General features: G+C 61.9%; 109 protein-coding genes and 1 riboswitch (2 of these 110 running past the window's edge). Of the genes, 53 read left to right on the top strand and 56 right to left on the bottom strand.

All coding sequences use genetic code 11. The features are described 5' to 3' along the window. The 3 genes from Q0859_RS16925 to Q0859_RS16915 form a co-directional block, all read right to left on the bottom strand. Nucleotides 1-3,584: the 5' portion of a translocation/assembly module TamB domain-containing protein gene (locus Q0859_RS16925; RefSeq protein WP_299153379.1), read on the bottom strand. Its footprint begins 361 nt before the window's first position; only the first 3,584 of its 3,945 coding nucleotides appear in the window; its start codon is at nt 3,582-3,584; its stop codon lies beyond the left edge, outside the window. Next, nucleotides 3,584-5,374: an autotransporter assembly complex family protein gene (locus tag Q0859_RS16920; protein ID WP_299153377.1), complete on the bottom strand. Its 1,791-nt coding sequence runs from the start codon at nt 5,372-5,374 to the stop codon at nt 3,584-3,586. Before Q0859_RS16920 ends, Q0859_RS16925 begins: the two co-directional genes overlap by 1 nt. A 119-nt stretch (nt 5,375-5,493) precedes the next feature. Further along, a complete protein-coding gene (locus tag Q0859_RS16915) occupies nt 5,494-8,439 on the bottom strand; it encodes an ABC transporter transmembrane domain-containing protein (RefSeq protein WP_299153375.1) in 2,946 nt (981 codons plus the stop codon). 231 nt (nt 8,440-8,670) lie between these two features. On the opposite strand from Q0859_RS16915, the gene Q0859_RS16910 reads away from it, so the two are divergent. Beyond that, nucleotides 8,671-9,051, top strand: coding sequence for a DUF3307 domain-containing protein (locus tag Q0859_RS16910; protein WP_299153373.1), 381 nt, complete (start codon nt 8,671-8,673; stop codon nt 9,049-9,051). On the opposite strand, the gene Q0859_RS16905 is transcribed toward Q0859_RS16910, so the two are convergent. Then, a complete protein-coding gene (locus Q0859_RS16905; RefSeq protein ID WP_299153371.1) occupies nt 9,048-9,998 on the bottom strand; it encodes a LysR family transcriptional regulator in 951 nt (316 codons plus the stop codon). The two genes, Q0859_RS16910 and Q0859_RS16905, sit on opposite strands and share 4 nt — an antisense overlap. Before the next feature lie 69 nt (nt 9,999-10,067). Here Q0859_RS16905 and Q0859_RS16900 point away from each other — a divergent pair, with 69 nt between their 5' ends. From Q0859_RS16900 to Q0859_RS16875, 6 genes are all read left to right on the top strand, one after another. Beyond that, nucleotides 10,068-11,132: a maleylacetate reductase gene (locus tag Q0859_RS16900; RefSeq protein WP_299153369.1), complete on the top strand. Its 1,065-nt coding sequence runs from the start codon at nt 10,068-10,070 to the stop codon at nt 11,130-11,132. Between the two features lie 26 nt (nt 11,133-11,158). Then, complete coding sequence (locus tag Q0859_RS16895) at nt 11,159-12,916, top strand: FAD-dependent monooxygenase (protein WP_299153367.1); 1,758 nt, start codon at nt 11,159-11,161, stop codon at nt 12,914-12,916. A gap of 3 nt (nt 12,917-12,919) precedes the next feature. Further along, complete coding sequence (locus tag Q0859_RS16890) at nt 12,920-13,792, top strand: intradiol ring-cleavage dioxygenase (RefSeq protein WP_299153365.1); 873 nt, start codon at nt 12,920-12,922, stop codon at nt 13,790-13,792. A 167-nt stretch (nt 13,793-13,959) separates the two neighbouring features. Next, a complete protein-coding gene (locus Q0859_RS16885; protein WP_299153399.1) occupies nt 13,960-15,072 on the top strand; it encodes an S-(hydroxymethyl)glutathione dehydrogenase/class III alcohol dehydrogenase in 1,113 nt (370 codons plus the stop codon). A gap of 174 nt (nt 15,073-15,246) precedes the next feature. Next, entirely contained in the window at nt 15,247-15,705 is a 459-nt protein-coding gene (locus tag Q0859_RS16880; protein WP_299153363.1) for a (2Fe-2S)-binding protein, read from the top strand. A gap of 4 nt (nt 15,706-15,709) precedes the next feature. After that, the gene (locus Q0859_RS16875; protein ID WP_299153362.1) at nt 15,710-17,950 is read left to right on the top strand and encodes a molybdopterin cofactor-binding domain-containing protein; all 2,241 of its coding nucleotides are present in this window, start codon (nt 15,710-15,712) and stop codon (nt 17,948-17,950) included. A 140-nt stretch (nt 17,951-18,090) separates the two neighbouring features. Here Q0859_RS16875 and ureG read toward each other — a convergent pair whose 3' ends face one another. Genes ureG through Q0859_RS16860 form a run of 3 tightly spaced genes read right to left on the bottom strand, consistent with a single transcriptional unit; the run spans nt 18,091 to nt 19,795 of the window. Further along, on the bottom strand, nt 18,091-18,717 hold the full coding sequence (gene ureG / locus Q0859_RS16870; RefSeq protein ID WP_299153359.1) for an urease accessory protein UreG: 627 nt from the start codon (nt 18,715-18,717) through the stop codon (nt 18,091-18,093). Beyond that, nucleotides 18,714-19,343, bottom strand: coding sequence for an urease accessory UreF family protein (locus tag Q0859_RS16865; protein ID WP_299153357.1), 630 nt, complete (start codon nt 19,341-19,343; stop codon nt 18,714-18,716). Before Q0859_RS16865 ends, ureG begins: the two co-directional genes overlap by 4 nt. Then, nucleotides 19,340-19,795, bottom strand: a complete 456-nt coding sequence (locus tag Q0859_RS16860; RefSeq protein ID WP_299153355.1) for an urease accessory protein UreE — start codon at nt 19,793-19,795, stop codon at nt 19,340-19,342. The genes Q0859_RS16865 and Q0859_RS16860 overlap by 4 nt, the downstream gene beginning before the upstream one ends. Nucleotides 19,796-19,864: 69 nt before the next feature. On the opposite strand from Q0859_RS16860, the gene Q0859_RS16855 reads away from it, so the two are divergent. Continuing rightward, nucleotides 19,865-20,218 carry a hypothetical protein gene (locus Q0859_RS16855; protein WP_299153352.1) on the top strand — a complete coding sequence of 118 codons (354 nt, stop codon included), beginning with the start codon at nt 19,865-19,867 and terminating at the stop codon, nt 20,216-20,218. A gap of 30 nt (nt 20,219-20,248) precedes the next feature. On the opposite strand, the gene ureC is transcribed toward Q0859_RS16855, so the two are convergent. The 12 genes from ureC to cbiE form a co-directional block, all read right to left on the bottom strand. Continuing rightward, nucleotides 20,249-22,009: an urease subunit alpha gene (gene ureC, locus Q0859_RS16850; protein ID WP_299153350.1), complete on the bottom strand. Its 1,761-nt coding sequence runs from the start codon at nt 22,007-22,009 to the stop codon at nt 20,249-20,251. A gap of 3 nt (nt 22,010-22,012) precedes the next feature. Further along, nucleotides 22,013-22,150, bottom strand: a complete 138-nt coding sequence (locus tag Q0859_RS16845) for a hypothetical protein (RefSeq protein WP_299153348.1) — start codon at nt 22,148-22,150, stop codon at nt 22,013-22,015. A gap of 170 nt (nt 22,151-22,320) precedes the next feature. Continuing rightward, nucleotides 22,321-23,142 (bottom strand): cyclase family protein, encoded by an 822-nt coding sequence (locus Q0859_RS16840; RefSeq protein WP_299153345.1) that lies wholly within the window; start codon nt 23,140-23,142, stop codon nt 22,321-22,323. 33 nt (nt 23,143-23,175) lie between these two features. Further along, complete coding sequence (locus Q0859_RS16835; RefSeq protein ID WP_299153342.1) at nt 23,176-23,481, bottom strand: urease subunit beta; 306 nt, start codon at nt 23,479-23,481, stop codon at nt 23,176-23,178. Nucleotides 23,482-23,544: 63 nt separating this feature from the next. Further along, the gene (locus Q0859_RS16830; RefSeq protein WP_299153340.1) at nt 23,545-23,847 is read right to left on the bottom strand and encodes an urease subunit gamma; all 303 of its coding nucleotides are present in this window, start codon (nt 23,845-23,847) and stop codon (nt 23,545-23,547) included. A 3-nt stretch (nt 23,848-23,850) separates the two neighbouring features. Further along, on the bottom strand, nt 23,851-24,684 hold the full coding sequence (locus tag Q0859_RS16825) for an urease accessory protein UreD (RefSeq protein WP_299153337.1): 834 nt from the start codon (nt 24,682-24,684) through the stop codon (nt 23,851-23,853). 121 nt (nt 24,685-24,805) lie between these two features. Further along, complete coding sequence (gene cobF, locus Q0859_RS16820) at nt 24,806-25,543, bottom strand: precorrin-6A synthase (deacetylating) (protein ID WP_299153335.1); 738 nt, start codon at nt 25,541-25,543, stop codon at nt 24,806-24,808. A gap of 45 nt (nt 25,544-25,588) precedes the next feature. After that, nucleotides 25,589-26,308: a uroporphyrinogen-III C-methyltransferase gene (cobA, locus tag Q0859_RS16815; protein WP_299153329.1), complete on the bottom strand. Its 720-nt coding sequence runs from the start codon at nt 26,306-26,308 to the stop codon at nt 25,589-25,591. Then, complete coding sequence (locus Q0859_RS16810; protein WP_299153327.1) at nt 26,305-27,618, bottom strand: cobyrinate a,c-diamide synthase; 1,314 nt, start codon at nt 27,616-27,618, stop codon at nt 26,305-26,307. The genes cobA and Q0859_RS16810 overlap by 4 nt, the downstream gene beginning before the upstream one ends. Continuing rightward, on the bottom strand, nt 27,611-28,405 hold the full coding sequence (gene cobM, locus Q0859_RS16805) for a precorrin-4 C(11)-methyltransferase (protein WP_299153324.1): 795 nt from the start codon (nt 28,403-28,405) through the stop codon (nt 27,611-27,613). Before cobM ends, Q0859_RS16810 begins: the two co-directional genes overlap by 8 nt. Further along, complete coding sequence (locus Q0859_RS16800; RefSeq protein WP_299153322.1) at nt 28,402-28,770, bottom strand: cobalamin biosynthesis protein; 369 nt, start codon at nt 28,768-28,770, stop codon at nt 28,402-28,404. Before Q0859_RS16800 ends, cobM begins: the two co-directional genes overlap by 4 nt. Continuing rightward, nucleotides 28,767-29,957, bottom strand: a complete 1,191-nt coding sequence (cbiE, locus tag Q0859_RS16795; RefSeq protein ID WP_299153320.1) for a precorrin-6y C5,15-methyltransferase (decarboxylating) subunit CbiE — start codon at nt 29,955-29,957, stop codon at nt 28,767-28,769. The genes Q0859_RS16800 and cbiE overlap by 4 nt, the downstream gene beginning before the upstream one ends. On the opposite strand from cbiE, the gene Q0859_RS16790 reads away from it, so the two are divergent. Next, a complete protein-coding gene (locus tag Q0859_RS16790; RefSeq protein WP_299153318.1) occupies nt 29,956-30,708 on the top strand; it encodes a cobalt-precorrin-6A reductase in 753 nt (250 codons plus the stop codon). The two genes, cbiE and Q0859_RS16790, sit on opposite strands and share 2 nt — an antisense overlap. Here Q0859_RS16790 and cobJ read toward each other — a convergent pair. From cobJ to Q0859_RS16755, 7 genes are read right to left on the bottom strand one after another with little or no spacing between them, the layout of a single operon-like run. Beyond that, entirely contained in the window at nt 30,681-31,433 is a 753-nt protein-coding gene (gene cobJ, locus Q0859_RS16785) for a precorrin-3B C(17)-methyltransferase (protein ID WP_299153316.1), read from the bottom strand. The two genes, Q0859_RS16790 and cobJ, sit on opposite strands and share 28 nt — an antisense overlap. Further along, a complete protein-coding gene (locus tag Q0859_RS16780; RefSeq protein ID WP_299153314.1) occupies nt 31,430-32,158 on the bottom strand; it encodes a precorrin-2 C(20)-methyltransferase in 729 nt (242 codons plus the stop codon). The genes cobJ and Q0859_RS16780 overlap by 4 nt, the downstream gene beginning before the upstream one ends. Continuing rightward, the gene (locus Q0859_RS16775) at nt 32,155-32,784 is read right to left on the bottom strand and encodes a precorrin-8X methylmutase (RefSeq protein WP_299153313.1); all 630 of its coding nucleotides are present in this window, start codon (nt 32,782-32,784) and stop codon (nt 32,155-32,157) included. The genes Q0859_RS16780 and Q0859_RS16775 overlap by 4 nt, the downstream gene beginning before the upstream one ends. After that, complete coding sequence (locus tag Q0859_RS16770; RefSeq protein ID WP_299153311.1) at nt 32,774-33,898, bottom strand: cobalamin biosynthesis protein CobG; 1,125 nt, start codon at nt 33,896-33,898, stop codon at nt 32,774-32,776. The genes Q0859_RS16775 and Q0859_RS16770 overlap by 11 nt, the downstream gene beginning before the upstream one ends. Further along, a complete protein-coding gene (gene cobN, locus Q0859_RS16765) occupies nt 33,895-37,164 on the bottom strand; it encodes a cobaltochelatase subunit CobN (RefSeq protein WP_299153310.1) in 3,270 nt (1,089 codons plus the stop codon). Before cobN ends, Q0859_RS16770 begins: the two co-directional genes overlap by 4 nt. A gap of 12 nt (nt 37,165-37,176) precedes the next feature. Continuing rightward, entirely contained in the window at nt 37,177-38,232 is a 1,056-nt protein-coding gene (gene cobW / locus Q0859_RS16760; RefSeq protein WP_299153308.1) for a cobalamin biosynthesis protein CobW, read from the bottom strand. Between the two features lie 4 nt (nt 38,233-38,236). Next, nucleotides 38,237-38,611 carry a DUF1636 domain-containing protein gene (locus tag Q0859_RS16755; RefSeq protein WP_299153307.1) on the bottom strand — a complete coding sequence of 125 codons (375 nt, stop codon included), beginning with the start codon at nt 38,609-38,611 and terminating at the stop codon, nt 38,237-38,239. Nucleotides 38,612-38,696: 85 nt separating this feature from the next. Continuing rightward, nucleotides 38,697-38,915: riboswitch (cobalamin riboswitch) on the bottom strand. 94 nt (nt 38,916-39,009) lie between these two features. Between Q0859_RS16755 and cobO the strand changes: the two genes are divergently transcribed. Genes cobO through Q0859_RS16735 form a run of 4 tightly spaced genes read left to right on the top strand, consistent with a single transcriptional unit; the run spans nt 39,010 to nt 42,085 of the window. Beyond that, the gene (cobO, locus tag Q0859_RS16750; protein ID WP_299153305.1) at nt 39,010-39,618 is read left to right on the top strand and encodes a cob(I)yrinic acid a,c-diamide adenosyltransferase; all 609 of its coding nucleotides are present in this window, start codon (nt 39,010-39,012) and stop codon (nt 39,616-39,618) included. After that, nucleotides 39,619-40,227 (top strand): HAD family hydrolase, encoded by a 609-nt coding sequence (locus tag Q0859_RS16745; RefSeq protein ID WP_299153303.1) that lies wholly within the window; start codon nt 39,619-39,621, stop codon nt 40,225-40,227. It begins immediately after the preceding gene. Then, the gene (locus tag Q0859_RS16740; protein WP_299153301.1) at nt 40,224-41,669 is read left to right on the top strand and encodes a cobyric acid synthase; all 1,446 of its coding nucleotides are present in this window, start codon (nt 40,224-40,226) and stop codon (nt 41,667-41,669) included. The genes Q0859_RS16745 and Q0859_RS16740 overlap by 4 nt, the downstream gene beginning before the upstream one ends. 23 nt (nt 41,670-41,692) lie before the next feature. Next, nucleotides 41,693-42,085: a 5-carboxymethyl-2-hydroxymuconate isomerase gene (locus Q0859_RS16735; RefSeq protein WP_299153299.1), complete on the top strand. Its 393-nt coding sequence runs from the start codon at nt 41,693-41,695 to the stop codon at nt 42,083-42,085. A gap of 91 nt (nt 42,086-42,176) precedes the next feature. On the opposite strand, the gene Q0859_RS16730 is transcribed toward Q0859_RS16735, so the two are convergent. From Q0859_RS16730 to Q0859_RS16715, 4 genes are read right to left on the bottom strand one after another with little or no spacing between them, the layout of a single operon-like run. Then, the gene (locus Q0859_RS16730) at nt 42,177-42,911 is read right to left on the bottom strand and encodes a proteasome-type protease (RefSeq protein WP_299153296.1); all 735 of its coding nucleotides are present in this window, start codon (nt 42,909-42,911) and stop codon (nt 42,177-42,179) included. 60 nt (nt 42,912-42,971) lie between these two features. Continuing rightward, on the bottom strand, nt 42,972-43,772 hold the full coding sequence (locus tag Q0859_RS16725) for a transglutaminase family protein (RefSeq protein ID WP_299153295.1): 801 nt from the start codon (nt 43,770-43,772) through the stop codon (nt 42,972-42,974). A 5-nt stretch (nt 43,773-43,777) separates the two neighbouring features. Further along, nucleotides 43,778-44,719, bottom strand: coding sequence for an alpha-E domain-containing protein (locus tag Q0859_RS16720; protein WP_299153293.1), 942 nt, complete (start codon nt 44,717-44,719; stop codon nt 43,778-43,780). Between the two features lie 4 nt (nt 44,720-44,723). Beyond that, the gene (locus Q0859_RS16715) at nt 44,724-46,151 is read right to left on the bottom strand and encodes a circularly permuted type 2 ATP-grasp protein (RefSeq protein WP_299153291.1); all 1,428 of its coding nucleotides are present in this window, start codon (nt 46,149-46,151) and stop codon (nt 44,724-44,726) included. A 220-nt stretch (nt 46,152-46,371) separates the two neighbouring features. Between Q0859_RS16715 and Q0859_RS16710 the strand changes: the two genes are divergently transcribed. The 4 genes from Q0859_RS16710 (at nt 46,372) to Q0859_RS16695 (ending at nt 50,729) form a co-directional block, all read left to right on the top strand. Then, nucleotides 46,372-47,202: a 3-keto-5-aminohexanoate cleavage protein gene (locus Q0859_RS16710; RefSeq protein WP_299153288.1), complete on the top strand. Its 831-nt coding sequence runs from the start codon at nt 46,372-46,374 to the stop codon at nt 47,200-47,202. 72 nt (nt 47,203-47,274) lie between these two features. Next, entirely contained in the window at nt 47,275-48,510 is a 1,236-nt protein-coding gene (locus Q0859_RS16705) for an acyl-CoA dehydrogenase family protein (protein ID WP_299153286.1), read from the top strand. 87 nt (nt 48,511-48,597) lie between these two features. After that, complete coding sequence (locus Q0859_RS16700) at nt 48,598-50,229, top strand: hypothetical protein (protein ID WP_299153283.1); 1,632 nt, start codon at nt 48,598-48,600, stop codon at nt 50,227-50,229. Beyond that, nucleotides 50,229-50,729, top strand: coding sequence for a hypothetical protein (locus Q0859_RS16695; RefSeq protein WP_299153280.1), 501 nt, complete (start codon nt 50,229-50,231; stop codon nt 50,727-50,729). Before Q0859_RS16700 ends, Q0859_RS16695 begins: the two co-directional genes overlap by 1 nt. On the opposite strand, the gene truA is transcribed toward Q0859_RS16695, so the two are convergent. After that, nucleotides 50,726-51,499 (bottom strand): tRNA pseudouridine(38-40) synthase TruA, encoded by a 774-nt coding sequence (gene truA, locus Q0859_RS16690; RefSeq protein ID WP_299153277.1) that lies wholly within the window; start codon nt 51,497-51,499, stop codon nt 50,726-50,728. The genes Q0859_RS16695 and truA overlap by 4 nt on opposite strands. Nucleotides 51,500-51,681: 182 nt before the next feature. Between truA and Q0859_RS16685 the strand changes: the two genes are divergently transcribed. The 5 genes from Q0859_RS16685 (at nt 51,682) to Q0859_RS16665 (ending at nt 59,008) form a co-directional block, all read left to right on the top strand. Next, a complete protein-coding gene (locus Q0859_RS16685) occupies nt 51,682-53,094 on the top strand; it encodes a YcjX family protein (protein ID WP_299153274.1) in 1,413 nt (470 codons plus the stop codon). Further along, on the top strand, nt 53,091-53,540 hold the full coding sequence (locus tag Q0859_RS16680; RefSeq protein ID WP_299153272.1) for a GNAT family N-acetyltransferase: 450 nt from the start codon (nt 53,091-53,093) through the stop codon (nt 53,538-53,540). The genes Q0859_RS16685 and Q0859_RS16680 overlap by 4 nt, the downstream gene beginning before the upstream one ends. After that, the gene (locus Q0859_RS16675; protein WP_299153270.1) at nt 53,537-54,544 is read left to right on the top strand and encodes a TIGR01620 family protein; all 1,008 of its coding nucleotides are present in this window, start codon (nt 53,537-53,539) and stop codon (nt 54,542-54,544) included. The genes Q0859_RS16680 and Q0859_RS16675 overlap by 4 nt, the downstream gene beginning before the upstream one ends. A 28-nt stretch (nt 54,545-54,572) precedes the next feature. Next, entirely contained in the window at nt 54,573-56,189 is a 1,617-nt protein-coding gene (locus Q0859_RS16670; protein ID WP_299153267.1) for an FAD-dependent oxidoreductase, read from the top strand. 104 nt (nt 56,190-56,293) lie between these two features. Next, on the top strand, nt 56,294-59,008 hold the full coding sequence (locus Q0859_RS16665) for a DUF2339 domain-containing protein (RefSeq protein ID WP_299153265.1): 2,715 nt from the start codon (nt 56,294-56,296) through the stop codon (nt 59,006-59,008). Here the strand turns inward: Q0859_RS16665 and Q0859_RS16660 are convergent. After that, nucleotides 59,005-60,180, bottom strand: a complete 1,176-nt coding sequence (locus tag Q0859_RS16660; protein ID WP_299153263.1) for an NAD(P)/FAD-dependent oxidoreductase — start codon at nt 60,178-60,180, stop codon at nt 59,005-59,007. The two genes, Q0859_RS16665 and Q0859_RS16660, sit on opposite strands and share 4 nt — an antisense overlap. A gap of 391 nt (nt 60,181-60,571) precedes the next feature. Between Q0859_RS16660 and ileS the strand changes: the two genes are divergently transcribed. Beyond that, entirely contained in the window at nt 60,572-63,493 is a 2,922-nt protein-coding gene (ileS, locus tag Q0859_RS16655) for an isoleucine--tRNA ligase (RefSeq protein ID WP_299153261.1), read from the top strand. Further along, nucleotides 63,463-63,780 carry a DUF3253 domain-containing protein gene (locus tag Q0859_RS16650; protein WP_366523215.1) on the top strand — a complete coding sequence of 106 codons (318 nt, stop codon included), beginning with the start codon at nt 63,463-63,465 and terminating at the stop codon, nt 63,778-63,780. Before ileS ends, Q0859_RS16650 begins: the two co-directional genes overlap by 31 nt. 23 nt (nt 63,781-63,803) lie before the next feature. Here Q0859_RS16650 and Q0859_RS16645 read toward each other — a convergent pair whose 3' ends face one another. Beyond that, nucleotides 63,804-65,996: a primosomal protein N' gene (locus tag Q0859_RS16645; RefSeq protein WP_299153256.1), complete on the bottom strand. Its 2,193-nt coding sequence runs from the start codon at nt 65,994-65,996 to the stop codon at nt 63,804-63,806. Between the two features lie 91 nt (nt 65,997-66,087). Between Q0859_RS16645 and fsa the strand changes: the two genes are divergently transcribed. The 5 genes from fsa (at nt 66,088) to Q0859_RS16620 (ending at nt 70,172) form a co-directional block, all read left to right on the top strand. Next, nucleotides 66,088-66,741, top strand: a complete 654-nt coding sequence (fsa, locus tag Q0859_RS16640) for a fructose-6-phosphate aldolase (RefSeq protein ID WP_299153255.1) — start codon at nt 66,088-66,090, stop codon at nt 66,739-66,741. A gap of 281 nt (nt 66,742-67,022) precedes the next feature. After that, on the top strand, nt 67,023-67,730 hold the full coding sequence (locus tag Q0859_RS16635; protein ID WP_299153253.1) for a DUF484 family protein: 708 nt from the start codon (nt 67,023-67,025) through the stop codon (nt 67,728-67,730). Then, entirely contained in the window at nt 67,727-68,647 is a 921-nt protein-coding gene (locus tag Q0859_RS16630; RefSeq protein ID WP_299153249.1) for a tyrosine recombinase XerC, read from the top strand. The genes Q0859_RS16635 and Q0859_RS16630 overlap by 4 nt, the downstream gene beginning before the upstream one ends. Before the next feature lie 157 nt (nt 68,648-68,804). Continuing rightward, complete coding sequence (locus Q0859_RS16625; RefSeq protein ID WP_299153247.1) at nt 68,805-69,386, top strand: cytochrome P460 family protein; 582 nt, start codon at nt 68,805-68,807, stop codon at nt 69,384-69,386. 93 nt (nt 69,387-69,479) lie between these two features. Beyond that, a complete protein-coding gene (locus Q0859_RS16620; protein ID WP_299153245.1) occupies nt 69,480-70,172 on the top strand; it encodes a CDP-alcohol phosphatidyltransferase family protein in 693 nt (230 codons plus the stop codon). Here the strand turns inward: Q0859_RS16620 and Q0859_RS16615 are convergent. Further along, the gene (locus tag Q0859_RS16615) at nt 70,169-70,624 is read right to left on the bottom strand and encodes a methylated-DNA--[protein]-cysteine S-methyltransferase (protein ID WP_299153397.1); all 456 of its coding nucleotides are present in this window, start codon (nt 70,622-70,624) and stop codon (nt 70,169-70,171) included. The two genes, Q0859_RS16620 and Q0859_RS16615, sit on opposite strands and share 4 nt — an antisense overlap. A 189-nt stretch (nt 70,625-70,813) precedes the next feature. Between Q0859_RS16615 and Q0859_RS16610 the strand changes: the two genes are divergently transcribed. The 4 genes from Q0859_RS16610 (at nt 70,814) to Q0859_RS16595 (ending at nt 74,763) form a co-directional block, all read left to right on the top strand. Further along, nucleotides 70,814-72,046 carry an MFS transporter gene (locus tag Q0859_RS16610; protein ID WP_299153243.1) on the top strand — a complete coding sequence of 411 codons (1,233 nt, stop codon included), beginning with the start codon at nt 70,814-70,816 and terminating at the stop codon, nt 72,044-72,046. Nucleotide 72,047: 1 nt separating this feature from the next. Then, nucleotides 72,048-73,433 (top strand): MATE family efflux transporter, encoded by a 1,386-nt coding sequence (locus Q0859_RS16605; RefSeq protein WP_299153242.1) that lies wholly within the window; start codon nt 72,048-72,050, stop codon nt 73,431-73,433. Further along, nucleotides 73,433-74,299 (top strand): 50S ribosomal protein L11 methyltransferase, encoded by an 867-nt coding sequence (locus tag Q0859_RS16600; RefSeq protein WP_299153240.1) that lies wholly within the window; start codon nt 73,433-73,435, stop codon nt 74,297-74,299. Before Q0859_RS16605 ends, Q0859_RS16600 begins: the two co-directional genes overlap by 1 nt. A gap of 113 nt (nt 74,300-74,412) precedes the next feature. Beyond that, nucleotides 74,413-74,763 (top strand): hypothetical protein, encoded by a 351-nt coding sequence (locus tag Q0859_RS16595; RefSeq protein ID WP_299153238.1) that lies wholly within the window; start codon nt 74,413-74,415, stop codon nt 74,761-74,763. 96 nt (nt 74,764-74,859) lie between these two features. Here Q0859_RS16595 and Q0859_RS16590 read toward each other — a convergent pair whose 3' ends face one another. Further along, on the bottom strand, nt 74,860-75,069 hold the full coding sequence (locus tag Q0859_RS16590; RefSeq protein ID WP_299153235.1) for a DUF1127 domain-containing protein: 210 nt from the start codon (nt 75,067-75,069) through the stop codon (nt 74,860-74,862). A 348-nt stretch (nt 75,070-75,417) separates the two neighbouring features. Between Q0859_RS16590 and ruvC the strand changes: the two genes are divergently transcribed. From ruvC to Q0859_RS16570, 4 genes are all read left to right on the top strand, one after another. Further along, complete coding sequence (gene ruvC / locus Q0859_RS16585) at nt 75,418-75,966, top strand: crossover junction endodeoxyribonuclease RuvC (RefSeq protein ID WP_299153232.1); 549 nt, start codon at nt 75,418-75,420, stop codon at nt 75,964-75,966. Then, nucleotides 75,963-76,619 (top strand): Holliday junction branch migration protein RuvA, encoded by a 657-nt coding sequence (ruvA, locus tag Q0859_RS16580; protein ID WP_299153229.1) that lies wholly within the window; start codon nt 75,963-75,965, stop codon nt 76,617-76,619. The genes ruvC and ruvA overlap by 4 nt, the downstream gene beginning before the upstream one ends. A 67-nt stretch (nt 76,620-76,686) precedes the next feature. Further along, entirely contained in the window at nt 76,687-77,721 is a 1,035-nt protein-coding gene (gene ruvB / locus Q0859_RS16575) for a Holliday junction branch migration DNA helicase RuvB (protein ID WP_299153227.1), read from the top strand. 67 nt (nt 77,722-77,788) lie between these two features. Next, complete coding sequence (locus Q0859_RS16570) at nt 77,789-78,412, top strand: hypothetical protein (protein ID WP_299153225.1); 624 nt, start codon at nt 77,789-77,791, stop codon at nt 78,410-78,412. 1 nt (nt 78,413) lies between these two features. On the opposite strand, the gene Q0859_RS16565 is transcribed toward Q0859_RS16570, so the two are convergent. Continuing rightward, a complete protein-coding gene (locus tag Q0859_RS16565) occupies nt 78,414-79,571 on the bottom strand; it encodes a lytic murein transglycosylase (RefSeq protein WP_299153394.1) in 1,158 nt (385 codons plus the stop codon). A gap of 182 nt (nt 79,572-79,753) precedes the next feature. Here Q0859_RS16565 and Q0859_RS16560 point away from each other — a divergent pair, with 182 nt between their 5' ends. The 14 genes from Q0859_RS16560 to folD all read left to right on the top strand — a co-directional run bounded on the left by Q0859_RS16560 (nt 79,754) and on the right by folD (nt 93,417). Further along, nucleotides 79,754-80,146, top strand: a complete 393-nt coding sequence (locus tag Q0859_RS16560) for a YbgC/FadM family acyl-CoA thioesterase (RefSeq protein WP_299153223.1) — start codon at nt 79,754-79,756, stop codon at nt 80,144-80,146. Nucleotides 80,147-80,244: 98 nt separating this feature from the next. After that, a complete protein-coding gene (gene tolQ / locus Q0859_RS16555; protein ID WP_299153222.1) occupies nt 80,245-80,940 on the top strand; it encodes a protein TolQ in 696 nt (231 codons plus the stop codon). 2 nt (nt 80,941-80,942) lie between these two features. Continuing rightward, entirely contained in the window at nt 80,943-81,407 is a 465-nt protein-coding gene (gene tolR, locus Q0859_RS16550) for a protein TolR (protein WP_299153220.1), read from the top strand. 3 nt (nt 81,408-81,410) lie between these two features. Next, a complete protein-coding gene (locus Q0859_RS16545) occupies nt 81,411-82,496 on the top strand; it encodes an energy transducer TonB (RefSeq protein WP_299153218.1) in 1,086 nt (361 codons plus the stop codon). Beyond that, a complete protein-coding gene (tolB, locus tag Q0859_RS16540; protein ID WP_299153216.1) occupies nt 82,493-83,806 on the top strand; it encodes a Tol-Pal system beta propeller repeat protein TolB in 1,314 nt (437 codons plus the stop codon). The genes Q0859_RS16545 and tolB overlap by 4 nt, the downstream gene beginning before the upstream one ends. Nucleotides 83,807-83,889: 83 nt before the next feature. Next, complete coding sequence (gene pal, locus Q0859_RS16535; RefSeq protein WP_299153213.1) at nt 83,890-84,411, top strand: peptidoglycan-associated lipoprotein Pal; 522 nt, start codon at nt 83,890-83,892, stop codon at nt 84,409-84,411. 13 nt (nt 84,412-84,424) lie between these two features. After that, on the top strand, nt 84,425-85,237 hold the full coding sequence (ybgF, locus tag Q0859_RS16530) for a tol-pal system protein YbgF (RefSeq protein WP_299153210.1): 813 nt from the start codon (nt 84,425-84,427) through the stop codon (nt 85,235-85,237). A gap of 3 nt (nt 85,238-85,240) precedes the next feature. Then, nucleotides 85,241-86,488 carry a tRNA lysidine(34) synthetase TilS gene (gene tilS / locus Q0859_RS16525; RefSeq protein ID WP_299153207.1) on the top strand — a complete coding sequence of 416 codons (1,248 nt, stop codon included), beginning with the start codon at nt 85,241-85,243 and terminating at the stop codon, nt 86,486-86,488. 80 nt (nt 86,489-86,568) lie between these two features. After that, entirely contained in the window at nt 86,569-88,488 is a 1,920-nt protein-coding gene (gene ftsH / locus Q0859_RS16520) for an ATP-dependent zinc metalloprotease FtsH (RefSeq protein ID WP_299153204.1), read from the top strand. A gap of 174 nt (nt 88,489-88,662) precedes the next feature. Next, entirely contained in the window at nt 88,663-89,226 is a 564-nt protein-coding gene (locus tag Q0859_RS16515) for a ferric reductase-like transmembrane domain-containing protein (protein WP_299153201.1), read from the top strand. Between the two features lie 95 nt (nt 89,227-89,321). Further along, nucleotides 89,322-89,921 carry a sulfurase gene (locus tag Q0859_RS16510; RefSeq protein ID WP_299153199.1) on the top strand — a complete coding sequence of 200 codons (600 nt, stop codon included), beginning with the start codon at nt 89,322-89,324 and terminating at the stop codon, nt 89,919-89,921. 276 nt (nt 89,922-90,197) lie between these two features. Next, nucleotides 90,198-91,874, top strand: a complete 1,677-nt coding sequence (locus tag Q0859_RS16505; protein ID WP_299153392.1) for a formate--tetrahydrofolate ligase — start codon at nt 90,198-90,200, stop codon at nt 91,872-91,874. Nucleotides 91,875-92,022: 148 nt separating this feature from the next. Next, the gene (locus Q0859_RS16500; RefSeq protein ID WP_299153197.1) at nt 92,023-92,502 is read left to right on the top strand and encodes a hypothetical protein; all 480 of its coding nucleotides are present in this window, start codon (nt 92,023-92,025) and stop codon (nt 92,500-92,502) included. 12 nt (nt 92,503-92,514) lie between these two features. Continuing rightward, on the top strand, nt 92,515-93,417 hold the full coding sequence (folD, locus tag Q0859_RS16495; RefSeq protein WP_299153195.1) for a bifunctional methylenetetrahydrofolate dehydrogenase/methenyltetrahydrofolate cyclohydrolase FolD: 903 nt from the start codon (nt 92,515-92,517) through the stop codon (nt 93,415-93,417). On the opposite strand, the gene pdeM is transcribed toward folD, so the two are convergent. From pdeM to Q0859_RS16415, 16 genes are all read right to left on the bottom strand, one after another. Further along, the gene (gene pdeM, locus Q0859_RS16490; protein WP_299153193.1) at nt 93,414-94,076 is read right to left on the bottom strand and encodes a ligase-associated DNA damage response endonuclease PdeM; all 663 of its coding nucleotides are present in this window, start codon (nt 94,074-94,076) and stop codon (nt 93,414-93,416) included. The genes folD and pdeM overlap by 4 nt on opposite strands. 94 nt (nt 94,077-94,170) lie before the next feature. Then, a complete protein-coding gene (locus Q0859_RS16485; RefSeq protein ID WP_299153190.1) occupies nt 94,171-96,609 on the bottom strand; it encodes a ligase-associated DNA damage response DEXH box helicase in 2,439 nt (812 codons plus the stop codon). Nucleotides 96,610-96,711: 102 nt separating this feature from the next. Continuing rightward, entirely contained in the window at nt 96,712-97,500 is a 789-nt protein-coding gene (locus tag Q0859_RS16480) for an NAD(P)-binding domain-containing protein (RefSeq protein ID WP_299153187.1), read from the bottom strand. Then, on the bottom strand, nt 97,497-98,804 hold the full coding sequence (locus tag Q0859_RS16475) for an ATPase (protein ID WP_299153184.1): 1,308 nt from the start codon (nt 98,802-98,804) through the stop codon (nt 97,497-97,499). The genes Q0859_RS16480 and Q0859_RS16475 overlap by 4 nt, the downstream gene beginning before the upstream one ends. A 76-nt stretch (nt 98,805-98,880) precedes the next feature. Next, complete coding sequence (locus Q0859_RS16470; RefSeq protein ID WP_299153182.1) at nt 98,881-99,378, bottom strand: prepilin peptidase; 498 nt, start codon at nt 99,376-99,378, stop codon at nt 98,881-98,883. Nucleotides 99,379-99,382: 4 nt separating this feature from the next. Next, nucleotides 99,383-100,243 (bottom strand): tetratricopeptide repeat protein, encoded by an 861-nt coding sequence (locus tag Q0859_RS16465; RefSeq protein ID WP_299153179.1) that lies wholly within the window; start codon nt 100,241-100,243, stop codon nt 99,383-99,385. A 106-nt stretch (nt 100,244-100,349) separates the two neighbouring features. Continuing rightward, entirely contained in the window at nt 100,350-100,844 is a 495-nt protein-coding gene (locus Q0859_RS16460; protein ID WP_299153390.1) for a tetratricopeptide repeat protein, read from the bottom strand. Nucleotides 100,845-101,005: 161 nt separating this feature from the next. Beyond that, nucleotides 101,006-101,974: a type II secretion system F family protein gene (locus Q0859_RS16455; RefSeq protein WP_299153177.1), complete on the bottom strand. Its 969-nt coding sequence runs from the start codon at nt 101,972-101,974 to the stop codon at nt 101,006-101,008. Nucleotides 101,975-101,985: 11 nt separating this feature from the next. Further along, nucleotides 101,986-102,951, bottom strand: coding sequence for a type II secretion system F family protein (locus tag Q0859_RS16450; protein WP_299153175.1), 966 nt, complete (start codon nt 102,949-102,951; stop codon nt 101,986-101,988). A gap of 12 nt (nt 102,952-102,963) precedes the next feature. Continuing rightward, nucleotides 102,964-104,394: a CpaF family protein gene (locus Q0859_RS16445; RefSeq protein WP_299153174.1), complete on the bottom strand. Its 1,431-nt coding sequence runs from the start codon at nt 104,392-104,394 to the stop codon at nt 102,964-102,966. A gap of 26 nt (nt 104,395-104,420) precedes the next feature. Next, on the bottom strand, nt 104,421-105,659 hold the full coding sequence (locus Q0859_RS16440; protein ID WP_299153172.1) for an AAA family ATPase: 1,239 nt from the start codon (nt 105,657-105,659) through the stop codon (nt 104,421-104,423). A gap of 296 nt (nt 105,660-105,955) precedes the next feature. Further along, nucleotides 105,956-106,618 carry an OmpA family protein gene (locus Q0859_RS16435; protein ID WP_299153170.1) on the bottom strand — a complete coding sequence of 221 codons (663 nt, stop codon included), beginning with the start codon at nt 106,616-106,618 and terminating at the stop codon, nt 105,956-105,958. A 10-nt stretch (nt 106,619-106,628) separates the two neighbouring features. Next, nucleotides 106,629-108,047: a type II and III secretion system protein family protein gene (locus tag Q0859_RS16430; RefSeq protein ID WP_299153168.1), complete on the bottom strand. Its 1,419-nt coding sequence runs from the start codon at nt 108,045-108,047 to the stop codon at nt 106,629-106,631. A gap of 300 nt (nt 108,048-108,347) precedes the next feature. Further along, entirely contained in the window at nt 108,348-109,205 is an 858-nt protein-coding gene (cpaB, locus tag Q0859_RS16425) for a Flp pilus assembly protein CpaB (RefSeq protein WP_299153166.1), read from the bottom strand. Nucleotides 109,206-109,401: 196 nt separating this feature from the next. Then, a complete protein-coding gene (locus Q0859_RS16420; RefSeq protein ID WP_299153164.1) occupies nt 109,402-109,575 on the bottom strand; it encodes a hypothetical protein in 174 nt (57 codons plus the stop codon). Nucleotides 109,576-109,680: 105 nt separating this feature from the next. Next, on the bottom strand, nt 109,681-109,887 hold the full coding sequence (locus Q0859_RS16415; protein ID WP_299153162.1) for a hypothetical protein: 207 nt from the start codon (nt 109,885-109,887) through the stop codon (nt 109,681-109,683). A 373-nt stretch (nt 109,888-110,260) separates the two neighbouring features. Here Q0859_RS16415 and Q0859_RS16410 point away from each other — a divergent pair, with 373 nt between their 5' ends. Then, nucleotides 110,261-111,064, top strand: coding sequence for a lytic transglycosylase domain-containing protein (locus tag Q0859_RS16410; protein ID WP_299153160.1), 804 nt, complete (start codon nt 110,261-110,263; stop codon nt 111,062-111,064). Nucleotides 111,065-111,095: 31 nt separating this feature from the next. On the opposite strand, the gene Q0859_RS16405 is transcribed toward Q0859_RS16410, so the two are convergent. The 4 genes from Q0859_RS16405 to Q0859_RS16390 all read right to left on the bottom strand — a co-directional run bounded on the left by Q0859_RS16405 (nt 111,096) and on the right by Q0859_RS16390 (nt 113,845). Then, on the bottom strand, nt 111,096-111,722 hold the full coding sequence (locus Q0859_RS16405) for a 3-oxoacid CoA-transferase subunit B (protein WP_299153158.1): 627 nt from the start codon (nt 111,720-111,722) through the stop codon (nt 111,096-111,098). Nucleotides 111,723-111,731: 9 nt separating this feature from the next. Continuing rightward, nucleotides 111,732-112,760 carry a PAS domain-containing protein gene (locus Q0859_RS16400; protein WP_299153156.1) on the bottom strand — a complete coding sequence of 343 codons (1,029 nt, stop codon included), beginning with the start codon at nt 112,758-112,760 and terminating at the stop codon, nt 111,732-111,734. Between the two features lie 12 nt (nt 112,761-112,772). Continuing rightward, the gene (locus tag Q0859_RS16395; protein WP_299153153.1) at nt 112,773-113,468 is read right to left on the bottom strand and encodes a CoA transferase subunit A; all 696 of its coding nucleotides are present in this window, start codon (nt 113,466-113,468) and stop codon (nt 112,773-112,775) included. Between the two features lie 218 nt (nt 113,469-113,686). Further along, nucleotides 113,687-113,845, bottom strand: a complete 159-nt coding sequence (locus tag Q0859_RS16390; protein ID WP_299153150.1) for a hypothetical protein — start codon at nt 113,843-113,845, stop codon at nt 113,687-113,689. A 112-nt stretch (nt 113,846-113,957) separates the two neighbouring features. Between Q0859_RS16390 and Q0859_RS16385 the strand changes: the two genes are divergently transcribed. After that, nucleotides 113,958-114,095, top strand: partial view of a MarR family transcriptional regulator gene (locus tag Q0859_RS16385; RefSeq protein ID WP_299153147.1) — the 5' portion only. It continues 312 nt past the right edge of the window; 138 of the gene's 450 nt are visible here — the first part of the coding sequence; its start codon is at nt 113,958-113,960; the stop codon falls past the right edge of the window.

Raw genomic sequence — 114,095 nt, 5'->3', positions numbered from 1 at the left:
TCCTGTGGGGCCTCGGGCGTGGATTCGAATGTGACGGCCGGGTCGTCGGCAGGCCCTTCAATGATGATCCGGGCGGTCCCGGTTGCGGTGTTGGTCGCTGCCACGAACCGCAGGAATGGCGCAAAGCGACCGGCAAGCTGCACTTGCCCTTCGTCCAGTTCGAACCGTTTGGCGAGGATGTTGAGCCGCCCCCGGATCAGGTCGAATTGCCCAAATGAAATGGTGTCGGCGGTGGTGCCCGTCAGCCGCAGACTGCCCCCGACTTCCGCGTCCAGACCCCGGCCCCTGATGAAAATCTGCGAGGGTGCGTTGATCGTGATATCAAGGGGATAGGCTGGCCCGCCGCCTTCGGACGCGCTGTCATCCTGCGCCAGACCTGCGCGATTGCGTGTGGCCATTACCGGGCGTGTCGCCCCGATATGGTCAATCGGGGGGATTGCCCCAAAGGTCGAGATCCCGCTGGAGGGCACCTGCACATTCGTCTCGCCGACGTTGATCGTCCCGGCAATCCGGGCTCCGCCCAGCAACGCGCCGTTCACGCCGATTGCACCGTTGACACGGCTGGTATAGAGCGTCGGGTCTGATACGACGACATCGTTTAGTGCCACATCGATTTGCGCCGGATATTGCCCACTCAGCGTGATCGGCCCGCTGATCGCAATCGCACCGCCTTCGCTGACACCTGCGTCTATGTCCAGTGTGGCGCGCCCTGCGGCGAGGCCGACAGACCCCGAGATATTGTCAAAGGACAGCGGCAGCGTAGGGGCCGCCAGTCGTGTGCCTTGGGTGGTGATCTGGCCGCTGACTGATGATAGGGCGGGTGGGCCATCCACGGTCAGATCGAAATTGGCGACGCCCGCGATATTGCGCGGCGCAAGGAACGGATTGGCAAGCCCAAGCTGAGCCTGCCCGGTGGCGTCCAGTTCCAGCCGCCCGTCATTGGCAACCAGGCCCCCGACCCGCGCGGTCGTGCCTGATGGTCCATCCAGTGTCGCGTCGATATCAAAGCCGCGCGCGACCTGTTGGGCGGTGCCCGTCACCGCGACCGCACCGTTCAGGCGTGGCACAAGTGCAGCCACATTGGGCAGACGCAGCGCGTAGCGCGCGGATGCGGCACCGTCCGTGAGGGCCGCGCTGATGTCGCCGGTGCTGGAATAGGGGCCGGTTACGTCCGTATCGACCGCCCAGCCCGTGTCGGTCTGGCGCAGATCACCCGTGAGCGACACCGGCCCCGAGACACCCGGCGCAAGCGGGGCGATGTTGGGCAGCGCAACCGAGAAGGCCGAGGTCAGCCGCGCATCCATGAACGCGCCCGACACGGTGCCCGAACTGCTGTAGGGACCGGTGAGGGCGGTGTTGAATTGCCAGCCATTGGTGACTTGCTGCACGTTCCCGTCCAGACCCACGGGCCCGGTGATGCCGGGGGCGAGGGGTGCGATATTGGGCACTGCAGCGGTATAGGTCGCGCTAAGCGCTTCGGCCTTATAGGTGCCTGCGACATTGGCCGTGCTCGACAAGGGGCCGCGCAGGTCGGTGTCAAAAGTCCAGACCCCGTTGACCTGTTCGGCGCGCATATCCAGATTGGCCGCCCCCGGCAGTTGCGGCACCAGCGGTGCGATGTCGGGGATTGCGGCGTTTGCGACAATGGCGATGCGGGTCGGTGCAACGCTGGCATCGACATTTGCCGTGGCATCCAGCGGTCCGCTGAGCGTGCCAAGGATGTCCCATGTCTCGCCTGTTTGTTCAGCCGTGCCGTTGATGGCGAGCTGGCCGGACACGGCTGTCGTCACCCGGCTCGCATCATCCAGCCGCAGATCGAAACGGGCGGTCGAGGCCCCGCTTTGCAAGGTGGCCTCGGCATCTGCGGACAATGCAGGGTTTTCCAGTCGCAATCGCTCAAGATAGGTGCCCGTTGTGTCCCGGCGCGCCGCCACATCAAGGGCCGTCGTCCCGTCCAGCAGCGCGTCTGCCTGTGCGATACCAACGCGCAGATCGCGCGTCTCGCCTGTGATGGTGATGTCGAACAAGCCGCCAAGCGAGGCGGAACCGGCCAGTTCGACCCCCCCGGCCCCTTCCAGCGCGAGGCCCGCAAGATCGGCAAAGGCCGAGAAATCGCTGCTTTGAAGACTGGTGTCAAAGGTCGTCTCGAACCCATCGGAGAGACTGTTGATCTGTGCCTGCCCGCCAAGTGTCCAGGCCGCACCTGTGAGGGCGAGATTGGACAACTCCAACGGCTCTCCTTCGATATAGGTAACGTTGAGGTCGCCATTGACGGCGGTGCCCACAGCGCGCGACAGGGCCGGATCAGTTAACGCAATCCCGTTGGTCTCAAGGTTGATCCGCGTCTCGACCCGCCCGATGGTGTTGACGTCCCCGCTCAGGGTGCCGTCGAGCACAAGGGTTGTGATGTCGGCCTGCACCTCGGGTCGGTTCAGGCCCGCCACCACCACGCGACCCGCCAGCGCCTCCCCGTCATCGGCGTCATATTGGACGCTGAGCGTGGCGCGATCGACCAGCGTTTCGCCCGCGGTACCAAGGGGCAACAGCACGGGCGCGCCATCGGGGATTGCAATCTCGCCCTCTATATCCAGCAGTGTGGGCCAGCCATCGCTGTTCAGCGCGGCCTGCCCAGTCAGACGCAGCGCACGGGTGTCAAGCGTGAACGTCTCAAGCGAAAAGGCCCCGTCGCTGGCTTGCGCGCCTTGTGCGTTCAACTGGATATCGGGCCCGAAAAAGGCCGCATATTCCGTCAGGAACAGGGCGGTCACATCGCCATTCAAATCCGCCTCGAAGGCCAGGGGGCCGTCAACTTCGCTTTGCAACTGCACGGTGCCGGCCAGACGGGGGGCGTCATCGGTGCGCAGATCAAGAGAGGCCGCAAAATCACTGAGCGGGCCATCCCCTTGGACGGACAGCGCCACACTCGGGCGACCGGGCAGACCGAGCAGACCGGAAATCAGCCCGTCTTCCGCTTCGCTCAGGTCAATATCGAGGGTCAGCGCGCGGGTGTCGTTGGCGTAAGCCGCCAGCACTTCAAAGCGCGCCTCGGGGCCGTCAATGCGCTGTGCCAGAAGGCGCACATCCCCCTCACCCCCCGCCAGCGAGGCGGCCCCGCTGAGTGACAGCGCCGCTGCTTCGCCCAAGACGGGTTTGCCAAGCGACACACGGGCGATCTGCATCTGCCCGATATTCAGCGAGGCGGGCAGTTCGGGCAGGGCAAAAGGTGCGGCTTCAGGCGCGGGCGCTTCGCTTGGCACCGGGATGGGCAGGCGGGGCAGGTCGATCAGCGCGGCCTGTAACTCTTCGATCTCGATGGCCCCGCGCAGAAGGGCGCGGCGGCTCCACTGGATCGCGACATCTTCGAGGGTCAGCCACACACCTTCGGTGTCCGCCACGGTGATCCGTTCAATTGTTGCCCTGCTGGACAACGCACCGGCAAAGCCATTGATGCGCACGGTGCGCCCTTCGCCGCCAAGGCTGTTTTCCAAAAGGCCGATCAGATAGCCCCGGTCGTCGTCATCGCCGTCCTGCGCTGCGAGGGCAAGGGGCCAGATCAGGCAGAGTATCGCGAGTACAAACCGCATCAGAACGCCTGCCCAATACCGATATAAATTTCCAGCCCCGAACCGTCGTCCGGCCCCGATGCAGGCACCGCCACATCAAAGCGGATCGGCCCGATGGTCGTGTCATAGCGCACCCCAAGGCCCACGCCGCTGTGCCATTCGCCGGAGCCGTCAATAAACGTCTCTTCGCCGATATAGCCTGCGTCGATAAAGCCGACGACCGACAGGTTCTCACCCGTCTTGACCCGCAATTCGCTGGAAAGCCCCAAAAACGAACGTCCACCGATTTTCACATCATTGCCCAGATCAACCCCAAGAGATTGGAAATCCTGCCCGCGCACCGTGCCGCTGCCCCCGGAAAAGAACAGCAGGTCCGCAGGCGCATTGGTGATCGAGGGGCCAAACATTGACCCCAACTGCCCGCGCAGGGCCAGCGTGACCCGTTCGCCGAACTGACGGTAGGTGCGCAGATCAAGGGTCGACACGATCCCGTTGTCCGTCCCGTCAATGGCAAAGAAGGGGGCGACGGTCGCTTGCGCATAATAGCCGCTGGTCGCGTTCAGCTTGTCGTTTCGCCGATCAAAGGTGGCCACGTAGGGAAAGGCGAGGATGGTATAGTCCCGCTCGCCCAGATCATCGCGGGTTTTGGAGCGGCGCAGGCGGGCGCTGTAGCTGTATTCGCGGTCCTCGCGGGCGAAATAGACTCCGCCGACTTCCAGCGTGACAGATTGCGAAAACAGGTTTTGGTCGTCGCGTTGTTCGGCCTCGGCCAGCACAAATGCTTCAAGATCGGTGCGGAAGGTCGCAGGTCGGGACAGGCGGGCGCTCAGGCGATAGTCAATGCCGCCCGTGTCGCCGCCAAGGCCCTTGACCGACCCTTCGATCTGGAGCCGTTCAGCGCCGCCAAAGATATTGCGGTGCAGCCACAGCGCGCTCAGCGCCAGACCGTCCAGCGTGCCGAACTCGGCCCCGAAGCTGTAGCGGCGAGGCGGCTGATCGGTGACGAGGGCCGTCACATCCAATGTGCCGTCGGCGTTGGGTGTTTCGGCTTCGGTCAGGGTGCCGCTTGCAAAGGTTCCGGTGCGGCGCAGCCGTCTTTGCACCTTGTCGATTGTGTCGGGGTCGAACACTTCGCCACTTGGCCAGCCTGCGATCTCGCGGATGCGTTTTTCGCGCACCGCACTGTCGCCCGTGATCGTCAGCCTGCCCAGACGCAGGCGTGGGCCAGGATCAAGCGTGACGGTTGCGTTCAGGGTCTTGTCGGGATGGCGGGCGGTGATCTGCTGATCTGCGACCCCCGCCTTGGCATGGCCGCCCTGACGCCAGCCTTCTATCTCGGCAGCCGTGGCCTGACGCAGTACCGACACCCGTGCGGTTTCGCCCGGTGCAAAGCCGGGGGTGGGTTCGCTTTGACTGGCCTTGGGTGTGATGGCGAGGGTGCCGAAAGTGAACACCGATCCCGGGTCAATGCGCAGCGTCACCGTGCGCACAGCCTGCGGCGCGCCAAGAGGGGTCAGCGAGGCGGCCTCGCGCCCATCCACCAGAATATTGATCGTTGGCCCGAAATAACCCTGATCATAAAGCAGCGCGATGATCCGTCCGTAATCGGCCTGTGCCGCACTGATGATGTCGATGGGGCGGGGGGCCTCGTGGTCTTCGGTGTCGGCAAGCGTGGCTGTCAGCGAGGCGGCGCGAATGTCTTCGACCAGCGTTTCGGGCGCGGACACGGTGACGTCAAAGGCATAGGCCGCCCCCGACACGGTCAACACGGCAATCCCCGTCGCCAAAACCCGGCAATATATTCGAAACATCTGGCACAACTCCGCCGTGCGCAGCGCACGGGTTCATAAAGGAATGCCAAAAGCTGTGGTCAGGTTCCAGTGCATAAGTACATCTTGTGGATAAACTGATGGTGCTCGGCGGATTTTGGTCAGGTTTTCACGTAACCGGCGACCACTTGCAGCAAGCGGAAGGCCGTTGCAGCGTCATTTTCGACCACGGCCATGAATTCTTCTTCGCCGATGCGCAGGCAGGACAGTTCGGATTTGGCGCGCATATCAAGGGCGCGTGGTTCGCTTCGGATAAGGCCCAATTCACCCACCAACGCCCCTGCACCCACTGTCGCAATCAGGGTGTCATCGGCCCCGTCCATCGGCAGCAGCAGATCTGCTTCGCCCTCGATGATCATATAGGCCCCATCGGTCGGGTCGTCGTTCTTGTGGAACACATATTCGCCGGGGGCGGCCTTGTACCAGCGCGCACCAAAGGCAAGCAGCCGCATCTGTTTGCGTTTGAGCCCCGAAAACAGCGGTGTCCGGCTGAGCGCGTCGACCTTGCGCGCCAGATCCGCGCCCACCTCGCTGTCGGCTTCGGCCCGCGCCCCTTCGGCCCCGACAAGACGGCCCTGCTGCACTTCGAAATGCAGATCGAACGCATCTTCGTCCTCGAACCCGTCATTGAGGAAAATCAGCGTCGCCTCGGGCAACAAGGTGCGCAGGGATTTGAACAATGCGGTCTGGATGTCGGGATCGTAGCTTGCCATGACCTTGTCCAGAATGAGTATATCGGGCCGTTTGATCGTGGCCCGGCTGATCGAAAGCGGTTCGGCAAACAGTGCAGGCAGGTTGGCCCCGCCAAGGGCGATTGGCACGTCAAAGACCAGTTCAAGCACCTGGGGGCTGATCCCCTCTTCGGCCAGCACGTGCCCCACGATGCGGCGCAATTCCTCCCCCCGTGTGCCCGCCCCGTCCGACACTTTACCATAAAGCGCGTTCTCAAGGACCGTCAGCCCAAAGACGTAAGCGTCAGGCCGGATGGGTGCGAACAGGTCCGACATCTGCGCGCCCAGGGTCGCGGCATGCTGGTGGCGCATGTCGAGAACGCGCGTGCGCACCTCGTCCGGGAAGGATGGGCCGACCTGCTCGGCAGTGACCACCGACGGCACGCTTAACAGCAGGGCAAGGTCATTGTCGGTGATGTCGGACCCCGCAGGTTTGCGCGTGACCAGGTCAAGGGCTGCCTCATAGATATCCACCTCAAGGCCGACCTTGCGGAACAGCGGGTGATCGGTGCCATTGGCCCCGAAAATCTGGCGCAGCATTTCGATGATGTTGCGGGCCAATATCTCAAGGTCGCCTGCCAGTTCCAGATCGTGCAACACCCGCAGGAATTCGAGTTTGGAGGCGATGATGTCGGGCGTGATCTGTTCGCGCGGGGTCGCAAAGAGCAGGTTTTCGGCCACGGGCAGGGCAGGGTTATATCCTTCGGGATCAAAGCGATAGACATAGCGCGACAGCCCGGCCTCATCGACGGCTTGCGCGATCTTGGGGCGCAGGGCGATCAGGGCCTCGGTCAGTTTGGGGTGCTTTTCAACGTCGTAATGCTGATCCATGGTCCGCCGGGTCAGCGCCTCGCCGCTGCCTGTGCCCTCGATCAGCGTATACCACCACGCCCGGAGCGCGTCGCGGTCCGGCACCCCCGCCAGTTCGGGGTTCAGCCAATGCGCCTTGAGCATGTCGTGGCTGTTCCCGGCCCGGACCGCTTCGTGAAAAAAGTCGGTTTCCTCGCCCGGTGCGGTGGGGGCCATGCGCAGGGGCATCAACACGTTCTGCCCGTAGCTGCCCTTGAACATCACGGGACGTGAATTGGCGTGGCCGATACGCGTCGCGATGGTGGTCTGATGCAGGTCCTTGATGCTGAAGCCCGACAGGGTAACAGAGCCGCTGGTGGGCAGCGTCTCGCGGGTCAGCACCTCGGCCAGCGCCCGGCGGTCTTCGTCATTGGGGGCGGTGATGCCCACAACCGATCCGGCAGGCAGGGTCAACGAGATATCCTCGAGCACCGCATTGCCGTCGCCGTCGCGCACCGTGACCTGATCAAGCTCGATCTCGCCGGTCAGGCGCGGGGCCTCGCCTGCGGGGCCATAAAACAGGGCTTCGTCAATCATGCCCTCTGGCGCAAACCGTTCGGTGATCGTTTCCCACCGCAACGACATGTCGGCGGTCTGGTTGTAATAGGCCAACAACTCTTTCCACGGGCTCGACAGGTCCTTGTAAGCGGCCAGTGCGGCCACAAGCGCGCCGATGGTGACCTGACCCTGAATGACCAGATAGCCCCCGATGGAAAAGAAGAAAAACGGCGTAAGCTGGGTGATGAAGTTGTTGATGAACTTCATAAAGAATTTCTTCTGGTAGATCTGGAAGCGGATCGCGAACAGCTGCCCCAACCGATCCCCGATCATCGCCATGCGGTAACGCCAGCCACCGTTGACCCGCAATGTGCCCGCGCCTGCCGCGCCCTCGCCAATCTCGGCTGCCAGGGCGCGGACCTGCACGACCCGTTTCTTGTTCAGCAGATTGATCTGGCGTTGCAGCTTGGGGATCAACCAGGCCTGCAAGGGGATCAGCGCAACCGCCGCAAGACCAAACGCGACCGACTGGAAAAACAGAAAGCCGAGGATCGTCAGCATCTGGCCGGCCTGTAGTACAGGTTGGGCGACCGCATCCCCCATCAACCCGCCCATGGGTTCGCTTTCGGCCGTTACCATGCTGACCAGCTCGCCCTGACTGGTGCGTTCGAAATAGGGTTGGGGAAAGCGCAGGATGCGCGCAATCAGGGTATAGCGAAAGCGGCGCAGCAGGCGTTCGGCCAGCACGCCCTTCATCGTGTTGATGCGCATTTTCATCAACCCATGGCACAGCACGGCCAACAGGAACCCGCCACATAACAGCAGCAGGTAGTTGATCTGGGTAACTTCGCGCCCCAGAAAATCAATCGTTGCGGTGCCCGATCCGATGGCGTCGTTGATGATCCGCTTGGGCAGTTCAAGTGTCAGATATAACAGTGGAAACAGCGACAGCGTGACCACCAGAAGCACAAGCTGGTCGCGTTTCGAATACTTCCAGATGAAGGCAAAGAGGGAGCGTTCGATAAGACTGGTCCAGACGTCTGCGCAGGCGGGGTGCCCTTTGGCCCCAGCCTATCAAGGGGTTCAACCACAAATCAATGCCTTGCGGGGTTGGCTTAATGTGTATCCGGGCCGCTGCAATATTGCAGCATTTGATTTGCGCCCCTAGGGTGGGGTGAAACGTCAACCAAAGGACCACCCTTGGCCGATCCTGTCCTTTTCGCACTGGCACTGCTGTTCTTGCTTCAGACCAAGCATTTGTTTGCGGATTTTTACCTTCAGACCCCACGGATGCTGCGGGACCGTAGTCGCTATGTGCATGTGGGGCGGGTGCAGCATGCGGGGCTGCATGCGGTTGGGTCATTGATTGCAATGGTATTGCTTGGGGTGCCGGTCGCGCTGGCGCTGGTTGTCGCCCTGATCGAATGGGCGGTGCATTTCCATATTGATTGGGCCAAGGGTCGATGGTCGGATCACACGGGTCACGGTCCCGCGCAGGCCGGATACTGGCGCGCCTTCGGGGTCGATCAGGCGCTGCATCAGTGGACATATCTGGTGATGGTTTGGGCGGTGCTGCCCTAAACACCCCAGACCGAGGCCTGCTGCTGATGTGTGATGGTGCGCGCCAGTGATTTGAATTCATGCGCCAGATGCCGTTGAAACCGCCGCACCACGGGTCGATCGCTGCTGGCTTGCGCGCTCAGGATCCCCAGATGCCGGGGTGCGTGCCGGATGCGGATATCAAGCGCGGTCAGGGACTTGTGGTGGCGCATCATAAACAGCACCGAATAGGGCAGGATCGTGAGGCTGTCGGACCCTTCCAGCACCGTGCGCACCGCGCTGATTGACCCGCCGGAAAAGCTGACCCTGAAATCGTCCACTTCGATTTCGGCCAGGATCGCCTTGAGGTCCTGATAAAGCGGGCTGGCCGTGGGCGGCGCGATCCAGGGGTAGGGGGCGATATCGCTCAGCCGCAGCGTCTTCTTGCGCGCCAAGGGGTGTCCGATCCGGCAGGCGATCACATTGCGCCCTTGCAGGATTTCGTCAAAGGTCAGCCCTTCGGGCACCGCATCGGGTGGGAGGGGGCACAGGGCCATATCCAGTGTGCCCGACTGCACATCCCGGATCAGCGTATCGGCATAGCCGTAGGACTGGTCGATCCGTACATTGGGATTGGCCTGCTGGAACCCCGCGATCATGGACGCAATCACCGCATCCATGAATACAGGGGTGCCTGCGACCCGCACCGCCCCGGTCTTGCCACCCGCATAAAGGCCCGTCTGCACGCTTGCTTCTGCCGCTGCGGCCCGGATCAGACGGCCCTGCGCGGCCAGTGCGGCCCCAAGCTCGGTCGCGATCAGGGGGCGACGCCCCTTTTCGAACAGCGGCAGACCCAACCGGGCTTCGAGGGCCGACAGCGACCGGCTGAGCGAGGGTTGGGATTTGCCCAATGCTGCGGCCCCTTGGGTCAGCCCGCCTTCATCCACGACCGCGGCCAGGATGATCAGATGATTGGGATCAATCTGCATAACGTTAAGGTATATTGAGGATCAAACATCTTATCAACTTGCGAATTCTCGCGCGTTAGCGTGGTATCCATGACGGTTGACACGTTTCCCGCCCCCACATCAGCGCGCGTCCTGTTTGGCGCGGGTTTGCGTCACACAGCGCGCGATGAAGTGCGGCGTCTTGGATGTCGGCGCGCCCTGATCCTGTCGACCCCGGCCCAATCTGATAGCGCCCTTGCCTTGGCCGAAGTCTTGGGCGATGACGCTGCCGGGGTCTTTTCCGGCGCGGCCATGCATACACCCGTCCCGATCAGCGAGGCGGCTGTGGCACATATGCGCGAGGTGGCCGCCGATTGCGTGGTTGCCATTGGCGGCGGGTCGACCACGGGGCTCGGAAAGGCCATCGCCTATCGTACGGGTTTCCCGCAGATCGTGATCCCGACGACCTATGCCGGGTCCGAGGCGACCCCAACTCTGGGCCAGACCGAGGGCGGCGTAAAAACCACACTCAGCGATCCGCGCGTGCAGCCCGAAGTGATCCTGTACGACCCCGAACTGATCACGTCGCTGCCTGTTGGCATGACGGTGACCTCGGCGCTGAACGCCATCGCCCACGCTGCCGAGGCGCTTTATGCGCCCAACAGGACCGCGACCTCGGACGCGCTTGCGCTTGAGGGCATGCGCGCCTTCGCCCGGTCTTTGGAGGTGGTCATAGCGGCCCCGGATGGCGTGGCCGCGCGCGAGGATACGTTGCGTGGGGCCTATGCCTGCGGTGCGGTCCTTGGCCTTGTGGGCATGTCGCTGCATCACAAACTGTGCCACACGCTTGGTGGGGCCTTTGACCTGCCCCATGCTGATACACATGCGATTATGCTGCCCCACGCCATCGGTTACAATGCGCGCACTGTGCCTGACCTGTTGGCCCCGATCTGCGAGATTTTCGGGGGCGAAACGCCTGGAACGGCGCTTTATGATTATGCGACCCGCCTGAATGCGCCCAAGGCGTTGCGCAAGCTCGGCGTGGCGGAGGTGCAGCTTGATCATGCCGCGCATCTGGCCACCCGCAAACCCTATCCCAATCCCGCCCCGATCACACGGGACGGCATCCGCACGCTTTTGCAGGCCGCCTGGGAGGGCGCGCGTCCGCAAGTTTGACCCGACCCTTGGAGGAGGACCCAAAAATGGCAGATATCACCACCGACGTTCTGATCATTGGCACAGGCCCGGCGGGGTCCGCGACGGCGGCCCTGCTGTCGACCTACGGGGTCGAGAATATGGCCGTGAACCGCTATCACTGGCTCGCCAACAGCCCGCGCGCGCACATCACTAACCAGCGCACGATGGAGGTGCTGCGGGATTTGGGCGAAGAGGTCGAAGGCGAGGCGTACATGCACGCCACCGAGCAGGACCTGATGGGCTCGAACGTGTTTTGCGAAAGCCTGACGGGTGAAGAGTTGGGGCGCATCCAGACATGGGGCACCCACCCCCTCAGCCGCGCCGAACACGCGCTGAGTTCGCCAAGCAAGATGAACGATCTGCCCCAGACATTCATGGAACCGCTGCTGTTCAAGACCGCCTGCGCGCGCGGTACGCAAGCGCGTATGTCCTGCGAATACAAAAGCCATGTGGCCGATGCGGATGGGGTGACGTCGACGATCCTTGATCGGTTGACCAACCAGACATTCACTGTGCGCTCGAAATATCTGATCGGGGCCGATGGGGGCAATTCGGCGGTGACCGAAAACACGGGCCTTCCGATCGAGGGCAAGATGGGTGTTGCAGGCTCGATCAACCTGCTGTTCAAGGCCGACCTCAGCCAGCATGTCGCACACCGCCCTTCGGTGCTTTACTGGGTGATGCAGCCCGGATCAAATGTGGGCGGCATCGGCATGGGTGTGATCCGTATGATCCGCCCGTGGAACGAATGGATGGCGATCTGGGGCTATGACATCGACGGGGAACGCCCCGAATTGAACGATGACGAGGCCAAGAAGATCATCCGCGATCTGGTCGGCGACCCCGATCTTGAGATCGACATGCAGGCGATCAGCTACTGGACGGTCAATGACGCCTATGCGACCCAAATGTCCAAAGGGCGTGTGTTCATCATGGGCGACGCAGCGCACCGCCACCCGCCCTCGAACGGGCTTGGGTCCAACACGTCCATTCAGGACGCCTTCAACCTGTCATGGAAACTGGCCGCCGTGCTGAAAGGGCAGGCGGGTCCGGGTCTGCTGGACAGCTACAACGCCGAACGCGCGCCGGTTGCCAAACAGATCGTGACCCGCGCCAATCAGTCCATTGGCGAGTTCGGCCCGATCTTTGAAGCGCTTGGTCTGATTGGACATACGGATCCGGATGTGATGCAGGCCAATATGGACAGGCGCTGCGACAACACGGCCGAGGCCGAGGCACAACGCACCGCTCTGCGCAAAGCGATTGCGTTCAAGAAATACGAATTTGACGCGCACGGGGTCGAAATGAACCAGAGGTATCGCTCGGACGCCGTGGTGACGGATGGGCAGATGGAACCGGCCTTCGATCTCGATCACGAATTGCACTACCAGCCGACCACTTGGCCCGGTGCGCGCCTGCCCCATGTCTGGCTGTTTGACGCGGCGGGTAAAAAACATTCGACGCTGGATCTGACCAAAGGCGGCTTTGCCCTGCTGACCGGTTTGAACGGGCGAGCCTGGACGGATGCGGCCACCAGGGTGGCAGCCGAGATGGAGGTCACCCTGTCGGCCCATGTGATCGGGCCGCGCCAGCCGCTGGTCGATCATGTCGGCGACTGGGCTCGCGCGCGCGAAGTCGGCGAGGCCGGCTGCGTCCTCGTGCGCCCCGACCACCACGTCGCGTGGCGCAGTGAGGCGATGGCAGATGATCCCGTGGCCGAACTCACCCGCGTCTTTTCCTCAATCCTTGCAAAGGAAAGCTGAGCCATGACCACTCCTGATGGATACTTCACCGAAGAAAACTCTGCCGAGGTTGTGGCGGCGCGCACCAACACCGATAACGAACGGCTGGCGACCTGCATGGAGGCGATTGTGCGGCACATGCACGCCTGCATCAAAGAGATCGAACCGACCCAGACCGAATGGTTCGACGCGATTCAGTTTCTGACAAAGACAGGGCACACCTGCACCGACTGGCGGCAGGAGTTTATCCTGCTGAGCGATGTGCTGGGCGTGTCGATGCTGGTGGATGCGATCAACAACCGCAAACCGCAAGGGGCGTCAGAGTCCACCGTGCTGGGTCCGTTCCACCTGCCTGATGCGCCCGAGCTGCCGATGGGGTCCAACATCTGCCTTGATGGCAAGGGGGACAAGATGCTGATCCGGGGGCGTATTCTGGACACCGACGGCAACCCTGTTGATGGCGTCAAGATTGATGTCTGGCAGGCCAATGACGAAGGGTTTTATGATGTGCAGCAAAAGGGTATCCAGCCTGACTTTAACCTGCGCGGCGTGTTTCGGACAGGCTCGGACGGCGTGTACTTCTTTGAAGGGGTGAAGCCCAAGAACTATCCCATCCCCGAAGACGGACCCGTGGGCCGGTTGATGAAGGCGCTTGGGCGGCACGCGTGGCGGCCTGCGCACCTGCACTACATTCTTGAGGCGGACGGATACGATACCCTGACCACCCATATCTTTGACCCGGATGATGAATATATCCATTCCGATGCGGTGTTCGGGGTCAAGGAAAGCCTGATGGCGAAATTCGACCTGATCGAGGATGCGGCCAAAATTGCCGAGGCCGGGATGGACGGCCCCTATTTCGAAGTGGTGCACGATTTCGTTCTGGCACGGGCCTGACCTATAGACGTTCGCTTACAGTGCGCACAGAGAGGAGCCTGCCCCTGCATCGTTTGATCACCGGTCCCGGTGCGCTGATTTAATTCAGACGCGCGGCCCCTTTTGATTGACAGCGACGCCCTTGGCTGGCCTTGATGGCCACCAAAATCCAAGGAGATATGACCATGATGAGAACCCGCGCTGCTGTTGCTGTTGAAGCTGGTAAACCTCTTGAGATTATGGAGGTCAATCTGGACGGTCCCCGCAAGGGCGAGGTCCTCGTCGAGATCAAGGCGACGGGCCTGTGTCACACAGATGAATTCACCCGGTCAGGTGCCGATCCCGAGGGCATCTTTCCCGCCATTCTGGGCCATGAGGGCGCGGGCATCGTGATCGAAGTGGGCGAAGGGGTGACGACACTTGAGGTGGGCGATCATGTCATCCCGCTTTACACACCCGAGTGCCGCGAATGCGAATATTGCCTCAACCCCAAGACCAACCTGTGCCAAAAGGTGCGCGCGACCCAGGGGGCGGGGCTGTTGCCGGATGGATCGACCCGGTTTTCGATGCTCGATGGGACGCCCATCCATCACTACATGGGCTGTTCGACCTTTGCCAATCACACAGTCGTCCCGGAAATCGCGCTGGCCAAGGTGCGCAAGGACGCGCCGTTCGACAAGATTTGCTACATCGGCTGCGGCGTCACCACGGGCATCGGTGCGGTCATCAACACCGCCAAGGTCGAGATCGGCAGCCGCGCCATTGTGTTTGGTCTGGGCGGCATTGGCCTCAACGTCATTCAGGGCCTTAGAATGGCCGGTTGCGACCAAATCGTTGGTGTGGATCTGAACGATGACAAGGTCGAAATGAGCACGCATTTCGGGATGACTGATTTTGTGAACCCGTCCAAGGTCGAGGGCGATATCGTCGCGCATCTGGTCGAGTTGACGGGTGGTGGTGCGGACTACACCTTTGATGCCACGGGCAATGTGAACGTGATGCGCACGGCGCTTGAAGCGGCCCACAAAGGCTGGGGTGAAAGCATCATCATCGGGGTGGCGCCTGCGGGGGCTGAAATCTCGACGCGCCCCTTCCAGTTGGTCACGGGCCGGGTCTGGCGCGGGACCGCCTTTGGCGGTGCCAAGGGGCGCACGGACGTGCCCAGGATTGTGGACTGGTACATGGACGGCAAGATCGAGATCGATCCGATGATCACCCACAAATTGACGCTGGACGAGATCAACCACGGCTTTGATCTGATGCACGAAGGCAAATCCATCCGCGCTGTGGTCGAGTTCTGAACCTTTCTATATCGCGCAATGAAAGGCCCCCGCGTGGGGCCTTTTTTATTGGTGCCGGTGGGTGACGTCGCGGCCTTGGCACGATCTTCCATCGCTTTGGCGTAATCCGCAGGTTTTTGCTGGGGCTGCCATGCTCTATGGTTGCAGGGACAGGAATACGCTCGGAGCGCACAAATGAAACTGACCGTGAATGGTACATCCCACGACGTTGATGTCGAAGACGACATGCCTTTGCTTTGGGTGCTGCGGGATGAATTGGGCATCAAGGGTGTGAAATATGGCTGCGGTGTTGCCCAATGCGGGGCCTGCACCGTCCATATCGACGGTGTCGCAGTGCGTTCTTGTCAGACGCTTGCCGCGGATGTGGATGGCGCGGTCACGACGATTGAGGGACTTGGCACTCCCGAGGCGCTGCACGCGGTCCAAGAGGCATGGATCGCGCACCAGGTGGCCCAATGCGGCTACTGTCAGTCGGGCCAGATCATGCAGGCGGCCTCGCTTTTGTCGGACATTCCCAATCCCAGTGACGCCGATATTGACGAGGCGATGAGCGGGAACCTGTGCCGCTGCGGCACATACACCCGCATCCGGGCGGCCGTAAAAACCGCCGCCACCAAGTTGCAAAAGGTCTAAGTCCATGAATCGTATTGGAAAAATCGCGCGTCGCACGTTCCTGGTGGGCTCGGCCACGATTGTGGGCGGGGTCGCCTTTGGCTATTTCATGTACAAGCGCCCCGTGGCCAATCCGCTGTTGGATGATCTGGCCGAGGATGCCGCCGCGCTGACCCCTTATGTCAAGATCGACACCAGCGGCATCACCCTGATCACCCCGCGTGCGGACAGCGGGCAGGGGGCCTATTCGGTGCAGGCGGCCCTGATCGCCGAAGAGTTGGATGTGACGCTTGATCAGATCCGCGTTGATCCGGGCATGCCAAGCCCCGCCTATTACAACACGGCCCTCAGCGCCGAGGCGGCCCCGTTCCGCTCTACGGATGAGAGTTTTGTGGCCAATTCGGCGCGGGGCGCGATGGATGCAATGCTGAAGTTCATGGGTCTTCAGATCACGGGTGGCTCAACGACAGTGCCCGACAGCTTTGAGAAACTGCGCCTTGCAGGTGCCGTGGCGCGCGAGACGCTGAAGGCAGCCGCCGCACAGCAAAGCGGTGTGCCCGTGGGCGACCTCAAAACCGCCAACGGGGCGGTTGAACTGCCCGATGGCACGACGCTCAGCTATGTCTCGCTTGCGCCTGCTGCGGCGACCCTCGACCCGGTCAATGACGTCGCCTTGCGCAATCCCGCGACTTGGCGTCTGATCGGCAAAGAGATGGAGCGCATCGATATCGTGGCGAAATCCACAGGCACCCAAGCCTACGGAATCGACTTTGAGATCGACGGCATGGTCCATGCCAGCGTGCGCACCAATCCACGGCGCGACGGTGACATGATCCGCTATGATGCCAGCGTGGCCGAAGGCATGCGGGGCGTCCAGAAGGTGGTTTCGGTGACGGGTGGCGTGGCTGTGGTGGCCGACAACACGTGGCGCGCCATTCAGGCTGTGAACGCGATCGAGATTGAGTGGGGCGCGGCCTCCTATCCCGATAATATGGACGGCCACTGGCAGGCCTTGGCAGACAGTTTCACCGAGGACGCGCTTGATACCCGCAAGCGGGATGAGGGGGATGTGGAGACCGCCCTTGAGGGGGCGGAGGTGATTGAGGCCGAATACCGCGCGCCCTATCTGGCCCATGCCCCGCTTGAGCCCATCAGCGCGACCGTGCGCGTCACGGACGCCCGTGTGGATGTTTGGACCGGCACCCAAATCCCCCGATTTGTGCAGACCAATGTGGCTAGGATCACCGGCCATGACACCGATGATGTGCACGTCCATGTGCAAGTCATGGGCGGCAGCTTTGGCCACCGCCTTGAGGACCGTGTTGTCAGGGAAGCCGCTGAAATTGCGCTCGAAATGCGTGGTGTGCCCGTCAAGCTGACCTATTCACGCGAAGAGGACATGACCCATGACGACACCCGCCAGATCGCGATGGCGCGGGGGCGTGGGGCTGTGCGGGATGGCCGTGTTGAGGCGTACGATCTGGGCATCGCCATGCCCTCGGTCGTGGCGAGCCAAATGGGCCGCCAAGGCTTGCCCGTGCCCGGCCCCGATCTTCAGATCGTCGCCGGGGCGTGGGAACAGCCCATGTCGATCCCCAATTACCGCGTGTCAGGCTACCGTGCGCCGGAGCTGGCCCCGATCACCTCATGGCGTGCGGTGGGGGCCTCGACCAACGGGTTTTTCCACGATGTGTTTCTGGATGAGTTGATTCATGCCGCCGGCGCGGACCCGATGGAGGAACGCCTGCGTCTGTGCTGGCACGACCCGTCCCGCAAGACCCTTGAGGCGGTGGCCGAGATGTCTGGCTGGGGTGCGCCTTTGCCCGATGGAAAGGGGCGTGGTGTTGCCTTCTGCATGTCATTCGGGGTGCCCGTGGTCGAGGTGGTCGAGGTTACCAATACCGATAGCGGCATTCGTATCGACAAGGTCTGGGTGGCGGCCGAAGTGGGCACCGTCGTCGACCCCGTGAACTTCGAGAACATGGTGCAGGGTGGAATCGTCTGGGCCCTGGGTCATGCGATGAATGCCGAGGTGACCTATTCTGACGGCATGGTCGATCAGCTGAATTATTATGACTACGAGGGGATGCGCCTCTATCAGACCCCCGAGATCATGGTGCGTGGCCTTGAGAACGGCGATCATGTGCGTGGCATGGGCGAACCCATGGTGCCGCCTGCCGCTGCGGCCCTGTCCAATGCGATCTTTGCGGCCACCGGTCAGCGTATTCGCGAGATGCCCATGAACAAATTCATCGATTTCGTCTGAGGCCGGGCGCACCACAGGTGCGCCTTACGGCTTAATGATCGAATGGGGTTTTGGGTACTTTGCCCTTCGCCCGAGATTTGGGGCTCTGCCCCCGGCCTGCGGCCTCCCCCGAGGTATTTGCAGCGAAAGGAAAGACGGGTTCAGGCGCTGGTGAACCCAAGGCCCGACAAGGCTCGGATGTGGGTGATGATGTCGGCCACGCCTGTCCCGTGCCGCAGGGCTGCAAAGACAAAGGGTTTACCCGCGCGCATTCGCGTCGCGTCCCGCTCCATCACGTCGAGTGATGCGCCCACATGCGGTGCAAGGTCGATCTTGTTGATCACCAGCAAGTCCGACTTTGTGATGGCCGGACCACCCTTGCGCGGGATTTCCTCGCCTGCGGCCACGTCGATCACATAAAGGGTGATGTCCGCCAGTTCGGGAGAGAATGTGGCCGAGAGGTTGTCGCCACCGGACTCGATCAGGATCGCTTCGACCTCGGGGTGGCGGGCGCGCATCTCGGCCACAGCGGCGAGGTTGATCGAGGCGTCCTCGCGGATGGCCGTGTGCGGACAGCCCCCGGTTTCGACCCCTATGATCCGGTCCTGCGGCAGGATCTGGCGTCGCATCAGCTCTTCGGCATCTTCCTGGGTGTAGATGTCGTTTGTGATCACGCCGATGGAGTGGTCATCCTTGAGCGCGCTGGCGAGCGCGGCTGTGAGGGTGGTTTTTCCTGCTCCGACGGGTCCGCCGATCCCGATCCGCAGGGGGCCGTTGAGTTGGGTCATGTGCGAAAGATCCTCGGTTGCAGTGTTTCGTGGCGCATTGCGGTGACGTCTGCCGCAAAGGTGGCGGATGTGAGGTCGTCGAGCGTGCTGGCCATGGCTTCCTGCGCCACGTTCGTGATCGTGCCAGCCAGTTTCGCCAACACCGTTTGCCCGTCGGTCTGCCCCAGTGGCAGGCCCCGCTGTGTGGCAGATACGAGGTTGGAGGCAAAGGCGTGCAGGTACAGTGGCAATGTGTCGGCAAGGGTGATGTTCATCGCCTTGGCCGCCGCCCCGACCGCCACGGGATATGTGAGCGCCTCCAGCTTCAGCCCCCACACCGCCTGCGCCGTGTTGCAGAATGCGGCCCCCTGTTGAGTCGTTTCGAGCAGCCGTTCGGCACTTGCCGCAAAGGCGCGCGCGGTGGCATCCACATCGACAGGGTCCTCGGCGCGGTAGGCGGCCGCCAACAGGATCGCATCCGCCCGGCCCGAGCCATGCTCAAGCAGGGCCGTCAGCCAGTCCAACAGGCTGTCCGCCCCTGTGATTGCCCCATCCGTGATAGCTTGTTCCAGCCCATGCGAATAGGCAAATGCCCCAACAGGAAAAGCCGGGGACAGCCATTGCATGAGGGTTAGTGCGGGTGTCATGTGTGGCTGTGTGTGTGGTCATGCCCATGGGTGCGTCCATGACCATATGCCCCGCCCTCGGGAGTAAAGGGTTCGACCACTTCGGCGGTCTGTGCCCCGATTTTTGCAAGCATATCCGCCATCACATGATCGCGCAGGATCAAAAGCCGGGTGTCCTCGATTTGGCAGGGGGTGTGGCGGTTGCCGATATGCCAGGCAATCCGGTGCAGACTGTCGCCGGTGACGGCCAAAAGCGGTTCGGGCGCGGCATTGATGCGGATTTCACCGCCATGGGTCGTGATGAGTGCACCGCCATGATCCAGCGAGGTGGTGTGCGCCAGATCGACAAGCAGCGGGGTGCCGGAGGCGAGGGTAAGCACTTTGCGCCGCAGGAACCGATCTTCGTAGGTAAGCGAAAGGTGGTCTGCGGGCGTTGCGTGGGTATGGGGATGATAGGTTTGGGCGGTCAACATGGGACAATATCCGATTTTAGCGGGTGAGCGGTAACGAAGCGGCAAGGGTTTCATGGGTAGGGTGGTCGTATGACAGATCAGATCCCCCTCCAAAAGACGCTTGCGCGTGAACTGGTCGCGCTGCGGGCTGAACTTGCCGCACTGAAAGATCGCGAAACCCATGTCCGCCTTGCGCTATTGCATCAGGTTTCGGCGCATGTGGGTCAGCACGATATTCCGGTGGGCGACGCCGTCGTGCGGATCGAACGCAAGGCCGTTCGCCGGTTTGAGGCCAAACGTTTGCCGCCCGATATTCGCGACAATCCACGCTATGTGAGTCGGCAAACAACCACCTATGTGCGGGTGCTCGACATGCCCGCGCCTCGGGATGGTTCCGAATTCGATGTGATTGACCGCTTTGATGTGGCGCTATCGGCCACATAACGGCGCGGCTTCGAAATGTCGGATCCGTCTTCAAAACATGAAATACCGCTGCGCCATGGGCAACACCTCGGCAGGGTTGCAGGTGAGCAATTCGCCATCCGCGCGGACCTCATAGGTTTCGGGGTGCACTTCGATATGGGGCAGGGCGGTGTTGAGCATCAAGTCGGCCTTGCCAATGCCGCGGGTGTGCGTCACCGCAACCGTGTCCTTGTGCAGGCCAAGGATCTTGCCAATCCCCTCTGTCTGCGCCGCCGCAGATACGAACGTGACAGCCGAGCGTTCGACCGAGCGCCCGAAGGCCCCGAACATGGGCCGGGTATAGACCGGCTGCGGCGTGGGGATCGAGGCGTTGGGATCACCCATCTGCGCACAGGCGATCGTGCCGCCAAGCAGGACCATCTCGGGTTTGACCCCAAAAAAAGCCGGGTTCCAGAGGCATAGATCAGCGCGCTTGCCCACTTCGACGCTGCCAATCTCGTGGCTGATCCCATGGGCGATGGCGGGGTTGATCGTATATTTCGCGATATAGCGGCGCACACGCATGTTGTCGTTGTCGCCGGTTTCCTCAGGCAAACGTCCGCGCTGTTTCTTCATCTTGTCCGCCGTTTGCCAGGTGCGGATCAGCACTTCGCCCACGCGACCCATGGCTTGACTGTCGGATGCGATGATCGAAAACGCGCCCATGTCGTGCAGGATATCCTCGGCGGCAATGGTTTCGCGACGGATCCGGCTTTCGGCAAAGGCGACGTCTTCGGGGATGGATTTGTCGAGGTGATGGCAGACCATGAGCATGTCCAGATGCTCTTCGATCGTGTTCACGGTAAAGGGACGCGTGGGGTTGGTCGAAGAGGGCAACACATTTGGATCGCCGCAGATTTTGATGATGTCAGGGGCGTGCCCACCCCCGGCTCCTTCGGTGTGAAAGGCGTGGATCGTGCGCCCTTTCATGGCTGCCACCGTGTTTTCCACAAAGCCGGATTCGTTCAGCGTATCGGTATGGATCATCACCTGTACGTCCATGTCATCGGCGACTGACAGGCAGCAGTCGATGGCCGCAGGGGTAGTGCCCCAATCCTCGTGCAGTTTCAGCGCGCAGGCGCCGGCGCGCACCTGTTCCTCAAGTGCTGCGGGCAGGGAGGCGTTGCCCTTTCCCGCAAAGGCGAGGTTCATCGGAAACGCGTCCGCGGCCTGCAACATGCGGCCCAGATGCCAGGGCCCCGGCGTGCAGGTCGTCGCCAGCGTGCCATGGGCTGGGCCAGTGCCGCCGCCCAGCATCGTGGTCAGGCCGGAATGCAGTGCGTCTTCGATCTGTTGGGGGCAGATGAAGTGGATATGTGAATCGAACCCGCCTGCGGTCAGGATGCGACCCTCGCCCGCGATGGCTTCGGTGCCGGGGCCGACGATGATGTCGACGCCGGGTTGAGTGTCGGGGTTGCCCGCCTTGCCGATGGCGGCGATGCGCCCGTCGCGCAGGCCCACATCCGCCTTGTAGATCCCTGTATGATCCACGATCAGCGCATTGGTGATCACGGTGTCCAGGGCCCCTTCGGCGCGCGTGGTCTGGGCCTGCCCCATCCCATCCCGGATGACCTTGCCGCCGCCAAATTTCACCTCTTCGCCGTAGTGCAGGGCATTGCCACCTTCACCACCTGTCACCGCCGCTCCGGCCCGCTCCGCGCCCAGATCTCGTTCGACCTCGATGATCAGATCGGTGTCGGCAAGGCGCACCCTGTCGCCCACGGTGGGGCCGAACATGGCTGCGTAATCGGCGCGGGGGATGGTTTGGGGCATCGGTTACCTCTTGGTTGTTCGGGCGGGTTTGGACAGGTGGTGCGCGTTGGTGCGGGTATTTTGACGGATCGGTTTGAGGCCCGTAGCGATGAATGTCATCGGCGACAGATTGGCGGTTGTCGCTTTTGTCAGATTGGTCACGGGTGTTCTCCGTAAATGCGCTGGGTTAACATCTGCAAAGAGGCTCCGCGCACTGGTGTTCGTCACCCGCCTCGTGCCATCGGACATTTGGCGTTCTGCACATGGGCCTGACGACGCGGTCGCGCCCAAAGCACCCCCGCGCCCCCGTTTTATGGGCATCGCACGATGCACTAGACCATCGCAAAGATGCGGGCCGGGCCGCCCGTGCCGCCCACATGGTTGGGCGCACCGACCACCAATGTGGCTCCGGTCGCAGGCACCTGATCGAGACCGGCAAGGTTTTCGATCCCATATCGCCCGGCTGGCAACCATGCGTAATGCGTCGCAAAATCCGCTGAAGGGCCATGATCAAGCGACAACGTATCGACTGCCATGGCCACCGCCGTGGTCTCCTCAAGCAACATCTGTGTCGCCTCCACGTGGAAGCCCGGAAAGTGCTTCACGTCCGCATCATCATTGCCGACATAATCTGCCGCATCCCCGGACTTTGCCGCCCAGCCCGAATGCATCGCGATGCAGGCCTTGTCAGGGATCGCACCATGGGCCGCAATCCATGCCTTTAGGTCATCGGGGGTCACTTGTGCATCCCGGTTTTCTGCCGCCTTGGCCGCGATATCAATTACGCACAAGGGAACCACCAGATCAGAAACGGGGATCTCATCAACCGCTGCCCCATCTGCGGAAAAATGCAAAGGCGCGTCGATATGGGTGGCGGTGTGTTCGTTGACGCTCAGGTTCATCAGGTTGAAGCCGTGTTCGGCGAAATTGAACTGCTGCTCCATCGAAATGCCGGGCGCACCGAAAAATGTCGGAAAGTCGGGGCTGAGCGGGTGGGACATGTCAAACACACCCGCATGTCCAGCGGCCATCGCCGCAGGGGCTGCTGTCATCCCGACAGTTGCCGCTGCACCGACCGCAGCGCTGGTTTTGAAAAAGTCACGGCGCGACAGCATCCGATCTTTTACCGCATTCATCACACAAACATCACACATCGTCTGATCCTCCTCATTGGGGTGGTTTGCTGCTCAAAGCGGCCCCATGATTTTCTGGTTGAACCCAAAAATCCGCCGCGCCCCGCTGATCGGGATCAACGACACGTCGCGGGCCTGGCCGGGTTCGAACCGGACGGCAGTGCCCGCCGCAATATTCAGGCGCATGCCGCGCGCCGTATCCCGATCAAACTCAAGCGCGCTGTTGGCCTCGCCAAAGTGATAGTGGCTGCCAACCTGAACCGGGCGGTCGCCTGTGTTGGCAATATGCAGCGTGATGGCCTTGGCCCCCGCATTCAGCGTGATATCGCCCTCCGCGACAATGATCTCACCGGGGATCATAGCGGGTGATCCCCTGCTTCATCTTGCAAAATAAACTCAAATTCCAACATCTGCCGCGCGCTCCTACCTGATGGGGTTGTGGACGGTCACCAGCTTTGTGCCATCGGGGAATGTCGCTTCGACCTGAACGTCGTGGATCATTTCGGGGATGCCTTCCATGCACTGGTCACGGGTGATGATCTTGGCCCCCGCCTCCATCATATGCGCGACCGAGTGGCCGTCGCGCGCCCCTTCGACGACCGCATCGGTGATCAGTGCGATGGCCTCGGGGTAGTTCAGCCTGACCCCGCGCGCGAGCCGTTTGCGGGCCACTTCGGCGGCCATGGCGATCAGTAATTTGTCTTTTTCGCGGGGGGTCAGTTGCATGTGTCAAAGTCTCCAGCACAGGGGCAGGGTGCCACCTGTCAGATGGTCAAGAACGGGCAGCAGATGGCGGCGCAGGTCATAGCCGGTCGGGGTCAGACAGCGCATCACCAACACATCATCGGCCAGCAGACTGGCACCGCCGGTGGCGGGCAACAGCGCGCGGACCGGCTCGATCTGGGCGCAGGCATCGGGGGACACCAGTGTGAGGGTGACCATTGCGCTTGCCCCGTTGCCGGTGGCCGCGCCCGCCATCTGCGCGCTCATGTTCCCGCGCATCCGCCATGCGTCCTGCACCAGCGGCTTACCGTTGCGCGTGATCAGGATGTGATCGTGCATCTGGCCGTGCACGGTTGTTTCGCCCATGGCGATCCGCCCCAGACACAGCGGTTCAACAATCAAGGCGCGCCCGGTGGGCACCACCTCGCAGGTCAGGTGACGATCCAGCGCGCATCCGTCAAAAATCAGGGTTTCCTGCGGCAGCCACCACAAGGTCGCCCTTGCCTCAACTGACAAACGGGTGCGTATCTGGCCCACGAGGCCGGGCTGGGCGCGATAGGCCCGCTCGCAGGCCTGCGTCGTCAGCGTCAGGTGTGTGCTGGCCTGCGCCTTTGCGGTGATGTCAAATCGGTCCCCGCCCGTCACCCCTCCGGAGGTGTTCAGCAAAACGCCGGTCATACCGCGTGTCGCGCGCGGAAAGACCGCCTTGGACGCCCCCTGCTGATAGAGATCATCCAGCACGGTGCGCGCGCCATCCGCCTTGGTCGACAGGCGCAACGTCCCGACGGCGCGGGGTTGGGTCTGTGTCGGATGAGCAGTGATAGGTGTCAGGGCAGTCATGGACAACTTGGGCAGCGTTTACCGATTGATATGAGCATTCTGTGACCCGCAGCGCCAGCCCTGCCATCAACATGGGTGCTTTTACGTGATTTTCTGCCTGTTTTTCAGGCAGATGGAATGCTCAACTCCGCACCCGGCGCAGCAGGTAGGTGTCCATGATCCAGCCATGTGCCGCCCGTGCCGCCGCGCGCTTGGCGATGATCTGCTCTGTGATGTCGGGCAGACGGCCAGCGGCCAGCACCTGTTCCTCCATCCCCAGATAGGCCCCCCACCAGATGTCATACGCACCTTCAAGGTCCTGAAATGCGCAAGCGCCATCCAGCATCACAACCAAGGTCTCGCACCCGTCCGGCCAGCCATGGTCGCGCAGCTGCCGCCCGGTTGAAATGGTGACGGGTCCGTTCAGCGTGTTGAGCGGGATGGCATGCGCCGCAGTGAGCGCCTGAATGGATGTGATGCCCGCGATTACTGTGATCCGGGGTGCCGGATCCAGCCGCGCCGCAATCCGCAGCGTGCTGTCATAAAGCGACGGATCGCCCCACACCAACAGCGCGATGCGCCGCGCGTTCGGGTGCTGCGCGATGGTATCCGCCCAAATCACGGCAATCTCGTCATGCCACGCATCGACCCGCGCGAGATAGGGTTTGCTCTCGTCCCGCACGGGCATATCAAACATCGCGACCGTGGCGTCACCCCGCACGGTGTCGATGATCTGTGTGCGCAGATCGGCCAGATCGGATTTCCCCGCCCCCTTGTTGGGCACCAGAAACAGGTCGGCTTGCGCGATGGCGTGCCGGGCCTCACCCGTCAGGTGGTCCGGGTTGCCTGTGCCGATGCCGATCAGGAACAATTCGATCATGGCACCAACAACTTGGTAAGCGGTTTGGGGCTTTGGCTCATGCGCTTACCCTTCTGCCAACGCGCCATAAAGGATCAGGGCAGGCGCATCGCTGACCCCCGCCTCAAGTCTGGTGATCAGTGCAGAGAGGGTTGAGCGGTGCAGCGCCTGTTGCGGTGTCGATACCCCTTCGGCCAGCAGGGCAGGCGTATCGCCCGGCAATCCGGCCTCCATCAACATGCGCGCAAAGGCCGGAAAGGTCCGCTGGCCCATGAACACCACCGTGGTCGCCTGCGCATCGGCAAGGGCGGCCATGTTCAGGTCTTCGGGTAAGGCCCCGCGCACGTCATGGCCGGTGATAAACTGCACCCGACGGGCTGTGAGGCGGCGTGTCAGTGGAATGCCCGCAGCAGCAGCGGCCGCGCAGGCCGAAGGCACGCCGGGGATAATTTCATATGCGATTCCAGCGGCTTTCAGCGCGTCGATTTCTTCCTCAAGTCGCCCGAACGTGCCCCCGTCACCGGATTTCAAGCGCACGATCCGTTGGTTGTCCTGGGCGTACTCCACCAGCAACTGGCTGACATGGTGCTGCTTGGGCGAGGGTCGCCCGGCGCGTTTGCCCACCCCGACAAGGTCTGCCCCTGCGCGCGCATGGCTCAGGATCGGCCCTGCACTCAGGTCGTCAAACAGCACGGCATCCGCCCGTTTCAGCCGATCCGCCGCCTTGAGTGTCAGCAATTCGGGATCGCCGGGCCCGGAGCCGACAAAGCTGACAAAGCCTGTCATGCCCGCTCTCCGGTGATCAGGTGAAAGAAGGTGCCGGTGACATTGCCCCGCCATGACCCGCTTTGGGCTGCCGGGTTGCCATCGGCGTCAAAGACCTGCGCGAGCGGTGCGTCGGGTTGGTCAAGGATCGAGGAGTAGTGGAATTCGTGCCCGCGCAAGGCCGCTCCGACCTCGAAGCCCGGTAGTGCGTGATCCAGAACGGCCCGCCGGTATCCGAGGTTGAATTTGCGTTTTTCATAACTCGTTGCCAGCCCAAGCAACCCCACCATCTCGTGCGCCGTGCCATCCTTGTCCGTCAGGCTGGCCCCAAGCGCCATGTAGCCGCCGCATTCACCATGCACGGGTTTGGTCTCTGCATGTTTGCGCAGTCCGGTCTTGAAGGTTTGGGCCGCAGCAAGCGTGCCCGCATGCAGCTCGGGATAGCCGCCGGGCAGCCAGACGAGGTCAGCATCCTGTGCGGGGGCCTCATCCGCCAGCGGGGAAAACGGCAGAATTTCGGTGCCAGCCGCCCGCCAACCGCTGAGCAGATGGGGGTAGGTAAAGGAAAACGCCGCATCACGGGCCAAGGCGATCCGCTGTGCCGGGGGGGATGGCAGGGGGTGTGGGGGCAGGGCCATTCCGCCGCGCGCCGCTGCCTTGATCGCGTCCAGATCGACGTTTTCGCGCAGGAAGTCCGCGTATCCAGCAATCGCGGCCTCAAGGTCGGGATGTTCGACCGCCTGAATCAGCCCCAGATGCCGCTCCGGCAGTTTCAGATCGCCGCGTCGTGGCAGGCAGCCCAACACTTTGACGCCCGCCTGCTCCATGCCCACACGTGTCAGCCGCTCGTGGCGGGGGCTTGCCACCCGGTTAAGGATTACCCCGGCAAAGGGCAGGTCGGGGTTGTACATCTTGAACCCAAGGGCTGTGGCTGCTGCCGATTGTGCCTGCCCGCCCACGTCGATCACCAGCACAACGGGCCAGCCCATCTTCAGGGCGGTTTCGGCGCTGGACCCAAACCCGCTTTGGCCGCGCGTTGCCACACCGTCAAACAGGCCCATGGACCCTTCGGCGATGCAGATATCAGCGCCTGTCTGTTGGGCTGCGATCCCGCCAAGCAGTGCTGCGTCCATGGCCCATGTATCGAAATTGAACGAGGGTCTCCCGGCTGCGGCCAGATGAAAGGCCGGGTCGATGTAATCCGGACCGCTTTTATAGGGTTGCACCGTCAGCCCGTCATCGCGCAAGGCGCGCAACAGGCCCAGCATCACCGTTGTTTTGCCCGTGCCCGACGCGGGGGCAGAGATCATCAGTCCGGGGGGGTTAGTCATCGCCATGGCTCCAGCTGGCCCATGGGCTTTCAGCGCTCATCGGGCGGTATCGTCGGTCATAATCGGGCGCATAAAGGCAGCTTTCGTCGAACCCATCCGCGCCGATCACCCGACCAACAAGGATCAGGGCGGTGCGGCTGATGCTGTCGTCCATGGCATTGTGCAGCGTGTCGAGGGTGGCCATGATGACCTGCTGATCTGGCCAACTGGCGCGGTAGACGACCGCGACAGGGCAGTCGGCACCGTAGGCAGGGGTTAGGTCCGTGACAACTTGATCGAGGTTTCCGATCGACAAGTGGATCGCGAGTGTCGCGCCGGTGGCTGCGAAATTGCTGAGCGTTTCGCCTGCCGGCATGGATGAGGCCCGTCCGGGCGTGCGCGTCAGCACCACCGATTGTGCAATCCCCGGCAGTGTCAGTTCGGCCCCGAGGGCGGCGGCGGCGGCACTGAACGAGGGCACGCCGGGCGTCACGGTAAAGGGGATGTTCGCCGTCTTGAGACGGCGCAGCTGTTCGCCCATGGCTGACCAGACCGACAGATCGCCCGAATGCAGGCGTGCGATGTCGTGTCCTTTGGCATGGGCCGTAGTGATTTCGGCCATGATGTCATCAAGGTCCATGGCGGCGGTGTTCACCACCCGCGCGTCCGCAGCGCAGTGGCCCAGGACCGCTTCGGGCACCAGTGATCCGGCGTAAAGGCACACGGGGCTCGCCGCGATCAGGTCACGCCCGCGTAGGGTCAGCAGGTCAGGTGCGCCGGGGCCTGCGCCGATGAAGTGAACGGTCATGTGTCTGGTCCTTTGGCGATGGCGCAGGTGGCCTTGCGATCAGGGGATATCACGCGCGCGCAGATGAGGGTGGCACCGGGGCCTGCGGCGGCCAGTGCGGCGGCTTCAGCGACCGATCCTGTATTGCGTGTTGTATGGCTGTGGGCGGATTGGGTTTGTGTTGTCATGGCAGTGAGCTTTTGAACTGGCACGGCTATGATGTGGCAGGGCAGACTTTCGGCGAACTGTCGAAAGGTGGGCGTGCCGGCTTTGTCCTGTGCCGTCGCAAGGTGGTCTGGCACCCCGACATAGCCTGTTGCGTGCAACGCTTGGCGCAGGCTGTCGGCGCTGGCCGAGGTGGTGAACCCGAAACCGGCGACGATCATGGCACAAAGCTCCATTGCACAACCGGATAGGCCGAGGACCAGCCGCGTTTGGGACCCAAAGGCGTCGCATTCGATAGCGCAATACGCAGCAGATCACCGCCATGGGTCGCATGGGCGGCGGACAAAATGGCCTCGCCCTCAAGCGTGACCGCGTTCACGACCACTCGCACCCCTTGCGCGATGGCGGCGTTCAGAGTGGCCTGACCCAGTCCGCCGCCGATAAAGATCGCGTCTGGGGTGTCGAGATCGCCCAGGGCGTCTGGCGCAGCCCCTTCGATGACGGTCAGCCGATGCTCAACACCCAGATCGATGCTGTTTTGGCGTATCCGTGCGGCGCGGTCGGTGCGGTGTTCGATGCAGGTGGCGCGGGTCGTGGGATGGCTTAGTACCCATTCCAGCGCGATGGACCCGGACCCGCCGCCGATGTCCCACAGGTGCTCATGCGGTTTCGGGGCCAGTGTCGAGAGCGTGATGGCGCGCACAGGGCGCTTGGTGATCTGTCCGTCGCTGGCAAAGGTGCCGTCGGCTTGGCCGGTGGCCGTTGTCAGTGCGGGACCATCGCCTGCGACGTCAATCGCGGCGCAGACCGGGTGGTCGAAGCCGCCGCTGAGCGTGTCTGCGCGCCCGGACGTCATCCGTTGCGCAGGCCCGCCGAGGTGTTCGAAGACTGTGACCGCGCTGCCGCCAAAGCCGCAGGCATGCAGGTAGTCAGTCAGGTCGGTCACCGCGACGCCATCGCGCAAGGTGACGATCAGGCGTGTCTTTGGTGCCAGATGGCGGAGCATCTGGGGCATGCGGGCGGCATGCAGCCCAAGGCAGATGGTGTTCTCAAGTGCCCAGCCCAACTGTGCCGCCGCCAGTGCAAAGCAGGAGGGACCGGGATGCGCGACCCATTCCGAAGCCGCATAGCGGCGCGCGATCACCGATCCCGCCCCGAACCAGAACGGATCACCCGAGGCGAGCACCACCACGCGTTGCCCACGCAAGTCGTCCAGCATCTTCAGCCCATCGGCAAAGGGCACGGGCCACGCAATCTGCTGCGGCGCGCCGTCTGGGATCAATCCAAGGTGGCGGGGTGGTCCCATCACCACCTCGGCGCGGGCCAGTGCGGCTTGACTTGCGTCGCTCAGCCCGGCAACTCCGTCCTCGCCTATGCCGATGATGGTCAACCAAGGGACGTCAGACATGCACAACCTCCTGATCCTTGGGGGCACGACCGAAGCCACGGCCTTTGCCAATGCCGCCGCCGCGGCAGGTCTGCGCGGCACGGTCAGCTTTGCGGGTCGGGTGGAGCGGCCCAAACGCCAGCCCTTGCCGCAGCGCATCGGTGGATTTGGCGGGGTGCGGGGCCTCGCTGACTATCTGGTGACGCACAACATCACCCATGTGGTCGACGCGACCCACCCCTTTGCGGCGCAGATGAGCGGGAACGCAGTGGCCGCCTGTGCCCAGGCGGGTGTGCCGCTGGCCGCGCTGACCCGCGCGGCCTGGACTGCCCAAGCGGGGGACCGCTGGACCCATGTGCCTGATATTGCGGGCGCTGTGGCTACCCTTGATCAACCCGCCCGCCGTGTGATGTTGGCCGTGGGTCGCATGCATCTGGCTGACTTCGCACCCAATCCGCAGCACTTCTATCTGTTGCGGCTGGTCGATGCGCCCAAGGCACTGCCGCCTTTGCCGGACCACCATGTGCTGGTGTCGCGCGGCCCGTTCACGGCGGAAGATGATCGCGCGCTGATGCAGGTCCATGATATTGATCTGGTCGTGTCCAAGAACGCGGGCGGCACCGGGGCCTATGCCAAGATTGCCGCAGCCCGTGATCTGGGATTGCCCGTGTTGATGATCGACAGACCCGCAATAGCGGCCCGAACCGAGGTGACCACCGTGGCCGAGGTGATGGCGTGGCTGGATCATGCGGGGGCCGACCGGGGTGTGTAAACGATAGGCGCGCCATCTGTTTGAATGATCCGGGTCCGGGACGAGCCGACAATGACCATCGTGCGCATGTCTGCCATCTCGGGCGTCGTCTCCATCAAGGGGACGACTTTGATCTGCTCATCTGCATGCGAGACGTTCCGCGCAAAGATCACGGGCCGGTTGTCGGCGCAGGCATCCTTGAGGACCTCCAACGTGCGCACAAATCCCTCGGGACGCGATTTTGAGCGGGGGTTGTAGAACGCCATCGCAAAATCCGCCTCGGCTGCGAGGCGTAACCGTTTTTCGATCATCGCCCAGGGTTTGAGGTTGTCGCTGAGGTTGATGGCGCAGAAATCATGGCCCAACGGCGCACCCGCGCGGGCAGCCGCCGCAAGCATCGCCGTGATGCCCGGAAGGACGCGAATGTCGAGAGTGCGGTAGATGGGAGGGCCTGCCTCGACCGCCTCAAACACCGCCGCTGCCATCGCGAATACCCCCGGATCACCGGACGACACCACCACGACCTTGTGCCCGGCGGCCGCCATATCCAGCGCATGGCGTGACCGCTCCAGCTCAACCCGGTTGTCCGAGGCGTGCAATGTCAGCCCGTCGCGGGCCGGGATGCGCGCCACATAAGGGATGTATCCAACGATATCGGTTGCTTGCGCCAATGTCTCAGACACTTCGGGCGTGACAAGCGCATCATTGCCCGGCCCAAGCCCCGCGATGACCACCCAACCCGTCATGGGCGTCGCCCTTGTCCATGCACCACGATGATCGAGAAGTAGGGGGTCACCTTGGCCCCCGCATCGGTCAGCTTTTGAACGGTCTGGTTGGGCATGGTGGCGTATTCGATCAGATAGGCGGCATCGTATTTGCCCGCAGTCTTCAGCGCGCGGCGCACCTTGTTGATGTTGCGCCCGATTTTCATCACGACCAACGCGTCGGCATTGGCCATGTTGGAGGCCAGCGTGCCCTCGTCCAGCGTCCCCATCAGCACGCTGAGGATATCATCCCCCCATGTGATCGGGGCCCCTGTTGCGGTCCATGCCCCGGACATGCCCGTGATGGCGGGCACGACCTGTACGTCGATGTCGCCCGACAGCCGGGTATAGAGGTGCATGAAGGACCCATAGAAAAACGGATCACCCTCGCAGAGCACAACCACATCCTCGCCTGCATCCGTGAGGCTGCGAATGTGGGCAGTGCAGTTGGTGTAAAACTGGCTCAGGATCTCGTTATAGCGCGGATCGCTTAGCGGGATTTCGGTGGTGACGGGGTATTCCATCGGGAACTCGATGGCTGTGTCCATGATCATGCCGTTCACGATCTGGCGGGCCTGACCGGGGCGCCCGGCCTTGCGAAAGAACGCCACATGTCTGGCCGTGCGCACCAGCCTGTCGGCGCGCACGCTCATCAGGTCCTGATCACCGGGGCCAAGACCCACGCCATAGACGGTTCCGGATGTCATTCTTTGCGGCTCGCTATGGCGTTGACCGCGGCGACGGTGATTGCGCTGCCGCCCAAACGGCCCTGCACGATGCAGCATGGCACCGGTTGATCCGCCCATAGGGCGTCCTTGGACTCCACCGCGCCCACAAAGCCCACGGGGCAGCCGATGATGGCGGCAGGGCGAGGGCAGGTGGGGTCTTCGAGCATGTTGAGCAGATGGAACAGCGCCGTGGGGGCGTTCCCGATTGCCACCACCGCCCCGGCGAGGTGGGGCCGCCACAGCTCAAGCGCGGCGGCGGACCGTGTGTTGCCCATCTTGGCGGCCAGTTCGCGCACCCCCTCGTCATGCAGGGTGCAGATCACGGCGTTGTCTGCGGGCATCCGCGCGCGGGTGATCCCCTCGGACACCATACGCGCATCGCACAGAATCGGTGCGCCCCGTTCCAAGGCGGTGCGGGCGGCGGGCACGAAACCTGGGGAAAAGTGGCAATGCTGCTCCAGCCCGACCATGCCTGCTGCATGGATCATGCGCACGGCGACCTGTTCCTCGTCTGCATCAAAGCGGGCAAGGTCCGCTTCGGCCCGGATCGTGGCAAAGGATTTCAGGTAAATGGCCGCGCCATCGGTTTGATATTCATAGGGCATCTGGGGTGGCCTTGAGGGTCAGGAGGTCGGTTGCGGACAGTCCGCGCTGGCGGGGCTGATCCCATGGATGGCCGTGCACCACAAGGTCATAGGCCCCGTCGCGGCCCACGAGCGTTGTGTGGGCGGGTTTGGGATGTGCGCAGCCTTTGGCGCAGCCAGACACATGCAGGTCTGTGTGTGCGCCCGCCAATGCCTGAGCCACGGCCCGCGTGTCGACGCTGGCTGCTGCACAAGCAGGCGCACCGGGGCAGGCATGGGTGCGCAGCAAGGGATCGCCCGGCGCGGTGACAAAGCCGTGGGCATCGCCCGCTGCGGCATTCTCCAACACAAAGACCCGCCATGGGGTGACCCGCAAGCCGTCGGGACCGTTGTCGGTGACAAGTGCTGCGAGGTCGTGGGCGTTCATACTCCCAAAGGGCGCGCCAAAGGCCGGGCCGATGGGCGTCATACCAGGAGAGAGGCTGGCGCGGTTGGACTGCGGTTTCGCCTTGGTCCATGCGGCGGGCAGAGGCGCTTTGCGCACGATCTTGGCCATGCGCCGCGCTTGCGGGGTAATGTGCTTTGCGCACCATGTGGTCAGTTCGATCAAGGCATCCATTGCGGTGGCTTCGGTGATGGCCCGCCCGCCCGACGCCCCATCCGCGCGCAGGATCAGCGTATCGCCTGCACCGCGTTCAAACCGGAAATCCGCCGAGGTATCTTGCAGGACCGGCTGCGCTCCGGTGTCGATGGCGATCCCGATCTTGGCAGGCAGGTCAGGCAACTCGTGCAGCCTTGCGCAGATCGCGTTGTGCAGCCGGTGCGTCAGATCAGCGTCGGACCAAAGTGGCGCGACCACGATGTTGCGTTTGGCTTCGGCCTCGGGTGTCGGGTCGAGCAGATCCAGCACCAGCAAAGCATCAAGGGCAGCGGCGTGATCCTTGACCCCGCGCAGTTGCAGGTTGGCGCGGCTGGTCAGATCAATGATCCCGTTGCCGTTCTGCACCGATACAGCACACAGCCCCAGGATCTGGTCCTGCGTCAGCCGTCCCATCCGAGGGCGCACCCGTACGATCAGCCCGTCGCCCGACATCATCGGCGTATACGCGCCGGGGCACCATCCTTTGACAGTCATTGCGCGGCCTCCAGGCTGGCGCGGATGGAGTTGCGCCGGGTTTGCCACAGCCCCGCCGCATCCAGAGCGGCAAACTGGTCCTGTATCGCCTGCAAGGCACCGGGATTGGCGTCCGCCAGGAACGCCGTGACCTGCGGATCGCCCAGGGTCACATCGTGATAAAGATCGAACAGGTGCGGCTGCACCACCCCTGCCAGATGGGCAAAGGCCGCCAGGTGATCAAGCGTCGCGGCAATCTCGGCTCCGCCCCGAAACCCGTGGCGCATCATGCCCGCCAGCCATGCAGGCTGTGTTGCGCGGGCCTGCACGACCCGTGCGATTTCTTCGGGCAAAGAACGTGCACGGGGGCGGTCTGGCTGGGTTGCATCCATGTGATAGAGGGCCGCATTGCCCCCCGTGAGGGCTTGGGCCGCAGCAAATCCGGCCTCGTGCGCGGCATAGTCCGAAGCCAGCAGCACGTCTGTTTCGGGCAGGTCCTGAAGGTGTACAAAGCTGTCAGCCTGTTCCAGACGGCTGCGGATGCCGTCGGCATCATGGGTCGCTGCCGTGCCATCCAGTGCATATGCGCTGGCGCTGAGCCATGCGCGCCCGGCGGCGGCGCGGCTTTCATCCGTGTAGGTTTCAAGGTCCGCGCCCATGCCCAGTCCAAAGCTGCCCGGCGCGGGGCCGTAGACGCGCGCAGTTGCCGTGTGACCTGCATAGGGGTTCCAGTCGGGTGCCTCGTCGCGCGCGGCAAGGGCGCGCACGGCCTGGCCAAACAGGGCGGACAGGGTCGGGAATACGTCGCGAAACAGGCCCGACACGCGCAAGGTTACATCGATGCGGGGGCGGTCCAGATCGGTGATGGGCAAGACTTCGATGCCTGACACGCGCTCTGACCCCTGGTCCCAGACCGGGCGGACTCCAAGTAGGTGCAGCGCCATCGCAAACTCTTCGCCCGCGGTGCGCATGGTCGCCGATCCCCACAGATCAACGATCAGTCCGCGCGGCCAGTCGCCGTGATCCTGCAAGTGGCGGCGCACCAGTTCCTCGGCCAGCTTGACCCCCTGGGCATAAGCGGCGCGGGTCGGGACAGAGCGGGGGTCGGTCGTGAACAGATTGCGCCCTGTGGGCAGCACATCGCGCCGGCCGCGATAGGGCGAGCCGGAGGGGCCTGCCTCGATCCGCTGGCCATTCAGTGCGGCGATCAGGCTGTTTTGTTCAGATACGACAGACGTATCCGTATCATGCGGCGCGGCAACGACGGGCGCGCGACCCCAGATGTGCAGGCCGTCGCCAAACTGGCTTTCCTTGATGTCACAGACGAAACGGTCGATGCGGGTGATCGCCTCGGCACTGCAACTGGCGCGCTCCAGCCCCAGATCGTCCTCGACGCCAAGGGCCTGCGCCTCTGCGCGGATGTCGTCTTGCAGCCTGTCGCGGCGGCGCGGATCAAGCCCATCGGCATTGGAAAACTCGTCCAGCAGCGTTTCGAGACGCACCAGCCGGTCGGGCGTGTCGGACGCTTTCATCGGAGGGGGCAGGTGCCCCAGGGTCACGGCCCCGATGCGCCGCTTGGCCTGTGCCGCCTCGCCCGGATCGTTGACGATAAAGGGATAGATCACCGGCAGCGTGCCTGTCAGTGCTTCGGGCCAGCATTCCTGCGACAGGGCCACCGACTTGCCCGGCAGCCATTCCAGCGTACCATGCGCGCCGATATGGATCAGAGCCTGCGTTTGGGTCTGTAGCCAAAGGTAGAAGGCGACGTAGGCATGACGGGGCGTGCGCGACAGGTCGTGATAGTCGTCATCGCGTGCGTCAAAGGCTCCCCGCTCGGGTTGCAGTGCGATCAGTGCATTGCCGCGCTGTGTGGCCGCGAAGGTGAACGGACCTGCGGGGGCACCCCAACTGTCGTTCAGATCGTCTTGCAAGGGCTGGGGCAGGGTCTTGAGCGCCTCCAGATAATTCGCAAGCGGCCATGTGATGGTGTCGGTGGCCAGGGCTGTTTCAAGCGGTGTTTGCACGTCGTCAACCGCATGATCTGCCATTGCAAGGTCGCTCAGGATCGCCTCGCCCGATGCCAACGCATCAAGGCCCACAGCATGCGCCATGTTCCAGCCCTTGCCCGGATATGTGCTGAGGATGAGGGCGAGCTTGCGCTTGGACGCAGGGGTTGCGGCCAGATCGACCCAGGCCCGCACCTTGTCGGCCACTGCGTTGGTGCGTTCCATATCGGCGCTGTGCGCATAACGCGAAAATTGCAGGTCCGGGTCGCGCGTCTGGGGATCTTTGAATGATGTGATACCTGCAAACAGCCGCCCGTCCACCTCGGGCAGAACCACGTGCATCGCAAGGTCCGTGGGCGAGAGGCCGCGTTCGGCCTCGGCCCACATCTGCCGGGTCGAAGTGGCCAGCGCAACCTGAAACACCGGCACATCACCTGCGTCCAGCGGCGAGGTCCCGGCGCTGCCCTTGCCTGAAAAAGCGGTGGCGTTCACAATGGCGGCGGGACCCAGATGCGCGATCTGACGAGCCATCCACCCGGCGGGATCCGGGGCCTTGAGCGATGGGGCAAACAGTGCGAGCACGCGGAAGCCCCGGTCGCGAAGGGTGGTGAACAGCGCCTCGATCGGGGACAGATCCGCCGCCGCCAGATAAGCGCGATAGAAGGTGATGATGACCAGCGGCGCGTCGGTTTGTGGCAGGATCAGCGGGCAGCACACGCCGTCCTCGGGGGTCCACGCGCCAACCATTGGCAGAGCCTTCGCGCCCCGCACAGGCCCCGCGTACAGCCCCGAGGCCAGCGCCATCTGCGCCAGTGCGGCTTGGGCTGCAACAGTGCCGCCAGCGTCGCATAGATGGGCCAGGCGGCGCAGGGTCGAGATGGGCAAAGTCGACATCTCGTCCAGCCGCGGATCCACCCGTCCATCGGCGGGCAGCACCGCCAGTGCGATTCCCTTGGCTTGGGCGAGCGCGAGCACCTGTTGCAGCCCGTAAGACCAATAAGGTACCCCGCCAATCAGGCGGATCAGGATGCCCTTGGCCCCCGCCAGCGTCTGTTCCACGTAAGTATCGACCGACAGGGGGTGCTTGAGACCTACGAGGTTCGCCAACCGTAGGGTGGGCAATTTGCCCACTTTGCCACCGCCGCGATGCCACGCTGCCCCGAACGCCCCGAGGTCACTGTCAGAGAAGGACAGTACCACCAGATCTGCGGGCGTCTGCCCCAGATCGGTGGGCGTCTCGGTCTCTTCGAGCCCGTGGCTTTCGCGAAAGACGACGTGCATGGCGGGTCCTGTCTACTCGGCGGCTGCCAGAGGTTGGACGAGTGCGTTGCGAATGGCTGTGCCGTTCACGTCGTCATGTTCGGCGATCACGACCAAACGACCCTGACGGACCTCATTCGGACCCCAAGGACGGTCGTATTGATGACGGACACGCGCGCCGACAGCCTGCACCAGCAGACGCATCGGCTTGCCGGTGACAGCAGCATAGCCTTTGACGCGCAGGATGTTCTGCGCCTTGGCCATCGCTTCGATCCGGGCGACCAATTCGGCAGGGTCAGTCACTTCGGGAATGTCGATGATGACGGATTCAAAATCATCATGCTCGTGATCGTCATGGCCGTCGTGATGAGACGGGCGGGCGTCCATGTCATCCTCGGCCGCCGCCTCGAGTCCGAGCAGCACGCGCGGGTCCACCACCCCTTCGGCCACCTCGACAACCGGAAGGGGGCGGGGCGTTTCGGCGGCGATGATCTCTTTGGCTTTGGCGACGCCTTCGGGGCCGGCCAGATCGGGTTTGGTCAGCAGGATGATGTCAGCGCAGGCGATCTGATCCTCGAACACTTCGGACAGGGGCGTTTCGTGATCAAGGCTGTCATCGGCGGCGCGTTGGGCATCAACCGCGGCCACATCAGGAGCAAAGCGGCCCGCGGCCACAGCTTCGGCATCGGCCAGGGCGATCACGCCGTCCACAGTGATGCGCGAGCGGATATCGGGCCAGTCGAAGGCCTTGAGCAGGGGTTTGGGCAGGGCCAGACCGGATGTTTCGATCAGGATGTGTTCGGGTTGCGGATCAAGGGCCATCAGCGCCTCGATTGTGGGAATGAAATCATCGGCCACGGTGCAGCAGATGCAACCATTGGCCAGTTCCATGATGTTTTCGGCCGGGCAGTCGGGGATGGCGCAGGATTTCAGGATCTCCCCGTCCACGCCCACATTGCCAAATTCGTTCACGATCACGGCGAGGCGCTTGCCCTGCGGGTTCTGCATCAGGTGGCGCACAAGGGTCGTCTTGCCCGAGCCGAGAAAGCCGGTGATGACGGTGACAGGGATTTTGTTCAGGGATGCCATGGGCTTATACCTCTTGCGGGGGGATGCGGGCGATGCAGTTCTTGCGGAAATGTTCGGGGCGTTCGCGCCATGGCACGATGCCATCAGCAGTGGCGGCGTATTTGGTGATGCCCTCGACGACCATATCGGCGTCGCGGTCTTCCATCAGGTTGCCGTAGACGTAGGTCCAGCGCCCGGAACCGCCGCGCACCGCGACCGAACAGCCGGACGAGCAGTTCGACAAACACTCGACCGCTTTCAATGTGACACCTTCGGGCATAGCGCGGGACGCGAGTTCAGCGTGCAGCACTTCGCCGGGGCGGGTGCCACCTTCGGGCACCTCCAGCTCGCGGCGGCATTTGACGCAAACCAGCAGCTCAACAGGGGGTAAATCGCTCATTCTCAATCCCAAATCTGGGGCGGGGAAAGGGATGGCGGGCGGCAATCAGGCCGAATGTCCCGACACCCGGAACACCCCGTCCGGTTTCGTCACGTCCTTCGCTGGCAGGTCTCCCGGCTTGCGGATATCAGCGATGCGCTGTCGGGTTGCCCCACCTTCCCGGCCTTTTGGCCAGTGGTGCGGGGGCACCCTTCTCCGGTCACGGTCGCGGGGGCGGCTGCGTTTCAGTCAGATGGCCCCGACCTATCGCATTCCCTTTTCACCCCACACGATTGTCCGGGGCACCAGCACATCCCTAGTGCGCGCGGGCTCGGACTGAGTCAAGGGCGCACATCAACGGCTCTGGCGGTTCACGCGATTTAGTGGCACGAACAGGCAAAGCCGCGAAAGGGATCCCCATGGACGACGTCAACGACCGCCACAACGCCAAGATGAAAAAGATCAAGGCCGCGCGTGATAGGATGATGGAAACCAAGACCGAGGAAAAGGGCCTGATCATGGTGCATACCGGGCCGGGCAAGGGCAAGTCCTCCTCCGGGTTCGGCATGATCATGCGCTGCATCGCACACGGGATGCCCTGCGCCGTGGTCCAGTTCATCAAGGGCAACTGGGATACGGGCGAAAAGACGTTTCTGCGCAATCGTTTTGCAGATGAGTGCCGATTTTTCGTTTCCGGCGAGGGATTTACATGGGAAACCCAAGACCGCGAGCGCGACATTGCTGCGGCCCAGAATGGCTGGAAGATCGCGCAGGAACAAATCCTCGACCCCGAGATACAGTTCGTATTGCTGGATGAGATCAACATCGCGCTGCGCTATGACTACCTCGACATCGACGAGGTGGTCGATTTCCTGCTGACCCGAAAACCAGCGATGACCCATGTGGTGCTGACCGGGCGCAACGCCAAACCCGAGTTGATCGAGGCAGCGGATCTGGTGACCGAGATGGCGCTGGTCAAACACCCGTTCAAGGAGGGGGTGAAGGCGCAAAAGGGTGTGGAGTTCTGAGTGTCACGACCTCTGATCGTCTGGGACTTTGATGGTGTTTTGAACGCCAATATCGTGGATGGGCGGTTTGTCTGGACCGATCACCTTTATGCGGATTGGGGGATCATGCCTGCTGACCTGTCGGCGCATATTTTCGAGTCGGGTCTGATCCACGAGGTGTTGCGCGGCGCGCGTGATCTGCGCGATGTGCTGGTCGACTGGTTCGCGCAGACGGGTCGCGATATAGATGCGGATGCGTTTCTGGCTTATTGGTTTGCGCAGGATGCCCGGCCCGACACACAGGTCATCGGGCAGCTTCAGACGCCCCGATTCCGCCATGTCATCGGCACCAATAATGAAACGCGCCGTGCCGCCTATATCGAGACCGAGATGGGGTTCGGACCACTGGTCGAGCGCGTTTTTTCGTCTGGGCGCATGGGATGTGCCAAGCCCGAGGCGGCCTATTTCGCACATATCGAAGCGTGGAGCGGGCTGCCCCCGGACCGGCATACGCTGATCGATGACACAGTTGCAAACGTCGTGGCGGCCAAGGCGCGCGGTTGGCGCGGTTTCCATTTTTGTGCCGACACCCGTGCCGATCTGCCCGCATTTCTGGACGCCTTACCGTGACCGCACTTATGATTCAGGGCACAGGCTCAAACGTGGGCAAATCCATGCTCGTCGCCGGGCTCTGCCGCGCCGCCGTCAATCGCGGTCTCTCCGTCGCGCCCTTCAAGCCGCAAAACATGTCCAACAACGCGGCTGTGACGACCAACGGCGGTGAGATCGGGCGGGCACAAGCGCTGCAGGCGATGGCCTGCGGCCTTGACCCCCACACGGATATGAACCCCGTCCTGCTCAAACCTGAAAGTGATGTGGGCAGTCAGGTCGTGGTGCAGGGCAAGTGGTTCACGACGGTCAAGGCGCGGGCCTATGCAGCCCTCAAACCGCAACTGCTTGATGCCGTGCTCGACAGCTTCAACTGTTTGAAATCAAGACATCATCTGGTCATTGTCGAAGGGGCGGGCAGCCCGGCCGAGGTCAATCTGCGCGACGGCGATATCGCCAATATGGGCTTTGCACGCGCCAGCGACACGCCCGTCATCCTCGCCGGCGACATCGACCGGGGGGGCGTGATTGCCCAGATTGTGGGCACGCAAGCGGTGATCGATCCACAGGATGCGGCCATGATCCAAGGGTTCCTGATCAACCGGTTCCGGGGCGATCCGACCTTGTTCGATGACGGATACAAGCTGATCGAACAGCACACCGGATGGCCCGGTTTTGGCGTGCTGCCGTGGTTCGGTGATGCTTGGAAATTGCCTGCCGAGGACGCGCTTGATATCGCGACACCCGTGCGCACCACGGGCTTGCACATCGTGTGTCTCAAACTTTCGCGGATCGCCAATTTCGACGATCTGGACCCACTGGCACAAGACCCCGGCGTGCGCCTGACGATGCTGCATGCGGGCCAACCGCTGCCGGTGGATGCGGATGTGGTCATTATCCCCGGCAGCAAATCGACCCGCGGGGATCTGGAGTTCCTCAAACAGCAAGGCTGGGATGAAGACGTGCGCGCCCATGTGCGACGGGGAGGGCATGTGCTGGGCATTTGCGGCGGCTACCAGATGCTTGGCCATACGGTCGCGGATCCGGGCGGGATCGAGGGGCAGGCGGGAACGACACAAGGTCTTGGCCTGCTGAATATCCACACCGAAATGACCGAACACAAACGGCTCAGCACGATCAATGCGACGCATGTGCCGACGCAGCGTGTATTCTCAGGCTATGAAATCCATATCGGGCATAGCAGTGGTGAGGACCGCAAACGCCCCTTCGCACAGATCAATGGCACTGACGAAGGCGCAATCAGCCCGGATGGGCGCGTTGCGGGCAGCTACCTGCACGGTATGTTCCGCGATGACGGATTTCGGACCGCGTGGCTCGCGCAATTCAATGTGGTCGCCAGTGATCAGTGCTATGATCAGGCAGTGAACGCGACGCTCGACGCCCTTGCCGCGCATATGGAAACCCATCTGGATATCGACCGGATTCTGGGTTGCGCGCGCTAAACCTAAAGCAGAGACTGCTGCTCATGCCCCATATCATCCTCGACTACTCCGCGAACCTGGATGCGCAACTCGACATGCACGCACTGTGCGTCGCACTCAAAGATGCAGCAGCGGCCACAGGTGTGTTCCCGCCCGCGGGCATCCGGGTGCGGGCGCATGCGGCCAACCATATGGTCATTGCGGATGCGCACCCCGATCACAGCTTTATCGACATCACGCTCAGACTGGCGGCGGGGCGCAGTGATGCGGCAAAGGCCAAAGCGACCGAGGCCGTGTTCGGGGCGGCCCGATCCTTCACTGGCGATCTGATGAAACGCCAGCCCCTCATGCTTTCACTCGAACTGCGCGAAATCGATGCCACGTTCAGCCGCAAGACCAGCTCGATCCGGCACCACCTGCGGCCAGATATGCACTGACAGCTTCCTTTCGCCAAAAATACCTTGGGGGAGTCCGTCAGGACGGGGGCAAAGCCCCCTGAAACATCGTGTCGCGCCAGCGGCCTTTGGATCAGTCAAACTTGAACTCGGGCAGTTGATCAAAGGCCAGTTTCAACGCCTCGCCCCAGCCATTTGACACGGCGAGAAAATAGGGATCATCGGCTTCGACCCGGGCGGCGTGGCCAATGCTGAGGCTCCCGGCGGCATAGGTCACATAATCCAGCGGCAGGCCGACCGACAGGTTGGATTTGATGGTGGAATCAAAGCTGACCATCAACAACTTGATCGCCTCCTCGAACGACATGTCGGCGTGTTGGGCGCGCACCAGAATGGGCTTGCCGTATTTCGCCTCGCCGATCTGAAAGAACGGACTGTCCTCGGAGGCTTCGATAAAGTTGCCCTCGGGATAGATCAGAAACAGGCGCGGCTCGGATCCGGCGATCTGCCCGCCCACGATCATGGTCGCACCAAAGGCCCCATCCGCCTCCTGACCAGTGGTTGCATTGATGGCAATCACCTCACGCAGGGTCCGGCCCACTTCGCGCGCAATCTGAAACATGGACGGCGCTTCGAGGATCGAGGGTTTGCGATCCTCGGGGGCCTTCGTGCGCTCGTCCAGCAGGGAAATCACGGATTGCGTGGTGGCCAGATTGCCAGCCGTCATAATCAGGATCGTGCGCTCGCCCGGCACTTCCCAACGGTGCATCTTTTTCACGGTCGAAATGTTGTCGACACCGGCATTCGTGCGTGTGTCCGACATGAAAATCAGGCCCGCATCCAGGCGCATCCCAACGCAATATGTCATTATCTGGTGTCCTTCATCCGAACCGTGGGCATATATGCCCCGAGTCGCACTATACCTGCGCTATTGTTGCTGAACCTGCAAGGACACGGACATTTGTTCACCCGCCTGACCGTAACGTAGTCCCGAAATCGGGGCGGCCCCACGGTAATCAAGGCCGGTGGCGACCCGCACATAGCGCGCATCGGGCGAATATCCGTTTGAGACATCAAAGCCGACCCACCCCAGATCCGGCACATGGGCCTCGGCCCAGGCGTGGCTGGCATCCTGCTCCACCCGGTCGTCCATCTTGAGATAGCCCGACACATAGCGCGCGGGATATCCCATCAGCCGTGCGGCCGTGATAAAGACGTGGGCGTGATCCTGACACACCGCATGGCCCGCACTCAGAGCATCTTCGGCCGTCAGATCAGAGGCCGCCTGATCGGTCGAATAGGGCACCACCTGCAAGATATGCGCCGACAGCGCGTGCAATTGCTCCACAGGCGCACCGCCCTCGGACATTGCTGCGACCATCGCCTTGATCTGCGGCCCCGGATGGGTCAGGGCGGTTGACCGTTCAAACAGCCAAAGCGGCACAAACCCACCTTGGGGGCCAACGACGCCCGCGCGATCCTCGACATCCACCGTGCCGCGGCAGGTGATCTCGATCCGGGTCTCGCCGGGATGGAAACTCACCAGATCCACGGAATTGGCATGTTCATCCTCGAACGACACCTCGACCTGTCCGCCTTTGACCTCGATCTGCCAATCCTCGACCTGCTGGCCGGGGCGCGACTTGGGGCGCAGGCGGATTTGTTGTAAGCCGTAGGGGACGGGTGCGTCATAGGTGTAGTGGGTCTTGTGCTGAACGGTCAGGCGCATGATCTCTACTCGCTAAACCGGTAGTCAATTTCGATCTGACGGCCCAATGCAGTGCTGTCGCGCAAAAAGTCACCGATGAACTCATGCAGACCATAATCAAAGATGGCGTTCATATCATGCGCCCTGAACTTGGAGCAGATCGCCTCAGCCAGCGCATCACAGGGTTTGGACGCGCCGTATTCCTTGGCAATATAGCCCAGATTTTCGCCGATCTTGCCGTAACAAAAGGCCAGACTACGGGGCAAACGCCCATCCAGGATCAGAAAATGCGCGATGACGCGCGGGTCGATGTCGCCCCCATGCAGCGTCTGATAGGCGCGGGTGGTGGATGTCGCCCTCAGGATCGTTTCCCACTGCACATTGTCGGACGGGCTGCCCACAAGGCGTACAGACGGCAGCAGGATATAGTATTTCTGGTCGAGTATCCGCGCGGTGTTGTCCGCCCGTTCAAAGAACGTGCCGATGCGCGCGAAATTGTACATGTCGTTGCGCACCATGGTGCCGTGCGAGGCCCCGCGCACAAATGCACTGCGTTGCCGAACCACTTGCAGCACGCGGGGCAGATCGCGGTCGGCCACCGGTTCGGCCAGAACGCGTTTCAGCACCATGTAGCACTCGTTCACCGCCTCCCAGACCTCGCGGGTCAGCGCGGTGCGCACCACGCGCGCATTTTCGCGGGCGGCTTCAATCCCGGCCATGATCGAGCCGGGGTTGTTCGGGTCGCGCAGAAGAAAGTCGATGATCTTGGGCCCATCGGGCGCACCGTGCATCGCCGTATAGGACCCGTGCAGCCCGGTGGATTGCAGGATCGAGGTCCATTCACTTTCGGCCGCACTCGACCGGGTCAGCGAAATCCGCAGACCCGCATCGATCATCCGCGCCGTGTTTTCGGCCCGTTCAAGATAGCGGAACATCCAGAACAGCCCGCCTGCGGTTTTGCCCAGCATCGCGCTACTCCTCCAGCACCCAGGTGTCTTTGGTGCCTCCGCCTTGGGATGAATTGACAACAAGTGATCCGGCGGTCAGTGCCACACGGGTCAACCCGCCCGGCGTGATGTCGATCTTGTCGGGCGAGACGAGCACAAAGGGGCGCAGATCCACATGGCGTGGCGCCAGGCCCGCGTCCGTCAGAATGGGTACTGTGGACAGTGCGAGGGTCGGTTGCGCGATGTAGTTGCCGGGATTGGCCTCCAGCTTGGCACGGAAGGCCGCAATCTCTTTTTTGGAGGCGGCAGGGCCGACCAGCATGCCATAGCCGCCAGAGCCATGCACCTCTTTCACAACCAGCTCGGCGAGGTTGTCGAGCACGTATTTCAGCGCGTCGGGTTCGGAGCAGCGATGCGTCGGCACGTTTTGCAGGATTGCCTTTTCGCCGGTGTAGAACTCAACGATATCAGGCATGTAACTGTAGATGGCCTTGTCATCCGCAATTCCCGTGCCCGGCGCGTTGGCGATAGTGATCCCGCCGGCGCGGTAGACATCCATGATACCGGGTACGCCCAACATGCTGTCAGGATTGAAGGTCAGCGGGTCCAGATAGTCGTCATCGACCCGGCGATAGAGCACATCAATCGGTTTGTAGCCGCGCGTGGTGCGCATCGCGACGCGCCCGTCAACCACGCGCAAATCGTGGCCCTCGACCAGTTCGGCCCCCATTTGATCGGCAAGGAACGCATGTTCGTAATAGGCGGAGTTGTGAATGCCGGGCGTCAGCACCGCCAGCGTCGGCTTGCCATCACATGCGGGCGGCGCGCAGGCCGACAGCGACTTGCGCAGGCTGTTGGGATATTGGCTGACCGACTGCACCTTGATCTTGGAAAACAGCTCAGGGAACATATGCAGCATCGTCTCGCGATTTTCGAGCATGTAGCTGACACCCGAGGGCGTGCGGGCGTTGTCTTCAAGCACGAAAAACGCGTCGTCGCCCGTGCGCACCAGATCGGTGCCCACGATGTGGGTATAGATGTCGCCGGGCGGGGTTACCCCGATCATCTGGGGCAAAAATGCCTCGTTGCGCGCCAACATTTCAGCCGGAAGGCGGCCTGCGCGCACGATTTCCTGACGGTGATAGATGTCGTGCAGAAAGGCGTTCAGGGCGCGCACCCGCTGTTCGATCCCCTTGGCGACCTTGGCCCATTCACGCGCCGCAATGATACGCGGGACCAGATCAAATGGGATCAGCCGTTCGGTCGCGTCGGGGTCGCCATAGACGTTGAAGGTCACCCCGATCAGGCGAAACAGGGCTTCGGCCTCTTCCGACTTTTCAAGAAGGCGGGCGTTGTCTTCGCCGTTGAACCATTTGCAATAGGCCTCGTAAGGCAGACGCGCGTCAGTGCCGTGACCGAACATTTCGTCAAAGTACAGGGGTTTATTCACCATTTCCTAAGCCTGCACATTCTGACCCGTCCCGCAACCGACTTGCGCGGGGGTGGGCAGGAAAGGCGTAATTCTGTCCAAAAAACGGGCGGTTATGTGATATGTGATCGGATCATCATCATGCGGCACGGTCGCTTGTCACAGCATGCGCGCGCTCGTGCACTGGACGTCGGCGCGCGATTGCACAACGATGCAGGGACTGTTTTCTGATGCGAGGCCCCCCATGTCTGATCCCTGTATCATTTGCGTTGCCATAACAGGCTCGGTTCCGCGCAAATCCGACAACCCGGCGGTGCCCGTCACCATATCCGAACAGATCGAAAGCACCCATGCCGCGTTCGAGGCCGGGGCCAGCATTTGCCATGCCCATGTGCGTAATGACGACGAGACGCCCAGTTCAGACCCCGACAAGTTTGCGGCCCTCAAGGAAGGGGTGGAAAAGCACTGCCCGGGCATGATCGTGCAACTCTCGACCGGCGGGCGGTCAGGGGCGGGCAAGGCGCGTGGGGGCATGCTGTCGCTGCGCCCTGATATGGCGTCCCTCTCGGTTGGCTCCAACAACTTTCCCACCCGCGTCTATGAGAACCCGCCGGACCTCGTCGACTGGCTGGCGGCTGAGATGGTGGCGCATGACGTGAAGCCCGAGATCGAGGCCTTTGACCTCAGCCACATCCTGCACGCCGCGCTGATGCACAAGCGCGGGCAGATCGCCCACACCCCTTATGTGCAATTCGTCATGGGTGTGAAAAACGCGATGCCTGCGGATCGCCATATCTTTGATATTTATGTGCAAACCGTGCAACGCCTGTTTCCGGGTGCGCCGTGGTGTGCCGCCGGAATCGGGGTCAATCAGGTCGTGTTGAACGAATGGGCCGTGGCTGCGGGCGGCCATGCCCGCACCGGGCTTGAGGACAATGTGCGTCTGGACAAGGCGACGCTTGCGCCCTCCAACGCCGCCCTTGTGACGCGCCTGGCCGAGATCTGCGCCAAACATGAACGCCCCGTCGCCACCCCGGCCCAAGCCCGTGCGATCCTGGGTTTGCGCGCCGCCTGATCCCCGCGCAAACCGGTGGACATGGACGTCATTTGCCCTCACCCTGATCAGAACGCGAAAAGGATCAGCCTCATGGACATGTCATTCACCCTGCGCCCCGAAAACCGCGATTTGCTGAACCGTGTGTCGGCCATGATCCGGGACGAGATCATGCCGATGGAGGAGGAATATGCTGCCGAAGTCGCCAAAGGCGATCGCTGGCAATATACTGATCGGCAGACCGAAATCCTCGAAGGGCTGAAATCCAAGGCCAAGGCGGCGGGCTTGTGGAATTTCTGGCTGACCGACAGTGACAAGAGCTTTGGCCTCAGCACCGTGGAATACGCCCATTTTGCCGAAGAGATGGGCAAGACTCCGTTGGGCGCAGAGGTATTCAACTGCTCGGCCCCCGATACCGGCAACATGGAGGTGTTCGAGCGCTACGGCACTGATCAGATGAAAGCGGACTGGCTTGCGCCCTTGCTTGAGGGCAAGATCCGCTCGGCCTATCTGATGACCGAACCGGATGTGGCCTCGTCCGATGCCACCAACATTTCAATGTCCTGTGTGCGCGATGGGGACGACTATGTTCTGAACGGCGAAAAATACTGGGCCAGCGGGGCAGGGGACCCGCGCTGTAAAGTCTATATCGTCATGGTCAAAACGGGCGGCGACGAGAACCCCAAGCACAAGCGCCAGTCGATGATCGTGGTGCCTGCGGGGACCGACGGCATCGAAATTCTGCGCCCCATGTTGGTCTACGGGCACGACGATGCCCCCCACGGCCACATGCATATTCGGTTTACCAATGTGCGCGTGCCAGCCGAAAACATCCTGCTCGGCGAAGGGCGCGGGTTCGAGATTTCTCAGGGTCGCCTTGGCCCCGGTCGCATCCACCATTGTATGCGCGCCATCGGGCAGGCCGAGGCGGCGCTGGAACTCATGTGCAAGCGATCCCTGTCCAAAGAGGCATTTGGCAAACCGCTGGCGCAACTGGGTGCAAACTATGACATAATCGCGGAATCCCGAATGGATATCGAAATGGCGCGTCTGCTGTGCCTCAAGGCCGCGTGGATGATGGATCGGGGCGATGCGCGCGCCGCCGCCCCGTGGATCAGCCAGATCAAGGTGGTGGCCCCGCGCGTCTCGCTCAAGGTTATCGACGAGGCGGTGCAGATGCATGGCGGTCAGGGGATCAGTCAGGACACGCCGCTGGCCCATGCCTGGACGCATCAACGCACCTTGCGTCTGGCTGATGGTCCCGATGCCGTCCACCGCCGTCAGGTCGCCCGCGCCGAGTTGAAAAAATACACACAGCAGAAAATGTAAAAGCCCTGCGCGTGCGGCGATAAAAACCTTGCGTGGTGCGCCCTTCGCACCGCAAATAGATCCCATGTGCGCCACCTTGATCCAGCCATGAAGGACCTTGTCCCCGGCACCGTCCCCCTTCGCCGGCCAAGCGAGGTGATGCGGCTGGCGCGGATGGGTGCGATGATGCCGACGCGCCTGAGTTTCCTGCGGGTTCTGGTGCGCCAGCTTTGCACCGAACGGGCGCAGATCACGCGCGCGCTCTGGGACATGACGGCAGATGGTCATGGTCGCGCCGTGTTCTCGGTCATGCTGTCGGGACACACCTATTCGCTGGTGGCGATCTCGAACGATCTGCCCGCCGATCAACGCAGTGATCGCGTGATCGCAACCGCATGGGATGCGGCCTTTGTGCTGTTTGACGGGGTGCCGGATGCGGCAGACCTGGATCGCATCGCCGCCAACGCCCCCCTGCAAGAGGCGGGCCGCTTTGGCCCCCGCGATCTGGTGCTGAGCCGGGCCAACAAATCGGTACGCATGTGGAACGCCTGCGTCAGCGCCCTGCAATCGGGTACCCAACCTGACCCGGCCATGGTCCGCGACATCGGTTATCTGATGCGCACCACGGCCGTCTATGGCAACGGCAAGTTCGGGATTGCCGACCGCCACCTGATCGCGGATCGCCCCGGCCTTGGTGGCCCCTTCGCGGTCGAAATGCTCGCCGTTTACATGATCCGTCATTTTACGTTGGAACTGGTGCAACATGTGGGGCGCGGCAGCCTTGATCGCAACCTCGCCCGCCACCTCGGGATCGGCAATGCGACCGGCTTGGGGATGGCCCCGTTTCTGGTCACGCATCCGGTCCTGTTCAACAACTGGATGGTGGCGCGCGAAACGGCGCTGGCACGGGTGCGCGGGGTGCAGGATATCACGCCCGCCCAGTCCAAACGGCTGAAAACGCTGGCAAAACGAGCGGCGCGGCATCTGACGGAATGGCATGTACCCGCACCTGATCACGACGCGACCTTGCGCGATCTGCACCGCGATTGGGTCCGTTTCAGCAGCTGTTTCGAAGCGGCGCACCCCATCGAAACCGTCTGGCAGATGGGGCAAAGCGAGTCCGAACCGCTTCAGGAATTGCTGGCCGCCCTGTTGATTGAGGCCTTTCCCGACCTTGTCGATGATCTGGTGGCCGAGATGGGTGACCCGCACGGGCCCCTGACCGCGCCATTCAGTGACACGCGGGCGCTCAAATCCGCGATTGAACGGGATTGGGCCTGGGCCTTGCAGCTTGATTATGAACAGGCCGAAGAATGTCGTCTGTTCTGGTATGTCAGCGCGGCCAAGCTGGAACCGCGCCTTGGGGATCGGCACGCCGAACCGGGGGCGGATTTGGAAACGCCGCTGGATATCGCGCGGCGGGTGACGGCGCTGCACACAGCACTTAAAGACATCGCGACCCCGGTGTCCGCCTTTCTGGCCACACATCCCGATCACGCCCACGCGGCAACCCGCGTGACGATCCTGCACCGCTATCCCTACGCCGAAATCCGCGACAACCTGATTGCTGCGACGTGTCGCCCCATTGATATGTTGCGCTGCAAGCTCAGCTTCTTTGGAGCGACGAAGTTCGACCCCAAGTCCGACCTGTGGACCCGGATCACCCTGGCACAGGGCGCACCGCTTGGGGACGAGCTGGGGCCGTCGCGCGATGATTGGTGGTTGCCGACAGGGGAATGATGGACTGGTCTTGGACAGAATTGCAGGCGCTCGGGGTCAAGGCCGCAAGTGGTGCCGGGGTGCCCGCCGCACAGGCGTTGGCCTTTGGGGCGATGTTGCCGCGGCATCTGGCCGATGGCGGGGCCGAAGACCCTCTGATCCGCGCGCTTGAGAGCCCCACCCGCATCGTGACTCTCGCCCTTCAGATCGAAGAGATGGTCGAGCGGGCCTCCATCACGCTCGAACCGGTGCGTATGCAGCAGGCAGATGCGGGCCGGCGCGCGTTGATGATCAGCTGGCTGGCCGGGCTGCCCTGTCAGTCGGAGGTCTCCGTCTCGGGCACCGAGGTCCGTGCGGCATTGTCGCTTGCGGCCCCCAGCAAACGGGGACGCCCCAAACGCATCTCTGTCAGCGAACAACTTGCCACGCAGCTGCGCCATTTGGCCGAGCGCACCTATGTGCCCGACAGTGATGCCTCGCGCAATGTGGGGGCCGGGGCCGGGTTGATGGACCTCGACTAGGCAGGGGCGAACGGGTCGTCGGGATACCCGACACCAGCCAGATACAGACCCTGGGGTGGGCTGACTGGACCACAGGCTGCGCGATTGCGGGCCTCCAGCGCGTCGCGGACCCCATCCACCGTCATCGACCCCGCGCCAACCCGCTCAAGCGTGCCGACAAAGCTGCGCACCTGATTGTGCAGGAAGGACCGGGCGCGCACATCAAACTGCGCCTCGGGGCCATGGGTGCCTTCAACAAGGGTCACATCCAACCGATCCAACGTCTTGACCGGGCTTTCGGCCTGACAAATGGTCGACCGGAACGTGGTGAAATCATGCTTGCCCACCAGATGCACGGCGGCGGCCTGCATCGCGGCAATATCAAGCTGAGGTTTGACCTGCCAGACCAACCCCTCAAGATGGGTGGCCGGGGCACGACGCATCAGAATGCGAAACAGATAGCGGCGTTCACGGGCGGAAAAGCGGGCATGCCAGTCGGCGGCGACGCGGGCACAGTCCAAAATCGCGACGGGGTCAGGGCGCAAATGGTAATTCAGCGCCTCAGACAGGCGAAACGGCGACCAGTCCCGCTCCATGTCGCAATGGGCCACCTGTGCGAGCCCATGCACACCCGCATCTGTCCGGCCTGCTGCCGCAATGGTGTGATCGCGCGGCTCAAGTTTCGCCAATGCCGCTTCAATCGCGCCCTGCACCGAATGCTGCGCGCGCTGCCGCTGCCAGCCCACAAAGGGGCCACCATGATATTCGATTTTTAAAGCATAGCGCGGCATGGGCGTGCATCTAACCCCTGCGGACCCACCGAGCAACGCTCAAGATGAAAACCGGCGATCCAACTTCATCTTGCCAGGAAAACTCCCGCCGGAGGCTCCGACGGTATCATACCGAGCAATGCTCTGGCACAGCGCTCAACCTCGCCTTATGTACCATCCCAACGACCAACAAAGGAAAACGCGTGGTTCTGACGACACTTGCCGACGGGGTGCTGAACCTCACCCAAGGCATCTATGATACGGGCGCGGACCTGCTGGGAGAGCCGACGATCCGGCTTGGGGTCACAGGGCTTGCACGCTCGGGCAAGACAGTGTTCATCACGTCGCTTGTGGCCAACCTGCTTGACCGAGGGCGCATGCCGCACCTTTTGGCCGCCGCCGAAGGGCGCATTGCAGCTGCCTATCTGCAACCCCAACCCGACGATACCGTGCCGCGCTTTGATTACGAGGCGCATATGGGTGCGCTTACCGGCACGCCGCCTGCGTGGCCCGACAGCACGCGTGCAGTCAGCGAATTGCGCGTCTCGCTCCGGGTGAAACCGAACGGGCTGCTCGCGGGGCTGCAAGGGCCGCGCACGATCCATCTGGATATCATCGACTACCCGGGCGAATGGCTGCTGGATCTGGGGCTGCTTGATCAAGACTATGACACGTGGAGTGCGGCGACCCTGACACGGCTGCAAAAGCGCGACAGCGGCACGGCCTATGCGCAGTTGGCCACCCAAACCGATGGCACTGTCCGACTGGATGAGGTCGAGGCCAAGACCCTCGCCGCAACCTTCACCGACTATCTGCACGCCGCGCGGACCGAAGGGTTCTATGATTGCACGCCGGGCCGCTTTTTGCTGCCCGGTGACCTTGCGGGCAGCCCTGTGCTGACCTTTGCGCCGCTGCCCAAGGGCGAAGCCCCGCGCAAATCCCTGCGCCGCGAAATGGCGCGTCGGTTTGAGGCTTATAAGTCCCGGGTCGTGCGTCCCTTTTTTCGCGACCACTTTGCCCGCATCGACCGTCAGGTTGTGCTTGTGGACGCGCTTGGGGCGATCAATGCAGGCCCCGCTGCGCTCAACGACATGCGCGGGGCGATGACCGATATCCTGTCGGCTTTCAAACCGGGGCGCAACGCGTTCCTGACCCAGATTTTCCGGGGCAAACGGGTGGAAAAAATCCTGTTTGCGGCAACCAAGGCGGACCATCTGCACCACAGCCAGCATGGCAAACTGACCGCCATCATGGAGGCGTTGACCCGCGATGCCCGCGACCGCGCGCGTTTTGCAGGGGCCGACACGCAGGCCCTTGCACTGGCCGCCCTGCGCGCCACAACCGAAGACACGATGACCCACGAGGGCAAGCCGCTGGACGTGGTGCGCGGCACGCTGCTGGATACTGGCAAGCAGGCGGCGTTCTATCCCGGCGCGCTGCCAGACGACCCGTCCCACATCCTGAACCCCGCACAGGCCGAGGCCGGGACGTGGCTGGATGCGGACTACCGGATCATGCGGTTCGCACCTGCGCCCATGACTTTGCGCCCCGGCGATGGGCCGCCGCACATCCGCATGGACCGCGCTGCACAATTCGTGATCGGTGATCGGCTATGAGCGCCCATATCCGCCCTGCACGCAGCACGGATGCAGGGGCCGTGGGTGGCATCCTGTCCGAGTTCATCGACACAACCCCTTGGATGCCACGCCTGCACAGCCGGGCCGAGGATGTCGGCTTTGCCGGGCATATGATTGATCAGGGCTGGGTGTACGTCGCCGAACAGGATGGGCATGTGGCAGGTTTCGCCGCGCGCAATGGACCCGAGGTGCACGCCCTTTATGTTGCCGCCAAGGCGCGGCGAACCGGATTGGGCAGCGCCTTGTTGCGCACAATGCAGGAGCAGACGGACAGGCTGGATTTGTGGACCTTTCAAGCCAATCTGGACGCGCAGGCGTTTTATACGGCCCACGGCTTTTGCGAAGTGACGCGCACGGACGGCACCCGCAATGACGAAGGACTGCCCGATATCCATCTGACATGGACCAAGGACGCCGCGCCATGACCAAAACCCCCAAGACCGGCCCTGTGCTGTTCGACCTTGAGGACGCGCCTGCCCCTCAGGTGACCGAGGCACCACCGGTGCCCGACACGGACCTGCCCGCACCCACGGGCGCTGCGATGCAAATGGCCGCGCGGGTTGCGACGCGCAAACCGGCCCGGCTGGCGCGGCTGTTCTGGGGGGTGAGCATGGCGCTGCTGACGGCTATGATCAGTGTGGCGGCCTGGGACTTTGTGAACGGCTGGATCGCGCGCGCGCCTGTCATCGGCTGGACCTTTGCGGCGCTGAGCATCGCATTTGTGACGCTCCTGCTGATCATGGCCCTGCGCGAATTGGCGGCCCTGCGCAGGCTCACTCGGATCGACAGTCTGCGCCATGCGGCGGCCACCGCGCTGGAAACGCAGGACCTTGCGGGCGCGCGGGTGGTGGTGGATCGGCTTGATACCCTCTACCATGCGCGCCCCGACACTGAATGGGGGCGCACGCGGCTTGCGGAATTGCGCGGGGATCAAATGGATGCAGCAGGACTGCTGGCGTTGGCCGAGGACACGCTTGTGCGCCCGCTGGATCGCGCCGCCGAGCGCGAAGTCGAGGCGGCAGCACGGCAGGTTGCAACCGTCACGGCCCTTGTGCCGCTCGCACTCGCGGACGTGGCGGCGGCGCTGACCGCCAACCTGCGCATGATCCGCCGCATCGCCGAGATCTATGGCGGGCGCGGCGGTCTGCTTGGCAGTTGGCGGCTGACACGCGCGGTGATGACACACCTTGTGGCCACGGGTGCCGTCGCCGTCGGGGATGACCTGCTCGAACCCGTGCTGGGTGGGTCGATCCTTGGCAAACTCTCGCGCCGCTTTGGCGAAGGGTTGGTCAACGGGGCGCTGACTGCGCGGGTGGGTGTGGCTGCAATGGAAGTTTGCCGCCCTCTTGCCTATCTACCCGGCCAGCGGCCCAAAGCCCGTGGACTGGTGAAACAGGCGCTTGGCGGGCTATTTCAAAGCAAATCCTGATGTACCCCACGGATTGGACCTGACCCTTATGGAAACACTAGCCGCTGATCTGAGCACCATGGTCCGCACCCCGCTGGCCCCCGAACACGTGGCCGCGATGCGCCGCGTGGGCATCGTTGTGGACGTCAAGGCGGGCGAATGGTTCCAAAGGGCGGGCGAACGGATCGACACGTTCCACTATCTTTTGTCGGGCGAAACCGAAGCGGTGAATGCAGCCACCGGCAAACGCTATGGCGGGGCGACATTGGGGCAGGGGCAGTTTTTTGGCGAATTGGCGTTTCTGAACGGCGGGCGGGCCTTCATGGGCGCGCGCGCGGTGGTGGACACGCAGCTGCTGTGCGTACGCCGTGATGACATGTTGAAACTGATGTCGGACATTCCCGAAATGTCCGACATCATCATCACCGTCTTTGCCGCGCGCCGCCGCCGGATGCTGGACAATTCCGAAGGCGGGCTGACCCTCATCGGCGGCGAGGTCGACCGCGACGTGCGCCGTATCGCAAGCTTTGCCGCGCGCAATCGCATCCCCTTTGTCGAGGTCGAAATCGACAGCACCGAAGGCAATGATCTGGCCCGGATGTGCAGCATCAGCCGCGCCCACCCGGCTGTGGTCTTTGCCAAACATCAGGTGATTGACCCGCCGACTCCGCGCGGTGTGGCCCAAAAGCTGGGGCTCGACATGGCCCTGCGCAAAGAGGATGTCTATGATGTGGCGATCGTGGGCGGGGGGCCTGCGGGCGTGGCAGCTGGCGTTTACGCGGGGGCCGAGGGCCTGTGCGCCGTGGTCCTTGAAGACCTCGCCATCGGTGGTCAGGCGGGCACATCCTCGCGCATTGAAAACTACATGGGCTTTCCGACCGGCATCTCGGGCGGCGACCTTGTGGGGCGCGGTGAAATTCAGGCGATGAAGTTCGGCACCCGCTTTGCCGTTCCGGTCCGCGCCCGCCATCTTGAGCAATGCGAAAAGCATTTGTTCCACATCCAGCTCGATTCCGAGGAATGGGTGTCGGCCAAGGCGCTGATCGTGGCCACGGGCGTGCAATACCGCCGCCTGCCGCTTGAGAAACTGGAAGATTTCGAAAGCAACGGCGTCTATTATGCAGCCACGGATGTCGAGGCCCGCTATTGCCGCGACACCGAGGTTGCGGTCATCGGCGGTGGCAATTCGGCCGGGCAGGCGGCCATGTTCCTGACCCGCACTGCCAAACATGTGCACCTGTTGGTGCGCGGTGATGGCCTGGCGGCTTCAATGTCGGACTACCTGCTGCAACGCCTTGAAAATCATCCCAGGATCACGATCCACCTGTGCACTTCTGTCAAGGAGCTGCATGGCGATCATGCGCTGGATGGCATCACCGTGCATGACCGCAGCACCGGGCAGGATTGGCAGATCAACACCAAGGCGCTGTTCGTGATGGTGGGTGCGGCCCCCAACACAAGCTGGCTGTCAGGGTTGGTTGATCTGGACGATCGGGGCTTTGTCAAAACAGGTGCCGAGGCGGGCGGGTCCAATGCCTACCAAACGTCGCGCCCCGGCGTTTTTGCCGTGGGTGATGTGCGCGCGGGATCGGTCAAACGGGTTGCAAGTGCGGTGGGCGAAGGGTCCGTCGTCATGTCTGCCGTGTGGGATCACATCAATGGCTGATGGCCGCTGCCAGATGGCGTGCTTTCTGAAAAGGTCGGTAAATCCTTGCCTTTAGCATCGTACACAATCCCGTTAAGCTGACATCGGGCAGTAAGGGACAGATCATGGAAGCGATGTTGGTGTTGTTGGGGAGCGTGGTCCTCGCGATCCCGGTGGCGGTTATCTATCTGCTGGTGACATCTTCGGGTCTGAACCGCAGGATCACAGAGTTGGAGGCGCAGGTCGCGCGTCTGATGGCAGGCACCGCATCGCCCGCCAAGGCCACTGCCGCTGCGTCCCCCGAGCCCAAAGCCGAGGCGGGACCGGAACCTGCCAAAGCGCCGGAACCCGAAAATTCAGACGCAGCCCCCGAAAGTGAGGTCGCCGCGGCCCGGGTGATTGCGGCCCGCCGCGCCCGTACCGAGGCCATTGTGGCCACCCAAGCGGCAGAGCCACGTGGGCCAAGCCCGGTTTCGAAATTGGCCACATGGCTTGTCGCCAACTGGTTTTATGCGGTTTCTGCACTGTCTTTGGCGCTGGCGGGGCTGTTTCTGGTTCAATACGGGGTCGAGAACGGGTTGTTGCCACCCACTGCTCGGGTGTTGGCCGCGCTGGTCTTTGGCGGGGCGCTGATTGCGGGCGGCGAAGTGATCCGGCGCCGGTTTGGCGACAGCCCGGATGCCACGACGGCCTATTTGCCGTCCGTCTTTTCCGGGGCCGGCCTTGTCACACTGTTCGGCGGGGTGGCGGCGGCGCGCCTGCTTTACGAGCTGATCGGGGTCGAAATGGCCTTTGTCGGCTTGGCAAGTGTCGGCCTTTTGGGTGTGGTGCTGGGCTGGCTGCATGGGCCGCTCTTGGCAGCCGTTGGGGTAATCGGGGCCTTTACCGCCCCGATGCTGGTGGGCAGCACGGCCCCTGCAACGCCGTGGTTGTTCGTGTATTTCGGGGTCGTGACAGCCGTTGGGCTGACCATTGATACGGTCCGGCGATGGGCGTGGGTGTCTGCACTCAGCGTGGCGCTTGGGTTCGGTATGGGCTGGCTGACGGTGCAGGCCCCCGGGCTTGATATGACGCTTGGATTCCAGCTTTACGTCACCGGGCTTGCGGCGCTGGCGATCCTTATTCCCGCGCGGGGGCTGACGCCGGATCACGACGGGCCCTTGCTGACGGGGTGGCTGATCAATGTGGCCGGGCCACGGCCGTGGTTCCCCACATTTCTGGCCGGGGCGGTGGTGGCCGTCACGTCGTCCGGACTGGGCTGGACCAGCGTGATGGGACCGGAGGCGTTCTGGTTTGCAGTCTGCGCCCTTGGGCTGATCGCGGGCGTGCTGACCGTGTGGTCGGTCAAGGCACAGGCGCTTCAGGATGTGTGCGTCCTGCCCATCGCTGCGCTGATCGCTGTGATCGCGCTGGAGGGGATTGAACAAGGTTCGGTCTATGACACGTTTGCCTCCACCTATGCCGAAACGACCGAAGAGCGTTTTCCGCTGACCGTAACCTTGCTGTGGGGGCTTGGGCTGGGTCTGAGCCTGCTGGCCGCTGCGCGCAGTACACGAGAAGGCTTTCACGTGCTGTGGGCCATCGCGGCGGCCTTGATGGCACCGGCAGTTGCGGTGGTGATCGAGATGACGTGGCAGCCTGCCGCGTATATCGGGGCCTATCCTTGGGCGCTGCACGCGATCACGATGGGCGCGATCATGGTTGCTCTTGCGGTGCGGTTCGGACGGCGTGACGGGGTGGACAAGACGCGGGCCTCGTTGTTTGTGCTGTCGGCTTTGGCGTCGATCACCTTTGCGCTTGTTCTGATCTTTTCGATGGCGGCATTGACGGTCGCAGTGGCTGTGACCGTAGCTGTCGCGGCTGCGCTCGACAGACGGTTCGATCTGCCGTTGATGCAGCTTTTTGTCACCGTCGGCGTTGTGGCCGTCGGGGTGCGGCTGGTGGGTGTGCCCGGTCTGGTCTGGGCCTTGGAGGCACCGGTATGGGAGATCGTACTGGCCTATGGCGGTGCGCTGGCCGCGTTCTGCGCCAGCCTGTGGATGCTTCGCGACAAGCTGCGCATCACGGCGCAACTGATGCTGGACACCGGCGCGTGGGCGACGGGGGGCATGCTGGCCTCGTTGCTGTTGTTCCGTGGGCTGGAAAATGCCCTGGGGCAGGACGGGACGTTCTCGCATTGGGGTTTTGGCCTTTATGCGGTGATTTGGTTGAGCCTGATGATGGTGCAGCTGATCCGGGCCGAGCGGTTGGGCGGACTTCTGAGCTGGATGCGCCGGGTCATGGCCGTTCTGTTTGGGATCATCGGTTTCGTGGCCGTTTTGGCGGCTGTCACGTTGATGTCGCCGCTGCTGTCTGATTGGTTGAGCAAGGTCAGTGGACCGCCGCTGATCAATACGCTTTTGGTGGCCTATCTGTTGCCCGCACTGGTCCTGACCGCGGGGGCGGTGCGGTTGCAGAACCTGTGGCTGAAGCGTGTGTTTGGCGCGCTTGCGGTTACGCTTGCGATTTACTGGGCCTTTGCCGCGCTGCGCCATGTCTGGCAAGGGTCGGGTGGCATGATCCTTGATCGCGGGTTCTCGCAGCCCGAGCTTTACAGCTATACCGTCGCGATCCTCGTGACGGGGGCGGCGCTGTTTTATCAGTCGCTTGCGCGCCGCTCGACCCCGCTGCGCCGGGCCGGGCTGGTGGTGATCGGGCTGGCCGTGGCCAAGGTGTTCCTGATCGACATTTCCGGCCTTGAGGGGCTGACCCGGGTGCTTTCGCTTGTGGTTCTTGGTCTGTCGCTGGCAGCCCTCGCGTGGCTGAACCGATGGGCGCAGAGCCGGTATGAGAGCGCCTAGCGCAAGGGATCCCCGTGCGCAAATGCGGGCAACAGCGTTCCGCAGACCAGGTGGGACAGAATGCGTGGCACAGGCGGTATCATCGACACTGGAAACAGGGCGCGATCCCGCAGCACGGGCAACCACCGGCTGTCGGATTGGTATTGCGGGGTGAAGGCCCAGCTCATCGCCTGATAGGTGCGCACGTGCCAGCGGCGTGCCGCGCCGTAGGCGGGCAGGGCCTTTGCGATGGGGTGTGTGTCAAGTGCGCGCGCGAGGGCATAGGCATCCAGCAGCGCCATGTTTGCCCCCTGACCCAGTTGTGGGCTGGCCCGGTGGGCGGCGTCCCCGATATGCACGATCCCGTTGGCATACGGTGTGCGCAGGGTGCCATGCGCATAGCGCGCCATAGTCATCTGATCGGGGTCGGTGATCTGGGCGGAAAACGCGTCGAAGTCCGGCCAAAGTGTGCGAGCCTGCGCGCGCCACTTTTCCAACCCGGCCCCGCGCCATGTGTCATAGGCCGCGCGTGGCAATGACCAAAAGATTGCGGCTTGGGGCCTGTTTGCGCCGGGGGGCGTGCCGATGGGCAAGACCCCGAGCATGTTGCTGGCCTTGCGATAGGTCTGGCGCAATTCGTGTTTTGGCAGGTCCGTTTCGTCCGGCCAGTCCACATTGGCCCACAACGCGCCATAGGGCAGATCGATAGCCCGCATGGGGGTGAGCGGGGATTGCGCGCCGAGAGCGTCGACGACCAGATCAAAGGGACCGGCCGTGGAGCCGTCACTGAGCGTCAGCGTGGTCTGGCTGGCCGCGGTGACCTGCGCGCCGAGGGCCAGTGTCACCCCTGCTTGTGTCGCCCCGTCCCAAAGCGCCTGAAACAGGGCGTTGCGGTGCAGTGCAAGCCCGACCCGTTGGCCGTGCGCCCGGTCATACCAGACATCCAGCACCCGCCGCCCGTTGTCGGCCTCGTGCCCCAGCATCCGGGTCACCGCGTTGCCGGTTGCGCGCACCTGTTCAAGGGCCCCGCATGCCCCAAGTACGGCCTGTCCCACGGGTTGGATGACCAACCCTGATCCCACGGGCGCAGGTGCTGCGAATTGATCAAACAGGGTGACGTCCCGCCCGGCTTGCCGTAACAGGATCGCGAGGGCCAGACCGCCAATCCCCGCCCCTGCAATTGCTATTTTCATCGTCTGTTCTGCCTTAGGTGGTGGTTGCGCCACCATAGGCCACGGGTTTGTGGCCGATATGAGGCATCTTGGCGCGATACCTGATCCAAAGGACGCTTGCGCGACGCTATTGTTTGGGGCTCCGCCCTCCTGCTGGAGGCGGGGATTCTTTATTTAGGGGGCTCCGCCCCCGGGCCTTCGGCCTCCCCCGAGGTATTTTCGGCGAAAGGAAGGGGGATTGTGAGCCTGCCATTGCCTGCCTATAAGGCCCACATGATGCCTATATCCATCATTCAGCGAATTATATCCCCGGCGCTCTGAGCAAATCACGAGCCGCCGGGTCAAGGTGTCTGAGACGCTTCGCACCGCCGCCACAAAAACCTGCCGTAACGACCGACAAAGGACGCCACCCATGTGCGCCGATACGCCCGAATACAAATCCACCCTGAACCTGCCCAAGACCGACTTTCCCATGCGTGCAGGATTGCCCAAGCGCGAGCCGGAGTGGCTGGAGCGGTGGGCGCGGATCGGGGTCTATGACCGTCTGCGCGAGAAGGCTGTGCAGGCCGATGGCGCGCGCACACCGTTCACCCTGCATGACGGCCCGCCTTATGCCAACGGGCACCTGCACATCGGCCATGCGCTGAACAAGACCATCAAGGACATGATCGTACGCTCGCATCAGATGATGGGCCGCGATGCGCGCTATATCCCCGGATGGGACTGTCACGGGCTGCCCATCGAGTGGAAGATCGAAGAGCAGTACCGCAAGAAGGGCCGCGACAAGGATGACGTGCCGATCAATGAGTTCCGCGCTGAGTGCCGTGATTTTGCCGCCGGTTGGGTCGATATCCAGCGCGAGGAGTTCAAGCGTTTAGGGATCACGGGCAATTGGGATCAGCCATATCTCACCATGGATTTCCATGCTGAGCGGGTGATTGCCGAAGAGTTTATGAAGTTCCTGATGAACGGGACCCTCTATCAGGGGTCCAAGCCTGTGATGTGGTCGCCGGTTGAGCAGACGGCGCTGGCCGAGGCTGAGGTCGAGTATCACGACAAGGACAGTTTCACGATCTGGGTGAAGTTCCAGGTGGTCGGTACGGGCGACGCCACACTCGACAGCGCCAAAGTGGTGATCTGGACAACAACGCCATGGACCATGCCATCGAACAAGGCAGTCGTGTATGGTAGCGACATCTCTTACGGCCTGTATGAGGTGACTGGTCGCCCTGAAGAATGCTGGGCCCGGATCGGCGAGCGGTTCATCCTTGCCGACAATCTGGCGGCGGATGTGATGAGCCGCGCGCGCCTTGATGCGACGATGTATCGCCGCCTGTGCGATGTGACCAACGAGGATCTGGCCCGGATCACGCTGACCCACCCCTTGAACGGGGCCGAGGGGAGCGATGGCACATGGGACGACATCCGCGACTTCCGCGCCGCCGATTTCGTGACCGACACTGAAGGCACAGGCTTTGTCCACTGCGCCCCGTCCCATGGTCTTGAGGAATATGAGCTTTACCGTGATCTGGGCATGCTCGAACAGGTCATCACCTACAATGTGAACCCTGACGGGCGGTTCCGCGATGATCTGCCGTTCTTTGGCGGCAAGGCGATCCTGAAGCCCAATGGCAAGGAGGGCAACGCGAACGCCGCCATCATCGACAAACTCGCCGAGGTCGGCGGGCTGCTCGCGCGGGGCAAGATCACCCATTCCTACCCGCATTCCTGGCGCTCTAAAGCGCCGGTGATCTACCGCAATACCCCACAATGGTTCGCGGCCATCGACAAGCCTGTCGGCGATGGAATGGATCAGCATGGCACCACCATCCGCGAACGGGCCCTGACCGAGATTGACAACGTCAACTGGACGCCGAAATCGGGGCGCAACCGGCTCCATTCCATGATGGAGGCGCGCCCCGACTGGGTGCTGTCGCGCCAACGCGCTTGGGGTGTGCCGCTGACCTGTTTCACCAAAAAGGGCGCGCTGCCGACGGACGATGATTTCCTGCTGCGCAACCCGCAGGTCAACCGGCGGATCACTTCGTCTTTCGAGGCCGAAGGGGCGGATGCATGGTATGAAGAGGGGGCCAAGCAACGCTATCTTGAAGGGATTGTGAACCCGGATGATTATGAGCAAGTGACGGATATTCTTGATGTTTGGTTCGATTCCGGCTCGACCCACGCGTTCACCCTGCGGGATCGCGAAGACGGGACGGAGGACGGGATTGCCGACGTCTACATGGAAGGCACCGACCAGCACCGCGGCTGGTTCCACTCGTCGCTTCTGCAATCGGTCGGCACCACGGGGCGCGCGCCTTATCGCAATGTGGTGACGCATGGGTTTACGCTGGATGCCAAGGGCATGAAGATGTCCAAATCCATCGGCAACACCATCGTGCCCGAGGAAGTGGTCAAGCAATACGGCGCCGACATCCTGCGCCTTTGGGTGGCGCAAACGGACTATACCGCCGACCAGCGGATCGGGCCGGAAATCCTGAAAGGTGTGGCAGACAGCTATCGCCGTTTGCGCAACACGATGCGCTATATGCTTGGCTCGCTGAACGACTTTACCGAGGCGGACCGTACGGATCCCGCGGACATGCCCGAGTTGGAACGGTGGGTGTTGCACCGGCTTGCGGAGTTGGATGAAGTGGTGCGTGAAGGCTACGGTGCGTTTGATTTCCAGCGGGTGTTTTCGGCGGTGTTCACCTTTGCGACCGTGGATCTGTCGGCCTTCTATTTCGACGTGCGCAAGGATGCGCTTTATTGCGATGGGGACACGGTTGAGCGGCGCAGTGCGCGCACTGTTCTCGATATTCTGTTCCATCGGCTGACCACATGGCTTGCCCCGGTCCTCGTCTTTACGATGGAGGAGGTGTGGCTCGAACGCTTCCCGGGTGGGGACAGTTCGGTGCACCTGGTGGACATTCCCGAAATGTCTGCCGCTTGGCGTAATGAGGCGCTGGCGGTCAAATGGGCGGGCATCCGCAATGCGCGGCGTGTGGTGACGGCGGCGCTGGAAATCCAGCGGACGGACAAGGTGATCGGGGCCTCGCTTGAAGCGGCACCGGTGGTCCATATCGAGGATGCGGATCTGGCAGAGACCCTGCGTGCCCTGCCGTTCCACGACATCTGCATCACCTCGCAAATCGCGATCACAACCGATCCGGCACCCGCAGAGGCCTTCCGCATGCCCGAAACGCCCGGCATCGCGGTGGTGTTCGAAAAGGCGCGTGGCGACAAATGCGCCCGATGTTGGAAGGTGTTGCCGGATGTGGGCACACACGCCCATGACGGCGTATGTGGACGCTGCGAGGCGGCGCTGGCCTAGGCGGAGGACACCTCCGCCTTACCATGACGGATGATCAGCATATCCAAGCGGCCATTTTGGACGCAGTTGTGCGGCGAGGGGTAGGGAAGACCATCTGCCCCTCGGAGGTGGCACGCAGCCTGTCGCCACAAGACTGGCGCGCGTTGATGCCCCACGTCAGACGTGTCGCCCAAGCCCTTGCCGATGCGGGTCAGGTTAGCGTGACGCAGAAAGGCGCGCCTGTCTCGGTGCCTTTGACCAAGGGCCCCATTCGTCTTGGTTTGCCGTCAGGTCCTGTTTCGTCCTGAGAACTGGTCTTCGGATCACGCCGCTAGTAAAAACTCTGCGGGTCAATATCGACGGCCAGTCGCAGGTCCCCTTTCAGCTTCAGCGGCGCGATCCACTGCGCGATCGCGCCTTGCAGCGCCACACCCTTGCCCGCCTTGACCAGCAATCGCACCCGGTGCCGTCCGCGCACCCGCGCGATGGGGGCGGGGGCGGGGCCGAACACTTGCGCCCCCACGCGGGTGAGCGCCTGTGCGTTGCGTGCCAGAATATTCGCCGCATCGAACACCTGCGCCACATCCGGCCCGCTCAGGATGATCCCCGCCATGCGCCCATAGGGCGGCACGCCTGCCGCCTCGCGCTCGGCGGCTTCGGCGCGCCAGAACCCTTCCTCATCCCCCGCCAGAATGGCGCGGATCACGGGGTGTTCGGGTTGAAAAGTCTGCATCATCGCCGTGCCCGGTTTCTCGGCACGCCCGGCACGACCTGCGACCTGGCGCATCAGCTGAAACGTTCGCTCGGCGGCGCGCAGATCCGAGCCTTGCAAGCCCAGATCGGCATCGATCACCCCCACGAGGGTCAGGTTGGGAAAGTTGTGCCCCTTGGCGACCAGCTGCGTGCCGATCACCACGTCCGCACCGCCCGCCGCGATGCTCTCGATCTCGGCCTTCAGCGCGCGAGCCGACCCGTACATGTCCGAACTCAGCACCGCCACGCGGGCATCGGGAAACAGGGCTGCCGCCTCTTCGCCAAGCCGCTCGACACCAGGGCCAACAGGGGCCATGCGGTCCTCGGCCTCGCAAGAGGGGCAGGTGGTCGGCATCGGCTTCGTCTCGCCGCATTGATGGCACATGAGGCGTTTCAGGAACCGGTGCTCGACCATCCGCGCGTCGCACTGATCGCAGCCCACCTGATGACCGCAGGCGCGACAGAGCGTGATGGGGGCATAGCCTCGCCGGTTCAGAAACAGCATCGCCTGCTCGCCCGCTTCAAGGCGCTGATCAACGGCGCGTTTCAGCGTGTCAGATACCCACCGGTTTGAGGGCAACGTCTCAGTCCGCATGTCGATGGTCTGCATCGTGGGCATGACGGCAGGACCAAACCGGGCCTCAAGATCAAGGCGGGTGTATTTGCCGCTTTCGGCATTGGCCCAGCTTTCAAGCGATGGCGTGGCCGAGGCCAACACCACCTGCGCGCCAAGCAGCGAGGCGCGCAGCACGGCCATATCGCGCGCATTATACAGCACCCCGTCTTCCTGCTTGTAGGAGGTGTCGTGTTCTTCATCCACGACGATCAGCCCGAGGTTCTGATAGGGCAGAAACAGGGCCGAGCGTGCCCCGATCACAAGCTGCGCCTGCCCCTGTCCGACCATGCGCCAGATGCGGCGGCGCTCGGTCATGGTCGCCCCGGAATGCCACTCGGCAGGGCGGGCACCGAACCGGGCTTCGACCCGCGTGAGGAACTCTGCCGTTAGCGCAATCTCGGGCAGCAAGACCAGCGCCTGACGGCCCACGCGCAGGCAGGCGGCGACGGCCTCAAGATAGACTTCGGTCTTGCCCGACCCGGTCACACCGCGCAGCAAGGTTGTGCCGTAATTGCCCGAGGCGACAGCGGATCCGATCACATCCGCCGCATGGGCCTGATCGGTGGTCAACTCTTTTGAGGGGCGTTCGGGGTCAAGAGGTGGAAAGGGCAGGTCGCGGGGGCTGTCCTCTTCGGCGACGGCACCGTGTTTGACCAACCCCTTGATGACTGAGGAGGTGACGCCGGAGAGTTCCGCCAGCTCTTTCAACGTAAATGCCAGATCGCCGTATTCGGCGAGAAAATCCAAGACGCGGGCGCGCGCATCGGTCATCCGGTCTGGCTCGGATGGGCCACGGCGATAGATCTTGCGCATCGATGGCGGATCGCCAAGGCCGGGGGCGCGGGTGGCAAGGCGCAGCATCGCCGGCATCGGGGTGAGGGTATAGGCCGCAGCCTTGCTCAGAAACTCCCGCATTTCCAGCCGCATCGGGGCCACGTCCAGCACCCGGATCACCGGGCGGACCTTGGTATAGTCATAGTCGCCCTTGCCCGGCCCCCACACCACGCCGATCACCTTGCGCGGGCCCAAGGGCACTTCGACAAATGCACCCAGATGGCAGCCGCCTTCGGGCGCTTTGTAATCCAGCGCCCGGTCCAGCGGTTGCGTGGTCAGCACGGCCACCAACGCACCTTCGTCAAAAAACGAAAGGCTCATGGTGCGGCCACGGTATCAGGGGGTTTCAGCATCACCCGCCATGAGGTAAACGCTGCCTGAGCAAACGCCAAGCCATCAAGAGGGGCCGCACATGAAATTCTTTGTCGATACAGCCGAGATTGACGCCATCGCAGAACTCAACGATCTGGGAATGGTGGACGGGGTCACGACCAACCCCTCGCTTATCCTGAAATCGGGCCGGGATATCCTCGAAGTCACCAAGGAAATCTGCGATCTGGTTGACGGCCCCGTGAGTGCCGAAGTGGTCGCGCTGGAGGCAGACGCGATGATTGCCGAAGGGCGCAAGCTGGCCGAAATCGCCGACAACATCACTGTGAAGCTGCCGCTGACATGGGATGGTCTCAAGGCGTGCAAAGTGCTGACGGGTGAAGGCAAAATGGTCAATGTGACCTTGTGTTTCTCGGCCAATCAGGCGCTGCTGGCGGCCAAGGCGGGGGCCTCGTTCATCTCGCCCTTTATCGGACGTCTGGACGATATCCACATCGATGGCATGGACCTGATTGAAGATATCCGCACCATTTATGACAACTATGGGTTTGAAACCGAGATCCTGGCGGCCTCGATCCGCTCGGTCGGGCACATCACCCAATGCGCCATGATCGGGGCCGACGTGATCACCGCGCCGCCCGAGGTCATCAAGAAGCTGGCGGGGCACCCGTTGACCAATGCGGGCCTTGACCAGTTTATGAAGGACTGGGCCAAGACGGGTCAGAAAATTCTGTAAATTCAGGTATTTCCGGCCCGCCTTAGCAACACGCGCAATGCTTGGGGATCCAATGGAAAAATCCTTGGATCCCCTCCGTGAGTGGCAGCGAGCGGTGTCTGTGTCATGGGGCGGATATGGCAGGTGCCGCGCTCTCCATCACGGGGAGAACGCGATACAACTTCCCCGTGCCTGACGCGCGCCGGCAACAGCGCGCCCATTGCGGCCAATTCATCCAAGTTCGGGGCAGATTTCCGGGAGGCGATGTGCTAGAACATGCCCAAAATAAATATGAGTACGGTATGAGCAGCCAACCCAAGATTGATGACGCCCTGCGTGAGGCGATTATTAGCCGTCCGGACGTAATCCTGGACGACAAGGATCTGATGCACGCCCTGATCGCCGCAAACGAACGTGCGATGGGTGGCAACATCGTCGATCTGCGTGGGCTGGCGATGGAACGGCTTGAGGCGCGGCTTGATCGCCTTGAGGATACGCATCGTTCGGTCATTGCGGCGGCTTACGAAAATCTTGCGGGCACCAATCAAATCCACCGTGCGATATTGCGGATGCTTGACCCGCTGGAGTTCGAAGCGTTCTTGCGCGATCTGGGCGGCGAAGTGGCCGAAATCCTGCGGGTCGATGCGGTCAAGCTGCTGCTTGAATCGGTGCAGAACGACAATGATCCGGCTGTGAAACGCCTCGGCGATGTGCTTACGGCTGTTGAGCCAGGCTTTATCGATGACTACCTGACCCAAGGGCGTGGTGGTGCGGTGCGCCAGGTCACTTTGCGCCAGGTGCAGGATGCCGATACGGCCGTTTATGGCAATGACGGCAGCTGGATCCGGTCCGAGGCCTGCCTCAAGCTCGACTTTGGTGATGGGCGTTTGCCGGGCCTGCTGGTCATGGGGGCCGAAGACCCGCACATGTTTGGCCCTCAACAGGGCACGGACTTGCTGGCCTTTTTCGCAGGCGTGTTTGAACGGGCCATGCGGCGCTGGTTGGGATGAGCCTGATATCCGCTGCTGCCCGCGACGCGCTGGAGACGTTTCTGGCGCATCAGCGCAGTATCAAAGGGGCGGCGGACAACACGGTACTGGCCTATGGCGGCGATATCACCGAATTTCTGACCTTTATGACCGACCATTCGGGCCAGACCCAGGGCCTTGGCGCGCTGGCGCGAATCACGACACGAGACATGCGGGCATGGATGGCGCGTACGCGGTCCGGCGAGGTGGGGCCACGCTCGCTGGCGCGCAAGCTGTCCGCGGTCAAGGCGTTTTACAAATGGCTCAGCCAGCGTGAAGGGTTTGAGCCGACAGCAGTCCTCAGCACCCGCGCGCCCAAGTTCACCAAGAAGCTGCCCCGCCCGCTGGCCGAAGAGGCGGCGCGCGATTTGCTTGAGATCGCGCCGCTGCAATCCACGCAACCATGGGTGGGCCTGCGCGACACGGCTGTGCTGACCTTGCTCTGGGGCTGCGGGTTGCGCATATCCGAAGCGCTGAGCCTGCAAGGCTCGGATGCACCGCTGCCCCAAGTGATGCGGATCACCGGCAAGGGTGGCAAGGAACGGATCGTGCCGGTGATCGACGCCGCCCGGCAGGCCGTTGACGCCTATATCGCGGGCTGCCCTTACGATTTGCCGGATGACGGGCCCTTGTTCCGGGCAATCCGGGGCGGAGCCTTGGCCCCGCGCGCCATTCAGAAGGCGATGGCATCCGCGCGGATGCAACTGGGGCTGCCCGCCTCGGCCACACCCCACGCGATGCGCCACAGCTTTGCCACGCATCTGCTGAACGCGGGCGGCGATCTGCGCGCGATCCAGGAACTTCTGGGGCATGCCTCACTGTCCACAACCCAGGCCTACACGGCTGTGGACACCGCCCGGCTGATGGATGTCTACGCCCGTGCCCATCCCAAGGCATAGGGCCAAGGCATAGGGCGCACGCGGCCTGCGCGCGCGTGGCGCACTCACGTAAACGTGCATCAAGGTGATGCGCCATTTGTCCCCGTCTGTGGCAGAGGTGAACCGCGGTATTCCACCGCACATTCGGGACACCACACCACTATCTAGGGGATACCATATGATCCGTAAATTTGCGATGGCCGCAGCGTTGACGCTGACAGCAGGGGCTGCAAGCGCCCAGGACTGCACCGCTATCACCGTCGAGGATGCCTTTGATCTGACCGAAGCGCAGATCGATGGCCTTTACGAATGCCTTCAGGAAAAGATGGCCACGGGCTATGCCAAAGAGGGCGACGAAATCGCGACCAACTATCGCAGTTGGGCTGCCACCGCATCGCGTCCTGCCGTGGCCGGACCGCATGGCAACCGGCTGTTGAACACATATGCCAATGATGTGGCCGCCGAACAGTACCTCAAGTTCGAGGAAGAAGGCGTTGAAATGCCGATCGGGTCCGTGCTGGCCAAGGAATCGATCACCGTGTCGATCAAGAAAAAGGCCGCGCGCCCGGGGCCGCTCTTTATTATGACCAAAGTGGGCTTGGACGAGGCCCCTGATACGGCAGGCTGGCTCTATGCGGGCCTGCAACCCAACGGCAAGGTGATGAAGATCAAGCAATCCTTCTGCCATGACTGCCATGCCGGATGGGAAGCACAGGATTTTCTGGGCTATCCGGTCCCAGAGGTCCGTCTGGGGCAATAAACCCTCTTTTACTGCGAGACACAGCCGCGCCGGGTGCACCTTCGGCGCGGTTTTGCATTTGCAAGCCTGCCTCAGATAGATAATGAGGGCACCATGACTGTTCAGATGCGCGCACTTGCCGTTCACTTATTGACCGCCACAGGTGCCGTATTTGCGATGCTGGCCATGCTGGCGGCAGTACAAGCCAAATGGGATTTGATGTTCCTGTGGCTGGTGGTGGCTTTCTTTGTGGACGGGATCGATGGACCGCTTGCACGCAAATATGATGTGAAAACCAACGCGCCGGAATTTGATGGCGTGCTGCTCGATCTGATCATCGACTACCTGACCTATGTGTTCATTCCCGCCTTTGCACTGTTTGCATCGGGGCTGATGGCGGGCTGGACAGGCTGGGTCGCAATCATCCTGATCACCTTTGCCTCGGCCATGTACTTTGCGGACACCCGCATGAAAACAAAGGACAATTCATTCTCTGGCTTTCCGGGATGCTGGAATATGGTGGTCCTGGTTATCTTTGCGCTGGAACCCAATTTCTGGGTCAGTCTTGCACTGGTCAGTGTGCTGGCGGTGGGGATGTTCCTGCCGATCAAGTTTGTGCACCCCGTGCGTACGGAACGCTGGCGGATGCTGACATTGCCGATGGCCCTGGCCTGGACGTTCTTTGCCGGTTGGGCCGCGTGGGTCGATTTCCATCCCGAAAGCTGGGCGCATTGGGGGCTGGTGATCACGTCGGTCTATCTGGTGTTTGCGGGGCTGGCCCAGCAATTGATCCCTACCGCGCGCTAGATCAGATAGCCGCCCGCACGCTCATGGCGCAGCAGGGCGACCTTGGTTTCAACGCCGCCCGCCCCCGAAAACCCGGTCAGACCTTTTGCGCCCATCACACGGTGGCAGGGAATGATGATCGGAATGGGATTGCCGCCGCAGGCCTGACCGATTGCCTGGGCGGGCACGCCCAACTCCTTGGCGATATCGCCATAAGTCACCGTATATCCAAACGGAATCGCAGACATCGCTGTACACACATCGCGCTGCAACTGTGATCCCCCCACAGCCAGGGGCAAATCAAACTGCTCGCGGGTGCCTGCATCATATTCGGCCAATTGCCGGGCCGCCGCATCCAGCACGTCCGAGCGTTCCTTGGATCCCGACACCCCCCAACTCAGACGTACAATCGCGCCCTTGTCTTCGGTCAGGGTCAGTGCCCCGAATTGAGTCTGGATATCGCGCAGCTTCATGGACACCACTATCAGGCAAGATCGCACCAACACTCAACCCGATCCTTGCGCAGAACTCCCAACTTCCTTTCACCAAAGATACCTCCGCCGGAGGCACCGACCTCAGTCACACGCGCCCGGTTGGCGTGCACATGTACTGCGCAGATATCGCCACTCGCCAGACTGCCCCAAAAGGCGTAGAGCAGACCCATGGCCCGTCTTGTCCCCCTTGCCGATGCACGCCAACTGCCTGCGTGGCGTCGCCCCATCGCATTGCTGTTTCTGATGGCCTTTGCGATGCCGATCGGGTTTTCGGTTTGGCTGGCGCTGCTGAACAACTTTGTGGTTGAGGCTGCGGATTTTGACGGGGCCGACATCGGGCTGCTGCACGCGATCCGTGAAATTCCGGGTTTTCTGGCGGTGGGGGTGATCGTGGTGATCATGTTCATGCGCGAACAGGTGCTAGGGCTGATCTCGCTTGTAATGCTGGGGCTCGGGACGGCTGTGACCGCAAAATTCCCCGAACTGACCGGTATTCTGATCCTGACCTTCATCAGCTCGGTTGGCTTTCACTACTATGAAACGGTCAACCAGTCCCTGCAATTGCAATGGATCGGGAAAGAGCGCGCGCCCCAAATGCTCGGCTGGCTAATGTCGGCGGGGTTTACCGTGACCTTCCTCGTCTATTCGGTGATCATGCTGCTGTGGGAGCCGTTGGGTCTGACCTACAACACCGTCTACATGGTGGGCGGCGTGATCACGGCCGCCATCGCCGTCTTTGCGATGATTGCCTATCCGCAATTCGAGGCCCCGACCCCGCAACTCAAAACATTTGTGCTGCGCAAACGCTATTGGCTTTATTATGCCTTGCAATTCATGTCCGGTGCGCGGCGCCAGATCTTCATGGTCTTTGCGGGGTTTATGATGGTCGAGAAATTCGGCTTTCAGGTGCATGAACTCACAGCACTTTATCTGATCAACCTGATGATCAACATTCTGGTGGCCCCGCTTTTGGGGCGCATCGTGCAGGTCTATGGCGAACGCAAGGCGCTGGCCTTTGAATACACGGGCCTCGTGCTGGTGTTTCTGGCCTATGGCGGGGTCTATTTTCTGGGCTGGGGGATCGTGGTTGCGGCCACGCTTTATGTGCTTGACCACATCTTTTTCGGACTGGCGCTGGCGCTGAAAACCTACTTTCAGAAAATTGCCGACCCACAGGATATCGCACCCACCGCGGCCGCGGCCTTCACCATCAACCATATCGCGGCCGTGGGCCTGCCGTTGCCTTTGGGGTTGCTGTGGCTCGTCTCGCCCGGTGCCGTCTTTCTGCTGGCGGCGGGCATGGCCGCCATCTCACTGACGCTGGCGCTGATGATCCCGCGTCACCCGGTGCCGGGATACGAGACCCGCTTCGTCACGCCCGCCGCAACCCCTGCCGAATAACATGGCAAAGGGGCGCTTTCTGACCGGCTCGACCATGGGCCATGTGGTGCGCATGACGGCCACGGGCGCGTTCGGCATCACCTTTGTGTTTCTGGTCGATGCGGCGAACCTGCTGTGGATTTCGCAATTGGGCGATCCGCAGCTGGTGGCGGCCATCGGCTTTGCCTATGTGATTCAGTTCTTTTCGATCTCGTCCGGGGTGGGGCTGATGATCGCGGCCACGGCCCTCGTATCGCGCCGGATCGGCGAGGGGGATCGCACCGCGGCCCGCGATCAGGCGGGGGCGGCTATCGCGATTGCCGCGCTGATGCAGGCTGCCATGGCGCTGGTTGTGATCCTGGCGCGCCACGAGTTGCTTGCCCTGGCGGGTGCGCAGGGGGAAACGGCCCGCATCGCGGCGCGGTATCTCGCCCAGACTATGCCTTCGCTGGTGCCCATGGCCATCGGGCTTGTGGCCTCGGGGGTGCTGCGCGCCGAGGGCTACGGGGCCAAGGCGATGTATGTCACGCTGAGTTCGGGGGCGCTGCTGATGGTGCTCGACCCGATCTTCATCTTCTGGTGGGGCATGGGGATCGACGGGGCTGCACTTGGGCTTGTGCTGTTCCGGCTGTGCCTGATGGGCATGGCGCTGTACTTTGCCGTGCGCCAGTTGGGATTGATTGCGCGGCCCACCATCGCGGGTGCGCGTGTCACTTTCGCGCCCTATATGGTTGTGGCCTTGCCCGCCATCGCCACGCAGCTGGCCACGCCAACGGGCAACTATTTCCTGACCATCGTGATGGCGCGTTTCGGTGATGATGCGGTGGCGGCCTGGGCGGTTGTGGGCCGTCTCACGGTGCTGGCCTTTGGCGGCATCTTTGCGCTGTCCGGTGCTATCGGCGGCATATTTGGGCAAAATTTCGGAGCCGGGCAATACGACCGGCTGCGCAGCACCTATCGCGATGCGCTGATCTTTTGTGCGCTCTACACGCTGGCGGCCTGGGGTATTCTGTGGACCGTGACGCCGCTTGTGATCGACGCCTTCGGGTTAAGCGGGCAGGGGGCGGCGGTGCTGCGCGCCTTCACCACGGTGGGAGCGGGCGGTTTCATCTTTATCGGGGCGCTGTTCGTGGCCAATGCGGCCTTCAACACCCTCGGGAAACCGACCCGGTCGGCGGTGCTTGGCTGGGTCAAGGACGGGGTGCTGAGCTGGCCGGCGGCGGCCTCGCTCGCTGCGGGCTTCGGTGCGGTGGGCGTGATCTATGGGCAGGCACTGGCAGGCGCATTTATGGGCACCCTTGCCGCCGCATGGGGCTGGCGGTATGTGGCGCATCTGGGGCCGGAAACCGATGTGACACCGCCCCCAAGCCGCCCCTGGCCCAATGCCGACAGATTCCGGAGACGCTGATGCCCACATGGACTGCCCTGACCACTTTGCCCGGAAAACCCGCCGCCGAGGCGCTTGGGCGCGCGCTTGAAAACCTCGCCCCCGAACCGACCGGGATCGGGGTGTTCGAAGTCGAAGACGGCTCGGGCCTGTGGGAGGTCGGAGCCTATTTCACCGAAGCCCCGGACGACACTGCCCTGTTGCTGCTCTCCACCGCGATGGGGGCCAAACCGTTCATTGTTTCCGAACTGCCCGAAACCGACTGGGTGGCCCATGTGAAACGCGAACTGGCTCCGGTCGAGGCGGGACGCTTTTTCGTATATGGCAGCCATGACGCGGACAAGGTGCCAAGCGGCAAACACCCGCTGCTGATCGAGGCGGCGATGGCGTTTGGCACCGGTCATCACGGCACGACCCTGGGCTGCCTTCGGGCGCTGGACCGGCTGGCAACCGATGGGTTCGTTGGACAAAGCGTGGTCGATATCGGCTGCGGCACCGCGGTGCTGGCGATGGGGGCGGCATCCATCTGGGACGCCCCCGTGCTGGCCAGCGATATCGACATTCAGGCGGTCGAGGTGGCCGAGGCCAATCTGGCGGCCAATGACATGGGGGATCGGGTGCAGGTGGTCGAGGCGGCGGGCTTTGATCACGACGCGCTTGCGGGTCCCTTCGATCTGATCTTTGCCAACATCCTCAAGGGGCCGCTGATTGCTCTGGCACCGGACCTGACGGCACGCCTGATGCCTCGGGGGTATGCGATTCTGTCCGGGATTCTGAATGAACAGGCGGACGAGGTCGCAGCCGTTTATGCCGAGGCTGGAAACAATATCCATGCCCGCGAAGAGATTGGTGAATGGACGACACTCACCTTACAGAAAAAGCCGTAATTCGATCTGCATTTATCGCGCATTTGCCGCAATTGCCCAGATTTTGCCACAATTTGAGTACATCTTGTGACTTGAAGCTGGTGGGGGCCGTTTCGAAGGTTAACGAGACTGCCATGGTTGAGACACAAGTAGATTTCCGCAAACGGTTGAGCGTCCTTGGGCGCAAGCATGTTGCGATGAGCAATGGGTACACCTCAAAGGTGCGTCACGACGGTCTGATCGTTGTGACCCCCAAACGGCGCAACCCAACCCGGTTTATCCCGGTCAAAGGGATGGTCCTGTTTATTGTTGGGTTCCTTGTCTTCAAGGCGTTCATGTTCGCCGCATTGGGTGAGAGCACCTACACGCAGAGGATTGCCAAACTGGCCGAGGGCACATTGCTGGAACAGGGGGGCGCATGGATCATGCACGCCGACCCCGTCACGCAAGTTATTGCCCGCTATATCGAACCAATCACCCGCTAACGCCTGCACCAGACGTGAAAAAGCCGCGTGGCCCGGATGGGCGGCGCGGCTTTTATCCGTTCCCGGACATCTTTCCCGCCCAAGGCGGCGAAAGGTTCAGCGGTTCTGAGCAACGTCCTCGATATCAGCGCGGCTCAGCCCGATATCGTCCAGTTCACGGTCGGTCAGCGACAACAGCGCATTGCGGGTAACGCGGGCATCGTTCCAGGCCACGACTTGCGCGACGAGCTGTGAGAAATATCCACGCACTTGGCCTGCTACCGGAGCAGCGCCATATACGGGGCGGGTTGTGTCGAAAGCAGCCATTTCAGCAGTCCTTTGGTTTGTGTTCTTGTGCCGAAACATTCGGCGATGTGCTGGGCATTTAGGCAGGTTGAGGACGCGCGACAAGCGGCGAAATATCATACGTGCTATGCGTTTTCTGCATGACGAAATTCATGGTTAACCTACGGTAATGTAATGTGAAAACCTTGGTGCAACCTTGTCGATTTTCGACCTTCGGATGGCGCTTTTGTTGCCCGGGATTGGGCCTTGGTCGCGGCCCGAACAGCGCATGTCGCAAACGGACATGGTGCGGTTAACCCTTGGCGGATGTTCGCCTTTCGTGCTAGTGCGGTAAAAAATCCACAAACGTGGGCAATAGGGCAGGATATCATGCGCATTTTAGGAATTGATCCGGGTTTGCGGCACATGGGCTGGGGCATCATTGCGGTGGATGGCCCACGTCTGCGCCATGTGGCCAACGGCATTTGCCACTCCACCGGCGATGATCTGTCTCTGCGCCTGCTCAGCCTGTTTGACCAACTGAGTGCCGTTATAACCCAATATGCGCCCGAGGCGGCGGCAGTCGAGCAGACCTTTGTGAACAAGGATGGGGCCGGCACTCTCAAACTGGGTCAGGCGCGCGGCATTGCGATGCTGGCCCCGGCTCGGGCCGGATTGGCGGTGGGCGAATATGCTCCGAATGCTGTGAAAAAGACGGTGGTGGGTGTGGGCCATGCCGACAAGGCCCAGATCGCGCATATGGTGCGCGTTCAATTGCCCGGTGTTGAAATTGCGGGCGCCGATGCGGCGGATGCCTTGGCGATTGCGATTTGTCACGCACATCACGGTGCCGGACGGCAGGTGGCCGTTGCGGCACCGACAGGCGGGCTTGCCGCAGCGGTGGCCCGTGCGGATGCCCGGGCGAGGGCGCGCGCGTGATTGGCAAGCTGACGGGCCGGATCGATTACCGCGCGGCGGATCATGTCCTGATCGACGTGCGCGGTGTGGGTTATCTCGTGTATTGCTCGGAACGCACCATGGCGGGGTTGGCCGGCGTCGGTCAACCCTGTGCCTTGTTTACGGACCTCGTGGTGCGTGAGGATCTGATGCAGTTGTTCGGGTTTCCGACCCTTGCCGAGAAGGAATGGCATCGCTTGCTGATGTCGGTGCAGGGCGTTGGTGCAAAGGCCGCGCTGGCGATCCTTGGCACGCTTGGCACTGACGGGGTCAGCCGTGCGATTGCCCTTGGGGACTGGAGCGCGGTGAAGGCGGCCAAGGGCATTGGCCCCAAGATCGCGCAGCGCATCGTGCTGGATCTCAAGGACAAGGCCCCCAGTGTCATGGCGATGGGCGGCACGGTGGCACAGGCCTTGGGCGAGGTCCCTGCCGACGAGACGCAGGTGATCGAACCCGTGCCTGTTCAGGCCGCGCCGTCCACCGCGCAGGCGGATGCGCTGTCGGCCCTGGGCAATCTGGGCTATGGCCCGTCGGATGCGGCTGCGGCTGTGGCGCAGGCGGCGGGTGACGCGCCAGAGGCAGAGACGCCCGCGCTGATCCGTGCTGCGTTGAAACTGCTGGCCCCGAAAGGGTAGGGATGGCGCAGGACACCTCCGCCTTACAATGGGCACCGTATCATGGGTGCCTGATGAAAGATGACGCATGACTGACGCTTCCGACCCGACATTGCGCCCCGCCCCCTTGCCCGAGGACGAGGCCGGCGGCTTTGATCGCGCCCTGCGTCCTCAAATGCTTGAGGATTTCGTCGGGCAGGCCGAGGCCCGTGCAAATCTGCGCGTCTTTATCCAGTCGGCCCGCCAGCGCGAAGAGGCGATGGACCACACCCTGTTTCACGGCCCCCCCGGTTTGGGCAAGACGACGCTGGCCCAGATCATGGCGCGTGAGTTGGGGGTGAACTTTCGCATGACCTCAGGCCCTGTGCTGGCCAAGGCGGGCGATCTGGCTGCGATCCTGACCAACCTTGAAGCGCGTGATGTGTTGTTTATCGATGAAATCCATCGCCTGAACCCGGTCGTCGAAGAGGTTCTTTATCCCGCCCTTGAGGATTTTGAACTGGACCTTGTGATCGGCGAAGGCCCGGCGGCCCGCACCGTGCGCATCGAATTGCAGCCCTTTACGCTGGTGGGGGCGACCACGCGGATGGGTCTGTTGACGACGCCGCTGCGCGACCGCTTTGGGATTCCGACACGGCTGCAATTTTACACCGAGGACGAGTTGTTCAGCATTGTCGAGCGCAATGCCCGCAAACTGGGGGCCCCCGCGGATGAAGGCGGTGCGCGCGAGATTGCCCGCCGCGCCCGGGGCACGCCCCGTATCGCGGGCCGTCTGTTGCGTCGGGTCGTGGACTTTGCGGTGGTCGATGGCGATGGCCGTGTGACCCAGGCACTGGCGGATGCGGCCCTGACCCGGCTTGGCGTTGATCATCTGGGGCTGGATGGCGCGGATCGGCGCTATCTGTCGTTAATAGCCGAGCACTATGGCGGTGGCCCGGTTGGGGTCGAAACGCTCAGCGCGGCCCTCAGCGAAAGCCGCGATGCGCTGGAGGAAGTGATCGAGCCCTATCTGTTGCAGCAGGGCCTGATCCAGCGCACCCCGCGTGGCCGGATGCTCGCGCCGCGGGCCTGGCGTCATCTGGGCCTCGAACCGCCCAAATCCGGGGGCGATTTGTTTGACTGACATACGGGACCGAGGGGCCGGCCCCTAGGGCTCTCCGAATTTTTTGGAACAATGAAGAGGGGACGTGATGGAGCTTGAGCAGATCGAGGCCCTGTTTCGCCGCGAGTCCGGGGATTACGTGTTTGCCCGATGGGGCCGTCCGCTGGCTCCGGTGGTCTTTGGTGTGCAGGACGAGACGTTGAGCGTCGTGAAGGGCGCGATTGAGGCCGTGTGCCAGTTGGCAGGCCATCTCACTGCCGAGACGGACCCGGAACTGGGATCGAACTTCATGTGGTTCTTTTTCAGTGATTGGGCTGAGTTGCTGGCGGTGCCTGATCTGGATCGCCTTGTGCCGGACCTTGGTCCGCTGGTGGAGCGCCTGCAGGCGGCGCAGGCGAACCAATACCGCGTCTTTCGCTTTGATGAGGCGGGCGCGATCAAGGCCTGTTTCGTGTTTCTGCGGATGGATGCGCATCTGAGCGGGGTTCCGGCGGAGACCCTTGCGCTCAGTCAGGTAGTGCAGTCGTTCTTGCTGTGGTCGGATATGGCGTTTCGCGACCGCTCCCCCTTGGCGGTGGCGGGAGAGACGACAGTTTTGCGCCCTGATATCGCGGCGTTGATCCGCGCCGCCTATGACCCGGCCATGCCGGTTGCGGCGCAGGATGCCGCCCATGCGCTGCGCCTGAGCGCGCGCGTCGGGCAGGTGTCTTGATCTAGCCGCCCAACGTGCGCAGCAGCGCCGGGGAGGGATCGCCCGTTGCAGGCTGTCCGATGCTCGTCTGATAGGCCGAGATGGCGCTGCGGCTGCCCGATCCGATCACCCCGTCCGGCTTGCCAGCATCGAACCCGCGCGCATTGAGCCGTGTCTGTAGGGCCACACGGTCGTCTTTGGTCAGCCCGAATCTGTCGGGCGGGAAGCTGCCCTGAATTGGCCCGCCCCCTGCGATTCGGTCCGCCAGATGTCCGACCCCGATCGCGTAGGCGTCCGAGTTGTTGTAGCGTTTGATCACCCGGAAGTTGGAGGTGACTGCGAACCGTGGCCCGCCCGGTTGAGGTTGGATTATCGACCCGGATGGCGCGCCCTGACCCACTTCGCCGCCCCATTTCAGCCCGCGTGTCCAGCCATTGCGTTGCAGATAGGCCGCTGTCGAGCCAAGGCTGTCGGTCGGATCATCCGACCAGATGTCGCGTCGCCCATCCCCGGTGAAATCGACCGCAAAGGCCTGATAAGAGGTGGGGATGAACTGCGTGTGCCCCATCGCCCCCGCCCATGATCCGACAAGTTGCGCCGGTGTGGTATCCCCCGATTGCAGGATCTTCAGTGCCGCGATCAGTTGCTTTTCGAAGAATGCGCCGCGCCGCCCGTCAAAGGCCAGCGTGGATGTGGCCGAGATCACGGGTACATTGCCGCGCCGTTCGCCAAAGAAGCTCTCGAGCCCCCAGATCGCGGTGACGATATTGGCCGGAACGCCGTAGCGCGCCTCGACCGCCTGTAATGTCGCGCGGTGGCGCGCAAAGGCGGCCCGCCCCTTGCTGACCCGCTCGTCGGAGGCGGCGATGGCAAGGTAGTCTTCGAGCGTGCGGGTGAATTCGGTCTGGTTGCGGTCCCGCCTGACGACGCCGGGCAGGTAGCCTGTGCCACGAAATCCGGCATCAAGGGTCGCTTGCGAGATACCGGCGCTGGCGGCGCGGCTGCGAAAGCTGGTCACCCACGCGTCATAGGCCGCGTTGGGTACGGGGCGCAGATCGGCGGGCAGCGTGGTCGAACGCGTGCTCGCTGTGCCCAAGGCGGGCGTGGACAGGGGGGTGGTGCAGGCCGACAGGCTGATTGCGCCAAGGCCAAGCAGTGCGGTTCTGCGTGTCAGGGTCATTTTGAAATCTCTGCTCATTTGTTTTGCAGTGAAGGTAGCGCGGCTGAGGGCCAGCGCAAAGCACCATTTGGGCAAAGGCATGGATCGGCAGGAACCGGGGCAGGGGCGGCGCAGGCCCTTGCGAGAGCGCAACAAGCCGTGATCTATGCAAGCCAGACACCAGACCCCGAGACAGGCCCGCCATGACCCCGCATCATTTTCCCATCACTGTGTTTTACGAAGATACCGACATGGCCGGGGTGGTCTATTACGCCAACTACCTCAAGTTCATCGAACGCGCCCGTTCAACCATTGTGGAAGAGATCGGCGTGGATCAAAATGCGATGCGCGCCCGCGACCTTGTGTTCGTGATTACCCGGGTCGAGGCGGATTATCTGGGGGCAGCGCGTCTTGGGGACCGGCTTGAGGTTGTGACCACCCATGCGCCGACCAGCCCCGTGCGGTGGGTGTTTGACCAGGAAGTGCAGGTTGCAGGCCGTCCTATTTTTCGCGCACATGTCATCGCCGCGTGCATGACAACAGCCGGAAAACCCACCCGGCTTCCTGCGGAAATCCGCGCAATGCGCACGAAATAAGGCGGAAATGACGCCGAAGTGATAGATTTCCCCGATGCGTTCCCCTATGGTGAAGCGCAATAAGGGCTGCAAAATGGCCCATAACAAAGAGCAGGCAGATGGAAGCAGACACCCTGGCGTTGGCGCACGAGGTTGATTTCTCGATGTGGGCGCTTTTCGCACGTGCCACCCTGACCGTGAAACTGGTGATGATCATGTTGATCGTTGCATCGTTCTGGGCATGGGGCATCATCATTCAAAAACTGATCATGTATCGCCGCGCGCGATCCGAGGCGGCGCGCTTTGATCGCGCGTTCTGGTCTGGCGAGCCGCTGGATGCGCTGTTCGACCAGATCGGCCCGGAACCGCGCGGGGCCTCTGAAAAGGTATTCGCGTCCGGAATGATCGAATGGCAACGCTCGCACCGCGAGGATGGCGCGCTGATTGCTGGTGCGACCAGCCGCATCGACCGCTCCATGGATGTGGCCATCACCAAACAGGCCGAAAGCCTGCAAGGCGGATTGACCGTGCTGGCCACCGTTGGCTCGTCGGCCCCCTTTATCGGGCTGTTTGGCACCGTCATCGGCATTATGAACGCCTTTATCGAGATTGCAGAACAGCAGAACACCAACCTTGCCGTCGTCGCCCCCGGTATTGCCGAGGCGCTGCTTGCCACGGGTCTGGGTCTGCTCGCGGCCATTCCGGCGGTTATTTTCTACAACAAGTTGAGTGCGGACAGTGATCGCATCATTGCCGGTTACGAGGCGTTCTCGGACGAGTTCGCCACCATCCTCAGCCGTCAGTTGGACAGCTAGCCATGGGCGCAGGTGTCGTTCAGAAGGAAGGGCGTCGGGGCCGGGGGCGCAGCCGTACGCGCCCCATGGCCGAAATCAACGTGACCCCGTTTGTCGATGTGATGCTGGTACTGCTGATCATCTTCATGGTGGCCGCCCCCTTGCTGACCGTTGGCGTTCCCGTCGAGTTGCCCAAGACGGCTGCGGGCGCTCTGCCCGCCGATCAGGAGGAGCCGCTGACCGTGACCGTCACTGCGGGCGGCGAGATTCAGATCCAGACCACAGCCGTGGCCCGCGATCAGTTGATTGGCCGCCTGCGCGGGATCGCCGCCGAGCGTTCCAGTGACCGCGTTTTCCTGCGCGCCGACGGGGCCGTGCCCTATGCACAGGTGATGGAAGTGATGGGTGCCCTCAACGCGGGTGGATTTGCCAACATTGGTCTGGTGACCGACATTGGCGGCCCGACTTTGGACGACGAAGGCCAGTAGGTCGTGAACACCGGGCAGGTCATATCAGGGATCGGACATGCAGGGCTGATTGGATGGGTGCTGTTTGGCGGTGTCTTCCGGTCCGAACCGTTGCCCTTTGAAGTGACCGAAGTGTCGGTGATCTCCACGGATGCGTTTGACGCGCTGTTTGCGGGGCCGCAGCCTGAAACCGGAACCGAGGTCGCCCTGCCCGTCCAGCCCGAGGTTGAACCGGACCCGGTCGAAACGCCTGCCCCGGACGAGGTTGTGGTAACCGACCCCCCCGAACCCGCACCCGAGCCGGAGCCCGAAGTTATCCCCGAACCCCCGGCACCAGAACCCGAGCCCGAGATTGCTGACGCACCCCCTGTGCAGCCCCAACCGGAACAGCAAGCCGTGATCGCGCCCGAGGTGTCACCGCGCGCCGTGCCGCGCCCGTCCGAGCGTGTGGCCCCCGAGGCTGTGCAGCCCCCCGATCCCGAAGCCGCCCCTGACGAGGTGGAGCAAGAGGCGGTCGCGCAGGACGAGGCTGGCGAAACCGTGGCCGAAGAGCAGGAGGCGACCGCCCCCGAAGAGGCCGCCACCGAAATCGTGACCGAAGCTGAAGAGCCTGCGGGCGCGCCCACATCCTCGCCGCGCCCGCCCGCGCGCCGCCCCTCGCCCCCGACCGAAACCGTTGAGGCCCCAACGCCCGCACCGACGCCGACCCCAACGCCGACAGACAATGCGGTGAACGACGCGCTCGCTGAGGCGTTGGGTGGTGGGGAGGACGAGGTGCCGCAAGGCCCGCCCCTGTCGGCTGGCGAAAAGGATGCGTTGCGCGTGGCGGTCTCGAATTGCTGGAACGTGGGGTCCCTGTCATCCGAGGCATTGATGACCACCGTTGTTGTTGCCGTGGACATGACACAGGACTCAAAGCCCGTTACATCCTCGATCCGTCTGGTGTCGAGTTCGGGCGGATCGACTGCGGCGGCCAATCAGGCCTTTGAGGCTGCGCGCCGCGCAATCATTCGCTGCACCCGTGATGGTTACAATTTGCCGGTTGAAAAATACGGCCAATGGAAAGAAATCGAGATGACGTTCAATCCCGAAAGGATGCGTATCAAATGATGGTTCGACTGCTTTGCCTTCTTGCGGCGCTGATCGCCGCCCCCGTTCTGGCCCAGGATGGCCCCTTGCGGATTGAAATCACCGAAGGGGTTATCGAACCCTTGCCCGTGGCCGTGCCCAATCTGGTGCCCGAAACCGAAGGCAGCGCCGAGATGGGCGCGCAACTGGCCCGCGTGATTGCGGCCGACCTGACGGGCACCGGCCTGTTCCGCGAATTGCCAAGCAGCGCGTTCATCAGCCAGGTCTCCGACTTTGGCGCGCCCGTGCAATATGCCGACTGGAAGGCGATCAACGCCCAGGCGCTTGTCACGGGGGCGGTCAGCGTCAATGGCGACCAGATCAATGTGAAGTTCCGCCTCTATGATGTGTTTTCCGGTGCAGAACTTGGCGACGGGCTGCAATTTGCAGGCACCACGGACGGCTGGCGGCGCATCGCGCACAAGGTGGCGGATGTCGTCTATAGCCGGATCACGGGCGAGACGGGCTATTTCGACAGCCGCGTCGTCTATGTCAGCGAAACCGGCCCCAAGGCGGACCGGCGCAAGCGGCTTGCGGTCATGGATTATGACGGGGCCAATGTGCAGTACCTCACCGGCTCGGAGTCCATCGTTCTTGCCCCGCGCTTTTCGGCAAGCGGGGACCGCGTGCTTTATACCAGCTACGAGACGGGCTTTCCGCGCATCTACGTGCTGGATGTGGGCAGCGTGCAGCGTCGCGTGCTCGAAAGCCAGCCCGGCACGATGAGCTTTGCGCCCCGCTTTGCCCCCAACGGGCAGACAGTGGTCTATTCGCTGTCTCAGGGCAGCAATACCGACATCTTCTCGATGGACATCAACAGCGGTGCGGCCACGCGTCTGACGAGTGCGCCGTCCATCGAAACTGCGCCCAGTTTCAACCCTGATGGTACGCAGATCGTGTTCGAAAGCGACCGTTCGGGCACGCAGCAGCTTTATGTCATGCCCGCCAGTGGAGGCGAGGCGCGCCGCATCTCGTTCGGCGAGGGGCGCTATGGGACGCCCGTGTGGTCGCCGCGCGGTGATCTGGTGGCCTTCACCAAACAGTCCAAGGGCCGCTTTCATATCGGGGTGATGCGTACCGATGGGTCCGAAGAACGCCTGCTGACCGCCTCGTTCCTTGATGAAGGGCCCACATGGTCGCCCAATGGGCGCGTGATCATGTTTGCCCGCGAAACCCAGGGGGCCACGGGCCGCTCGACGCTTTATTCGGTGGACATTACCGGGCGCAACCTGCGCCCTGTGCGCACACCTGATGGCGGGTCAGACCCAAGCTGGGGCCCCTTGCAGCGATAGCGTGCGTTTTCATGCGCTTGCTTTCGTGATAGAAGATGAAAAAAGACCAAGAAATGGCAAACCCCTGAGAGAGGCCCGAGCCCATGAAACTGAAATTTTCGATTGTTATGATGTGCGCCGCACTGAGCCTTGCGGCCTGTACCAACCCTGACCGGTTCGGCAACGGCGGCGAGGCGGGGGCAGATCCGTTTGCCAATGGTGCCGGGGCAGGGGGCGCGGGCAGTGCGTCTGACCCAGCCTCGCCCGCGTATTTCCAGCAGGCCGTTGGAGACCGTGTTCTGTTTGCGGTGGATCAGTCCAGCATCAGCCCCGAAGGCCGCGCGACCCTTGACGCACAGGCCGTCTGGCTGTTGCAGAACGCCGATTATACAGCCGTGATCGAAGGCCACGCTGACGAACAGGGCACCCGCGAATACAACCTCGCGCTTGGGGCACGTCGCGCCGATGCGGCCCGCGCCTATCTTGTGGGTCAGGGCGTCCAAGCCAGCCGTTTGCAGGTTGTCAGCTATGGTAAAGAGCGCCCGATTGAGGTCTGCTCGGACGAAGCCTGCTATGCCAAGAACCGCCGTGCGGTTACAGTGCTGGCCGGTGGTCTGACAAGTTAAGAAGGCGTTTGAAATGATCCGGTATTTTGCAGTCTCGATTATGGCTTTGGGTCTGTGTGGCCCGGTGGCCGCGCAGGACCAGACCCTTGGCGATATCCGTCAGGAATTGACCGTCCTGTTTGTCGAAGTGCAAAAGCTGAAGCGTGAATTGTCCACCACGGGTGGGGCGTCTGGTGCAGTGATTGCAGGCGGCCCACTGGATCGGCTCAACACGATCGAGGCCGAGTTGCAGCGTCTGACGGGCAAGACCGAAGAACTGGAATTTCGCATCGGATCAGTGGTGAATGACGGCACCAACCGCATTGGCGATCTAGAGTTTCGCCTGTGCGAACTGGAAGCGGGGTGCGATGTGGCCGCCCTTGGGGACACGCCCACATTGGGCGGGGGCGAAACCCCTGCGGCCCCGGCTGTGACCCCGAACCCGCAACCTGAAACCCAACTGGCCACCCAAGAGCAAGCGGATTTCGAGCGGGCGCAGGAGGCGCTCGCAACCCGTGACTTTCGCGCCGCCGCAGACCAGTTTGCGACCTTCAATCAGACCTACCCCGGTGGCCCCCTCTCGGTAGAAGCCGAATTGCGTCGCGGTGAAGCACTTGAAGGGCTTGGCGATGTGCGCGAGGGCGCGCGCGCCTACCTGTCGGCCTTTACCCTTGATCAGCAAGGCCCGGTCGCCCCGGAGGCGCTGTTTCGCCTTGGCGCGGCTTTGGGCCGCCTTGGCCAGACGTCCGAGGCCTGTGTGACCCTTGCGGAAGTTGGGGCGCGCTTTCCGGCATCTCCGTCGGTGGCGGATGCACAGGATGCGATGCGCAATATCGGTTGCAGTTGATCCATGCTTGCCCCCCTGCTTGAGGCGATTGCCGAGCAGCTTTCGGGCCGCCCCCCTGAACGCCTTGGCGTTGCGGTGTCTGGCGGTGGGGACTCCGTTGCGCTGCTGGCCGCTCTGGTCGAGCATGTCAAAGGCACCGGAACCGAACTTAGCGTGATCACCGTCAACCACGGGCTGCGCCCCGAAGCCAAGGAAGAGGTCGCCTTGGTCACCGATCTTTGCGCGCGCTGGAATCTCGCCCATCACGTTGAGTATTGGAAAGGGTGGAGCGGCGAAGGCAACCTGCAATCGACCGCCCGCGACGCGCGATATGAACTGATGGCGGATTGGGCCTATGGCAACGGGATTACCCATATCGCCTTGGGCCACACCGCCGATGATCAGGCCGAAACATTCATCATGCGCCTTGCGCGCGGTGCCGGGGTCGATGGACTAAGCGCGATGGCCCCCCGGCGGGTGCGCTATGGGGTGACATGGGTGCGCCCGTTTCTGCGCATCGAACGCTCGGCCCTGCGCACATATCTGACCGCCGCGCAGCTCAGCTGGTGCGAGGACCCAAGCAATGAGAATCCCGATTTTGAGCGGGTGCGGGTGCGTGATGCGCTGACGGTCCTGGGCTCGCTTGGGGTGCACATAGAGACATTGGTTGATGTTGCCCACAACATGAGCCAGGCCCGTGAGGCGTTGGATTGGCAGACATTTCTGGCCGCCCGCGAGACCGCAACCATCCGTCACGGTGTTGTGGCCATGGATTTGCGCAGTTTTCGGATGCTGCCGGATGAAATCCGCCGCCGGTTGCTGATCCATGCGGTGCGATGGACCTCTGGCAGTGCCTATGCGCCGCGTCGTGCGTCTGTCGCGCATGCGCTGGCGGCGGTGCGCGCGTCAGAGACGGTGACGCTTGATGGGTGTCAGATCACAGTCGAGAACGATATCGTCTGGGTGTTTCGCGAATTGAACGCAGTCAAGGATTTAGTGTGTGAAGTCGGGGATTTATGGGACGATCGCTGGCTTGTATCCGGCCCTGAAGATGACCCTGACATCGAAGTGCGTGCACTTGGTTATGACGCGCTGAGCGACGTGGAGGGCTGGCGTGATCTGGGCCTGCCCCGCGCCGCAATGGCGGCGATGCCGTCGGTGTGGTATGATCAAACGGTGATGGCCGTTCCGGTCACCGGAACCGACCCGGACTGGACGGCAGAGCTTGATAGCGGGCAAGATGCCTTTTTCGCCGCACTTTTATCGCATTGAACATGGCGTCATCATCTCTATCTTAAGAGCGAACGCCGTAAGCTGTGGCTTGAACGGCTGATTGTATCAGGAGACTTTCCTTGGGAAACGCACGTAATATCGCCTTCTGGGTTGTTCTGTTTCTGTTGATTTTGGCGCTGTTCAACCTGTTTGGCGGGTCGGGCAACACCATGCAGAACCGCGAGATCAGCTATTCCGAATTTGTGGACGCGGTCGAGGACGGCTCGGTCAGCAATGTGACGCTGGATGGCGAACAGGTGCGTTTCCGCCGTGGCACCGAGGATTTCGTGACGATCAAGCCCGAAGATGCCGAAGTGACCGATCTGCTGATCGCCAACGACATTCCGGTGCGTGCCGAACAACAGCAACAGTCTGGTTTCCAGACCTTCCTCGTTTCGCTGCTGCCCTTCCTGCTGCTGATCGGCGTCTGGGTCTATTTTATGAACCGCATGCAGGGCGGCGGCAAAGGTGGCGCGATGGGCTTTGGCAAATCCAAGGCCAAGATGCTGACGGAAAAATCGGGCCGTGTGACCTTTGACGACGTGGCCGGGATTGACGAGGCCAAGGATGAGCTGGACGAGATTGTCGAGTTCCTGCGCAACCCACAGAAATTCTCGCGCCTTGGCGGCAAGATCCCCAAGGGCGCGCTGCTTGTCGGCCCTCCGGGCACTGGTAAGACCTTGCTGGCCCGCGCCGTTGCCGGCGAGGCGGGTGTGCCGTTCTTCACCATCTCCGGCTCCGACTTTGTCGAGATGTTCGTGGGTGTGGGGGCGTCTCGTGTGCGCGACATGTTCGAACAGGCGAAAAAGAATGCGCCCTGCATCGTGTTCATCGACGAAATCGACGCGGTAGGCCGCCACCGGGGTGCCGGATATGGCGGCGGCAATGACGAGCGTGAGCAGACGCTGAACCAGTTGCTTGTCGAGATGGACGGCTTTGAGGCGAACGAAGGTGTGATCATCATCGCCGCAACCAACCGCAAGGACGTGCTGGACCCCGCCTTGCTGCGCCCCGGTCGGTTCGACCGTCAGGTCACCGTGGGCAACCCCGACATCAAGGGTCGCGAAAAGATTCTTGGCGTGCATGCCCGCAAGACGCCACTTGGGCCCGATGTCGATATGCGCATCATCGCGCGCGGCACGCCCGGTTTCTCGGGCGCGGATTTGGCCAACCTCGTGAACGAGGCCGCGCTGATGGCGGCGCGCGTGGGACGTCGCTTTGTCACCATGATCGACTTTGAATCTGCCAAGGACAAGGTGATGATGGGCCCCGAGCGGCGCAGCATGGTGATGACGCCAGAGCAAAAGGAAATGACCGCCTATCACGAGGCCGGGCACGCGCTTGTGGGCATGAAGCTGCCCAAATGCGACCCCGTCTACAAGGCGACGATTATTCCGCGCGGTGGTGCCTTGGGCATGGTGATGAGCCTGCCGGAAATGGATCGCCTGAACATGTTCAAGGACGAATGCCACCAGCGTCTGGCCATGACGATGGCGGGCAAAGCGGCTGAAATCCACAAATACGGGCCGGATTCCGTGTCGAACGGACCTGCGGGCGACATCCAGCAAGCCTCGGCTCTGGCGCGCGCGATGGTGCTGCAATGGGGCATGTCCGACAAGGTCGGTAACATTGATTATTCCGAGGCTGCGCAGGGCTATACCGGCAACACAGGCGGGTTCTCGGTCTCGGCCAACACCAAGGAATTGGTGGAACAGGAAGTGCAACGCTTTATCCAGGACGGATATGAGTGGGCCGAGAAGGTGATCAAGGAAAACGAGGTCGAATTTGAACGGCTGGCCCAGGGCCTGCTGGAATACGAAACCCTGACCGGTGAAGAGATCGAGCGCGTGATGCGCGGCGAGCCCCCAACCTCGCCGGATGACGAGGATGGTGGCAGCAAGGTCGAAGACAAAAAACCAAGCCTGACAGCCATTCCCAAGGCCAAGAAGAAGTCCGGACCTTCGGGTGATGGCGGGATGGAGCCTGAACCCACTGTCTGATCGGCCAGCTACATAAATAAGAAAACGCCTCCCGGTGCCATGCGCCCGGGGGGCGTTTTCGTTTTTGGACTTCACATTGATGTGGGTGCGGTATCGCAGTGCCGCGTTTTCGGCTCTTTATGGGTGGTCAAACCAATGTAGTTCAGATCATTGCGCCCCTTTTATTCCACTTTGTTGATTTACGCCGTCCTGCTGTGGCTGGGGCGGGACACGCTGTTGGGGCTGGCGCAGGATGACGCGTACTATCCAGCGCTGATGTATGACAGCGGGGTGTGGTCCATCAGGTGGCTGATCGTGGCTATTTCGGTCACACCGCTATTGCGACTGATCACTCTTTTGGGTCGCGGACAGGCTTTGGGGCGTTGGTTGCTGCGCAAACGTCGTCATATCGGTTTGGTCAGTGCGATTTTTGCCGTTGTCCATCTGCTGCATTATCTGCGGCATGAGGGTCGGCTGGATGCGGTGCTGCATGACCTTTGGCTGCTGGAATATGCGACGGGCTGGCTGAGTTTGGCGTTGATCGCAGCCCTTGCGGTTACGTCGCATGCGTGGGCTGTGCGTGCGATGGGGCGTCGGTGGAAACGCCTGCATCTTTGGGTCTATCCGGCGGGTATTCTGGCGCTCTGGCACTGGTATCTGCTGGATTACTACACGGGCCGGGTGCTGTTTTGGAGCTGTCTGTTTGCTGCTCCGCCGCTTTTGCGTTGGATGTTCTTGCGGATACGTCATGCGGCCTGATCCATCAGCCGCTGTTTGAGCGCGGCCACATCAATTGATTGGTGCCACGACCGGGTCATGGTGTAGGCAAGCCCGCGCAGTACAAGAGAGGTCATATGCCCGCTTTGAAACCCACTTCATTTTCGGCGCAGATCGTCTGGTTGGGCCATGTGCCGGACCGCGCTGCCAGTTTGCGCGCGGTGTCCGTTGATGCGGTGGAGGCGACCTTGGACGGGTTTCCGGGTGAGGCCCACCGGGGTGCGACGCGGCCCTCATGTGTGCGGGTGAAATCGCAATATCCTCAAGGTACGACCATTCGTAATGTGCGTCAGCTGAGTGTTCTGAGTGTCGAAGAACTGGCACTGACCGCAGCCGAGATGGGCATGGAGGCGATTGACCCTGCGCTGGTGGGAGCGTCGATGGTGATCGAGGGTATGCCGGACGTCACCTATTTGCCTCCGTCGTCGCGGCTTCAGGCCCCATCAGGTGCGTCCTTGGTCATCGATATGGAGAACCGGCCCTGCACACTGCCCGCCCGTGAGATTGAGCGCGAGGCTGCCGGGTTTGGCGCGCGGTACAAATCTGCGGCGAAAGGGCGGCGTGGGGTGACGGCGTGGATCGAGTGTGCGGGCCGGTTTGCTGTGGGGGACAGTTTGGTGCTGCATGTGCCGGATCAGCCGGTTTGGGCGTATCTGGATGTTGCGCGCAAAGGATAGGGAAGATGGGGGCGCCGCCCCCGGCCTGCGGCCTCCCCCGTGGTATTTTTGGCGAAAGGAAGGGGCCGGGCGTGCGCCGCTTATCGCCTTGGTCCACCCTTTAAAGGGGCGAAACTCAAGCCCCGGCGCGCGTCACAGGTTTCCGAAATGAAACCTATAGCCCCAACTGGGCCGCTACATCGCGCTGAAATGTCGGAATTGCGCGCATGATCCCTAGGCATGCGGCTGTATGCAGGCCACGAGTTACATGTCCACTACGACCTTGCGGGGAGCATCATGGCCTATAAATCCGACATCGAAATCGCGCGTGAAGCGCAAAAGAAGCCGATCCAGGAGATTGGGGCCAAGCTGGGGATTTCCAGTGATGATCTGCTGCCTTATGGCCACGACAAGGCCAAGGTCAGCCAGTCCTTCATCAACTCGGTTCAAGACCGCGCCGATGGCAAGCTGATCCTCGTCACGGCCATCAACCCCACGCCCGCAGGCGAGGGTAAGACGACCACGACCGTGGGTCTGGGCGACGGGTTGAACCGCATTGGCAAGAATGCCTGCGTGTGTATTCGCGAGGCGTCTTTGGGTCCGAACTTTGGCATGAAGGGCGGTGCTGCGGGGGGCGGTTACGCGCAGATCGTGCCCATGGAAGAGATGAACCTGCACTTTACGGGCGACTTTCATGCTATCACCTCGGCCCATTCGCTGCTGAGCGCGATGATCGACAACCACATCTACTGGGGCAATGAACTCGACATCGACACCCGCCGCGTCGTGTGGCGCCGGGTGGTCGACATGAATGACCGTGCCTTGCGCCAGATCACGGCGAGCCTTGGCGGTGTGGCCAATGGTTTCCCCCGCGAGGCGGGCTTTGACATCACCGTCGCCTCTGAAGTGATGGCCATCCTGTGTCTGGCCAAGGACCTCAAGGACCTGCAGCAACGTCTGGGCGATATGATCGTGGCCTATCGCCGGGATCGCAGCCCGGTCTTTGCACGCGACATCAAGGCCGATGGCGCTATGACCGTCCTGCTCAAGGATGCGATGCAGCCCAACATCGTGCAGACGCTGGAAAACAACCCCGCCTTCGTGCATGGCGGCCCGTTTGCCAATATCGCGCATGGCTGTAACTCGGTCATTGCGACAACCACGGCGCTGAAACTGGCGGATTATGTGGTGACCGAGGCGGGCTTTGGTGCCGATCTGGGGGCCGAGAAATTTATGAACATCAAGTGCCGCAAGGCGGGCCTTGCCCCGTCGGTTGTGGTCTGCGTCGCCACGGTGCGTGCGATGAAGATGAACGGCGGCGTGGCCAAGGCCGATCTGGGTGCCGAAAATGTGGACGCGGTCAAAGCAGGTTGCCCGAATCTGGGTCGACATATCGAGAACCTGCAATCCTTTGGGGTGCCGGTTGTTGTCGCGATCAACCACTTTGTCACCGATACGGACGCCGAAGTGCAGGCTGTGAAGGATTTCGTGGCCGAACAAGGGGCCGAGGCGATCCTGTCGCGGCACTGGGAGTTGGGCTCCGAAGGGTCCGCCGATCTGGCCACCAAGGTTGCCGAACTGGCCGATGCGGACACCTCGAACTTTGCCCCGATCTATCCCGATGAGATGCCGCTGGCCGAGAAGGTGCAAACAATTGCCAAAAAGATCTACCGCGCGGATGGGGCGTTGATGGATCAAAAGATACTGGGCCAGTTGAAACTGTGGGAAGAGCAGGGTTATGGCCATCTGCCGGTCTGCATGGCGAAAACGCAGTACAGCTTTTCGACCGATCCCACGTTGCGCGGTGCACCAACCGGGTTCTCAGTACCTGTGCGCGAGGTGCGCTTGTCTGCCGGGGCCGGGTTCATCGTGGCTGTGTGCGGTGAGATTATGACGATGCCGGGTCTGCCCCGCGTGCCGTCGGCTGAAAACATCCACCTCAATGAGAGCGGCCAGATCGAAGGGCTGTTCTGAACTGAGATGAGGGAGGCGGGCGACACGCCCGCCTTACGACCATGTTTCGCTGCCCTCACGTTTTGGGCAACACCGCTCAATCCGATTGAAATTGCCAGATCATCCGGTCAGCCTGCCCGTCAATTGAAAACCGCCAAAGGACTGTTCCATGACCCGATTGATCGCCATCATTATTGCCACGCTGGCCGTGACCACCACTTTTGCAGCCGCAAGTGACCGCTACGCCGGCTATTATTATCCCGAGATCACATCGACAGAGAACTTTACCCGCGTCATCCGCGAGGCCCCGCAATCCAGCAAGGCGGTCCGTGTCGAGTTTGTCACCAACCTGACCGTGGCCCAATTGGCCGCCCCCGAAAGTCCGCGCTTCGTGTTCTTTGCCAAAGGCGATGATGCCCGCCATCTGACCGTCATTGCGCTGGATGACGAGGTGTTTTCGTCCATCTACCGCGCCCGCGCCGTCTTGGCCCAAATGACGTCAAACATGCGCAACAACGACTTTTTCCGCCAGCAGAATCTGCAATTCGTGGCGACGTTTTACGACCTTTTGCAATTCATGGAATTCGACACGCTGGTGGTCAGTGATGGCGAGACATGGTCGCATGAGGTCACTTTTGTTCGAAACTAAAGGAATGTGTGCATGAGTGCGACGATCATCGATGGCAAGGCGTTTGCGGCAACTGTGCGCGGCAAGGTGGCCGAGCATGTGACCCGGCTGAAGGCGGGTCACGGCATTACGCCCGGTTTGGCAGTGGTGCTGGTCGGTGAGGATCCGGCCAGTCAGGTCTACGTCCGCTCCAAAGGCAAGATGACCGTCGAGGTTGGCATGACCTCGGTTGAGCACAGGCTGGATGCTGACACGTCCGAGGTGGATCTGCTGGCGTTGATAGCTGATTTGAACGGTGATCCTGCCATCCATGGCATCCTCGTACAGCTGCCCTTGCCGGGGCATTTGAACGAGGATCTGGTGATCAATTCCATCGATCCGGCCAAGGATGTCGATGGGTTTCACATCTCGAATGTGGGTCTGCTTGGTACGGGGCAGAAATCAATGGTGCCGTGCACGCCGTTGGGTTGTTTGATGATGCTGCGTGATCATTACGGCAATCTTTCGGGCCTCAATGCCGTGGTGGTGGGTCGCTCGAACATCGTGGGCAAGCCCATGGCCCAATTGCTGCTTGGCGACAGTTGTACCGTCACCATCGCCCATTCGCGCACCAAGAACATTCAGGATGTGACCCGCGCTGCTGACATTGTGGTGGCGGCGGTGGGTCGCCCTGAAATGGTCACAGGCGACTGGATCAAGCCCGGCGCAACCGTGATCGATGTCGGGATCAACCGTATCGACGCCCCGGAAAAGGGTGAGGGCAAGACCCGCCTTGTGGGCGATTGCGCCTTTGACAGCTGCGCCGAGGTTGCGGGGGCCATCACACCTGTGCCGGGCGGCGTGGGGCCGATGACAATCGCCTGCCTGCTGGCCAACACCGTCACAGCGTGCTGTCGCGCCAACGGCTTGGCCGAACCCGAAGGGCTGACCGCCTAACGCGGCATGGGGATTTCGATGGGGTGCGCGCCGGTCAGAATGGCGCGCGCATCAGCGCGCATGATCCGCGTCAGCACTGCATCATGGCTGCGCAGACCACCTGTGTAGGTGCCATAGGCGGGCATGATCAGCTTGTCGCTGTCGATCAGAAAGGCGGGGCGCGTTATGGCACGCCCGCGAGTGTGCAAGGTTGCTTTCGGGTGGTAATGCCCTGAAATCTCTCTCGTTTTCCCCGTCTGCGCGATGTGGCGAAAAGTCAGCGGGGCAAGGTGCAACTCGCCCAGATGCGTGCCGCCATATTCAATCGGGCCGGGATCATGGTTGCCTTCGATCCAGATCCAGCGCCGTCCGGCCTGCAACCGCGTGATCCACAGCCTCTCTTCCTCCGGCATGGCACGGGCCGCTGCCAGATCATCGAAACTGTCACCCAGGCAAATGACCGTACGCGCCCGTGTGGCCTCAAGATCAGTGGCAAGTCTGGTGAGCGTATCGCGGGTTTCGTAAGGTGGGAGGGCAGCGCCGCCGCGCCGGGCGATCCGTTCGGCTTTGCCAAGGTGCAGATCCGAGACGCACAGGACGCCTTCGGCAGGCCAGAACAGCGCGCCCGAACCAAGCGCCTTAAGCGCCGCGCCGCAAAAGGTGAGATCACACATGTTCATTCTTTGTTCATAGTTTGGCCGGGCGCGCGCTTCAAGTCATGGGGTGGATATGTGGGTGGAGGATTGAATGAGTATTTTGGGAACAATGAAAGGCTTAGAAGGGAACGCGCCATTCTTTCCTGGAGGGCTCGGGTGGCAATCCTGCGGTCGACATCAGCCGCGCGGCTTCTTCGGCGAGCAGCTTTTCTTCGGCCAGCCCTTTGATGGGCACGCGCCCCACCTCCAGCATCAGCGGGGCGGCGAGCGGCGTGACACGGTCGAGCGTGATCAGATCGAAGCGATCCTCGATGCGGGCGCACATTTCCTCAATGCGCCCGAAATCGACAAGGCCGCGCATCGCTTCCTGCCGGGTAATGTTGAGCATGAGGTGATCGGGGTCGTATTTCGCCAGGGTGTCATAAAGGATATCGGAGCTGAACGTCGCCTGTCGCCCCGATTTGCGCGCCGACGGGGTGTTGCATTCGATCAGCCCCGCGATGGTGGCTGAGGCACGAAAGGTCCGCTTCATCACCGCGTTCCCGGCCAGCCATCGCTCAAGCCCGTCGCGTAGGGACTGAATGTCGAACAGCGGCCCCGGATCCCGGATCGGGTCCAGCCCCCAGATCAGCGTGGCATAGTCGGTCGCCAGAAAGCCCAGGGGGTTGAGGCCGGTTTCCTCCATCCGTTTGGTCAGCAGCAGCCCGAGTGTCTGCATCGCATTGCGCCCTGCAAAGCCGTAGACGGCGGTGTGCACGCGCCCGTCATGGGGAAAGCTTTCGATCAGCAGGCGACCCGGCTCTGGCAGGCGCGAGACCTTGCGTTGCAGCGCCAGCCATTCAGCGGTGTGGGCGGGCAGTTCGGGCCAACCGGGTTGTTGAAACATCTCGATGATGCGTTGGCTGAGTTGGGTGGAGGTGGCGAACTTGGTGCCTAAGAAGGTGGCGATCTTTGGCTTCTTGGCGGCGTCACGTGTCACTTGTACGGTCATTTCGCGCAAACTGTCATAACGCACAATTTGCCCCCCGATCAGGAATGTATCGCCTGCCGTGAGGGTGGCGGCGAACCCTTCCTCGATCTCGCCCAGTGGTTTGCCACCCCGGCCCTTGAAGCGGACCTTGAGCGTATCTGTGTCCTGAATCGTGCCGATGTTCATGCGGATGCGTTGGGCAGCGCGCGGATCGCGTAATTGCCATTGTCCGTCGGCGCGCCGTTGCAGGCGTTGCCATTGGTCGTAAGCGCGCAGGGCATAGCCCCCCGTTGCGCAAAAATCGATACAGGCGTCGAATTCGGCGCGGGTGAGCGTACTGTAGGCCCCGGCGGTGATCACCTCGGCGTAAAGCGCGTCGGCCTCGAATGGGCCAGCAGCGGCGGTGATCAGGATGTGCTGGCACAGCACGTCGCGCGGCCCCGGCCCGCGGGGGTCACCGTCAAGCGCGCCTTCCTTGACCGCCTCAAGCGCGGCGACGCATTCCACGACCTCGAACCGGTTGGCGGGCACCAGCAACGCCTTTGAGGGCGCGTTGTAGCGGTGGTTGGCCCGCCCAATCCGTTGCACCAGCCGCTTGACGTTCTTGGGCGCGCCGACCTGAATGATCAGATCCACATCGCCCCAGTCGATCCCCAGATCCAACGTGCCTGTGCACACGATGGCCTTGAGATCACCTGCCACCATGGCCTGTTCCACCTTTTCGCGCTGCTGGCGGTCAAGCGAGCCGTGATGAATGCCGATGGGCAGCCCGTCACTGTTGGCCAGCCAGATGTTGTGAAAATATAGCTCGGCCTGCGCGCGGGTGTTGTGAAAGATCAGTGTGGTTTTGTGCTGTTTGACCTGTTCGAGCACGGCGGGGATCGCGTATTTGCCCCCCGAGCCAGACCATGGCGGGGCCTCGTCCGTGACCAGCATCTTGATATCGGGCAGGGGGCCGGGATCGGCCTGCAAAATCGCGCACGGATCGGGATGGCAGGCGAGAAGGTGGGCGATGGCACCGGGGTCTTCGACGGTGGCGGACAGGCCCACACGACGCAGATCGGGGCACAGGCTTTGCAACCGCGCCAGCGCCAGAAACAGCTGGTCGCCCCGTTTGCTTTCGGCAAGGGCGTGGATTTCATCGACAATCACCCGCCTGAGGCCCGCAAACATGCGCGGCGCGTCCTCGTAGCTGGTGAGCAGGGCAAGGCTTTCGGGGGTGGTCAGCAGAATGTGCGGGGGATCTGCGCGCTGCCGGTTCTTTTGGGTTTGCGAGGTATCGCCGGTGCGATCCTCAATCCGGATCGACAGGCCCATCTCGTCGACCGGCGTGCGCAGGTTGCGTTTGATGTCGCTGGCCAGCGCCTTGAGCGGCGAAATGTAGAGCGTGTGCAGCCCCTCATGGGTGCCATCGCTCAGCTCTGCCAGCGACGGAAGGAACCCGGCCAATGTCTTGCCCCCGCCTGTGGGGGCGATCAGCAGCAGGGCGGGCTCGGATGCGCGATCCAACATGGTCTGTTGGTGGGGATGGATCGACCAACCCTTTGCGGTGAACCAGTCTGTGAATTGAGGGGGGAGCGCGGACATGGGCTGCAATGTAGCAGGCTGCGGAACAGGAGCCAGCCCTGCATGTGCGGTATTATTTACAGCGGGAAACAGAGGGGTAGGGCGCAGGTGTCCTGCGCCCCTTCAATGGCGCGGGGTCAGCGCCCGGATTGCGGATTGGACCACCTTGGGCAAGGTCTGGTCCGCGTCTGGTGGTGCGGCATCAAGCGCTGCGGCGACATCCTTGACCAATATGCCGATGGAGTTGTCATTGGCGTATCCGTCGCGCGCAAATTCGATGCTGTCATAGCCCGAGGCCAACCAGTTTTGCCCCGACGAAGTGGCGATCAGCGCCAGCAACCGGTCTTGGTCCAGACCCGTGGCGTCGGCCCAATCCAGCACCAGACGGGTCATCGCGGTGTGCGAGGCCGCCAGCAGGTTGTTCAGCACCTTGGCCTGCATTCCCATCCCGAAGGTGCCCATGTGGTGAAAGTGTTGCCCCATGAGCGCCAACAGCGGAATGGCGTCGTCAATGTCGGCCTGTACTCCACCCAGCATGAACGTCAGCGCCCGGTTTTGGGCTGCGATCTGGGCCCCCGACATGGGCGCATCAATCAACGTGATGTGACCCGGCACCCGCGCGCGCAGGTCGCGCACATAGCGTGGTGAGAGGGTGGAGCATATAAAGATACGCGTCAGCTTGGGCGCTGTCTGCATCAGATTTTGATCCCCGAACAGCAGGGTGTCGGTCTCATCCGCGTCGCGCACCACGCTGAACAATGTCTCAACGTGCGGTGCAAATTGCATCAGGTTCGTGTGGATATGCGCCGCGCCCTTGTCGAAAACATCAAAGCCAATCGCATCTGTGCCGCCATCGCGCAATGCCGCCAGCATCGGGGCACCCATGCGTCCGCATCCCGCGACCCCGATCATTTGACGATATGTTCGTCCTTGACGAACATGTTGGCCCAGGCCCGGTCGATCAGGTCAGGGGACATCTGCGGTGGGATACCTTCGAAATTGCAGGTCGCAACCATCTGATCCACAAGGAAATTCGGCTGATAGTTCGCATAGATATTGTCGATGGTCGGGTATTTGACCTTGAGAAGGTGGATCAGCGCCTCTTCATTCAGGGCCATCCCCTTTTTCTTGGCCACCATCGCAAAGATCTTGAGGAAGTTTGCCTGATCCGGTCCGTCGATCTTGATCTTGAAAAAGATCCGGCGCAGGGCGGCCTGGTCAAAGATTTCGTTGGGGTGGAAGTTTGTTGAAAAGACCACCAGCGTGTCAAAGGGGACTTCGAATTTTTCACCCGATTGCAGGGCCAGAATGTCCTTGGATTCCTCAAGCGGAACAATCCAGCGGTTGACCAGCGCCTGCGGCGGCTCGGTCTGGCGGCCAAGGTCGTCCACGATGAAAATGCCGCCCGTCGATTTTAATTGGAGCGGGGCCTGATAGGTTCGCGCTGTCGGATTATAGACGAGGTCAAGCATCGACAGGGTCAATTCCCCCCCCGTGATCACGGTGGGGCGCTCGCATTTCACATAGCGCATGTCGTGGGGTGTGCGCTTGCGCAGGGCGTTGGGGTCCTGTTGGACCTCGGGGGCCAGCACATGCACGATAGGGTCATAGACGGTGATGACCTGCCCTGCATATTCGATGGCGCGCGGCACATAGACCTGATCGCCAAGCGCATCCCGGATCCCGTTGGAGATCGAGGATTTCCCGTTGCCGGGGGGACCGTACATCAGGATCGAACGGCCTGCGGACACGGCGGGGCCAAGTTGGTCAAGCAGGTCGTCGGGCAGGACGAGGTGGCCCATAGCTCCGGTCAATTGCTGGCGCGTGACCATGATATTGCGGATCGACTGGCGTTTGACCTGTTCGCGGTAAACATCCAATGGCACCGGCATGGCACCGAAATATTCGGACTGCGCCAGCGCATCAAGCGCGCGCGATTTGCCCTGTTCGGTCAGCTGATAGCCCATCTCGTTGCCGTTGTTGGCATTGAGCGTGCCGGTCGCCTCCATCAGTCGCTGTTCGCGGCACATGTCGATCAATTCCTGCACCACCGGCAGGGGCAGGCACATCGCGGCCGACAGATCCGAGGCCATATCGAGCGTCTTGCGGAACATGGTTTTCAACGTGATGTCGCGCATCATCACGATGGGCAGTTTCATCTCTTCGAGCCGCTTGGGCGCGGGGGGCGCGATGATGTCGGAGACTTGCATATTCATCGGGTGTGGCCTGCTGCTAGGTCTGGTTTGGGACCGTCTTAGCGCTCTTTTCCGGCCAAATTATGACCCAATCAGGTCAAGACCCGTGCACTGTTGCCAAAGCCACATAGAGTGCGAGCGTGGGGCCAAGCGCAAAGCCCATGGGGAACTTGTTGGCTTTTTGGTCCCAGCTGTCCCATGTGGGGGCGAGTTTGTGCAAGGGCGTGTACTTGGCGATCTTATGGACCACAAAGGCGGCCAACAGGACGGCGGCAAACAGCGCCATCAGCAGGCGGACATCCCCCAAGGCCACGTAAGGGGTCGCAGCGGCAAGGAATTTTGCATCACCCGCCCCCATTGCGCCTGCGGCATTCAGGATCATGCACACAACCAGAACTATGCCCAAATGGGCCAGTTGCCACAGATACACATCAAACGGAAAGACGACCAATCCGACGACCACGAACACCCCAACCATGACCAAAACGGTCCGGTTGCTGATCCGCATCGCGGCGAGGTCAGTATAGGCTACGTGCAAACACAAGGGGATGAGAAATGGCAGGAACCACATGGCAGCCTGCGCAGACAGGGCCATCACATCATCCGTCCGCGGTGTTGTTTTCCAGCGCACGAAGAGAGCGCACGGCAGCCTCGAAATGCTGGGGATGGGTTTCGATGGCGTCGCGCAACAGCGATTTGCCGGTCTGGATATCCCCCTGCTTGATCGCGGTAAGCCCAAGGGTGTGCAGCAACTGCGCCCGCTCGGTCTGATCAATGGGGATCACGGGCAAGGCATAGTTGCGCTGTGCCCCACGTGCCAGGATCAGGTTGTTCTTGGCTGTGAACAGCTTGCTGTCCTGCCGGATCGCATCGGTGAACAGGGCTTCGGCCCCCTCGAAATCGCCGCGCGTCAGCTTGGAATAGCCCCAGTTGTTCAGCACGCCCGAGGGACGGGTGGTGAGCCCTACGGCCGTCTCGTAAAAGCTGTCCGCTTTCTTCCACTCTTTGTTGCTGTCCGCGATCAACGCTTCAAGGCGGTAGCGTTTGAAGGTCTCGAAGGTGGGTGGGACCTTGTCCAACTCCTCTTCGGCGCGCTTCCATTCGCCTGCCCGCAGCAATGCGTCGGCATAGTCGACCCGATCATCATTGGTGACTTCATCGAAGGTGACGACCTTGGCAAAGGCCGGAACCGCCTCGCGATAGCGTTTGGCGCGTACAAGGGATGTCGCCAGCCCGCGTTGCACTTCGATCCGGTCCGGGTTTTCAGCGGCGGTGCGTTGAAAATGGCGCACCGCCTCGTTGGGGTCCGCAACCGTGAGCATCACATCGTTAAGGTCGGATTCATCAACCACGTTTACGTCCTGAAACGCGCGATTGACGGTGTCATCCGCAGACTCGCCGCACGCGGCCAATGCCAAGACGCCTGCCAAAGAGGCCGTCAAAATAACTGGGTGGCGCATGATTGCGTCCTTTTTCCTGCTCGTTCACGCCGTGCTATTGCTGCGCGGTCGCATCTGTTTTCTGCCCGCAGGCAGATCAATTTCGCGCCCCTTGGGGCACCTCAAATTAGCCAGCAGTACTGATCAGAAAGTCGCTGCTGCCTCGGCGGACCAGTTTGTACTCGGCCTCGTTGATATCTAAGCTATCAGAATTTTCAAAATTTGCGAGTGCTAAGCGCAAATTATCGCGAATGAGTGTGCTTTCTCCGTCATCGAGAGCGAAGGCGCGGCGCAAAATCTGAACCGCTTCGGAATCCCTGCCTTGATTGAGCAGGACAACACCCAGATTGTTCAGGTCTTCGGGGTGGGGATCATATTCGGTCGTGGCCCGGCGCAAGAGCGCTTCGGCCTGACCCAGGCGTCCCAGCCCAAGGTTCGCAGAGCCCAGCCCCGACAGGATTTCAGCGTCAAATCCATCGGCGAGAGCGGCCCGGTTGAACGCCTTGATCGCCAGTTCGTATTCGCCGGCGGCAATCAGGCGATGCCCGACCTCGACGCCGCCCACCGCATCGCCGCGCAGGTTCACGCCGGGTGCATCCAGCCCTTCGTCAGACGCACCAATGCCGCCCGGAGCACAGGCGGCAAGAAAGGCAGCGCAGAAAAAGGCGGGCAGGGCCCGGATGCCTGAGTATTCCAAAGTCGTTTGGACCGTTTTTATATGACTGCATCGCCCACCCTGATGGGCGCGCGATGCGGGTTCTTAACACGAACGACGCGGTGTCGCTAGTTGCTCAGATTGCCCAGTTGGGTGATTCCGTGCACCGACGGGCCCACCAGAATGATCAGCAGCGGCGGAACCGTCAGCATCATCGTGGCCAGCGTCATCTTGGTTGGCAGCTTGTTGGCCGCCTCTTCGGCCCGCATGACCCGCTTGTCGCGCATTTCGCCTGCATAGACCCGAAGCGCATCGGCAATGGATGTCCCGAAGCTGGCAGATTGGACCAGCACCGTCACAAAGCTTGCCACATCCTGCACGCCGCACCGCTCGCCCATGTCGTTGAGGACGGTGACCTTGTCCTTGCCCGCTTTCATTTCGTAGCTCACGATCTGGAATTCCTGCGCAAGGGCAGGATAGGAGGCGCGCAATTCACCCGCGACCCGCGTGATCGACTGATCCAGCGATTGTCCGGCCTCTACGCAGACCAGCATCATGTCGAGGCTGTCTGGAAAGCCTTGCGTGATCTCTTCCTTGCGGGATTCGACCCGGCGTGTGACCCAATATTGCGGCAGGTAATACCCAATGCCACCGGGCCCGACCGTATACATGATGATCTTTTGGGTGGTCATGTCATCAGTACCCACCACAAAGTTGGTGTAGACCACCCCGAGCACCAGCCCGAACACACCCAAAATGAACTGGGCGGCGTGAAAGACCCGGACCGCATCGCGAGAGTTGTAGCCCGCCTGACGCAGCATCAACTGGCGCTTGCTCAATTCCGCCAGATCTTCGGGTTCGAGGAACTTCGAGAATTTGTCGAGTTGTTCGTTGTGCCCGCCCTGGCGCAGCCGCTCTTTGCCCGTGTTGGCATGCCCGGTCTTGCGGACTCGTTCCAGCTTGGTCAGCGGGTCTTCGGGTTGGCGCATCATCATAACGACGACGATGACGACCATCATCACCCCGAGCACGCCCACGATAACGATGGGACCAAGAGGGCCGAGGATGTCGGTGATGGGTTGCATGATTGCGTCCATGGGTCTTCTCCTCAGACTTTGATGTTGGTCAGCATGCGCATGACAAACAGGTTCACGGCCAGAAAGATGCCCACAACAAAGCAGGCGGGGATGAAGTACGGGTGATCGCGCACCTCGTCGTAGTAATGCGGATCCCCGATGTTGATCACGACCAGCGCGACAAGGGGGAAGGCGGACAGGAATTTGCCCGACCATTTTGCCTCGGCAGTGATGGCCTTGACCCTGCGGAACAGCCGGAACCGGGCGCGGATCACCTTGGCAAGACCCGCCAGGATTTCAGCGAGGTTGCCCCCCGATTGCTGTTGGATCGTCACGGCCACCGACAAAAAGCGCAAATCCTGCATATCAAGCCGTTCGGCCATCCCTTTGAGCGCTTCGCCCACGTCCCGGCCAAAGGCGGATTCGTCTGCAATCACCCCAAACTCCGACGCGAGCGGGTCCTGAACCTCTTTGGCGACGATCTGAATGGCGGAGCTGAACGGGTGACCGACCTTGAGCGAGCGCACCATGAGCTCGACCGCGTCGGGCAGTTGTTCCTCGATCATGGCAAGGCGCTTGCTGGCCTTGGACGACACCCAAAAGAACACGCCACCGACCCCGATGCCGACCGACAGCAGAATACGCACAGGCGGTTCTGTGGCGGTGCCAACACTCAGACCGACAAAGGCGGCCACAGACAGGCCCGCCATCACCAGCATCAACTGCTTGGGGGTAAAGGCGATGGCCGCCTTTTGCGCCCGATCCGCCAAGAGCGAATAGAGTGGGATGGAGCGCGCACCCATATGCTGCTGCATTTCCTTGCGCAGCTGGTCCAGCACTTCTTCGCGGCGACCGCCAGCCTTGTTCAACATCTCCATGCGTCGGTTGACGCGGCTGTTGAGGCTGATGGATTTGCCGAAAGCGACCAGATAGATGCCCTCGACCAGGACGAGGACACCGATGAAGATCAGGCCGTAAATAATTGGTTCTGCGCTCATTTCTTTTTTTCCTTATTCGGCAGCGATGGGTTCGTAGATCGACGATGGCAGATCATAACCCCACATTTTGAAGCGTTCGGCATAGTGCGAACGCACGCCCGTGGCGGTGAAGTGCCCGATGATCTTGTTCTCGGGCGTCAGGCCGACACGCTGATAGCGAAAGATTTCCTGCATGGAGATCACGTCGCCTTCCATGCCTGTAATCTCGGTGATCGAGGTCATGCGGCGCGAACCGTCCTGCAAGCGTGAGGCCTGCACGATCAGGTTCACAGCCGACGAAATCTGGCTGCGCACGGCCTTGAGGGGCATCTCGATACCTGCCATGGCGATCATGTTTTCCAGACGCGACACACCATCGCGCGCCGAGTTGGCGTGGATTGTGGTCATTGAACCGTCGTGGCCGGTATTCATGGCCTGGAGCATGTCGATGACCTCTTCGCCGCGCGTCTCGCCGACGATGATGCGGTCAGGGCGCATCCGCAGGGCGTTTTTCAGACAGTCGCGGGGGGACACTTCACCTTTGCCCTCGACGTTGGGCGGACGGCTTTCCATCCGGCCCACATGGGTCTGTTGCAGCTGAAGTTCCGCTGTATCCTCGATTGTGAGGATGCGTTCGGCGTTGTCGATAAAGGACGACAGCGCGTTGAGCGTGGTCGTTTTACCCGAGCCCGTACCGCCCGACACGATCACGTTCAGACGGGTCGCAACCGCGGCCTGAAGATAGGCGGCCATTTCCTCCGTGAAGGCCCCGAAATCGACCAGATCGTCAATGCCGAGTTTGTCCTTCTTGAATTTACGGATGGAGACGAGGCTGCCATCCACCGCGATGGGCGGCACCATGGCGTTGAAACGCGAGCCGTCCTTCAGACGGGCGTCCACATAGGGGTTGGATTCGTCCACGCGCCGACCAACGGCGGACACGATCTTGTCGATGATGCGCAAAAGGTGGCGTTCATCCTTGAACGTCACATCCGTCAGTTCCAGCTTACCGGCGCGTTCCACAAAGATCTGTTGCGGGCCATTTACAAGAATATCGTTGACGGTTTCGTCCCGCAAAAGCGTCTCAAGCGGGCCAAGGCCCGTGACCTCGTCAAACAGCTCTTTGTTGAGGGTCTGGCGGTCTTCGCGGTTCAGGATAATGTTGCGTTCTTCCAGCACTTCGCTGGTGATGGCGATGATTTCCTGACGCAATTCGGCCTCGGTCGCGTTTTCAAGCGCGGCCAGGTTCAGGTTGTCAAGCAGGGCGCGGTGCAGATCGAGTTTGATCTCGCTCATCCGCGCCTTTTTCTTGAGTTCCTTGTCGATGGGCATCACGGCTGCCGCAGACGCGTTCGCCTTGCGCGACACTTTGGATTTGGGCGCATCGGCTTTGGGCAGTTCTGTCACCTTGGCCTCGGGGGCTGGGATCGGGGCGGGTGCGGATTTTTTATACTTCGAAAACATGGGGCTACCTCTTGACGGGTGTGGGATCAGGCGGCCTTGGCCTGATCTTCGCTGAGTTCATGGATCGAGGCCGCCAGCTTGGCGATTTCGCGACGCAGCGGGTTCTTGGCGGCCGAGCTCGCCAAGGGCAGACCGTGATCGGCGCCTTGCGAGATCGGCTTGCCACCATCGGGCAGATGTACTTCGACCGAGATATCAAGGCTTTCGCCCAGGCGTTTGACCCGCGCCTTGCCGCCAAGATCGGCGAATTTAGGCGCGCGATTCAGCACATAGCGCAGCTTTTCGATGGGCAGTTCTTCGGACTGAAGCGCGCGTTTGAAGCGCAGCGTGTTCTGGGCCGACCGCATGTCCAGCTCAAGCGTCGTGAAATAGATGTGGGCCGCGTTCAGCACCGTCTCCGTCCACTGCACAAGGGTCGAAGGCATGTCGATGACCACGAAGTCAAAGTGGGCACGGGCCATGTCGATCACGCGCCTGATGTCGTCGGAAGTGACCAGATCAAGCGGGATCATGTCCGCAGGGGCTGTCAGCACTTGCAGCTTGTCCTCGAAGGTCAGCAGCGACTGGCCAAAAATTTCGTCATCCATGCTTTCGGTGTCCGACAGCATTTCAAACACCGCCTCACGGCGTGGCAGGTCCAGATAAGTGGAGGCCGACCCAAATTGCATGTCCAGATCAAGCAGACAGACCGAAGGGGTCTCGCTTGTGCTGAGCAAGGCCAGCTCCCAGGCAAGGTTCACGGCCAGCGTTGTGGTGCCGGTGCCGCCTGCGACACCGTGTGTGACAAACACCGCGCCTTCCTTGTTCGCCCCGGTTTTTAACTGCGCTGTGCGCTCGGTTTCCACGGGGAGCGGCTGTGGCGTGGCGCGGACACGGTCAATGGCTTGCTGCAATTCACCCTCGGGAAGAGGGTAGGGGACAAATTCGTCGGCCCCCTGGCGCAACAATTGATGCAGCGAGGCGGGGGTGACGTCTTCGGCAATCAGGATCACCTTGATATCGCGGGCCTTGGCTTGCGAGATGATCTCGCCCATCAGAACAAGATTGTCCTCGTCCGCGTCATCCAGCGCCAATGCGACAAATTCCATGGCCGCCGCTTCGGGTTGGCCGAAAAAGGCCAGCGCTTCGGCAAAGCCAAGATCGCCCCACGATTCGCCCAACACCTGTTCCATGTCTTCGATCAAAAGATCAAAGTTCTGCACATCCCGGCTGATCGTGCAGGCCACGATGGGTGCGGTTTCTGGTTGTGGCATTACGCTGCTCATTGCCGTGTCGTCCTTATTCCAAGGGGCTGGCAGTGCGATGCGACGTTATTTTTACGCCCTGATTGCCTGCGTGACCCACGCCCGGTCAAAGTGTCCGGGCATACCTATCCTTAGGGTCGGTTGTCGCAGTCAATTCAGGCGAGATTTGGGCCAAAAAACCCCAATTGTTTGGTTTCTTGGGACGGTCACGGCGCGCAGGCCGCATTGTTCGCGCCACGCGATAGTGATTTTTGGGGTAAAGAAGGGCCGAAAAGCGGGGTCAGGCACAGGCTCTGACCCCGAAAATATGTACGGCGTTATTCCGAAGCCAGGTCAGCCGTGACAGTGCCGCTGAGGTCTGATTCGGCGCGGGCGCTTTGGACATAGTCCCGATAGATGATTTGGGCATACTTGCCGTCAATCACAGTGGGATGTGCCTGAACAAAGCCGCTGACCTCGGTTACGGTGCGCCGATTGCGCCGTTCGCGTCCCTGGGTCACGATCAGGGGCTGGGTTTCGCCGAAAGAGGCGACCGCTTCGAGGCGTGACCGGCTGATGCCTTGGGTGGACAGGAAACCCACCACCGCATTGGCGCGGGCAAGCCCAAGCCGTTTGTTATAGCTGTTGGAACCCACCGCATCCGTATGGCCATAGACCCGGAAGCGGATTTCAGGGAACTGGCGGATCCAGCGGGCTTGCTGGCGCAGTGCATCCTGCGCGCCTGCATCCAGTTGGGCAGAGTTGAATGCGAAATTGACAGTCGTGATCACTTCGGAGGCGAAGCGGTTGGCCAGATCGAATGTGTACTGACGCTCACCCGTCAAAACGAGGGTATTGTTGGCGGTCGCGTTCCCGAACTGGCCGGTGTCGACGACGGCACCTGCCTCACGGTAAAACTGGGTGTAGACCGGATCGCCAGAGGGACCGCATGCCGAAAGTGCGATGCTGCTAGCCAATGCGACGCTGATGATCGGTTTCATGACCCTGTCCTTAATCCAACACGTAGCCATATGAGCCGGAGAAGTCCTGTTTGGCAACCTCGCCGGCGGCCCCCTGTTTCGGAGTCCGTGTGCCAGCGGCTGTGCGTCCAAACAGGAACAGGTCCCGTTCACTTGGTGGTTTGATGCGATCGGTGGGCAATGCCAGCGCATCGCCACGCACAGGCGTGACAAGATGGGCCGTGACCACGATCACCAATTCAGTTTGTGCGCGTTGATACGATGCCGAGCGGAACAAGGTCCCCAGCACAGGCACGTCGCCCAGCCATGGCACTTGACCCGCGAGGTCCTGAAAGTCGTCCTGCAACAGGCCAGCCACTGCAAAACTCTCGCCATCGCGCAGTTCGACCGTCGTGTTGGTCTCGCGCCGCGAGAAGGCGGGGATGTTGATGCCGTTGGTGTTGATCGAGTTTGCGGTATCTACTTCGGACACCGACGCCTCAACCTGAAGGTTGATCAGATCTTTGTCGACCACCACGGGAATAAAGTTGAGCTGGACCCCGAACGGCTTGAATTCAACCGAAATCTGGCCCTCCTGCTGGCTGACAGGGATCGGAAATTCGCCACCTGCGAGGAATGTCGCCTCTTGACCCGACAGCGCAATCAGATTGGGTTCTGCCAGGGTGCGCACAACGCCTTTTTGTTCAAGCGCCTCAAGCAGCAGGCCAACCTGAAGGTTGCCAGCGTTGAAGCCGAACAAAATCGCGCCTTCGGTGCCGGGTGTGACCTCAACATCGCTCGAAATCGAGTTGTTGCCATCGAGGAACGTGCCGGTTTCACTACTGGTGCCCAACTGGCCCCCAAAGAGGGACCCGTTGAACCCAAGCGATGAGCTGAGCGATTTGGAGACCGAGCGCTGCATTTCGGCAAAGCGCACTTTCAACATGACCTGCTGGACGCCACCGACGCTCATCAGGTTAGACACGCGGCCCTCGGCGTAGCGTTCGGCCAGATCCAAGGCACGTTGCAGACGCGAAGCAGAGGAGACGACGCCCGACAGCACGATACCGTCATTGGCGGTGCGCACTTCGATCTTTTCACCGGGAAGGATCTGGCGCAGCCGTTCTTTGAACTCGGAGATATCAGCGGCGACGCGCACGTTCACGTTGGTGATCAGTCGCCCGTTGCCATCCAGCAATGTCAATGTCGTCAGCCCGGGCGATTTACCCAACACATAGATTGTGCGGTCGCTGAGCGAGGAAATGTCCGCGATGGCCGGGTTTGCAATGCTGAGTTCTGCAAATGGCGTATCACTTTCGACCACCACGGCCCGGTTCATCGGGACGTTCAGGTTCGATTCGGTCTGCTGGCGGACCACGCGCAATGTTTCTGCATGCGCAGTCAATGCGATTGGGCTTACAGCCATGGACAGCCCGACGATGGCCGCTTTGAAGATTACGTCAATTTTCATGTGACCTGCCCTTTTGATCACGCCTCGGTGCCGGGTCTTGATGCCCGCGAAATTCATTCGGGTCATAGTGCCCGTGTGGTTCTGTCAGACCATTGGGCCCGCAGCGTTTGATTTGATATCTTGCCTGTTCTTGTGCGCGGGCTTTTGCCCACTGTTTTGCAGACCGTGCAGCAGTTTGAGATTTTTTGCAAGAATCAATGGGTTCAGAGAGGAGGTTTATGTGGATAACTGGCAACAGGGGCACAAATGCAACTGGCGCCCCCAAATGGGAGCGCCGGGCTAAGTGATTGAATAGAAGGCTCAGTTTGTGCAGGGAATCGGGATTGAGACCACTTCTGCGCCGCGCCGTGTGCGGATGGAACAGGTTTTCTCTTTGGGGGCCTGCACCGCAGCGGCACGCTTTTCGATGCCCAAAAGCGAGCGTTGGTCAATCTCGATCGCCCCGGCAACGGTGTCGTCCCCGGCACCGACAAGGGACAGCGACAGGCGCCCGGTGGACTGGGCCTGGGCCAGCTTTGCGACCTGTTCAGGTGCGACGGAGACAGTCACCGTCTGGGCAACGCTGGCACCGCTGAGATCGCTGGTGGCACTCTGGTCGATCGCGATGAGCTGGACGGCGGGTTCGATGAGCTTGGTCACTTCGCCAACACTTGCGTCGAGCGACTTGTCGACCCGACCGGTCCAATAGACGTCCACCCGGTCGCCCGGACGCAGGAACCCGGACACACCGGAGGCCACATCAACCCTGAGTGCAAACGCACGCATGCCACGGGCCAAGCGCGACGTCAGACCTGCTTCCTCGCCGGGTTCGGTAACCTTCACTTTCAGGATGGCCTCATCCTTTTCCATGGCGCGCAGCACAAAGCGGGGATCCTGCTGCCCTTCGGCAAAGAGGGGATTGTCAGCCGTGAATGCGCCTTCGGGAATGGCCGTGACAGGCCAATCGACGGTCCGAACGTCCTCCGTCTTGAGCGCCTCGCCGTATTTCAAAACCCGATCCGACACATAGACGGGGATCGTGGGCACAATCTTGTCCCGCTCGGCCCGCTCGGCGGCCAGCGCGGCTTGATATTGACCAATGTAATTCTTGGCCATGTATACGGCACCACCGGCCAGGGCGATCCCGGCAAGCAATACCAATCCGAAAACCATTCGCATCTCAGCACCTCTTTATTGGGTTCATTATTCGCCGGAACGGCGGGAACCTCTCGGCATCATATATGACAGTGGAATGTGGCATATTCTGGGAAGGGCTGGGGTGTGTGTGGGGCAATTGCCCTGCGCCAGTCCCCAGACATGCAAAAGCGCCCGACCTTGAAGGGGCGGGCGCCGGTTGTTCACACCTGGCGGTGGATCAACGGAAATTGCTCATATAGGTGCCTGTCTCGGCGGTCAGTTTGGTTGCGCCTGCGTTCATTTCGGCCACCATGATCACCGCAATGGCAACCACACCGGCACAAACGACGACCCAATCGACCGTTACCGCGCCGCGTTCGCTCTTGCAGAACTCTTTGATAAAAGCGGTCATGTCATTCACCTGTAAAAACAATTTCTGGAAGTGAGATGTACAAGGGGCCGCGACCGTGGTTGGACGCGGCCCCTCGCTGTATCGTGTTAAGTCCGAATGAACCTATTAGTTGCCGCCGTCGGCTGCAGGTGCAGCGTTAGGGTCTTGCTTGCCCAGGAATGTGTTGGTCTGAGCGGTCAGGTCGGATGCGCCAGTTTCGATCGACGAATAGGCAGCAACGGCCAGACCAACAACAGCAGCTGTCAGCACAACCCAGTCAACAGTCACGGCACCGTTTTCGTCTTTACGGAAGTTTTTGATAAATTTCATCATGGTAGTGTCCCTCCAAAGGATCAGTAGATTTTTCAGTTCAACCTCGTCGTCCGTCTTGAGGGCCGTTTCTCTCTGTTGGCCCATGTCCGACTTGGTATGCCGCTATATAGACGTTTGATTGGGGCACGAATTTGGCGGCAAATTGGGCTTTTCGCGTCTGCATCCAGAAAAACTGAAATACCTCTCTAAGGTATTGTTTTTGCTAAGCTAACTTTTTGTAAAAAATGTTATGGAACGCGAGCAAGCGCCAATAGCGTGGCAAATGTGGCGAAACGGCCATCTTTAACGCTGCAAATGGTGGCCTGAAGCCCCTTTTTTTGCGACACTGCCTGCAAAAGCGCGACCAAGATCGTGCAATCAGAGGCAGGCAGATATGACAAAACGCATTCTATGCGCCGCGATATGCGGTTTGGTGCTGAGTTTCGGCGCTGTTGGGGCTGAGTCTCCGCCGCCGTTCAAGGATTTCTCGGCCAAACGTGTGAAACCGCCCAAATCCGGCGCGCAAAAGCGGATCACCGTTCAGATTGATCCTGCGGAGGTGGTTGAAGAAGAGGTCGTGCCCACCGCCACCGGGCCAGAGGCCCCCAGTGGTGCCCGGTTCGACTGGTTCTGGGAAGATGTCTCTCCTGATCTGGCAGATGCGGGGCCGGGTCGGCTGGACCTTGCCATGCGCGCCCTGGCCCGGGCCGACGCCAAAGTGCCCGCGCCACGCCTGCAACAGATGCAGGCGCTGGCCAAGGCGCGCGGTGTCGACATTCTGCGTGCCACCATCGACACGGACGTCTCGCCTGCGCTGGTGCTGGCCGTGATGATGGTTGAATCCGCCGGAGAAGAGGACGCCGTGAGTTCGGCGGGGGCGCAGGGCCTGATGCAGTTGATGCCCGCCACCGCCAGCCGCTTTGGTGTGACCGACAGCCTCGTGGCAGCGCAGAACATCGAAGGCGGCGTGAAATACCTCGACTGGTTGATGGGTACGTTTGAGCGTGATCCGATGTTGGTGCTGGCGGGATACAATGCGGGTGAGGGGGCTGTGCGCACCCATCAGGGGGTACCGCCCTTTCCCGAAACGCGGGATTATGTGCCTAAGGTGCTGGCCGCGTTCCAGATTGCAAAAGGGCTTTGTATCACGCCACCCGAGCTTGCCAGTGACGGGTGTGTGTTCGCGGCACTGAACTGAGGCCGCGCAATCTTCGCGGATGATTTCGGGCTCAGACGAGGGTGGCTTGGGTGGCTGCGCGCAATTCGTCTTCGGTCACGCCGTCCGCCGTTTCGACAATGCGCAAGCCGCCCTCAACCACATCCAACACGCCAAGGTTGGTGATAATGCGATCGACAACGGCCTTGCCGGTCAGGGGCAGGGTGCATTCCTTGAGAACTTTGCTGTCGCCGTGCTTGTTTGTGTGATCCATCACAACCACAACGCGGCCCACGCCTGCCACCAGATCCATTGCACCGCCCATGCCTTTGACCAGCTTGCCGGGGATCATCCAGTTGGCGAGGTCGCCGTTTTCGGCCACCTCCATCGCACCAAGGATCGCCATGGCGATCTTGCCGCCGCGGATCATGCCGAAGGATTGTGCAGAATCGAAATAAGCGGTCTGGGGCAATTCGGTGATGGTCTGTTTGCCCGCATTGATCAGGTCGGCGTCTTCGGTGCCCTCAACCGGGAAGGGACCCATGCCCAGCATCCCGTTTTCGGATTGCAACGTTACCTCGATCCCGTCGGGGATGTAATTGGACACGAGGGTCGGAATGCCGATGCCGAGGTTCACGTACCAGCCATCTTCGAGTTCCTGCGCCGCGCGCTCGGCCATTTGATTGCGATCCCAGGGCATGCCTATTCCTTATTCATCAACAAGTGTCGCGCCCGCGGGCACATCAATGGTCACAAAACTGCCTGCTGCACCGCGACCCAGATGCAGCGTGCCTTCAAGCCCCTCGATCAAGCCGCTGACGATGCGCCCGCCCACCGTGCTTGGATCGGGCCATACCATCGTGTTTGGGATGCCAACGCCGTCATCAGATACGATCAGACGCAGGCCTCCGGCACTGAGGCGGCTCATTCGGACTTCGACAAGGCCATTGTCCAATCGGTCAAAGGCGTGCTGGAAGGCATTTGTCAAAAGTTCGGACAAAACCAGACCGACGCGGGTCGCCGTTTCAATGGGGACTTCAAGCGGTTCGATCTGGATCGTCAGGCGGATACCGGACCGTCCAGTTACATGGGCAATCGCAGCCGACAGACGCGACAGATAGCTGCCCATCTCAACGTGGTTCCGATTGGACTGGCGGTCCGACAGCTTCATCTCTTCGTACAAAAGCTGAAGGGTCTCGATGCGCCGGCTGAGGGCCACGAAGTCTTCGGGCACTGATGTGCTGCCCGATTGCTGGCGGATCATGCCAATTACGATCGACAGGTCCGTGGCCACCCGGTTCTGGATCTCCATCAAGGCCGCGTTCATCTGTTCGGTACCGGCATCTGTGTCGGTCTCGCGCAGTTCCTTCTGGATACCGATGAAATACTGCAACTTGCCCGTGTTGTCACACAGAGGTGAGACGACCAGCCGGTTGAGGTATTTCTCGCCATTTGCGCGGTAGTTGATGATGTCGACTGTCGTAGTCTCTTCGTTCTCGATCCCGCGGCGCAGTTTGTCCACATCGACCTTGGACGTCTCGGGGCCTTGCAGGAACCGGCAGTTGCGCCCGATTGACGCGGACCGGGCATAGCCTGTGCACCGGGTGAACGCTTCGTTCACATAGACGATCGGGTTGTCCTCAAGAAAGGGATTGGTGACGACGATAGCGATCTGGGCACGGTTGAAACCGTCAAAGATCATATTCTGACCCAGAATCTGCTCAAGCGTGTCGGGCATGGCTTGTCTCCGTCAGGCCGCGCGGGTGGTGCGTTGTTCGATGCGCTTTTCGTGCGCGCCTTGAATCAGGCGATGTACATAGATGCCGGGCAGGTGGATGGTGTCGGGATCAAGGCTGCCGGTCGGCACGATCTCTTCGACTTCAACGACACAGACCTTGCCGCACATGGCGGCGGGCGGGTTGAAGTTGCGCGCCGTCTTGCGGAACACGAGGTTGCCCGTCTCGTCCGCCTTCCACGCCTTGACGATGGCGAGGTCGGCAAAGATGCCTTCCTCCATGATATAGGTTTCGCCGTTGAAGTCCTTGTGTTCCTTGCCATCGGCAATGACGGTACCCACGCCGGTCTTGGTGTAAAAGCCGGGGATGCCACAGCCGCCCGCGCGCATCCGCTCGGCCAGCGTGCCTTGGGGGTTGAACTCAAGTTCCAGCTCACCGGACAGGTATTGGCGCATGAACTCGGCGTTTTCACCCACATAGGACGAGATCATCTTTTTGACCTGCCGGGTTTGCAGCAGGATACCGATGCCAAAATCATCAACCCCCGCGTTGTTGGATGCGAATGTCAGATCCTTGGTGCCCGCCTCTTTGATCGCATCCAGCAGCAGTTCGGGGATGCCACACAGGCCGAACCCGCCCGCTGCAATAAACATGCCGTCAAACAATAGCCCATCCAGTGCCTCGGAGGCAGAGCCGTAGATCTTTTTCATAAATTACTCCTGGACACCTCTGAAGGAGGCCGCACACCCTGTGGAAATTTGTGACGCGAGTCTGGGTGGCTGTCAACGTACACAGGTGGTATGCAGTTGTATACTGCATGAAATTGCCAATCCGCTGGAATCGCGCTTCTGCCAAGTGGGGATGAGGCGCAAAAACGCCCGACCTTTTGGGGCCGGGCGTCTGTTCGGTTCGGGAAGGCGGCGTGCCCCTATTTCTGCTTGTCGCCTTTTATGTCCGCGGGTGCCGGGATCGTCGTGTCTGGTACGGTAACGAATGTCGGGAAGACGTTTGTGAGGGCAAAGGCCGGGGCGGCTACTGTCAGGCCAAGAGCGGCGACGGTTGCGGCTTTGATCAAGGTGCGGGTCATTATCTGTCTCCAGTTGATTGATGCGAGTATCGCAGTAGTTGCTGCGGATATCGTAGTATTTAGGGGGCCCTCTTGCGCAGACAAGTGCATTGGGTGACTGTCGGCTATGAGCATGGAACATAGATTGCTGGATCAGGTGAAAACAGTTATGCGCGTGATGCTGATCAGCGAGCGCACCTCGCCCGAGCATCGCCATGTGATCCGCTTCAACGCGTTGGATTTTCATACGTTGGCGATTGTCCGCACCGCG

Source organism: uncultured Tateyamaria sp., from assembly GCF_947497045.1.
Lineage (GTDB): Bacteria > Pseudomonadota > Alphaproteobacteria > Rhodobacterales > Rhodobacteraceae > Tateyamaria.
The sequence above is the reverse complement of the archived record's forward strand: the minus strand, read 5'-3'. Positions and strand labels throughout refer to the sequence as shown.

Coding starts and splice junctions, on each gene's coding strand:
- Q0859_RS16800 (WP_299153322.1), bottom strand. CDS start 28,770: ATGATCGTCGCCGGTTTCGGGTTCACCACCTCGGCCAGCGCCGACAGC.
- Q0859_RS16645 (WP_299153256.1), bottom strand. CDS start 65,996: ATGAGCCTTTCGTTTTTTGACGAAGGTGCGTTGGTGGCCGTGCTGACC.
- cbiE (WP_299153320.1), bottom strand. CDS start 29,957: ATGTCTGACGTCCCTTGGTTGACCATCATCGGCATAGGCGAGGACGGA.
- Q0859_RS16395 (WP_299153153.1), bottom strand. CDS start 113,468: ATGAAAAAGATCTACGGCTCTGCCTCCGAGGCACTGGATGGGCTATTG.
- Q0859_RS16560 (WP_299153223.1), top strand. CDS start 79,754: ATGACCCCGCATCATTTTCCCATCACTGTGTTTTACGAAGATACCGAC.
- Q0859_RS16780 (WP_299153314.1), bottom strand. CDS start 32,158: ATGACATCCGGAACCGTCTATGGCGTGGGTCTTGGCCCCGGTGATCAG.
- Q0859_RS16470 (WP_299153182.1), bottom strand. CDS start 99,378: ATGGCCCTGTCTGCGCAGGCTGCCATGTGGTTCCTGCCATTTCTCATC.
- Q0859_RS16660 (WP_299153263.1), bottom strand. CDS start 60,180: ATGAAAATAGCAATTGCAGGGGCGGGGATTGGCGGTCTGGCCCTCGCG.
- Q0859_RS16810 (WP_299153327.1), bottom strand. CDS start 27,618: ATGACTAACCCCCCCGGACTGATGATCTCTGCCCCCGCGTCGGGCACG.
- Q0859_RS16755 (WP_299153307.1), bottom strand. CDS start 38,611: ATGAGCGATTTACCCCCTGTTGAGCTGCTGGTTTGCGTCAAATGCCGC.
- Q0859_RS16410 (WP_299153160.1), top strand. CDS start 110,261: ATGACAAAACGCATTCTATGCGCCGCGATATGCGGTTTGGTGCTGAGT.
- Q0859_RS16450 (WP_299153175.1), bottom strand. CDS start 102,951: ATGAGCGCAGAACCAATTATTTACGGCCTGATCTTCATCGGTGTCCTC.
- Q0859_RS16695 (WP_299153280.1), top strand. CDS start 50,229: ATGGACTGGTCTTGGACAGAATTGCAGGCGCTCGGGGTCAAGGCCGCA.
- Q0859_RS16680 (WP_299153272.1), top strand. CDS start 53,091: ATGAGCGCCCATATCCGCCCTGCACGCAGCACGGATGCAGGGGCCGTG.
- ybgF (WP_299153210.1), top strand. CDS start 84,425: ATGATCCGGTATTTTGCAGTCTCGATTATGGCTTTGGGTCTGTGTGGC.
- pdeM (WP_299153193.1), bottom strand. CDS start 94,076: ATGAACATGTGTGATCTCACCTTTTGCGGCGCGGCGCTTAAGGCGCTT.
- Q0859_RS16880 (WP_299153363.1), top strand. CDS start 15,247: ATGAAACTGACCGTGAATGGTACATCCCACGACGTTGATGTCGAAGAC.
- tilS (WP_299153207.1), top strand. CDS start 85,241: ATGCTTGCCCCCCTGCTTGAGGCGATTGCCGAGCAGCTTTCGGGCCGC.
- Q0859_RS16830 (WP_299153340.1), bottom strand. CDS start 23,847: ATGCAACTGACCCCCCGCGAAAAAGACAAATTACTGATCGCCATGGCC.
- Q0859_RS16595 (WP_299153238.1), top strand. CDS start 74,413: ATGGTTGAGACACAAGTAGATTTCCGCAAACGGTTGAGCGTCCTTGGG.
- tolR (WP_299153220.1), top strand. CDS start 80,943: ATGGGCGCAGGTGTCGTTCAGAAGGAAGGGCGTCGGGGCCGGGGGCGC.
- Q0859_RS16825 (WP_299153337.1), bottom strand. CDS start 24,684: ATGACTGCCCTGACACCTATCACTGCTCATCCGACACAGACCCAACCC.
- Q0859_RS16485 (WP_299153190.1), bottom strand. CDS start 96,609: ATGTCCGCGCTCCCCCCTCAATTCACAGACTGGTTCACCGCAAAGGGT.
- Q0859_RS16625 (WP_299153247.1), top strand. CDS start 68,805: ATGATCCGTAAATTTGCGATGGCCGCAGCGTTGACGCTGACAGCAGGG.
- Q0859_RS16565 (WP_299153394.1), bottom strand. CDS start 79,571: ATGACCCTGACACGCAGAACCGCACTGCTTGGCCTTGGCGCAATCAGC.
- Q0859_RS16700 (WP_299153283.1), top strand. CDS start 48,598: ATGAAGGACCTTGTCCCCGGCACCGTCCCCCTTCGCCGGCCAAGCGAG.
- cobO (WP_299153305.1), top strand. CDS start 39,010: ATGGACGACGTCAACGACCGCCACAACGCCAAGATGAAAAAGATCAAG.
- fsa (WP_299153255.1), top strand. CDS start 66,088: ATGAAATTCTTTGTCGATACAGCCGAGATTGACGCCATCGCAGAACTC.
- Q0859_RS16610 (WP_299153243.1), top strand. CDS start 70,814: ATGGCCCGTCTTGTCCCCCTTGCCGATGCACGCCAACTGCCTGCGTGG.
- cobW (WP_299153308.1), bottom strand. CDS start 38,232: ATGGCATCCCTGAACAAAATCCCTGTCACCGTCATCACCGGCTTTCTC.
- Q0859_RS16900 (WP_299153369.1), top strand. CDS start 10,068: ATGACGGTTGACACGTTTCCCGCCCCCACATCAGCGCGCGTCCTGTTT.
- Q0859_RS16570 (WP_299153225.1), top strand. CDS start 77,789: ATGGAGCTTGAGCAGATCGAGGCCCTGTTTCGCCGCGAGTCCGGGGAT.
- folD (WP_299153195.1), top strand. CDS start 92,515: ATGAGTGCGACGATCATCGATGGCAAGGCGTTTGCGGCAACTGTGCGC.
- Q0859_RS16715 (WP_299153291.1), bottom strand. CDS start 46,151: ATGGTGAATAAACCCCTGTACTTTGACGAAATGTTCGGTCACGGCACT.
- Q0859_RS16600 (WP_299153240.1), top strand. CDS start 73,433: ATGCCCACATGGACTGCCCTGACCACTTTGCCCGGAAAACCCGCCGCC.
- tolB (WP_299153216.1), top strand. CDS start 82,493: ATGATGGTTCGACTGCTTTGCCTTCTTGCGGCGCTGATCGCCGCCCCC.
- Q0859_RS16860 (WP_299153355.1), bottom strand. CDS start 19,795: ATGTTGACCGCCCAAACCTATCATCCCCATACCCACGCAACGCCCGCA.
- ureC (WP_299153350.1), bottom strand. CDS start 22,009: ATGCCCCAAACCATCCCCCGCGCCGATTACGCAGCCATGTTCGGCCCC.
- Q0859_RS16445 (WP_299153174.1), bottom strand. CDS start 104,394: ATGTTTTCGAAGTATAAAAAATCCGCACCCGCCCCGATCCCAGCCCCC.
- cobN (WP_299153310.1), bottom strand. CDS start 37,164: ATGCACGTCGTCTTTCGCGAAAGCCACGGGCTCGAAGAGACCGAGACG.
- Q0859_RS16705 (WP_299153286.1), top strand. CDS start 47,275: ATGGACATGTCATTCACCCTGCGCCCCGAAAACCGCGATTTGCTGAAC.
- Q0859_RS16590 (WP_299153235.1), bottom strand. CDS start 75,069: ATGGCTGCTTTCGACACAACCCGCCCCGTATATGGCGCTGCTCCGGTA.
- Q0859_RS16875 (WP_299153362.1), top strand. CDS start 15,710: ATGAATCGTATTGGAAAAATCGCGCGTCGCACGTTCCTGGTGGGCTCG.
- Q0859_RS16840 (WP_299153345.1), bottom strand. CDS start 23,142: ATGTGTGATGTTTGTGTGATGAATGCGGTAAAAGATCGGATGCTGTCG.
- Q0859_RS16390 (WP_299153150.1), bottom strand. CDS start 113,845: ATGACCCGCACCTTGATCAAAGCCGCAACCGTCGCCGCTCTTGGCCTG.
- Q0859_RS16770 (WP_299153311.1), bottom strand. CDS start 33,898: ATGACTGTCAAAGGATGGTGCCCCGGCGCGTATACGCCGATGATGTCG.
- ureG (WP_299153359.1), bottom strand. CDS start 18,717: ATGACCCAACTCAACGGCCCCCTGCGGATCGGGATCGGCGGACCCGTC.
- Q0859_RS16790 (WP_299153318.1), top strand. CDS start 29,956: ATGCACAACCTCCTGATCCTTGGGGGCACGACCGAAGCCACGGCCTTT.
- Q0859_RS16620 (WP_299153245.1), top strand. CDS start 69,480: ATGACTGTTCAGATGCGCGCACTTGCCGTTCACTTATTGACCGCCACA.
- Q0859_RS16465 (WP_299153179.1), bottom strand. CDS start 100,243: ATGCGCCACCCAGTTATTTTGACGGCCTCTTTGGCAGGCGTCTTGGCA.
- Q0859_RS16890 (WP_299153365.1), top strand. CDS start 12,920: ATGACCACTCCTGATGGATACTTCACCGAAGAAAACTCTGCCGAGGTT.
- Q0859_RS16885 (WP_299153399.1), top strand. CDS start 13,960: ATGAGAACCCGCGCTGCTGTTGCTGTTGAAGCTGGTAAACCTCTTGAG.
- Q0859_RS16920 (WP_299153377.1), bottom strand. CDS start 5,374: ATGTTTCGAATATATTGCCGGGTTTTGGCGACGGGGATTGCCGTGTTG.
- pal (WP_299153213.1), top strand. CDS start 83,890: ATGAAACTGAAATTTTCGATTGTTATGATGTGCGCCGCACTGAGCCTT.
- Q0859_RS16630 (WP_299153249.1), top strand. CDS start 67,727: ATGAGCCTGATATCCGCTGCTGCCCGCGACGCGCTGGAGACGTTTCTG.
- ruvB (WP_299153227.1), top strand. CDS start 76,687: ATGACTGACGCTTCCGACCCGACATTGCGCCCCGCCCCCTTGCCCGAG.
- Q0859_RS16435 (WP_299153170.1), bottom strand. CDS start 106,618: ATGAAACCGATCATCAGCGTCGCATTGGCTAGCAGCATCGCACTTTCG.
- Q0859_RS16605 (WP_299153242.1), top strand. CDS start 72,048: ATGGCAAAGGGGCGCTTTCTGACCGGCTCGACCATGGGCCATGTGGTG.
- cobM (WP_299153324.1), bottom strand. CDS start 28,405: ATGACCGTTCACTTCATCGGCGCAGGCCCCGGCGCACCTGACCTGCTG.
- Q0859_RS16650 (WP_366523215.1), top strand. CDS start 63,463: ATGTGGACGCTGCGAGGCGGCGCTGGCCTAGGCGGAGGACACCTCCGC.
- Q0859_RS16775 (WP_299153313.1), bottom strand. CDS start 32,784: ATGCCCTATGAATATCAAACCGATGGCGCGGCCATTTACCTGAAATCC.
- Q0859_RS16415 (WP_299153162.1), bottom strand. CDS start 109,887: ATGATGAAATTTATCAAAAACTTCCGTAAAGACGAAAACGGTGCCGTG.
- Q0859_RS16405 (WP_299153158.1), bottom strand. CDS start 111,722: ATGCCCTGGGATCGCAATCAAATGGCCGAGCGCGCGGCGCAGGAACTC.
- Q0859_RS16905 (WP_299153371.1), bottom strand. CDS start 9,998: ATGCAGATTGATCCCAATCATCTGATCATCCTGGCCGCGGTCGTGGAT.
- cobF (WP_299153335.1), bottom strand. CDS start 25,543: ATGATCGAATTGTTCCTGATCGGCATCGGCACAGGCAACCCGGACCAC.
- Q0859_RS16505 (WP_299153392.1), top strand. CDS start 90,198: ATGGCCTATAAATCCGACATCGAAATCGCGCGTGAAGCGCAAAAGAAG.
- Q0859_RS16720 (WP_299153293.1), bottom strand. CDS start 44,719: ATGCTGGGCAAAACCGCAGGCGGGCTGTTCTGGATGTTCCGCTATCTT.
- Q0859_RS16675 (WP_299153270.1), top strand. CDS start 53,537: ATGACCAAAACCCCCAAGACCGGCCCTGTGCTGTTCGACCTTGAGGAC.
- Q0859_RS16635 (WP_299153253.1), top strand. CDS start 67,023: ATGAGCAGCCAACCCAAGATTGATGACGCCCTGCGTGAGGCGATTATT.
- Q0859_RS16615 (WP_299153397.1), bottom strand. CDS start 70,624: ATGAAGCTGCGCGATATCCAGACTCAATTCGGGGCACTGACCCTGACC.
- cpaB (WP_299153166.1), bottom strand. CDS start 109,205: ATGCGAATGGTTTTCGGATTGGTATTGCTTGCCGGGATCGCCCTGGCC.
- Q0859_RS16730 (WP_299153296.1), bottom strand. CDS start 42,911: ATGACATATTGCGTTGGGATGCGCCTGGATGCGGGCCTGATTTTCATG.
- Q0859_RS16480 (WP_299153187.1), bottom strand. CDS start 97,500: ATGATCGGGGTCGCGGGATGCGGACGCATGGGTGCCCCGATGCTGGCG.
- Q0859_RS16475 (WP_299153184.1), bottom strand. CDS start 98,804: ATGAATATGCAAGTCTCCGACATCATCGCGCCCCCCGCGCCCAAGCGG.
- Q0859_RS16440 (WP_299153172.1), bottom strand. CDS start 105,659: ATGAGCAGCGTAATGCCACAACCAGAAACCGCACCCATCGTGGCCTGC.
- Q0859_RS16865 (WP_299153357.1), bottom strand. CDS start 19,343: ATGACACCCGCACTAACCCTCATGCAATGGCTGTCCCCGGCTTTTCCT.
- Q0859_RS16455 (WP_299153177.1), bottom strand. CDS start 101,974: ATGGACGCAATCATGCAACCCATCACCGACATCCTCGGCCCTCTTGGT.
- Q0859_RS16895 (WP_299153367.1), top strand. CDS start 11,159: ATGGCAGATATCACCACCGACGTTCTGATCATTGGCACAGGCCCGGCG.
- Q0859_RS16835 (WP_299153342.1), bottom strand. CDS start 23,481: ATGATCCCCGGTGAGATCATTGTCGCGGAGGGCGATATCACGCTGAAT.
- Q0859_RS16855 (WP_299153352.1), top strand. CDS start 19,865: ATGACAGATCAGATCCCCCTCCAAAAGACGCTTGCGCGTGAACTGGTC.
- Q0859_RS16670 (WP_299153267.1), top strand. CDS start 54,573: ATGGAAACACTAGCCGCTGATCTGAGCACCATGGTCCGCACCCCGCTG.
- Q0859_RS16420 (WP_299153164.1), bottom strand. CDS start 109,575: ATGACCGCTTTTATCAAAGAGTTCTGCAAGAGCGAACGCGGCGCGGTA.
- Q0859_RS16665 (WP_299153265.1), top strand. CDS start 56,294: ATGGAAGCGATGTTGGTGTTGTTGGGGAGCGTGGTCCTCGCGATCCCG.
- ileS (WP_299153261.1), top strand. CDS start 60,572: ATGTGCGCCGATACGCCCGAATACAAATCCACCCTGAACCTGCCCAAG.
- truA (WP_299153277.1), bottom strand. CDS start 51,499: ATGCCGCGCTATGCTTTAAAAATCGAATATCATGGTGGCCCCTTTGTG.
- tolQ (WP_299153222.1), top strand. CDS start 80,245: ATGGAAGCAGACACCCTGGCGTTGGCGCACGAGGTTGATTTCTCGATG.
- ruvC (WP_299153232.1), top strand. CDS start 75,418: ATGCGCATTTTAGGAATTGATCCGGGTTTGCGGCACATGGGCTGGGGC.
- Q0859_RS16735 (WP_299153299.1), top strand. CDS start 41,693: ATGCCCCATATCATCCTCGACTACTCCGCGAACCTGGATGCGCAACTC.
- cobA (WP_299153329.1), bottom strand. CDS start 26,308: ATGACAGGCTTTGTCAGCTTTGTCGGCTCCGGGCCCGGCGATCCCGAA.
- Q0859_RS16400 (WP_299153156.1), bottom strand. CDS start 112,760: ATGCCCGACACGCTTGAGCAGATTCTGGGTCAGAATATGATCTTTGAC.
- Q0859_RS16710 (WP_299153288.1), top strand. CDS start 46,372: ATGTCTGATCCCTGTATCATTTGCGTTGCCATAACAGGCTCGGTTCCG.
- Q0859_RS16510 (WP_299153199.1), top strand. CDS start 89,322: ATGCCCGCTTTGAAACCCACTTCATTTTCGGCGCAGATCGTCTGGTTG.
- Q0859_RS16500 (WP_299153197.1), top strand. CDS start 92,023: ATGACCCGATTGATCGCCATCATTATTGCCACGCTGGCCGTGACCACC.
- Q0859_RS16725 (WP_299153295.1), bottom strand. CDS start 43,772: ATGCGCCTGACCGTTCAGCACAAGACCCACTACACCTATGACGCACCC.
- Q0859_RS16430 (WP_299153168.1), bottom strand. CDS start 108,047: ATGAAAATTGACGTAATCTTCAAAGCGGCCATCGTCGGGCTGTCCATG.
- cobJ (WP_299153316.1), bottom strand. CDS start 31,433: ATGACGGGTTGGGTGGTCATCGCGGGGCTTGGGCCGGGCAATGATGCG.